This is a genomic window from Agrobacterium sp. RAC06 (assembly GCF_001713475.1).
Taxonomy (GTDB): domain Bacteria; phylum Pseudomonadota; class Alphaproteobacteria; order Rhizobiales; family Rhizobiaceae; genus Allorhizobium.
In genome coordinates, this window is the sequence record NZ_CP016499.1 from 683,995 (window position 1) to 798,427 (window position 114,433).

Consider the following 114,433-nt stretch of genomic DNA (forward strand, 5'->3'; position numbering starts at 1 on the left):
CTGCGTCAGCGGCGCACGTTTCAGGAAGCCAGGCATCCGACGTGCGAAGAAGGGCTCGACATGGTCCTTGACGAGGCCCGCCAGGCCGTAGGGGAAGGCCATGACGACAGCGATGAACAGACCGCCCATGGCGAACAGCCACAGCTCGGGGAAGCTCTCGGAAAAGGTCGTCTTGGCGGCATTGACGAGAAGCGCGCCATAGATCGCCCCGAACAGCGACAGGCGTCCGCCAACGGCCGCAAAGATCACCATCTCGATGGATGGCACGATGCCGACGAAGGACGGCGACATGAAGCCGACCTGCAGCGTGAACATCGCACCACCGATGGCTGACATCGCGGCGGCCAGGCAAAAGATGAAGATCTTGAAATTGGCAACGTCATAGCCGGAGAAACGAACCCGGTCCTCGCGGTCACGCATGGCAATCAGCAGCCGGCCGAATTTCGAGATGCGGACCGCCTGGGCGAGCAGCAGCACGCCGATCAACAGCACGGCGTTAACGAAGTAGAGGATCAGCTTTGCCTCGTCGGTACGAATATCCCAGCCGAGCAAAGTTCTGAGATCGGTGATCCCGTTGACACCGCCGGTATAGCCCTGCTGGCCGATGATCAGGATGGTGAGGATCGCGGCAACGGCCTGGGTGATGATGGCGAAATAGACCCCACCGACCCGTCGCTTGAACATGGCCGCCCCGATGATGAAGGCGAAAACCGATGGCACCAGGATGATGGCCACAAGCGTGAAGGAGAAAGAATAGAAGGGCGCCCACCACGATGGCAACGCAGTGATCTGGTTCCAATCCATGAAGTCGGGAATACCCGGCGTCGATTGGATCTTCGTCGCTTCAGGCGTGGAGGCCTCAAGCTTCAGGAACATGGCCATGCAGTAGCCGCCGAGGCCGAAGAAGATCCCCTGACCGAGGCTGAGGATGCCGCCATTGCCCCACAGAAGCACGAGGCCGACGGCAACGAAGGCATAGGTCAGATACTTGCCGATCAGATTGAGCCGGAAGATGTCGAAGCCAAGGGGCAGAACCACGAGGAGCAGCGCGGCAAGGATAGCAAAGTAGAGCCATTCCTTGCGGGTAAAGAGAAAGCCGACAGCAGGCATGGGAGGTCTCCTTAGCGGCGGATGTTGAGGGAGAAGAGGCCTTGCGGGCGCAGCATCAGGATGCCCACGACGGTCAGCAGCGTCAGGACCTTGGCCATGGAGCCGCTGAGGAAGAATTCCATCGTTGACTGGGCCTGGGAGATGGTGAAGGCCGAGGCGATGGTGCCGATCAAGCTACCTGCACCGCCAAAGACGACAACGAGGAAGGTATCGACGATGTACAGCTGTCCGGCGGTCGGACCGGTCGAGCCGATCATGGTAAAGGCAGAACCGGCAATGCCGGCGATGCCGCAACCGAGACCGAAGGTCATGCGATCGACTTTCTTTGTATTGATACCGACGGCACCGGCCATGACGCGGTTCTGCACCACGGCGCGCACCCGCTTGCCCCAGGAGGAGCGATACATAAGGAAATAGACGGCGCCCGCGATGATCAGGGTAAGGGCCATGACGAAGAGACCGTTGAGCGGCACCTCGATCGTGTCACTGACGGCAACGGAGCCCATCATCCAGTCGGGCAGGGTCACGCCGACCTCTCGGGCACCAAAGACCGAGCGATAGAGTTGCTGCAGGACGAGCGATAGGCCCCAGGTGGCGAGCAGCGTGTCCAGAGGGCGGCGGTAGAGATGGCGGATCAGCGCCCATTCCACGAACACGCCAAGCGAAAAAGAGGCGGCGAAAGCGAGCGCCATGGCAACGAAGAAGTAGAAGGGGAAAAGCGCGGGCAGATAGGCAGTCACCAAAGTGGAGACGAGATAGGTGACATAGGCGCCAAGGATCATGAACTCCCCATGCGCCATGTTTATTACCCCCATCTGTCCGAAGATGATGGCAAGACCGAGCGCCATCAGCACGAAGACGGAAAACAGGATCAACCCTGTAAAACCCTGCATGGCCAGGATCGAGAAGAATTCACTATAGGTATACTCGCCGATCATTGCGTCACCTCGCATGCCCTCGAAAACGTTCGGGAAAAAGGGGGCCGGCCTGTGCCGGCCCTCCAGGCGGGGAACAATGCTTATTGATAGCCTTCCGGGAACGGGTCCGGCTCCATCAGGTCCGTCGTCTCGTAGACGACGTCGTACTGGCCGTCGGCACGGGCGTGCCCGATGCGGGTCTTGGACCAAAGGTGGTGGTTCTCGTGGACCTTCACATAGCCTTCCGGTGCCGTCGTCAGTTCGATGCCAGGCGAAGCGGCGCGCACCTTGTCGATGTCGAAGGAACCAGCCTTCTCCACCGCCGCCTTCCACAGCCAAGGGCCGAGATAGGCGGCCTGGGTGACGTCGCCGATGACGATGTCGTCGCCCCACATCTTCTTGAACTCGGCGACAAAGGACGTGTTGTTGTCGTTCGGCAGGCTCTGGAAGTATTTCATGGCGGCATAGGCGCCCACCATGTTCTCGCCGCCAATGCCGAGGATCTCGTCCTCGGTGACCGAGATCGTGAGAAGCAGCGGCTTCTCCTTGGTCATATCAATGCCGGCAGCCTTCAGCTGCTTGTAGAACGCAACGTTCGAGCCACCGACGACGATGGCATAGATGACATCGGGCTTCTTCAGCTTGATCTTGTTGATCACCGAATTGAACTGGGTATGCCCGAGCGGGTAGTATTCCTCGCCGACAACTTCGAGGCCGAGTTTCTCGATGTGCTTGCGGGCGATCTTGTTGGACGTGCGCGGCCAGATATAGTCAGAGCCGAGCAGATAGAAGCTCTTTGCGCCCTTCTCCTTTACCACCCAGTCAATGCCAGCGAGAATCTGCTGGGTTGCTTCCTGACCGGTGTAAATGACGTTGGGCGACTGCTCGAGCCCTTCGTAGAATGTCGGATAGTAAAGCATGCCGTTATACTGCTCGAAGACGGGCAGAACAGCCTTGCGCGAAGCCGAGGTCCAGCAACCGAAGACGGCCGCGACCTTGTCCTCAACGAGCAACTTCTTCGCCTTTTCGGCGAAGGTCGGCCAGTCGGAGGCACCGTCTTCCTGGATCACCTCGATCTTGCGACCAAGAATGCCGCCACTGGCATTGATCTGTTCGATGGCGAGCTTTTCAGCTTGAACCGAGCCGGTCTCGGAAATCGCCATGGTGCCGGTAACAGAATGCAGGATGCCCACTTTCACGGTGTCGTCGGTCACAGCCAGGCCAGTGGCATTGACGACTGCAGTGGATGTGTCCTGCGCGAAGATCGGCGTGCTCAGCGCCGTCAACAGCGGGATCGATGCCACGCCTGCAAGCAGGGCTCGGCGACTGATGCTCAGCGGTGGGATTTTGGGGTCGTCAGACATGGCGTGCCTCTTCGTCGTTGTGGAGGGTTGCAGCAGGGCCAGCAGCGAGGGAACCGGCCAACTGGAGGTAACCTCGTCGCAATTGGTGCAACGCAACAATGGAGCGTTTGACGTATACCCACCCGGGTCTTTGTCCCTTAAGGTCGTATCCAGTTGAGGCAATCCGACCGAGAAACAAAGAGAAACCAAGGACCTGCGCTACCCGTCCATTTGACCCGCATCCGTCTTTTGTAGGGTTATGAAAACGCTCGTTCTTTGACTGGTACGAGAATTGCTTCGCGAGAGGGCGTACAGCGCGCGACCGGCCGTCGCCGGTCGCAGGGGGATGAATTGAACCAGGCCGAGCGGATTCCCAGAATTCGGCGGACCTACAACAAGTGGGTCGCCAACCAGACCTTGGAGGATTATGCCCTCCGCTTCACCGCACACGAGGTGCGTCGCTTCTCGCCGGGGCGGATCGCCAATACGGCACTGGGCGCCATTTCATTCCTGGCGCTGGAGGCGATCGGCGGAGCTATAACCCTGAGCTACGGCTTCACCAATGCAACGCTTGCGATTCTGGTCGCATGCTCGGTCATGCTGGTGATCGGCATCCCGATCGCCTACAGCGCCGCCCGTTACGGGGTGGATATCGATCTGCTCACCCGCGGTGCCGGTTTCGGCTATCTCGGCTCCACGGTCACCTCGCTGATCTATGCCTGCTTCACCTTCCTCTTCTTCGCCATTGAGGCCGCCATCATCGCCAAAGCGCTGGAGTTGATTACAGGGCTGCCGCTCTCGATCGGCTATATCGTCAGTGCAGTCGCGATCATTCCGCTGGTCACCCACGGCGTGACGTTCATCAGCCGGTTTCAAGCCTGGTCGCAGCCCTTCTGGGTGGTGCTACAGCTTGCTCCCTTTGTCTTCATAGCATCTCAGGGGCTGCAGCCGGTGCGGGACTGGACCGGTTACACCGGGCTCCTCGGCCCGATGGACCACAGCTTCGATGTTGCGCTTTTTGGTCTCTGCTCGGCCGTGGTCTTCTCGCTGGCCGCACAGATCGGCGAGCAGGTGGACTATCTCCGCTTCCTGCCACGTAAAACCGAAAAGAACCGAATCCAGTGGTGGGTCGCTCTGCTCAGTGCAGGTCCCGGCTGGATCGTGATCGGCGGGCTGAAGATTCTGGCCGGCTCCTTCCTCGCCTTTTACGCCTTCCGCAATGGGGTTGCATTCGAGGATGCATCCGACCCGACGCAGATGTATCTGACCGTGTTCAGCCAAATGCTGGGCTCACCCGAATTTGCGCTCGGCGTCACCGGCATCTTTGTTGTGATCTGCCAGGTCAAGATCAATGTCACGAACACCTATGCAGGCTCCATCGCCTGGTCGAACTTCTTCTCGCGCCTGACCCACAGCCATCCGGGCCGTGTGGTCTGGCTCGTGTTCAACGTGATGATCGGCCTGTTGCTGATGGAATTCGGCATCTACAAGGCGCTGGAGACCGTGCTCGGCCTCTATTCTATTGTTGCGATCGCCTGGACCGCCTCGATCGCCGCCGACCTGATGATCGCAAAGCCTCTCGGCCTGTCGCCACCGATCATCGAATTCAAGCGGGCCCATCTCTACGATATCAATCCGGTTGGCTTCGGCTCGATGACGATCGCCGTGCTCGCGGCCTTCGCCGCCTATGGCGGGCTGATGGGTGAGCTCGCCACCAAGATTTATGTCTACGTCGCACTCGCTTTGCCTTTCCTGCTCGTACCCTTGATTGCGAAGGCGACGGGCGGGCGCTACTACATCGCCAGAACGAGCTGCGTTGAGGCCGACGCCCAGGGGCATACCGGATGTTCGATCTGCGAACTGAAGTTCGACCGGGAGGACATGGCGCATTGCCCAGCCTATTCGGGACCGATCTGCTCACTTTGCTGCTCACTGGACGCACGATGCCACGACATTTGCAAGTCCGATGCGCGGTTCAGCCAGCAGGCGAAGTCACTTGCCCAGTCCTGGCTGCCGGCCGGAGTGGCCGAGGCGGTGAACGGCAGCGTGATGCGCTATCTGGCGCTTTTCTCAGTCGTGAACGCCTTTATGGGCAGCGTCTTCTGGCTCATCCACTTCCAGAGCACGATCGAATCTCCGGATGCTGCGGAACTGATCGGTTTCGAGCTCTGGAAGCTCTACATCATCCTCTTCATCCTGGCCGGCATCGTCACCTGGCTTTTCGTTCTGGCACAGGAGAGCCGTGACTTCGCAGAGGAAGAGGCCAGTCGCCACACCCGCCTGCTCATGGACGAAATCCGGGCGCATGAAGAAACCGACCGGCTGCTGCAGAAGGCGAAGGAGGCGGCGGAATCGGCCAATCTTGCCAAGAGCAAATATGTTGTTGGCCTCAGCCACGAACTACGCACGCCGCTGACCGCGATCCTGGGTTATGCCCAGGTGCTTGAGCGCCAGCAGGGAATGCCGAACATCGTCCACAATGCCGCCCGGACCATCAAGCGCAGCGGCGAGCATCTCGCCGACATGATCGAGGGGTTGCTTGATATCTCCAAGATCGAGGCCGGCAAATTTGAGATCTACCGCCACAAAATCGCGCTCGGTCCGTTCCTCGACCAGATTGTCGATATGTTCAGCCTGCAAGCCCAGGCCAAGGGTATTGGCTTCGAGTTCCGCGCCACCTCCCCCATCCCGGATTATGTGTTCGCCGACGAGAAGCGCCTGCGACAGGTGCTGATCAACATGCTCTCAAACGCCATCAAGTTCACCCATCGCGGGCAGGTCTGCTTCACGCTATCCTATCGCGGCCAAGTGGCCACCTTTGAAATCGAGGATACCGGCGTCGGCATCAAGCAGCAGGATCTGGAGCGGATCTTCCTGCCGTTCGAACGCGCGGAGCAACCACACGGCCAGGCCCAGCCCCCAGGAACGGGGCTTGGGCTCACGATCACGAGACTGTTGGTCGAGATCATGGGCGGAGACCTGAAGCTCGCAAGCCGCCCGGGTAAGGGCACACAGTTCACCATCCGGCTGATGCTCTCCGAGGCGCAAAGGCCTGAGGACATGGTGGCGCCGGCTCTGGCCGTCGCCGGCTATGAGGGACGCCGCCGGATGATCCTGATAGCCGATGACGATACGACCCAGCGGGCGCTGATGGAGGAGGTTCTGACCCCGCTCGGTTTCTCGGTGGTAACGGTGAATGATGGTCCGGCCTGCCTCTCCACGCTCGCTCTCCATCGCCCGGATATTGTCATTCTCGATCTTGCGATGCCCAGCATGTCCGGGTGGGACGTGGCAAAGCGCATCCGCCAACGTTACGGCCGGGATCTTCCCATCCTGATCTTGTCGGCCGATGCCGGAAACGAACGCACAAAGCCCGAATATGCCCCGCTCTTCGATTCCTACCTGATCAAGCCCTTCAATTTCGAAGGACTGTTCGAACGTCTGGCGACCCTCATTCCGCTGACATGGATTCTCGATGACGGCGTTCACGTCGAGGCTTCCCAACGACCTTCTTTCACGCTGGAGGAACTGCCCGAGCCGCGCAAGCTACAGCAGCTCAAAACTCTGGGCGAGACAGGCTTCGTCCGTTCGATAGAAGCGATGCTCAACGATCTGGAAATCTCCACCCCTGGAACAGAGCGCTTCTGCAGGCATATGCGCCAACTGGCCACGAACTATCGCCTCCGCGAGTTCCTGGCGATTATTGAGGATACCAAGAGCCATGCCTGACGCATTCGATGGCAACCGTGTTCTGATTGTAGACGATTCCAGCGAGGCGCTCGCCATGCTCTCGGACGCCCTCAGCCTTGAGGGCCTTGAGGTGCACACCTCAAGCAGCGGAAGATCAGCCATTTCCATGGCCAATTTCAAAGTGCCTGACATCGTCTTGATGGACGCGATGATGCCTGGACTGGACGGTTTCGAGACCTGCAGGATTCTGAAGGCGGCCCGCGGCTTCGAAGATCTGCCGGTAATCTTCATGACCGGGTATAACGAGAATGAGCATGTCGTGAAGGCGCTTGCATCAGGCGGCGTCGACTTTGTCGTCAAGCCGATCCGGCTCGATCAGCTCTTTGCCCGCATGCGTGTCCATCTGAGCAATTCTAAGCGCGCGCGGTCGGCCCGTCATGCTCTCGATTCTACGGGGCGCTGGATTGTCGCTTGCGACACGAACGGGCTGATCGCCTGGTCGACACCCCAGGCATCGGATCTCTTGGCCAAGGTTGGTATACGGGCAGACACCAACAGCTATCTGCCGCTCGAAATCCTCTCCTGGCTGGCGGACGGCGCTTGCAATGATGTTGGCGGCAATCCGAACGTCTTTCATTACGCGCGGCTTGGCCACGACATTGAGTTTCGGCGCCTTTCGGACAGCGGGGACGACGAGATTTTGCTGCGGCTTGTCGACCGTCGTCGCGGCGCCGACGAGGAACAGCTTGCAAGGGCCTTCGGCGTGACACTGCGTGAGGCGGAGGTTCTCCTATGGGTGGCCCACGGAAAGTCAAACAAGGAAATTGCAGATATCCTGGACATGTCACCGCGCACCGTAAACAAGCACATGGAGCAGATCTTCAACAAACTGGCCGTTGAGAAGCGGACCTCCGCCGCCACTCTGGCCGTGCGAGTGCTGTGGCGGGAATGATGAAAGAGCAACCATGAGTGCCATCAAACTGGCCCGCTGCCGGTTTCAAGGACATCGGGCTAAAGCGTTCCTGCTGAACCCGGAGAGCAGGAATTCAAAGATGAATACTCACCCCGTGAGTCCAAGCTTGAAGCCGTGACGTTGCCGCGAGAACCTGGGGTCAGTGTTGCGCAGACCTCATGAACCTGATGTTCAAAAGGTGACCCGCGTTTCAGTCAACCACTGCCATCTGGCTCGACAAGTTGTCCGGCGTGTGGATAGTGTGAGGCCAGGCGGCTGGGAGGCGAGCCGAACGCAGATCAGTGAAAGCCGCAGTATCGATCGCTCGTGCCATCGCATGAGCGATGCATAGGAATGTCCGAAGGTTGCAAAGACAGCTATGACGGAACTCACCACATCGTTCAGCTATAGCCCGGTCCTCGTCGCCCTTTCAGTGGTGGTGGCAATTCAGGCGGGATACGTCGGCATCAGTCTCGCGCTTCTCATACCAGCCGCCTTTGCCAACCGACGCCGCCTCCTGATCGCAGGCTCGGCGATGACGCTCTCAGTCGGCATCTGGAGCATGCATTTCATCGGCATGCTGGCGATCACCACCGCCGTCGCGATCGACTATGCCGTCGTACCCACGCTTCTCTCATTCCTCATTTGCTGTCTTGTCACGGGCGTCGCGATCTACCTTGCGAGCCTGCGATCGCAGCGCCTTCTAGTGATCGCCGCACTGCTCATGGGCATTGGCATCACCACAATGCACTATGTCGGCATGACGGCCGTGCATTCGGTATTTCATCTCACACACGATCCCGCCTACGCTCTGGCCAGTATAGCGATTGCCATCGCTGCGTCCGGCCTTGCGCTCTGGCTCGCCTTTTCCGCCGACAGGCGACCGCCACTGTTTCTCTGTGCCGTGGTGCTCGGCTGCGCAGTATCGGGTATGCACTATATGGCGATGGCAGGAACGACACTGCATCTGGCCGCTGCAGAGGTGGCAAACACGACATCCTTGATGTCCGGCGACATACTGGCAGCCATTGTGAGCGTGGTCGCCTGTAGCATCTCGGCCGTGTTCATGCTGGCGCTGGTCCCAACAGAGCCGAAAGATACGCGCGGCGAGAACGCCTGGAACGCGGCACATGCTGTGCCAGACGCGCGCCCACCGGAAGGCCCCCAATCGGACATTACCCCAACGATCTCGCTAAATCCGGCCGAGCAGCACCTCATGCAGACCGCGACCGAACCCGGCCCGGTGGTGGCCGCAGTCGCTGCGTCGCCTGCCCCAATTCTGTCCGCAGACGATCTCCTGCTGCCGATCGAAAGGAACGGCAAGCGTTTTCACATTGCAGCAGATGACATCGTTTCGGTTCATTCCAACGCGCATTACACCTATATCTTCAACGGTCGTGACGACCTTTTCTGCCCACTGTCGATCTCCGACATCGCAGCGCGCCTGCCCGAGACGATTTTTTCCCGGGTCCATCGCAGCTATATCGTGAACCTCTTATTCGTTGTCCGCATCAAGAAGACCGGTGACTCGGGCGTGGTCGAACTGGATACGCCGATCAGGCGTACGGTGCCTGTCAGTCGGTCGAGGCTGACAGGCTTTCGGTCTGAGCTCGCCGCCTTCAAAGCATCGAGAAGCGGCACCACCCCCGACTGTCGTTAGGTCAATTCTCCTGCCGCATTTCGTGCGCAACTCGCTGCATTTCGTGCAAATGGAGGCGTTTTGGTGTGCTTGCCATTGTTTGGCGGCAACATTCATCGCCTGCTGTGCTGACTCGTCAGAGGCCAAGGAGGTTCGGCCTTTAATGATGCGAGACGAAGCTTTGGGAGGAGCGACGGATGATACCTGGCACGTTCGATTACCATCGGCCAACGACAGTCGAAAGCGCTGTCGCATTGTTGATGCAACTCGGCGAGGATGCCCGGCCGCTGGCCGGCGGTCACAGCCTGATACCGCTGATGAAGACACGGCTGGCAGCGCCTGAGCATCTCGTTGATCTCACCGCTATCGAGGGGTTGCGTCGCCTGGAAGTGGTCGGCACTGATGTGATCATCGGGGCGATGACAACACAGCATTCGGTCATCACCAGCACCTTGCTCGCAGACCTCGTTCCAATCCTTCGCGAGACAGCCCTCGTCATTGCCGACCCACAGATCCGCTACAAGGGCACGATCGGCGGCAATTGCGCCAACGGTGATCCCGGCAATGACATGCCGGCTCTGATGCAGTGTCTTGGAGCCAGCTACCAGCTGACCGGCACCGGTGGCAGCCGCCAGGTTCCGGCGCGGGATTTCTATCTCGGTGCCTATGAGACCGCTCTGGAACCTGGCGAAATCCTGACCGAGATCCGCATTCCGGTGCCGCCTGCCGGTCATGGCTACGGCTATGAAAAGCTCAAGCGCAAGGTTGGAGACTATGCGGCGGCGGCGGCGGCAGTGGTGATCACCATGGCGGGAGGCACCTGCACCAGTGCCTCCATCGGCCTGACGAATGTGTCCGAAACGCCGCTCTGGGCGTCCGAGGCAGCTGGCATTCTGGTTGGCAGCACGCTCGATGCGGCAACAGTCAATGCGGCAGTCGCTGCGGCCGAGGCCATCACCAATCCGGCCTCCGATATGCGTGGGCCTGCCGAATACCGCACCAAGATGGCCGGTATCATGCTGCGCCGGGCACTCGAGCGGGCACAGACCCGCGCCAAGGGTTGAGGGGGAAACAATGACAAAATCGCATATCAAAGTCACGATCAATGGCAAGGCTGTCGAGGCTCTCGTCGAGCCGCGCACGCTGCTGATCCACTTCCTGCGCGAGCAGCAGAACCTGACGGGCGCCCATATCGGCTGCGACACCGGCCATTGTGGGGCCTGCACGGTCGATATGGACGACATGTCGGTGAAGAGCTGCATGACCTTCGCCGTCCAGGCCGATGGCGCCAGCATCACCACGATTGAAGGCGTCGCCAATCCGGACGGAACGCTCAGCGCTCTGCAGGAGGGCTTCCGCATGATGCACGGCCTGCAATGCGGATACTGCACGCCGGGCATGATCTTGCGCGCCCATCGTCTTCTTCAGGAAAACGCCAATCCGACCGAGGAGGAAATTCGCTACGGCATCGCCGGCAATCTCTGTCGTTGCACCGGCTATGTGAACATCGTCAAGGCCATCCAGTATGCGGCGGCCAAGATCAATGGAACACCGTTTCAGGAGGCCGCGGAATGAACGAGCAAGTCAAGATTGACACCGATCGTGCCGAGCGGACCGAAAAGCTGCAGGGCATGGGCTGCAAGCGCAAGCGCGTCGAGGACATCCGCTTTACGCAAGGCAAGGGCTCCTATGTCGACGACCTGAAACTGCCGGGCATGTTGTTCGGCGATTTCGTCCGGTCGCCCCACGCGCATGCGCGCATCGTCAGCATCGACACGTCGCGCGCCAAGGCGCTGCCGGGGGTGATTGCGGTGCTGACAGCTGCCGATCTGAAGCCGCTTGGCCTGCACTACATGCCGACGCTTGCCGGCGACGTCCAGGCGGTTCTGGCTGAAGAGAAAGTGCTGTTCCAGAACCAGGAAGTCGCCTTCGTCATCGCCGAGGATCGCTACATCGCCTCTGATGCGACCGAACTTGTTGATGTCGTCTATGAGGCGCTGCCCTGCATCGTCGACCCGTTCAAGGCCATGCTCCCGGATGCGCCGATCCTGCGCGAAGACATCAAGGACAAGATGGTTGGCGCCCACGGACCGCGCAAACATCCCAACCACATCTTCGAATGGCAGATCGGCGACAGACAAGCGACAGACGATGTTTTTGCCAAGGCGGATGTGACGATCAAGGAAATGCTGGTCGACCACCGCACCCATCCGTCGCCGCTCGAAACCTGCCAGTCGGTCGCCTCGTTCGACAAGGTCAAGGGCGAACTGACGCTCTGGGGTACCTTCCAGGCACCGCATGTCATCCGCACGGTCGTCTCGCTGATCTCCGGCCTGCCGGAACACAAGATCCACGTGATCGCGCCGGATATCGGCGGTGGCTTCGGCAACAAGGTCGGCGCCTATGCCGGCTATGTCTGCTCTGTCGTCGGCTCGATTGTACTGGGTGTGCCGGTCAAATGGGTGGAAGACCGGATGGAGAACCTCTCCACCACATCCTTTGCCCGCGACTATCACATGACCACGGAACTGGCCGCCACCAAGGACGGCAAGATCCTCGGCATGCGGGTGCATGTGCTGGCCGATCACGGTGCCTTCGATGCCTGCGCCGACCCGTCCAAATGGCCGGCCGGCTTCATGAACATCTGCACCGGCTCTTATGACATCCCGGTGGCACATCTGGCCGTCGATGGTGTCTATACCAACAAGGCGTCCGGCGGTGTCGCCTATCGCTGTTCGTTCCGGGTAACGGAGGCGGTGTTTGCCATCGAGCGCGCCATCGAAGTGCTGGCCCAGAAACTCGGCATGGATGCCGCGGAGCTGCGGATCAAGAATTTCATCAAGGCCGAGCAGTTTCCCTATCACTCGGCGCTCGGCTGGGAATATGACAGCGGCGACTATCACACCGCCATGAAGAAGGCGATGGACGCCATCGACTATAAGGCCCTGCGTGCCGAGCAGGCGGAAAAACGCGAGGCATTCAAACGCGGCGAAACGCGCGAGTTGATGGGCATCGGCATTTCGTTCTTCACCGAAATTGTCGGCGCGGGACCGGCCAAGAACTGCGACATTCTCGGCATCGCGATGTTCGATTCCGCTGAGATCCGCATCCATCCGACCGGCTCCGTGATTGCCCGGATGGGCACCAAGAGCCAGGGGCAAGGGCATGAGACGACCTATGCCCAGATCATCGCCACCGAACTTGGCATTCCCGCCGACGACATCATGATCGAGGAAGGCAATACCGATACCGCACCTTATGGTCTCGGCACCTACGGCTCCCGCTCAACCCCGGTTGCCGGCGCTGCAACCGCAGTGGCTGCCCGCAAGATCAAGGCCAAGGCCCAGATGATCGCCGCCCATATGCTCGAAGTGCATGAGGGCGATCTGGAGTGGGATATCGACCGCTTCCGCGTCAAGGGCCTGCCAGAGAAGTTCAAGACGATGAAGGAGATCGCCTGGTCGGCCTATAATGCCCCGCCGCCGAACCTCGAGCCCGGTCTGGAGGCGGTCAACTATTACGAGCCGCCCAACATGACCTATCCCTTCGGCGCCTATTTCTGCGTCATGGATATCGACGTCGATACGGGTGTGGCCAAGACGCGGCGCTTCTACGCGCTGGACGATTGCGGCACGCGCATCAATCCCATGATCATCGAGGGACAGGTGCATGGCGGGCTGACGGAAGCCTTTGCCTGTGCCATGGGCCAGGAGATCCGCTACGACGAGATGGGCAATGTCATGGGGGCGTCCTTCATGGACTTCTTCCTGCCGACCGCCGTCGAGACGCCGCATTGGGAGACGGACTTTACCGTCACGCCCTCGCCGCATCATCCGATCGGTGCCAAGGGCGTCGGTGAAAGCCCGCATGTCGGCGGCGTGCCGTGCTTCTCCAATGCGGTCAACGACGCCTATGCCTTCCTCGATGCCGGCCATATCCAGATGCCGCATGATGCCTGGCGGCTGTGGAAGGTCGGCGAACGTCTCGGGTTGCACGGGTAAGTACGGATCAGTCAATGGCAGTGACACTTCCTCAGGAGAAGATTGCCGCGCAGATGGCCGCGGTCGGGTATGTGCCCGATCGCGACCTGTCGACCGCGCTATGGCTGATGGACAGCCTGTCACGGCCGCTGCTTCTGGAAGGCGAGGCAGGTGTCGGCAAGACGGAGGTCGCACGCGCCCTGGCGCTGGCGCATGAAACAAAACTGATCCGGTTGCAATGCTATGAAGGGCTGGACCAGAGTTCGGCCCTCTATGAATGGAATTACCAGCGGCAGTTGCTGGCGATCAAGGCGCGCGAAGGCATCAATGCCGACGAGGTCGAAGAGGCGATCTTCTCCGAAAAATACCTGCTTGAGCGGCCTCTGCTGGCCGCCATCCGGCAGGCAAAGGCACCGGTTCTGCTGATCGACGAGGTTGATCGGGCAGACGAGGAGTTCGAGGCCTTTCTTCTGGAGCTTCTATCGGATTTCCAGGTGTCGATACCGGAACTCGGGACGATTACGGCGACGACCATTCCGCGGGTTATCCTGACCAGCAACGGAACCCGCGAGTTGTCCGACGCGCTCAGGCGCCGGTGCCTCTACCACTACGTCGATTTTCCTGATGTCGACCGCGAGGCGCGGATCATCCTGTCGCGACTGCCGGGCATTGATGCGGCGCTGGCCTTGCAGATCGCTTCGATGGTCGGCCTCATCCGCAAGGAGGACCTGCGCAAGACACCGGGTGTCGCCGAAACGCTCGATTGGGCCGCAACGCTTGCCGGCCTCGATATCCGGCATCTGCATGACGAGCCCGAGGCGGTGCATGAGACCTTGATGTGTCTGATCAAGACAGCGGAGGACAAGGCCCGCATGTCGCGCCAGGTTACCGAGCGACTGCTCGGAAGGGTGGCGTGAGATGAGCGCGCTGCGGATGGCCGAGCCAGATCTGGGCGACTTGATGCGGACGAAGCTCTCCGGCTTCGTTGCGACGCTGCGCGACAATGGTTTCATTGTCGGTCTTGCGGAATATCGCGACGCGCTCACTGTGATGAGCGGCGACAGCGCCAGCCGTCCGTCGCGGCTGCGTCCGGCACTCCGATCGCTCTTCTGCAGCCGACATTCCGACTGGACGATGTTCGATGAGATTTTTGATGCCTTCTGGCTAAAACGGGGCATGAAATCTGCCACGCGGATGTCGGGCGCACCGCAAAAGGCCCCTGACGGGGTGCAGGCGGCCGCGTCCGGAGCGCGCGGTCAGGGGGCCCAAGAACACGCGGATCATGTCCAGCGTGGTCAGGGTGAAGAGGCTTTCGAGACCGGCGAAACCCGGCGTGAGGGCGCGTCCCGCGCCGAGTTCATCGGCAAGACCGACTTCCGGCACCTGACGCATCCGGACGATCTCGCCGAGGCGCATCGCCTGGCGGAACGCCTCGCCGTTTCGATGCGTGCGCGCATCACGCGGCGCATGCGGGCACGGCGCCAAGGCCAGCGGCTTGATCTCAGGCGCACGATCCACAAGAGCATCGCGAATGGCGGCACGCCGATACAGTTGGTGTTTCGGAAGCGGCTGGAAAAACCGCTGCGGCTGGTCGTGCTTCTCGACGGTTCCGGCTCGATGAGCCTCTACTCGGCGGTGTTCCTGCGCTTCATGCATGGCGTGCTCGACGCATTTCGCGAGGCCGAGGCATTCCTCTTTCACACGCGCCTCGTTCATATCGCGCCGGCGCTGCGGGAGCGCGATCCGCAGCGTGCCGTCGAGCGGATGGCGCTGATGGGCCAGGGAAGCGGCGGCGGAACCCGCATCGGCGACAGTCTTGCAACCTTCAACAGATGGCATGCGAAACGCTGTATCCATTCGCGCACCTGCGTGATGATCGTGTCTGATGGTTACGACACGGGGCCGGCTGAGCGGCTGGGCGACGAGATGCGGGCGCTCCGGCGGCGGTGCCGGCGGATCGCATGGCTGAACCCGATGATCGGCTGGCAGGACTATGCCCCGGAGGCGGCCGGTATGAAGGCGGCGCTTCCTTACGTCGATCTCTTTGCGCCGGCTCACAACCTGGAGAGCCTCAAGGCGCTCGAACCCTATCTGGCGAGGATCTGAGCATGCAGGACACCTCCGATATTCTCGATCTGGTCAGTCAGACCAAGGCGCGTGGAGAGCCCTTTGCCATTGCAACGGTCGTCCGCACCGTCTCGGTTACGGCTGCCAAGGCGGGTGCCAAGGCTGTGGTCTTGGCAGACGGTAGCATCTCTGCCGGCTGGATCGGCGGCGGTTGCGCCCGTGGTGCCGTGCTGAAGGCTGCGGGTGAGGCCATCCGCGACGGTCAGCCTCGCCTGATCAGCATCCAGCCGAAAGACCTGCTTGAGGTGCAACAGGTCAAACCCGGCGACATGAAGGACGGCGTGTTCTACGCCCGCAACATGTGCCCGAGCCAGGGCACGATGGATGTGTTCGTCGAACCCGTCCTGCCGCGCCCGCACCTTGCTATTCTTGGCGCCTCTCCGGTGGCTGTGGCCCTTGCCGATATCGCCCGGCGCATGGGGTTCTTCGTCACGATCTGCGCGCCGCAGGCCGATCATGCCGCGTTTGGCATCACGGACCGGATGGTCGATGGTTTCGACCTCCCAACCGACGGCTCACAGCAAGGATATATTGTCATTGCGACCCAGGGACGCGGTGATAGCGCAGCGCTGAAGGCGGTTCTTGGCATCCAAAGCCGCTATACCGGCTTCGTCGGTTCGCGCAAGAAATTTGCGGCGCTGAGACGCGACCTGGAAGGCGACGGGATCGATGCCAGAGCGTTGGACGACATTCACTCGCCGGCAGGCCTCGACCTCGGCTCCATTACACCAGACGAAATTGCCTTCTCGATCGTCGCGGAAATGATCGAGATCAGGCGACGCGGCCAAAGAAACGCATAATGGGAGAACAATCATGGACATGAACGGATCACAACGCATAGAAGCGTCGCGCGAAGCCGTCTATGCGGCTCTGAACGACGTGGACATCTTGCGCCAGTGCATACCCGGCTGCGAATCCATCGAGAAGACGTCCGAAACCGAGATGGTCGCCAAGGTGACGCTGCGCATCGGCCCGGTCAAGGCGAGCTTTGCCGGCACTGTCACCCTGTCCGATCTGGATCCGCCGAATGGCTATACGATCTCTGGAGAGGGGTCAGGCGGCATGGCCGGTTTTGCCAAGGGGGGCGCCAATGTCACGCTCGAACCGGATGGCGATGCAACAATTCTGCACTATGTCGTGAAAGCCGAAATTGGCGGCAAGCTGGCACAGATGGGCAGCCGGCTCATCGACAGCACGGCGAAGAAACTGGCGGGCGACTTCTTTGAGAAATTCGGCGCGGTTGTCGGCGAACCGGCTGTCGTAGAGCCGCTTGCTGTCGAAGAACCTTCTGAAGAGAAGGCCAGCAAGGGGTGGATGAGCCGCATCCTCGGTACCAGCACCACAGCCTTCCTCATTCTCGCCCTCACGCCGGGCCTATGCTGCATCGCCGGCGATCATTCGGCTATGGGGGAAGACATGATGATGTCCTCGATCTGTTCAGAGCAGCCAGGGTTGCTCTGAACACCTGCCGGCCTTTCGTTGCGTGTAAGCGGTGCGCAGGAAAACTTGAGGCATTTCTCCCAAGAATCTGGTTTTCGTCCATATTGCTTTTGAGGCGTTCACATCCACCAAGCTGTTCCGATTCACGATGCCTTGCGGCTCTGGTCCCAGATCACAAGCGTTTCAGGAATACAGTGCAGGTGTGCGTGAACGGCACGCAAATGAGATTTCCAGTCCCGACTTTGCCTGCGGGAACCAGATTAGAGACCTGTGATCGTTCCATCCGATACTGGCTTGTCGTCCGGTTTCAACCGCCTGGCCTTGGCGTCGCCCAACATCAAAAAATCACTTCATTTCGCATCGCATGCATCCGGCCCAGCCCGCCATTTGGCCCGCTACAACCACTGAAATTCGGCGCGAAGACATGCGACGAAATGGAGTGTGGAAGATGGCAAAAGCTACCTTTTGTGTTGTACGTTCAATACGATACGAGCCAAAAGTAGATCGATCGATACTCAACGGTAGGCAGACACCCGGTCCGCCACGAAACACAAATGTCCATACCGAATACTTGCGTGATCGCTCGCGCCGGAGCACGGTGCCCTCCCCCCGAACCTGAAGTACGCCCTACGGCGGTTGCCCTCCGGAGCTGCCCGCAAGGATTTCGCGTGCCGCGCCCGGGTGGAGCTCTGTTTTTTCCGCAAGATCGATCAGATTGTAATCATTGATTTAGCCGATCACCAACGCCCGTGTCCTATTCTGGATCAAGGCAGGTTGGCAGGATTGGTTTCATGCGTGTGACGGTGGCCCTGATGATCGCGGCGGTGTTCAGCATCCTGGCGATCAAATATTCCGAGCAATCCCTCGGTGGCGGACGGTTGACTGCATCTGCGACCGATGTTTCCGCAGGTTGATCTTCTCAGACGACCCGGGTTGTGGCTTTTCGACCACAGCCTGCTGTCTTTCGATGTATTTCCAGCTTGAAAGCGGCCTCAGAGGAACCGGTTGCCGCAATCTCGTTGAGGATCGCCAGGCAGGAGCAAAGACCATGAGATACATTTTCATCCTGCTGATCGCCTCGGTGCTCAGCATACTCGCCTTAAAATACGCGAACAATTCGCTCGGCGGCGGCGAACTGATGGCATCGCCGATGGATGTGTCGCAGGAAACCTGATTGCACAACCGTTCATCCGGCGCCTCAGAATGCGCCGCCCCGTCAGCCTAGAAGGCCATCCAGCCATTCACGCGACAGGCGTGTTTCCAACTCCGTCGCCAGATCGTCCAAGGCCGCGTCGACACTCGCCCGATAGTTCGTTCCGCCGCCATGAACCCCGAAACTCTCGAGAAGCTTGCGTCTATAGGCGTCGCTCGAGAACAGCCCGTGCAGGTAGGTTCCGATAACGCGCCGATCGGCGGAGCCCGCACCGTCAGCCCGGCCGTCGATGCGGATCGGGGCTCGCAGCGTATCCGGTCCTTGGGTCACCCCGAGATGGATCTCGTAACCCGCGAGAGCGACGTCGTGTTCGAGAGAGTGGGCCTCGCTGTTGCGGACCGTTTTTTCCGGCGCCATCACGGTTTCGACGTCGAGCAGGCCAAGTCCGTCAACTGTGCGTGGCGCGCCTTCCAGACCAAGGGGGTCGGAAATCTGGCGACCCAGGATCTGATAGCCGCCACAAATGCCGATTACGCGTCCGCCGCGCCTGACATGCATTGCAAGATCCCGGTCCCAGCCGTGGCTCCGTAGTTCCTCCAGATCCGCAATCGTGGCCTTGGAGCCAGGCAGGACCACCAGGCCAGCATCGACAGGCAAGGGTTCGCCTGCGCGGACATAAACGAGATCGACCTCCGGTTCGGCTGCGAGCGGATCGAGATCGTCGAAATTGGCAATGCGCGACAGGACGGGCACGGCGACCTTCAAGGCGCCGCCGGTGCCCTTGACCAGGCGTTCCAGGACGACGGAATCCTCTGCCGGCAGGCGCGCGGCGGCCTTCAGCCAGGGGATGACGCCGAAGCAGGGCCAGCCGGTAAAGGTGCCTATCGCCGAAAGACCGTCGTCGAACAGCGTGACGTCACCACGGAACTTGTTGATGATGTAGCCGATGATCTGGGCGCGATCCTCGTCCGGCAGTATCGTATGCGTGCCCACGAGGGAGGCGATCACCCCTCCCCGATCGATGTCTCCGACAAGCACTACAGGCACGCCGGCGCGGGTGGCAAAGCCCATATTGGCAATATCGCCCGCCCTTAGGTTGATTTCGGCGGGCGAGCCGGCGCCTTCGACGATGACGAGGTCCTTACCCGCACAGACAGTTTCAAAACTTTCAAGGACGGCGCCCAAAAGCTGCGGTTTCAGCCGTTGGTAGTCACGACCCTTGGCCTGGCCGAAGACCTTGCCCTGGACGATGATCTGGCTGCCAGTTTCGCTCTGGGGCTTGAGCAGAACAGGATTCATGTGAACGGATGACGGCGTGCGGGCGGCGAGCGCCTGGAGCCATTGCGCACGGCCGATCTCCCCGCCGTCATCGGAGACGGCTGCGTTGTTGGACATGTTTTGCGGCTTGAAGGGCGCCACCTTGAGCCCCCTGTTCGCAGCCAGACGGCACAGTCCGGCCACAAGTATCGTCTTTCCGACATCCGATCCTGTCCCCTGCAACATGATCGCTCGTGTCATCGTGTCCTGTCCCGTTTCCGCCGCGGCATTGTCTGCCTATTTTTCATGATCTTGCAGCGATCTCGCCCGCAAAGTTGATGCAAATGCGACACTGCGGCAGCCTGTCGCGGCCGATAGCTCAGCAGTTGATCATTTGCGACATTCAATGACGGTTTGCGCGCTGGTGCGGAGACTTCGCAGTGATTATCTGCTGCTCGAAACCAGCGCCCTCAAGAGCGCGGCAATCTAGGAAACACCCATGCTCTACATCCTGCAGAACCGCAATAGCCTGGCTATCGCCTGGAACGGCCGCGCGCCGCAGCACAAGACCATCGCACGCTGGGAAGTGCGCAATCCGATCTCGTTTCGCAAGGGTTGATTCTCAGCTGGCGGCCGATCGGTGACTGCGCCTCTTGCGAAGTCACTCTGACTACCGGTCGAGCCTGAAAAACAAAACGCCCCGGGACGCAATACTCGATCCGGGGCGCAACCGACAGTAACGCGTCGGCCCTCTCATCTACCGCTGTAGATGTTACCGGATCGTTAGCCCGCCGCCGCGGGCGACATTTTTTCAATTTTTTTTGTACCTGCACGCGCGCGCCTTCGCGCCTGTCATATTGACGCAGTTGGGACAGGTTAGGTCTCACGTTGGATTGCAGCCAAACCACGCTTCTGTTCCGCCCGATACAACTGCTCGTCCGTTGGGCGCATTGACCTCGCGCCGATGCCGAAATGCGGCAAAATCAGTCGCAACAATAGCTTGGCGCCGCTGCCGCCGTTGATGACAGGGGTCGCGAGAGGTTGATTTTCGGAACCAAAGACGTAGGCTTAGTGTCGTGACACGAGGTCGACGGGCAACAACGCCCCTTAAGACAAGGCCTGGTCCACTGGATGACGCACCGGCCAGACGCGTCCGGGCGCTCATGCGCATGAAGACAAAATTGGCAGCGCGGTCCGCAGTAGCCGCCCCTGCCCTTCCCGATGAACGCTGCAAGATAAGACTGGGAGGTCTTAACTCCATGAAGAAGCTGATTGCTTCCACCATTCTCGCCGCGGGTCTCTACGCAGTTGCCGGCTCTGCCCAGGCTGCCGAATGCGGTGATGTTTCGATTGCCGAAATGAACTGGGCGTCGGCCGGTGTCGCCGCCTATGTCGACAAGATCATCCTGGAAAGCGGCTATGGCTGCTCGGTGACGGTCGTCACCGGCGACACGATGCCGACGTTCGCCTCCATGAATGAAAAAGGCCAGCCGGACATGGCTCCGGAATTCTGGGTCAATGCCGTGCGTACCGCGCTTGACGAAGCCATTGCCGAAGGTCGTCTGATCCAGGCCGCCCCGTTGCTGTCGGATGGCGGCGTGGAAGGCTGGTGGATTCCGAAGTTCATCGCCGACGCCAATCCGGACATCAAGACTGTCGAAGATGCGCTTGCCCGTCCGGAGCTTTTCCCGGCGCCGGAAGATGCAACCAAGGCTGCAGTGACCAACTGCCCCTCGGGCTGGAACTGCCAGGTCTCGACCGCCAATCTCTATCGTGCACTCGGCGCCAAGGAGAAGGGTTTCGAGCTGGTTGATACCGGCTCGGCTGCCGGCCTTGACGGCTCGATCGCCAACGCTTTCGAAAACAAGAAGGGCTGGCTCGGTTATTACTGGGCTCCGACCGCAATTCTCGGCAAGTACGAGATGGTGAAGCTCTCCTTCGGCGTTGAACATGATAAGGCCTCCTGGGATGCGTGCACCGCCGTTCCAGACTGCGCTGATCCGAAGGTAAATGCCTATCCGGTTTCCGACGTCTACACCGTCGTCACCAAGGGCTTTGCCGAAAAGGCAGGCGTTGCCATGGATTACGTGAAGACCCGCAAATGGGACAACGCGACCGTCGGCAAGGTTCTCGCCTGGATGGAAGAAAACCAGGGCACCAACGAAGACGGCGCCAAGCACTTCCTCGAAACCTATCCGGACATGTGGACGACCTGGGTCGCCCCTGAGGTCGCCGAAAAGGTCAAGGCGTCTCTCTAAGCAAGATCGACGACTAACTGCGGCGGGCCCTGGTGCCCGCCGCGCTTTCTGCGAAGCGGCATGCCGCATCACGCCATTCAACGACTCCCGACGTCGCAGACGGCATGAATTCCCTTCCGGAACTCAATTAGCCTCTCACTCGGGAATATGGCATCGCCGTCAGGGGCCCATCGCAGCGTTTCACACGTCATAAAGTGCGAGGGTCGACAAGGGGAACGAGATGGCTTCGACTTTATGTAACTACCTGCCCGAAGTGCTGTGCAGGTTTCCAGAAATCGACGATACCGTCATGCGCGTCGCGCGAAAAAGTATCGACGACAGTTTCAAGGGCTTCGTGCGTGCCTATGGCAATGTCATCGACGCGGTGACCCATCCACTACAGCTCTTCCTGAACTGGCTTGAAGCGCTGTTCGTCAGCACGCCCTGGTTCATCTTTCTGGCGGTCATGGTCCTGATTGTGTATTACGCCAGCCGCAACATGCGGATCGTAGGTTTGACGATCATCGGCATGCTGTTCATCGGCTTCGTCGGTCTCTGGGAAGATACGATGATCACATTGGCCATCGTCACCGTGTCCACTCTGCTCGCCATTATCATCGGCATCCCGCTGGGGATCCTTATGGCGCGGTCAGACAGAGCCCAATCCATCATCAATCCGATCCTTGACGTCATGCAGACGATGCCGAGTTTCGTCTACCTCATTCCGGTCGTCATGGTCTTCGGCATCGGCAAGGTTCCGGGCGTCATCGCCGTTGTCATCTATGCCGTTCCGCCGATGATCCGCCTGACCAATCTCGGCATCCGACTGGTCGATCGCGAAGTGCTGGAAGCGGCAGATGCTTTCGGGTCCTCACCGCGGCAGAAACTGATGAACGTGCAGATCCCGCTCGCGCTGCCGACCGTCATGGCCGGCATCAACCAGACCATCATGATGTCGCTCGCCATGGTCGTCGTCGCCTCGATGATCGGTGTCGGCGGGCTCGGCAAGAACGTGCTGCAGGCGATCTCCAACCAGTTCCTGACGATCGGGTTCCTCAACGGTTTTGCGCTCGTTGCCATCGCCATCATCTTCGACCGCGCCAGCCAGGCTTACGGCAAGCGCCTTCAGCGCCACACGGAGGTGGTCCATGGCTAGTCACGACATCGAAATCCGCAATCTCTACAAGATCTTCGGCCCCAATGGCGGTGCCTTCATCGACCAGGTGAAGGCCGGCATGTCGAAGTCGGAGCTTAATGAGACCCACGGACATGTGCTTGGCCTCAAGGATATCAACATCGAGATGCCCGGCGGCGGCATCACCGTCGTCATGGGCCTGTCGGGCTCCGGCAAGTCGACGCTGATCCGCCACATCAACCGGCTGATCGAGCCGACGTCGGGCGAAGTTCTCTATGACGGCGTCGACGTCTGTCAGATGAACCCGCTGGAGCTTAGAGAGTTTCGCCGCCACAAGACGGCGATGGTGTTCCAGAAATTCGCACTGCTGCCACACCGCACCGTGCTCGAAAACACCGTCTATGGTCTCGACATCCAGGGCATTCCACGCTCAAAGAGCGAGGAGATCGGTCGCCGCTGGATCGACCGCGTCGGGCTCTCGGGCTTCGAGGGGCATTATCCGAACCAACTCTCGGGTGGCATGCAGCAGCGTGTGGGGCTTGCCCGGGCGCTCTCCAACGATGCTGACATTCTGCTGATGGACGAAGCCTATTCGGCTCTCGATCCGCTCATCCGCGTCGATATGCAGACGGTTCTGCTCGATCTGCAGCAGGAATTGAAAAAGACTGTCGTCTTCATCACCCACGATCTCGACGAGGCGCTGCGTCTCGGTGACAAGATCGCGATCCTGAGGGATGGCGAGGTCATTCAGCAGGGTTCCGGCCAGGACATCGTGTTGCAGCCGGCCGACGACTACATCTCGGCCTTCGTCAAGGAAGTGAACCGCGGCCGTGTCATCCGTCTCGACACGATCATGGGGCCTCTGACCGGGACTGCCGAAGGTCTCGCGATGCCGGGCGCAACGGTCTTGGAGGCTGCAGCCCGCACCATGACGGATGCGCGGCAATCGAGCGCAGTGGTCACCAACGACGGCGGCACGCCAATCGGACGCGTCGATCTCCAGCAGATCATTGCCGCCATGGTCACGCCGAAGAGTCACGAAGACAACCAGATCGCCGCCGAATAGCGACGATACCAATCGATGTCTTCTACAATACGGCCCCGTCTCTCGCGGGGCCGCTCTCTTTTTCGAGATTGAAACCATATAAAGACTTCTTTATATGATTGGCATGTCAATCAAAGGATCCGCCATGGCAACCCCTTCCAATCCGCTCTCCGAACTTCTGGCCGAAAAGGGCGTGTTGCTCGCCGACGGCGCGACCGGCACCAACCTCTTCGCTCAGGGCCTCGAGGCCGGTGAGGCGCCGGAACTCTGGAACGAGGCGCAGCCGGAAAAGATCGTCAAGCTGCATCAGGATTTCGTCGATGCCGGCGCCGACATCATCCTGACCAATTCCTTCGGCGGCACGCGCCATCGCCTGAAGCTGCACCATGCCCAGGACCGCGTTCATGAACTGAACAAGAAGGCCGCAGAGATCGCTCGTTCGGTTGCCGACAAGGCACCGCGCAAGGTGATCGTCGCCGGCTCTGTCGGCCCGACCGGCGAGTTGCTGATCCCACTCGGTGCGATGTCTTACGAGGAAGCTGTTGCTGCCTTTGTCGAGCAGATGGAAGGCCTGAAAGCGGGCGGTGCCGACGTTGCCTGGATCGAGACCATGTCCTCGGCGGACGAAATCCGCGCGGCTGCCGAGGCCGCCGTCAAGGTCGGCATGCCCTATACCTTTACCGGATCGTTCGACACGGCCGGCAAGACGATGATGGGTCTTCACCCGAAGGACATTCATGGTGTTGCGCCCGACATCGGGACCGGTCCGCTGGCTGTCGGCGCCAATTGTGGCGTCGGCGCCTCCGACATCCTGCAGAGCCTGCTCGACATGACCGGGGCCAATCCGGAGGCGACTGTCATCGTCAAGGGCAATTGCGGCATTCCGGAATTCAGGGGAACCGAGATCTTCTATTCGGGCACGCCGCCGCTGATGGCGGATTATGCACGCCTCGCCCGCGATGCCGGCGCGAAGATTATCGGTGGCTGCTGCGGGACGTCCTGCGATCATCTCGTCGCCATGCGCAAGGCGCTTGACGACTATACGCCCGGCCCGCGCCCGACGCTCGACGTCATCGTCGATCGCATCGGGCCGCTGCGCAACAAGACCGCAGACGAGAGCGGCGCGCAGGAAAGCAGCCGTCGCCCCCGCCGTCGCGGCAACTGAGACAGCCAAACGAACGCAAATGGAAAAGGGCGCCACAGGGCGCCCTTTCTGTTTCCACGGTAAGCCGAGGGGATCGGCCGACGAAGCCGCAGATGACGAAGAGTTGGGGCTGATGGCGCCGAGGCAGCCAAACAGACATTCGAGATCGCCATCCCGCGCGTCACCTAAACGTGAGATGTAACTTCGAGCGCCCTTCGACACAGTCCGGCTATTGGACGGGTCCTCAAGGCTTCGGCTTTGCATCAAGGAGACATCACTGTGCGAAAATCAGGCCTTTTGACTTGGCTCGCAGTCAGCATGACTGCAGGCTTCGTTTCCGCCCAAGATATGAGCAGACTGCCTGATGGTGAGATAACCCGCTTTGGCAGCTATTCCGCATGGCTGGTTGGTCCGACAGATATCTATCGCCATGCGGCTCTGGGGGACGCCATTGAGGCGGAAGGCTTCGTCATCGAGCGAGACGGATCGCCTCTCTCCTATCGGCTACCGGCGGATCAGGTCTATGAAGATCGGCGTGTTCGGCTGACCGATGTGGATGGCGATGGCAGTCCGGAAGCCTTGATCATTCGGGCCGATCTGACACAGGGCGCGTCCCTTGCCCTATACACAATCAAGGGAGACGAGATCGAGTTGATGGCGGAAAGTGAGCCTATCGGCCAGAGGAACCGCTGGCTCAATCCCGTCGGCATTGCCGACTTCAGCGGCTCAGGCGAGCCGCTCATCGCCGCAGTTGTCACGCCCCATCTGAGCGGATCGCTGCGCTTCTATCGCATCGAGGGCAAAGGGCTGGTCAATCTGGGCGGCATTGACGGTGTGACAAACCACATCAATGGTAGTCGGGATCTGGACCTCTCGCATGTTGCAGACCTGGACGGCGACGGCAGCATGGAGATCGTTCTGCCCTCGCTGGACAGGACGCGGTTGGTCGCAGTTTCCTTTCGCCAAGGACGCGCCAAAATCGAGACGGAATGGCAGGTGCCCTCGCCCATCCAACGAATGATCACGGCCGGCGACGGCACAGTCAAACTTGAATTGGCGAACGGCCAAAGATCGACTGTTAACCTGCAAAAATGAAAACGCCCGGCGCAATGGCCGGGCATCCTGTCGGAACTGCGTTTTCAATCAGCCAACGAAGGCGCGTTCGATGACGAATTCCGCCGGCTTGTTGTTGGCACCTTCGGTGAGACCCGCCTTTTCCAGGAGTTCCTTGGTGTCCTTCAGCATGGCAGTCGAACCGCAGATCATGCCGCGATCGATGGCCGGATCGAGTGCCGGGACGCCGAGATCGGTAAACATCTTGCCGTTCTCGATCAGGTCGGTGATGCGGCCCTTGAAGGGGTAATCTTCGCGGGTGACCGTTGCGTAGTGCTTCAGCTTGTCGCCGACCACCTCTGCCAGGAATTCGTGGTTCTTGATTTCCTCGATGAGGTCGAAGCCGTATTTCAGTTCGGCGACGTCGCGGCAGGTATGGGTGAGGATCACTTCCTCGAACTTCTCGTAGGTCTCAGGATCGCGGATCAGGCTTGCGAAGGGTGCAATGCCGGTGCCGGTCGAAAACATGTAGAGGCGCTTGCCGGGTGTCAGAGCATCGAGCACCAGCGTTCCGGTCGGCTTCTTGCGCATCAGCACCTTGTCACCCGGCTGGATGCGCTGCAGGTGCTGGGTCAACGGGCCGTTCGGCACCTTGATCGAGAAGAACTCGAGTTCCTCGTCCCAGGACGGGCTTGCGATCGAATAGGCGCGGTAAATCGGCTTGCCCTCGACCATCAGGCCGATCATTGCGAACTCGCCGGAGCGGAAGCGGAATCCGGCCGGACGGGTCATGCGGAAGCGGAAAAGATGGTCGGTGTAATGGGTAACGCTCAGAACCGTTTCGGCATAGACGCCCTCGGGCACGATCAGTTCGGCATTGTCGGTCTTCACAGGAGCATTCATAGGCTGTCGGTCCTATCGTTCAGTCGATTGGGATCAAGCCTATAATCCAGACCGTCCCATTCCACAATTCAGCCGGCATGCAGATTTCGCAGCCGAGATATCCAGGAAAGCGAAGGCGGCATCCTTGACCGAGGTCAATTCGCCGCCCTCACATTGCGATTTATTGATGTCTCAGGCGCCGGTGGAGCCGAGGCGACGCCAGCTGAAGCCGCCAACTTCCTCGGAATCCCGAGCCGTCGGCTGGTAACGCTGGGCAACGCCCGTGAGACAGTTTTCGGCTAGACGGCGCTGGGCGACCGGATTGGTGACTGCGAAACTGTCGAAGCCGGTGCGCAGCATCAGCGGCACCTGGTCGATCAGCACATCACCGACGGCGCGCAACTCGCCGGTATAACCCAGACGTTCGCGGAGCAGCGTTGCATGGCTGAAGCCTCGACCGTCGTTGAAGGCCGGGAAGGCGACGGCGATCAGCGCGATGCGGTCTAGATACGGCTCGAGCTTCGTCACGTCGTCCGCCGGTGCGATCAGCACGCCGAGGCCGACGTCGTTGGTTTCGCCAGCGGCTTCGACGAAGGCTTCCAGCGATAGAATGGCCTTCTCCCCCTCGCCTGCCTTGCGCTCTTCCGTTTCGGTCACCCAGCTATCGCCAACAACGAAACCGGTTTCTTTCCAGATCTTGGTCATGTCTCGTTCCGTCTCACGCGGCTTCAACTGGGGCTGCGCCATAGAGCGCGTCCTTGAACGGCTTCGGACCAACACGACGATAGGCTTCGAGGAAGGTTTCCTTCGGATCGAGGCGCAGGCCGAGATAGGTATCGACGATCGTCTCGACGGCGTCGGTTACCTTCTCCGGCTCGAAGCCGCGGCCGATGATTTCGCCGATCGAGGAGTTCTCGTCGCCGGAGCCGCCAAGCGTGATCTGGTACAGTTCGGCTCCCTTTTTCTCGACACCCAGAAGGCCAATATGGCCGACATGGTGGTGGCCGCAGGCATTGATGCAGCCTGAGATCTTGATCTTCAGTTCACCGATTTCCTGCTGTCGCTCCAGCGAGCCGAAGCGGGTCGAGATTTCCTGCGCGACCGGAATGGAACGTGCATTGGCCAGCGCGCAATAGTCCAAGCCGGGACAGGCGATCATGTCAGTGATCAGGTTGGAGTTGGCCGTGGCGAGGCCTGCCTTTTCGAGTGCCTGGTAGAGCGGATAGAGATCACCTCTGGCAACATGCGGCAGGATCAGGTTCTGCTCGTGGCTGACGCGGATCTCATCGAAGGCGTAACGCTCGGCGAGGTCGGCGACCAGATCCATCTGGGAGTCGGAGGCATCACCCGGCGTGCCGCCGATCGGCTTCAACGAGATCGTGACCATGCCGTAATCGGGATGGCGATGCGCCTGAACGTTCTGCTTGACCCAGGCGGCAAAGGCCGGATCCGCCTTCTGGGCGCGGGCGAGTGCTTCCCAGCCATCCGGACGGTCTGTCAGCGCCGGCGGGGCGAAATAGGTTTCGATGGCGCGGATATCGCCTTCCGGCAGCTTCAATTCGCCGTCACGGATCTGGTCGAATTCGGCTTCGACCTGACGCGTCAGTTCTTCAACACCTGTTTCGTGAACGAGGATCTTGATGCGCGCCTTGTATTTGTTATCGCGACGGCCGTGCAGGTTGTACACGCGCACGATCGCGGTGATGTAGGTCAGAAGATCGGCCTCCGGCAGGAAGTCGCGGATCTTCTTGGCGATCAGCGGCGTGCGGCCCTGGCCACCGCCGACATAGACGGCAAAGCCGAGTTCGCCCGCTTCGTTCTTCTTCAGATGCAGGCCGATGTCATGCACCTGGATCGCGGCACGGTCCTTTTCGGCACCCGTCACGGCGATCTTGAACTTGCGTGGCAGGAAGGAGAATTCCGGATGCAGCGAGGACCACTGGCGCAGGATCTCGGCATAGGGGCGCGGGTCGGCGACTTCGTCGGCGGCAGCACCAGCGAAATGGTCGGCGGTCACATTGCGAATGCAATTGCCGGACGTCTGGATGGCGTGCATCTCGACGCTTGCGAGATCCTCCAGAATGGCCGGCGTGTCCGAGAGCTTCGGCCAGTTGTACTGGATGTTCTGGCGGGTGGTGAAGTGACCATAGCCGCGGTCGTACTTGCGGGCGATATGCGCCAGCATGCGCATCTGCCTGGAATTCAGCGTGCCATAGGGAATGGCGACGCGCAGCATATATGCATGCAGCTGGAGATAGACGCCGTTCATCAGGCGCAGCGGCTTGAATGCGTCTTCGGCAAGCTCACCCGACAGGCGGCGAGCCACCTGGTCGCGGAACTGTTCTACGCGGGCCGACACAAAAGCGTGGTCGAATTCGTCATAACGATACATGTCTTACCTCAGGCCTCAAGCCGCGATGAATGCCGGGTCGGCATAACCGTGACCCTCGGCATAAGCAATGGTCGGGCCTTCCGCCCGGATACGTTCCCGCAGGCGCAAGGGGCGCAGCTTGCCGTCTTTCTCCTCGATCTCGATGACGTTCACATCGACAACGAGATTGCTGGCAAAGGCCTGCTTGCCGGCGGTTTCCAGCGCTTCGACAGCCTCGGCATGGCGGGCAATGAAGGCCTCCTGCAGACGCTCGGTCCACTGGCCATTTGCGTCGAGCCAGACGGCGATGCCGTCGGTCAGGCGGTTTGCGGTCAGAACCTTGTCTACCATGTCAATTCCTCTGCGTTTCCAGTTCAGCCGTCACGCGCGCGCCCAAAGGTTCGGAGCGGCTGAAATCGGCGCCGGCGACGGCGTCGCCGATGATGACCATGACCGGACCCGTGAGCTCGGTGCGAGCCTCCAGGCCTGGCAATTCCTTCAATGTGCCATGCAGCAGGCGGCTGTCGCGGCGTCCAGCATTTTCGACGACGGCGACCGTCGTGTCCTCAGCGAGCCCGCCTGCCATCAGCCGTTCGGCGACCGAGGCCGCCACTGTGCGACCCATGTAGACGGCGACGGTGGCACCTGAGAGCGCGAGACGCGCCCAATCCGGCAGCACATTGCCCTGAAGATCATGGCCGGTCGTGAAAACCAGCGACGAGGACACGCCGCGGAGCGTCAGCGGCAGTTCGAAATCAGCGGCGGCAGCGAGTGCCGAGGTAACGCCCGGCACGATCTCATAGGCAATGCCCGCGTCACGAAGGGCAGCCATCTCCTCACCGGCACGACCGAAGACCAATGGATCGCCGGACTTCAGGCGGACGACGCGCTTTCCGGCATGGCCGAGTTCGATGAGGAGTGCGTTGATTTCGCTTTGCGACTTCGAATGGCAGCCCTTGCGCTTGCCGACCGGGATGCGCTCGGCATCGCGGCGACCCATGTCGACCACTTCGCGCGGCACCAGCGCATCGTAGACGATTACGTCGCATTCCATCATCAGGCGATGGGCGCGGAGCGTCAGCAGATCTTCGGCACCCGGGCCTGCACCGACGAGAAACACGCGGCCCTCGACGCGGTCGGCAGCGACACCCTTCAGAATACGTGTCGCCTCACGGCGGGCGAGGCTGATCTCGTCGGATTCGACGTGGTCGGCGACCTTGCCCTTGAAGAAATCGCGCCAGAACAGCCGGCGCGGCGCACCGCGCGGCACGAGGCGATCGACGGCGCGCCGATAGGAATTGGCGAGGCGACCGAGCTTGCCAAGCGAACGCGGCAGGAGACGGTCGATGTCGGCACGGATCATTTGCGCGAGAACCGGGCCTACGCCTTCGGTGCCGATAGCGACCGCAATTGGTGCGCGGTTGACGAGGGCGGGCGTATAGAAATCGCAGTAGTCGGGCTGGTCGACGGCATTGGCGGGAATGCGGGCAGCGCGGGCGGCGGCCACGATCTCGCGGTCGAGAGCGCCCTCACCCGTTGCAGCAAAAACCAGGCGCGCACCGTCAACCTGCGAGGGCTCGAAGGGCAAAGCCACCTGTTCGATGCCGTGCTGGGCGAGGAAGGCAGCGTAGTCATCTTCCGGGGCATCGGCATAGGCAATGATGCGGGCTTCGGTGTTTTTCAGCAGGCGCGCCTTCGCATAGGCCTCGTCGCCGTTTCCGAAAACGGCGGTAACCTCATTCTCGACCTTGAAGAAGGCCGGAAAGACCGAAAGCTGTTTGTCCTGCTGCACCATGAATCATCCGTTCAACGTCGAGCGCATCATCGCGTTTTGGCCTTAAGAATTGAAGAAACAGGAATCCCTTCGCCCCCACTCTGCGGTATTTCTGTCCTAGTCCCCCAGCCCTTGCGAGCAAAATGCACCGGCTTGCACACACTCCATCGCGATCCCGTCGACCTCTAGCAAATGGCGGGAAAAACCGAACTCAGCGCATCATTTCCCTTTCGGCTGGCGCTCGGCAAGCGCTAGGATCGCATTGCACAACATTGCGGAGCGTATCACCTTGACCACACCGGAGCTCACCCGTCGCCTTCTCGACGTGATCGAACATGACATCCTGCCGCTGACGGCCAAAGGTGTCGCAGCCGGCAACAAGGTTTTCGGCGCCGCGATCCTCAGGAAGTCGGACCTGTCTCTCGTTCTCGCCGAGACCAACAATGAACTCGAGAACCCGCTCTGGCACGGCGAGGTGCATACGCTCAAACGCTTTTACGAACGGGGCGAGCGGCCTGATACCAAGGACCTGATCTTTCTCTCGACCCATGAACCCTGCACGATGTGCATGTCGGCGATCACCTGGGCCGGCTTCGACAATTTCTACTACTTCTTCAGCCATGAAGACAGCCGCGACGCCTTTGCCATCCCGCATGATCTGAAGATCCTGAAGGAGGTTTTCGGCCTCGAACCCGGTGGCTATCGGCGGCAGAACGCCTTCTGGCTAAGCCATGCGATGATCGAAATGGTGGCCTCCGCCAACGATGCCGATCGCCCTGCCCTTTTTGAACAGGTGAGCCGCATCAAGGCGGAATATGACCTGTTGTCGGAAACCTACCAGTCGTCCAAGGGCGACAATGACATTCCGCTCAACTGAGCGAGCCATACGGGATTACAATGGAAGCCTCCACCGACATCAACCGCCTGCTCGAGATCATGGCGGCGCTGCGCCAGCCCGAGACGGGCTGCCCCTGGGACATCGTCCAGACCTTCGAGACGATCAAGCCCTATACGATCGAGGAGGCCTATGAGGTGGCGGATGCCATCGAGCGCAAGGATCCGGATGATCTCTGCGAGGAGCTGGGCGATCTCTTGCTGCAGGTAGTCTTTCATGCGCGGATCGCGGAGGAACAGGGTCTGTTCTCCTTCGGCGACGTGGTCGAGGCGATCAGCCGAAAGATGATCCGTCGTCATCCGCATGTCTTCGCCCGCTCGGATGCCGATACGCCGGAAGCCGTGAAGGCGCAGTGGGACACGATCAAGCAACAGGAGAAGGCGGAACGGCTCGCACGCCGCGCTGCCCGTGGATCGGCTGCCGATCCCGACACCGGCTATCTCGGCTCGGTGCAGCGCTCCTTTCCTGCGCTGACAGAGGCATTGAAACTGCAGGAGCGGGCAGCCAAGGTCGGCTTCGACTGGTCGGAGGCTGCCCCCATCCTCGACAAGATCGAGGAGGAGATCGGCGAATTGCGCGAGGCGCTGGCCGGGAACGAGCCGGACAAGGTCAAGGACGAACTCGGCGACCTGATCTTCGCATTGGTCAATATCGGCCGGCATGTGGGGGCGGAGCCGGAACAGGCCCTGCGTGGGACGAATACGAAGTTTCGCAATCGTTTCAGCTATATAGAAACATCTCTTCATGCATCAGGCGAGACGCTGGAAGCAGCTCCGCTCGAACGGATGGAAGAGCTCTGGCAGGCGGCAAAAGGCATCCAGCGGCAAATTGGTTGAACCAGCATGAAGCTCACGGGACTTGATGTTGCCATTGCAGGTGCTGGCGTCGGGGGATTGGCGCTCGGCACCATGCTCGCCCGGTTCGGCGCCTCCGTGACACTTTACGACCAGATGGATGCGCCCCGTCCAGTTGGCTCCGGTTTCGTGCTGCAGCCGACGGGGGCTCAGATTCTTGCGGCCATGGGGCTTCTCGATATAGTCGCCGCACGCGGGCGACGCATCGACCGGATGGTCGGACGCTTGAAAGACGGCGGCAAGCCGGTGCTCGACGTGCGCTACCGGTCGGGCGAGTTCGGGATCGCTGTCCAGCGGGTGGCGCTGTTCGACACCTTGTTTGAGGCGGCGCGCGCGGCCGGCGTGACTTTCGAGGCATCGGCGCGGGTCCGCGGCGTTGAACCGGGGCAACGTGCCCGCCTTGTCTTTCAGGACGGTGTGCGTTCATTGCCGGCAGATCTTGTGATCGATGCCATGGGTGCCAATTCCCCGATCGGCAGTCGCCCGGATAGCGAACTCAGTTATGGCGCACTCTGGGCCACGGTGCCCTTCCCCGATGGCGGGCCATTCCAAGAGAACCTGCTCGAACAGCGCTACGACCGTGCCTCGCTGATGGCAGGTGTACTGCCGGTCGGGACCGCCCGCGAAGGGGCGCCCGCCATGGCGACCTTCTTCTGGAGCCTGCGAACGGCTGACCATCCCGAATGGGTCAAGGCTGGACGCGACGCTTGGCTGGAGGCGGTGGCCAAGCTCTGGCCCGCTGCGCTTCCGCTCGCTGCCGTCGCGGAGCCGGTTCATGCCCGCTATCGCCACCAGACGCGCCCGCCGGTGATCGGGCGGCATGTCGTGAGGATCGGTGATGCCTGGCATGCGACAAGCCCACAGCTCGGCCAGGGCGCGAACATGGCGCTGCTTGACGCTGCATCGCTCACCTCCGCACTGGTTGATGCAGAGGACGTCGAAGCGGCGATCGCACGGCATCTGCGGCAAAGGCAGATGCATGTGCGCAGCTACCAGTTCCTCAGTCGGGTGCTGACGCCCTTCTACCAATCGGACAGCCGCCTGCTGCCTGCCTTGCGGGATCATCTGATCGCGCCAGTGACGACTTTGCCGGGCGTGCGATCCATCATCTCGACGCTTGTGACGGGCGATCTTCTCGACCCCGTCGGTCGGCTGCGGCTCTCCGAGACATTCGGGCGCGACGCAGAGGCCCGGTCGCACTCGTAATCGTCCATTCGCAACAGTCATTGCCCTTGGCTTGGCAGCGAGGATGCAGGACCGAGACTTGGGTTGCGGTCAAGGTGGCGAAGAGGCGTTCGAAGACGGCGCCATGCCAGGGGCAACCGGGCGTCGCGAGCGGGTTTTCCTGGATTGCTAGCTGCACGACCGGTTGGCGCCAGCCACGGACCTCACCTGAGAACCGGCCGCTCCCGGCAAAGGTCCAGGCATGGGCCGAGATAGCACGGACAAGCACGCGAGCCGAGACGGCGGCCGGCAAGTGCGGCAACAGGCGGCGGGCCGGTTTCGGGATGCGATGGGCCAGCAGATAGTGGCCGGTACGGTGTCCCGCTTCCGCCAGGACGCGGGTGGCGTCCTGATCCGACAAGGTGTCGCAGAGTACGGCGAAGAGGCGCTGCGGCTCTCGTTCATCCAGCATCGTGCCGGGTGGATCGACGTAACGATGGCCGATGCCCGCGCGATCATAGATCTGGCGGGCCGTTTCTTCGCCAAACAGCTCCGATAGCGCCTGTCCCGTCTGGATCAGGCTGTTCGGCCCGATCCGGGCTGGCGTCCTGGCTTCTGGGACATCATCTGCGACATCGTCGTCGTACAGTCGCGCCAAGCTGCTGTCAGACGTGGGCATCGTGGCTCTCCGGCCCTCCGCCGCAGGCCAAGACCGGGGTGCGCGCCTCTTCCGCCGCCGCCGCCCCAGCCTTGCGTGCGCGCAGCTGGCTTGCTCTGTCGGAGGCCGCCTGCCAATCGTCGATCTGGGCCGGTGCAATCTTGCGGGTCATGTCGAAGCCGAAATCGACCTTACCTTTGGATTGCGGCCCCCAGTAATTGTGCTTGCCGAGATCGTAGAATTTTCGTTCGAAGCCGGCTTTCATGAAGGCCTTGAGACAGCCGAGAAGATAGCGCCGCCGAAAGCCCTTGCCGCGCCAGGGGTAATGAAAGAGCGCCTTGATCATGTAGAAGCGTCGGTAGTTGTTCATGACGCGGTCGAGCAGTTCTGCGCGGTCCATGGCATCCGGCTTCATGATCGGTGTTACGAAATTGTATTTCGAGAAGTCGAAGATCTCGACCTTGTCGCCCAACTCCTGAAACAGCGGCGAGAAGGGCCAGGGCGTATACATCGCCCAGTTGGCGAGATCCGGGTTCCAGTCGCGGGCCATGCGATAGGTTTCCTCCAGCGTCTCCGCCGTCTCGTTTTCGAGCCCGACGATGAACTGCGCCTCGGTGAAGATATCGGCTTCACGGAGCAGACGGATCGCCTTCTTGTTCTCGGCGACCTTGGTCTCCTTGTTGAAGCGGTCGAGCTTCAGCTGGGCGGCGGCTTCCGTGCCGAGCGAGACATGCACGAGGCCGGCCTTGCGATAGAGGGCCAAATATTCCTCGTCGCGGATGATATCGGTAACGCGGGTGTTGATGCCCCATTTCACCTTGTCCGGCAGGCCGCGGGAAATTAGCTCTTCGCAGAAGGCGATGAACTTCTTGCGATTGATGGTGGGCTCCTCGTCGGCGAGGATGAAGAAGCCGACCTGATGGTCGTTGACCAGCTTTTCGATCTCGTCGACCACCTTCTTCGGATCGCGGATGCGGTAGTCGCGCCAGAACTTCCACTGCGAGCAAAACGAGCAGGTGAAGGGGCAACCGCGCGCCATATTGGGGATCGCGACGCGCACGCCGAGCGGCACATAGATGTATTTCTCCCATTCGAGCAGCGTCCAGTCCGGCTCGACGGCATCGAAGTTCTTGACGGTGGGAGCCGCTGGCGTCGCGATGATCTTGCCGTCGTCGGTGACATAGGCGAGACCCTTGATGCCCGCCCTCGCCTCCTTCCAGTTGCCGGCGGCAAAGGCGCGGGCAAGTTCGACGATGATCTCCTCGCCCTCGCCACGGACGATGACGTCGATATAGGGCGCCTCGGTCAAGACCTGCTGGTACATGAAGGTGGCATGGATGCCGCCGAGAACCCGGAGCGCCTTGGGGCAGACCTCTTTTGCGATCTCGAGGCAGCGCTCAGCCATGTAGATCGACGGGGTGATCGCGGTGCAGCCGATCAAATCCGGCTGAAGACGGCGCAATTCGTCACGCAGCCGGTCTTCGGTCATGTCGTTGGTCATGGCATCGAGGAAGTGGATGTCGGTGAAGCCCGCGGACTTCAGCGCCCCGCCGAGATAGGCGACCCAGGCGGGTGGCCAGTTGCCGGCAATCTCGGCGCCGCCGGAATGATAGTTCGGATGAATGAAGACGACGCGCATGACCACCTCCCAAATGCGTAAACAAAAGTTGACACATTTTGTCGGACGATCAGTTGACCTGGATCAATGGGTTGAGAGGGGGCTCAGCGCTCCCAATCTTCTTTTTCGGTTGGCTTCTGAGCCCCGAGCTTGCGTTCGAGTTCCTGGGCCTGGCGGTCGGTCAGGCGTACGTCGAGGCTGACGGAGCCGTCTTCATGGTCCTCCCGGTCGCTGACGACGGCGTTTTCATAAAGCCAGGAGATCACCGCGTGCTTGTCGGCGGGAATGGTGATCGTCGCCTCGGTCAGGACGCCGGAGAGGCGCTGCGAGATCACGTCGAGAAGCGTGTCGACGCCCTCCCCGCTGACGGCGGAGACGGGCAGTACGTTTTCGCGGCCGGCCGCCTTCTGAAGGATTCCGTCGTGGTTCTCGGGATCGAGGCGGTCGATCTTGTTCCAGACTTCAAGGATGCGCTCGGCGCGTTCCTTCTCGTCGATGCCGAGGTCGTCGAGAATGCGCAGGACATCGGCAGACTGGGCGCCGTTGTCCGGGTCCGACATGTCGCGGACATGCAGGACCAGATCGGCTTCCAGCACTTCTTCCAGCGTCGCGCGGAAGGCGGCGACGAGGTGGGTCGGCAGGTCGGAGATGAAGCCGACGGTGTCGGACATGATCACGGTTCGGCCATGCGGCAGCTTCATCCGGCGCAGCGTCGGGTCAAGCGTCGCGAACAGCATGTCTTCGGCGAGCACGCCCGCACCGGTGATGCGGTTGAACAGCGTCGACTTGCCGGCATTGGTGTAACCGACAAGTGCCACGATCGGATGCGGCACCTTGCGGCGCTTGGCGCGGTGCAGCTGGCGGGTCCGGACCACCTGTTCGAGCTCGCGCTCAAGCTTGATGATCTTGTCCTGCAGCTGGCGGCGGTCGGCTTCGATCTGGGTTTCACCCGGACCACCCATGAAGCCAGCACCACCGCGCTGGCGTTCAAGGTGGGTCCAGGAACGGACCAGACGGCCCTTCTGGTAATTCAGATGGGCGAGCTCGACCTGCAGCGTGCCTTCCTTGGTGGAGGCGCGGCGGCCGAAGATCTCAAGGATCAGGCCCGTACGGTCGATGACCTTGGCGCCCCATTCCTTTTCGAGATTGCGTTGCTGAACCGGGGTGAGCGGATGATCGACGATGACGAGACCCGCGTCGAACTCGTCGAGCAGTGCCTTCACTTCGGCGATCTTGCCAGATCCCATCAGCGTTGCCGGGCGCGGCTGGTTGACCTGAACAATCAGACCCTGAACGATGGTGAGGTCGATGGCACGGGCAAGGCCGATCGCCTCTTCGAGACGTGCTTCGTTGGACCGGCTCGGGGCCGGCGGGGCCCCTTCAGGCAGTGCTTGCGCCTTCGCCTGCTTCAGGACGGGCACGAGCACGAGCGCCCGCATGTCATCCCGGCGCTTTTCGTCCTCCGGGATGATCGATTCGTTCTTTGTATCTCGGCTTGTGATGATCTCAGTCCTGTCCGGAAGAGGCTTCGTCGTTCTCGAACATCGTCATCGGCTGGCCGGGCATGATGGTCGAGATGGCGTGCTTGTAGACCAGCTGGGAATGGCCGTCGCGTCGCAGGAGAACACAGAAATTGTCAAAGGATGTCACAACACCGGTCAGCTTCACGCCGTTGATCAAGAAGATCGTCAGCGAAATCTTCTGCTTTCGTACGGTGTTGAGGAAGAGATCCTGCAGGTTCTGAGAACGTTCCGCCATGGCGCCGCTTCTTTCTTTCTTGCCGGTCCTTTGTCGACCGGTGTGATTATTGTTTGTTAACTGATCAGCGTCGGGAAAATGCCCCTCGTCCCTTCGCCGAAAAAACGTGGTATCAAATCACCGTCTTCTCCGCAACGTCGAAAAAGGTCGAACGGATGCGCTCGGCCATGGCGCCGGGATGGCCGTTTCCGATCGGCTGGCCGTCGATTTCGACGATCGGAAAACAGATGCTGGTGGCGGCGGTGATGAAGACCTCGCGCGCATTGAGCATTTCCTCGCGGGAAAACTCTCGCTCCTGCACGTTGATCCCCAACCTGTCCGTTACGTCCATCAGGCCTGTGCGCGTGATGCCGCGCAGGATGCCGTGTTCGGCGGGACGGGTGACGAGCACCCCATCCTTATCGACGATCCAGACATTGGTCGCCGCCCCTTCCGTCACCATGCCGCGCGAATCGACATAGATCGCTTCCTGCGCACCCTTCTCCTTGGCCGCCTGACGGGCCATGGCATTGGGCAAAAGGCCGACTGTCTTGATGTCGACGCGGTCCCAACGGTTGTCCGGCAGAGTGATCGCCTTCAGACCCGTCTCATTCTTCTTCGCGATCACAGAGGGATCGGTGATCTTGGCTGTGATCACCAGGCTCGGCGGCGTGTCGGCTGAGGGATAGACGTGGTCGCGCCGGGCCACACCGCGCGTCACCTGGAGATAGAAGAGACCATTCTTCACACGATTGCGGCGTGCCACTTCACGGATGACCTGGGTCAGGGCCGCGCGGCTCATCGGGGACTTCATCTGGAGTTCGGACAACGAACGATCAAGGCGATCAAGATGTCGGGTGAGATCGACGATCACACCATGGCGGATTTCGCAGACCTCGTAGACCCCATCGGCGAATTGGTAGCCGCGATCCTCGATATGCACCGCCGCGTCGGCATGAGGCAGGTAACGGCCATTGACATAGGCGATGCGTGGCATGGGGTTGGGACCTTCAGAAATACTGGATCGAAACGCGGAAGAGTTGCTCGACGTGGCGTACGGCGTCGGCAGCGGCGAACATGACGACGCGATCCTTGGCCTTGATCTTGGTTTCACCATTCGGGCGGATCACCGTCTTGTCGCGCAGGATTGCGCCCACGCGCAGACCGGGCGGAAGCTCGAGTTCACGGAAGGGCTTGCCGACGAGCGGCGAGGTCTCAAGCGCCTCGGCCTCAATGACTTCGGCCTTGCCCTTCTGCACCGCATAGACGGCGCGGATACGGCCCTTGCGCACATGCTGGAGTACGCGAGAAATCGTCACGGCACGCGGGTTGATATGAGCATCAATGCCAATCGACGTCGCCAGATCGTGGAAGGACGGGCTGTTGATCAGCGCCATACCCGACTTGCAGCCCAGGCGCTTGGCCATGGCAGCACTCAGGATGTTGGTCTGATCATTGTTGGTGAGCGTCACCATCAGGTCGGCGTCCTGGATGTCGGCCTGCTGGAGGATGTTCTGATCGAGCGCCGAGCCATGCAGCACGATGCCGTCCTGCAGCTGATCGGATACGGACAGCGCGCGCTCGCGGTCGTTCTCGATGATCTTCAGACGCGTTTTGGGCTGCATCTGCTCAATAGACTTGGCGACGTAGTAGCCGATGTTACCGCCGCCGGCGATGACGATACGGGCGGCCTCCTGTTCTTCATGACCGAAAAGGCCAAGGGTTCGACGGGCGTGGTCCCGCTGGCAGATGACATAGGCCAGGTCGCCGACCTGCAGGTGGTCCTGCGAGCGAACGACGTGCAGGCGACCGTTGCGCCAGATGGCGCAGACGGTGGCCATCAGATCGGGGAAGAGTTCGCTCAACTGATTGAGCGGCGTATCCACCACCGGGCAATCTTCCATGCACTCGATGGCAAGCATCGCAATATGGTCGTCGGCGAAACGGACGATATCGGTGGCGCCGGGGAAGGAAATCCGGCGCAACACCATCTTGCCGACTTCGATCTCGGGCGAGATCGTGACGTCGATCGGCAGATTATCGCGACTGAACAGATCCGAATATTCGGGACGCAGATAGTTTTGCGAGCGGATACGGGCAATCTTGGTCGGCACGTTGAACAGGGAATGCGCAACCTGGCAGGCTGTCATGTTGATCTCGTCATAAAGCGTGACGGCGATCAGCATTTCCGCCTGGTCTGCGCCGGCGCGCGCCAGCACGTCCGGATGGGCGCCGTGACCGACATAGCCGCTGACATCGAGGGTCTCGGTGATGTGCGAGACGAGCGACGCCGAGGTGTCGATCACCGAGACATCGTTGCCCTCCTGGGAGAGGCGTTCGGCGATACCGTAACCGACCTGGCCCGCGCCGCAGATGATGACTTTCATGGCAAGCTTCCTGCCCCAGGTTCGCGTCTACCGGATTCGTTTCGCCCGCTTATACGCCAAGCGATTTCAGTTTGCGATGGAGGGCCGAGCGTTCCATGCCGACGAATTCCGCGGTCCGCGAAATATTGCCACCGAAGCGGTTGATCTGGGCAATCAGATAGTCGCGTTCGAACATCTCGCGCGCTTCGCGCAGCGGCAGCGTCATGATGTGCGTGTCGTTGCGAGCGGACACCTTCGGCAGCATGTCCGAGAGATCCTGCGGCAGCATTTCGGCGCTGATCGGCGAATCAGGGCTGTCGCCCTGAGCCAGGATCATCAATCGTTCGATGTTGTTGCGCAGTTGACGGATGTTGCCCGGCCAGTCGTTCGCCTGCAGAACCGCCATCGCGTCGTCGCCGATCTTGCGCTGGCGGATGCCGGCCTGTTCGGAAACCTGACGCATGAACATGTCGACCAGGAACGGGATATCCTCGCGGCGCTCGGCAAGTGCCGGTACCTTGACCGGGACCACGGCCAGGCGATGAAACAGGTCTTCGCGGAAACGGCCTTCGGCGATCAGGCTTTCCAGATTGTAGGCGCTCGACGAGATGATGCGCACATCGACCTTGACGCGCTTGGACCCGCCGATACGCTCGAACTGCTGTTCGACGAGCACGCGTAGGATCTTGTTCTGCGTCTCGCGCGGCATTTCGCCGATTTCATCAAGATAGAGAATACCGCGATGGGCCTCTTCGAGCGCACCGATCCGGCGCGGTTGGCCAGGTGTGCCCTCGGTGCCGAACAATGCCATTTCCATGCGATCAGGCGTGATCGCTGCCGCGTTCAGCGAGACGAACGGTCCGCCTGAGCGGGCCGATCGTTTGTGGATCATGCGTGCGACGAGTTCCTTGCCCGAACCGGAGGGGCCGAAGATCATGATGCGGCTGTTGGTCGGCGCAATCTTTTCTATCGTCTGGCGCAATTGCGAGACGGCGACCGAGGTGCCGATGAGTTCAATCGCGTCACCCGTGCGGCGCTTCAATTCGGAGACCTCGCGTTTCAGCTTGGAATTCTCCAGCGCGCGCTCGGCAATCAGGATCAGCCGATCCGCCTTGAAGGGCTTCTCGATGAAGTCGAAGGCGCCCCGCTTGATCGCCGAGACTGCTGTCTCGACATTGCCGTGCCCCGAGATCATCACCACAGGCAAGTCGGGATGGCGCAGCTTGATCTCGTCGAGCAGCGACAGGCCGTCGAGCCGGCTACCCTGCATCCAGATGTCGAGGAAGACCAGCCGCGGCACACGATCCGAAATAGCGGCCAGAGCGCTGTCGGCGTCGTGCGCCGTCCGGGTCTCATGCCCTTCGTCGCTCAGGATGCCGGAGACGATCTCGCGAATGTCTTCTTCGTCGTCGACTACGAGAATATCAGAGGCCATGGACCTTTTCCTTGTCGCTTTCAGTCTCGATGGCGGTAGCGTCTGCTCGCGGCAGGATGATGCGGATCATCGCGCCCCTGCCCCGGTCGAAATCGGCCGGCGCGTCGTGCAGTTCAAGCTGCCCACCATGCTCTTCAATGATCTTCTTCACTATCGCGAGTCCAAGGCCGGTGCCCTTCTCGCGCATCGTCATGTAGGGCTCGAGAATCCGATGGCGGTTCTCGCTCGGCAGCCCGCGGCCATTGTCGATGACATCGACAATGAACCGGTCCTGGTCACCGTCGAAGGCCGACCGAACCAGAATCTTGCCGCCCTCGCCAAGTTCGTCCTTCGGCACGGCTTCGATCGCTTCGACGGCGTTCTTGACAATGTTTCCGACCGCCTGCGCCAGCATGCGTGCATCGAAGTTTCCTTCGAGCGGCTCGGTGCCAAAGTCCCGCTGGAACTCGATTTCAGCACTGCCGATTTCGCGGAGAAAGACGGCGTCCGTCAGGATCTCGCGGAGGTCGGAGCGTTGCTTGGTCGGTTTCGGCATGCGGGCAAAGGCCGAGAACTCGTCGACCATCCGGCCGATGTCCTCGACCTGACGGACGATGGTATCGGTGCACTGGTTGAAGACGGCCTTGTCGTCCTCGGCAATCTGCTTGCCAAACCGACGCTTGAGGCGTTCGGCCGACAGCTGGATCGGCGTCAGCGGGTTCTTGATTTCGTGTGCGATGCGCCGTGCAACGTCGGCCCAGGCCGTTGAACGTTGGGCCACGACCAGATCGGTTATCTCGTCGAGGGTGATGACATAGGAATCGACCGAGCCTCGTGTCTCCTCGCGGGTGACCTGCACGTTGAGCGTCCGCTCCTTGCCACCTCGGATCATGTTGATCTGCTCGCGATAGCCACCGCGATGACGGACGGCGGCCTCTGCGAGCACACGATCCACTTCCGGAGCCACCAGAGCAAGTTTCTGCCCGATCAGCTGCTCGGAGGGCAGCGCCAGGAAATACTCGGCCGATGGATTGACGATTGTGATGATGCCGTCGTCTTCGACGCCGATGACGGCAGCCGTGACACCGGACAATACGGCCTCGATGAAGCGGCGACGGTCATCGACCTCATCCTTGGCCTCGAGGATCTCGTCACGCTGCGATCGGATTTGCGAGACCATCTTGTTGAAGGTCCGCGAGAGGCTGCCGACATCGCCATCGGCGGCGCGAACCGGCACGATGACGCTGAGGTTGCCCGAGGCGATGCTGTCAGCCGCGCCGATCAACAGCCGGATCGGTCTGACGATCCGGTCGGCAACCGCAATCGCCGTCCAGATGGCCGCGAGCAGAACGATCAACGCGAAGCCGAGATAGAGAATGGCGAAGGCGATCTGCAGCGTCGTTCGGCCATCTTCCATCGACTGGTATTCGGCGGTGTTCTCCTCCATCAGGCGCATGGCTTGCATGACCTTCGGATCGACGGCGCGTATGGTGTAGAGGAATGTGCCGGAAATGCTCTCCAGCTTGATGATGGCGCCGACGAGGTTGGTCACGCCGGGTGGGATCAGCGTCGGCTGGCCGGAAGCGGCGCTGCCAAGGGCATCGCGCGGAATCGCTGGAAGCGGCTTGTCCGTATCGATATCGGCCTGTGTGATCGCCGATCCGTCCTCGCGCACCAGAAAGGCGCCCAGCATGCCGCGGCCCCGGGCCTGACGCGTCATCAAGTCAACAAAGCCCTGGCGGTCGAGATAGAAGAGGGCGCGATTGCGTTCCAGGTCGTTGGCCATCGAGATCGTCTGGCCCTGCAGATAGCTTGCGCTTTCCAGCATGTAGGCCTGGGCGACGTTCATCGACGAGGAGACGATCGACTGCGTTCTGATCGAGAACCAACGGTCGAGGCCGACATTGAGCGTGATCGACGCGAAAATCGCCACCAGGATCGCCGGCGTGATCGCGATGATGGAAAACAAGGCGACGATTCGCACATGCAGTCGCGCGGCGGCACGCCCTCGGTTGCGCGCCTTGAAGAGACGCATAACCTCGCGGCCGATCAGGAACATCAATCCGACGATGAACAACGAATTGATGACCGCAGACGCAATGAGGACCTCCGAGGTCGGCTCGATTGCCGTAAGGCCCAGCAAGATCGGCAGCGTCAGTGATGCACACAGGAGCGCGCCGCCAGCCAAGAGAAGGCCCGGCAATGCGAAGGATGCGCGCCGATCCTGCGCCAATGCGCTGTCGACGTCTGCTGCGGAGGCAGTCCTCACGCGTGCCATCATTTTCCCCCGGATCCGCGAAACCGGATCTCGTTGATGCGGCGACCTCTCGATCGCGGCAAATCTCTATGCTTCAAAGCTCCGACGAACCTGCCTCGCGCCAAGAGCGCGTCAGGCCTCGAAGCAACGTGGCTTTTGAGCAACGCATTGTGGCGAAATTGCAACGGCGGCTTGAGCCTTGTCAAGCCGAGCGGGAACTGCGGTAAACCGACACGCCGAGCTCGCGGATCTTCTTGCGCAGCGTGTTGCGGTTCAGGCCGAGCAGATCGGCCGCCTTGATCTGGTTGCCTCGGGTGGCAGTCAGGGCGGCAAGGATCAGCGGATACTCCATCTCGGTCAGGACCCGGTCGTAGAGACCCGACGGCGGAAGCGCTTCACCGAAGGACGCGAAATAGGTCCGCATGTTTTCTTCGACGGCCTGGGAGATCGTCATCGTGCCCGAGGGCATGCCGACCTTGGAGATCGGGCTGTCGGCGACATCGGCGCGCAGTTCCTGCTCGACGATTTCACGGGCAATCACGTCCTGTGGGTAGAGCGCCATCAGGCGGCGTACCACGTTCTCCAGCTCGCGCACGTTGCCGGGCCAGGCATAGGCCTTCATCACCTCGAGCGCCTCGTGGTCGAAACGCTTGGCATCGAGGCCTTCTTTTTCGCCCTGCTGAATGAAGTGTCGGACCAGATCGGGGATATCTTCGGCGCGGTCGCGAAGCGGCGGCAGGCGCAGCGGCACGACATTCAATCGGTAATAGAGGTCTTCGCGGAAGAGGCCCTGATTGATCGACTGTTTCAGATCCTTGTTGGTCGCCGCAACGATACGGACATCAGTGCGTATCGGGGTGCGCCCGCCAACGGTCGTGTATTCGCCCTGCTGCAGCACGCGAAGCAGACGGGTCTGGGCGTCCATCGGCATATCGCCGATTTCATCGAGGAAGAGCGTGCCGCCTTCGGCCTGTTCGAACCGGCCGGTGGAACGGTTTTGCGCGCCGGTGAAGGCACCTTTCTCGTGGCCGAAGAGTTCCGATTCGATCAGGTCCCGCGGGATGGCCGCCATGTTGATGGCAACGAAAGGACCATTCCGACGCTTGCCGTAGTCGTGCAGCGCCTTGGCGACCAGTTCCTTGCCGGTACCGGATTCGCCGGTGATCATCAGCGTCAGGTCCGTCTGCATCAGGCGCGCCAGCACGCGGTAGATTTCCTGCATGGCGGCAGAGCGGCCGACGAGCGGCATGCCATCCTGCATGTCGTCGTCGAGACGGGCTGGACGCTTTTTCGGCTCCGACAGCGCGCGGCCGATGATGGCGATCAGTTCGGTGAGGTCGAAGGGTTTCGGCAGGTAGTCATAGGCGCCCTTCTCGGACGCCTTGATGGCGGTCATGAAGGTGTTCTGGGCGCTCATGACCAGCACCGGCAGATCCGGCCGCGCCTTCTTGATGCGCGGCAACAGATCGAAGGCGTTTTCGTCGGGCATGATGACATCGGTGACGACGAGGTCGCCCTCGCCCGCCGAAATCCAGCGCCAGAGGGTCGCCGCGTTGGAGGTGATCCTGACGTCGTAACCCGCGCGGCTCAGCGCCTGGTTCAGGACCGTGCGGATCGCAGCATCGTCATCTGCAACAAGGATCGTCGCTGTCATCAGTTCGTTCCCGTGGATTTTGGCAGAGGCGCATCTTCGAGCGCCGTCTCTTTCGACATGGGCATCAAGACCCGGAAGGTGGTGCGGCTCGCCTGGCTGTCACACTCGACGATGCCGCCATGGGCGCCGATGATCTTGGCGACGAGCGCCAGACCGAGCCCCGAGCCGTTCGTCTTCGTCGTGATGAAGGGATCGAAGAGATGGGGCAGAAGGTCTGATGGTACGCCGGGCCCGTTGTCATGGACGCAGAATTCGAGCGGCAGGGAGATCTTTTCGCGCGAGCCGGCGACCGAGAGGCGAATGCCGGGTCGATAGGCCGTGGTGAGCTGGATTTCGCCGTCGGAGCGCTCGCCGATGGCCTCGGATGCGTTCTTCACCAGGTTCAGAAAGACCTGCACCAGCTGGTCCCGGTTGGCATAGACCGGCGGCAACGAAGGGTCGTAATTCTCGGTGATCCTGATGTTGCGGGCAAAGCCTGCTTTCGCCACAGCCTTTACCTGATCGAGGACAGAGTGGATGTTGATCGACTGACGATCGACCGGCCGCTCGTCGGAAAAGACCTCCATGCGATCGACAAGCGAGACGATACGATCCGTCTCGTCGCAGATCAGGCGGGTCAGCGCCCGATCTTCGTCTGTGACTGCTGTCTCGAGCAGCTGCGCAGCACCACGGATGCCGGAGAGCGGGTTCTTGATCTCATGCGCCAGCATGGAGGCAAGGCCGGTGACGGATCGGGCCGCTGCGCGATGGGTCAGCTGCCGGTCGATCTTGTCGGCCATCGACCGTTCCTGGAAAACGACCACGACATTGCCGGGCTGGCTGAGGACCGGTGCCACATAGAGGTCGACGAGCTTTTCCTGGCCGAGACGCGGCGAACTCAAATCGACGCGGTATTCGTTGACCGGCGCGCGGCGTTCGCGCACCTGTTCGATCAGCGACAGCAGCGGACTGCCGAAAGGGATGAATGTCGAAATACGGTAGCGGGCGAGATGCGTGGCGCTTGCGCCAAAAAAGGCCTCGGCCTCCCAGTTGGCGAAAGCGATGTGCCCATTGGCATCCACCATCACCACCGGGTTCTGGATGGCGTTGAGCACGGCCATGGCAAGGCCACCGCTCTTATCATTCGCCGTCATGCGGCCTCCTGTCTGGCGCGCGCGCCATCGTTCTCCGAGAGTGCCCGCTGCAAGGCCCCGACAACGAAGCCCTGATCTTTCGATGTCATGATGGATGCCTTCGCCTCCGGTGCGAGATCCGGCGCGTGGCGATCGAGATACCAGCCGAGGTGCTTGCGGGCGTGGCGCACGCCGACTTCGGCACCATAGTGATCCAGCATCGCCCGATAGTGGTCCACGACGACATCGGATATCTCAGATGCAGCGGGGGCGGCATGACCTGCGAGAACGCCGGCATGCCATGGGCGGCCCTGGCAGCCGCGACCGATCATGACGGCGTCGGCGCCGGAGCGGCGCAGAATCTCGTTGGCATCCTCGACAGTATCGACGTCGCCATTGGCGATCAGCGGAATCCGGATGGCGTCGCGAACGGCGGCGATCGCGTCCCAATTCGCCTTACCCTCGTAAAACTGCATTCGAGTGCGGCCATGCACGGTAATCAGCTGCACACCGGCGGCTTCGGCGCGGGCAGCAATGTCGGGCGCATTGATCGAGGTGTCGTCCCAACCGAGGCGCATCTTGACTGTCACCGGGATCTTTACCGACTTGACTGTTGCCTCGATCAGAGACAAGGCGTGATCCGGTTCGCGCATCAGGGCGGAACCGGCATAACCACCGATCACCTTTTTGGCCGGGCAGCCCATGTTGATATCAATGATATCGGCGCCATTGGCCTCAGCAATCACCGCCGCTTCGGCCAGCCATTTTGCTTCGCGCCCGGCCAGCTGCACCATATGCGGGGTGAGACCTGCCCCCTTCAGCCGTGACCAGCTTTCGGCTGCGTTGAAGACCAGTTCGCGGCTCGCCACCATTTCAGTGACCACGAGGCCTGCGCCAAAGCGGAAGGCGAGCTGGCGGAACGGCAGATCCGTGACGCCAGACATCGGCGCAAGCACAACACGGTTCCGAACAGGAACCGGGCCAATGCTGAAGGGCGTGTCCAACGCGACGGAAATCAAATGATTATCTTTCAGGCAAAGGGCGAATTTGCACTATTTTTAGCCAGCGTTGTCCGGCTTGCCAAGAGGCAAAGCTCACCGTTCGACAAAAATTCGTGCAAATGCTGGAAAAGCCGATAGCGAGCCGATAGAGCACGGTTGCGAAGGAAATGTGTCATGGACCAGGCGGGACGATGGAGCAAGAGCTGAGCGATACAATCGGTGTTGTCGTGGTTGCCGCCGGCCGTGGCGAACGCGCCGGAGCCTCCGTCGAAGGGCCGAAGCAATACAGGCGCATTGGCGGCAAGCCCGTCATCTGGCATACGCTGAAACGCTTTCTCGACTGGCCCAAATGTGGCCCCATCGTCCTCGTCATTCACCCGGAAGATCATGGACTGCTGGAAGCTGCCATTGTCGACCTGTCTCCCCGGGATACTTTGATGGTGGTCGAGGGCGGCGCCACCCGCCAGGCTTCAGTGCTCAACGGGTTGCAGGCGTTGCACGAGCGGGGCATTAGACACGTGATGATCCAGGACGGTGTGCGTCCCTTTGTCAACGAGGCTCTTCTCGACCGGATCGCCGCCGAACTCGATGCGGGAAAACCGGCCGTGTTGCCCGCCATCCCGGTGTCGGACACAATCAAGCGCGGCGACGCCGCAGGCCTCATCACCGGCACGGTGCCGCGCAAGGATCTTTACGCGGCGCAGACACCGCAGAGCTTTCACTACGCAACCATTCTCGCCGCCCACGAGCGCGCCGCGACCGAGCAAGCCGCAGACTTCACGGACGACGCCTCGATCGCGGAATGGGCTGGCATCCCCGTCCAGTTGGTTGAGGGATCAATCGACAATGTCAAACTGACCGTAAAGAGAGATATCGCCATGGCCGACGAAAAACTGAAGGCTAGCGCCCTCCCCGACGTTCGCACTGGAAACGGCTATGACGTGCACCAGCTCGAGCCCGGCGATGGCGTCACGCTCTGCGGCATCTTCATTCCGCATGATCAGAAGCTGAAAGGCCATTCCGATGCCGATGTCGCGCTGCATGCCCTGACAGACGCATTGCTCGCCACCTGCGGCGCCGGCGATATCGGCGATCATTTTCCGCCGTCGGACATGCAGTGGAAGGGCGCGCCGTCGCGTATCTTTCTCGAACACGCAGCGCGGGTCGTGCGCGGTGCCGGCGGCACGATCATGAATGCGGATATTTCGCTAATTGCCGAAGAACCTAAGATTGGGCCGCATCGTCAAGCCATGCGCGAGAAGCTCGCCGAGATCCTCGACATCTCGCTCGATCGCTGCTCGGTGAAAGCGACGACCAACGAGAAGATCGGCTTCATCGGTCGTGGTGAAGGCATCGCCGCCATCGCCACGGCAACCGTCGTCTTTCGGGGAACGGACTGATGGGGCTCTATCCGGGAGATATCGAGCAGCAGGCCGCAGCGATCATCGCGGCCTATCGGGATCTCGGCTGGATGATTGCGACGGCCGAATCCTGCACCGGTGGCCTGATCGCCGGTGCGCTGACAGAGATTGCCGGTTCGTCGGCGGTCGTTGATCGCGGTTTCGTCACCTATACGAACCAAGCGAAGATGGAATTGATCGGCGTTTCGAGCGCAACGCTTGAAGCTTTCGGAGCCGTCTCGAAGGAGACCGCATTGCAGATGGCGCATGGAGCGCTCATGCGTTCTGATGCCAAGGTGGCGGTCGCTGTGACAGGCATTGCCGGGCCAGGTGGCGGATCGGCTGGCAAGCCGGTCGGGCTGGTGCATCTCGCGCTGAGAAGCCGCAGCGGGGAAGTCGAGCACAGGGAAATGCGCTATAGTGATATCGGCCGCGATCAAGTGCGGCTCGCCACTGTCAGAACAGCACTCGACATGCTGGCGCGCGCGGCTCAGCTGCCAGCGTAAATCTTGTCGGCACGCTCCTCGAAGGCTTCCGAAAACATGCGGAAGGCACGGTCGAACATTGAGCCCATCAGAGCCCCGAGGATGCGGTTCTTGAATTCGTAGTCGATGTAGAAATGAACCGAGCAGGTGCCCTCGCCTGCGTCTTCGAAGCGCCAGCGATTGTCGAGATACCGAAATGGACCTTCGATGTATTTGACATCGATGGCGCGCTCGGCGGCCGTCAGCAAAACCTGCGTCGTGAAGGTCTCGCGGATCGCCTTGTAGCCCACGGTCATGTCGGCGAGCAGCAATTCCTTCCCGTCGCGTTCGCGGCGCGAGCGAATGGTTAGCGCTTCGCAGAGCGGCAAAAATTCCGGATAGCGCTCGACGTCGGCGACGAGGGCATACATACGTTCGGGCGAGTGCTTGACGAGGCGGCGGGTTTCAAACTGTGGCATGCCAGCGACTTAATGAGGAAGCCCCGCAAGATCAAGCAGGTGCGCCATTTCGCCATGGGATTTCAGGGTCACGACCGGCACGTTCGGTCCGTGACGCTCGATTTCCTGGATGATCCGCGGGGCATAGCGACGCTCAAAATTCCAGATGTAAGAGAGGAAATCGCGATCGGGCAAGGGCTCGGGGCAGCCTTCCGCCATATCCGGCCGTACCGTACCCCTGAAACGACAAACCCTCTTTGCAACGCCCAGCAGACATCTCCATCGGGGAATTCGCAACCAAAGGATGAGATCTGTGCGCGGCAGCCTGATATCGAATGATGACGAACCACTGCCGTCGATGACCCAGCCGTCGCCGTTGACAAAGGCGCCCAGTCGCTCACGCTGCTCCTCCCTGCTACGCTCCTGCCAACCGGGCAGCCAGCGCACATCCCTGTCCAGGGATACATAGCTCAGGCCCAGAGCGCTCGCGAGCTTCTGCGACAGAGTGCTTTTTCCGCTGCCAGACGATCCAATCACGCAGATGCGGCGGGCTTGGCGCAGGGCTTGTGCAGCAGCACTAAACGGCTCCAGTTCACGCATTTGGAGCAGTCCGTCAAGCTGCCGCAACAGGCCTGATCTGGTCGATCCCGGTCGCTGTTTTGCTGGCCAGGGCGAGGTCGTAGGTGCGCTGAAGATTGAGCCAGAACTCCGGTGTGGTCGAAAAATAGCGGGCCAGCCGCAGAGCAATTTCGGCCGTTATCGCACCATGGCCATTTTGCAGGCCCTCGAGCGCAGCCCTTTCGATACCGGTGTCAGCGGCAACCTGGTAAAATGTCAGGCCGAAGTCAGCGATGAAGTCGTCAAACAACACGCAACCGGGATGGATTGGTTCTTCAGTCACATGCAGCATTGCGCACCTCAGTGATAGTCGCACACTTCGACATCAAACGCGTCCCCGTTGGCCCATCGGAAGCAGATCCGCCACTGATCATTGATGCGGATCGAATGCTGTTCCTCGCGATTTCCCTTGAGCGCTTCAAGCCGATTGCTCGGTGCACGCGCAAATCCGAAACGACATGAGCTGCGTGGATCGCCATCAGCTTTCGCCGGGCACGCTCGGTTACGTCTGGCGGAAATCCTCGGACGTTCGATGTTCTGAAAAGCTGCTCCGTCAGTTTGTCTTTGAAATCTCGTATCATGATTTCACCCAAACCGACAGAGGCAGCCTAGGCCCGAACCAATTGCAGCTTCTCCCGCGCCGCCTTCAGCCGGGCAAAGTCATCGCCGGCATGGTGCGACGAGCGGGTCAGCGGGCTCGAGGACACCATCAGGAAGCCCTTGGTGTAGGCGATGTCCTCGTAGGACTTGAACTCTTCTGGCGTGACGAAGCGCTCGACCTTGTGGTGCTTGCGGGTCGGCTGGAGGTACTGGCCGATGGTCAGGAAGTCGACGTCGGCAGAACGCAGGTCGTCCATCAACTGCAGCACTTCGTTGCGCTCTTCGCCGAGGCCGACCATGATTCCGGACTTGGTGAACATGGTCGGGTCGAGTTCCTTCACCCGCTGAAGCAGGCGAACGGAATGGAAATAGCGGGCGCCGGGACGGACCGTCAGGTAGTTGCCCGGCACGGTTTCCATGTTGTGGTTGAAGACGTCGGGCTTGGCCGCGACGACTCGCTCAAGGGCACCGGGCTTCTTGAGGAAGTCAGGGGTAAGGATCTCGATCGTCGTCTCGGGCGATGCTTCGCGGATCGCCCAGATCACCTTCTCGAAATGTTCGGCGCCGCCATCAGCCAAGTCGTCACGGTCGACGGAGGTGATGACAACGTGCTGCAGACCCATCTGGCGGACGGCTTTGGCCACATTGGCGGGCTCGTCAAGATCGAGCGGGTTGGGCTTGCCGGTCGCGACATTGCAGAAGGCGCAGGCGCGGGTACAGATCTCGCCCATGATCATGAAGGTCGCGTGCTTTTTGTCCCAGCACTCGCCGATATTCGGGCAGCCGGCCTCTTCGCAGACCGTCACCAACTTGTGGGAGCGCACGAGCTCGCGGGTCTCGTGATAGCCCTTGGATGTCGGCGCCTTGACGCGGATCCATTCTGGCTTGCGCAATACCTCGGTGTCGGGCTTGTGGGCCTTTTCCGGATGGCGCACACGCTTTTCGTCTGCTGGCGCCAGGGGTGCCGCGTTCGAAAGATTGGTCCTGTCGAGAATGGTGACCATGGTCAAAACCCTATCCCGCCGCTGATGCGGCTAATCGAGATTACCGCCGGACAAGCCGGGCAATGAAGAGAAGGAGGCTGGCGCCAACGAAACTGGTGATAAGGTATCCGAGCCAGTCACCCTCGACAAAGATGCCGAGGCGACGGAAGATCGCCGCTGCGATTGCCGCGCCGACAATGCCGATCACGATGTTCATGAAGACGCCGAAGCGCATGTCCATCAGCTTGCCGGCAAGCCAGCCAGCGAGGCCGCCGAAGAAGATCGTCGCGATAATGCCGACTTCAAACCCTGCCACGTCGAACTCCCTTTGGATCGTCAATTTGGAACCTGCCGCCCATATAGGCGGCGAGGTCCCGTTTCACAACCTTGCTTCAGGCGTTCAGCACCCGGCCGTAGGCATCGAGCACGCTTTCCTTCATCATTTCCGACAGCGTCGGATGCGGGAAGATCGTGTGCATCAGCTCTTCCTCTGTCGTCTCGAGGTTCATCGCGACAACGAAGCCCTGGATAAGTTCGGTCACTTCCGTGCCGACCATGTGCGCACCGATGAGTTCGCCGGTCTTCTTGTCGAAGATCGTCTTGATCATGCCCTGGTCTTCGCCGAGCGCGATCGCCTTGCCGTTGGCGGCGAAGGAATAGCGACCAACGCGGATTTCACGGCCCTGTTCCTTGGCTTTGGCTTCGGTCAGACCAACCGAGGCGACCTGCGGGTTGCAATAGGTGCAGCCCGGGATCTTGGCCTTGTCCATCGGGTGAACATTCGGCAGGCCCGCGATCTTCTCGATGCAGATGACGCCTTCATGCTCGGCCTTGTGGGCGAGCATCGGCGGGCCGGCAACGTCGCCGATCGCATAGAGGCCCGGCACGTTGGTCTTGCCATAGCCGTCGATGACGATGCAGCCGCGATCGGTCTTTACGCCGAGCGTTTCGAGGCCGAGGTTCTCGATATTGCCCTGAACGCCGACGGCGGAGATCAGGCGGTCAGCGGTGATAGTCTGCACCTTGCCGTCCTTGGTCTCGACATGGGCGGTGATGGAATTTGCACCCTTCTCGACCTTGGAGACCTTGGCTTCGGTAATGATCTTCAGGCCGCGCTTTTCAAGCTGCTTGCGGGCGAAGGTAGAAATCTCCACATCCTCGACCGGCATGATGTTGGCCATCAGCTCGACGACGGTGACGTCGACGCCCATGGAGCGGTAGAAGGAGGCAAATTCGATGCCGATCGCGCCCGATCCCATGACAACAAGCGACTTCGGCATGAAGTCCGGCTTCATCGCCTCGAAATAGGTCCAGATCAGCTTGCCATCCGGCTCGATGCCAGGGAGTGCACGCGGACGGGCACCGGTCGCAACGATGATGTGCTTGGCGGTGTAGGTGCCTTCACCCAGCACGCCCTTCGGAACCGGGTGTTGCGGCTCAACGACAGGCTTCGACATCTTGCCGACGACGATTTCGCCGGGCTTGGTCAACTTGGCTTCGCCCCAGATCACGTCGATCTTGTTCTTCTTCATCAGGAAGCCGATGCCACCATTGAGGCGGGCAGAGACACCGCGGGAGCGGGCGACGACTTCCTTCACGTCGGCTGTCATGGTGCCGTTCAGCGTCAGGCCGTAGGATTTCGCATGGTTGGCGTGATCGAGGATCTCGGCTGAGCGCAGCAGCGCTTTTGTCGGGATGCAGCCCCAGTTCAGGCAGATGCCGCCCAGATGCTCGCGCTCAACGATCGCGGTTTTCAGTCCGAGCTGGGCGGCACGGATGGCGGTGACGTAGCCGCCGGGGCCGGAGCCAATGATGATGACGTCGTAAGCGTTCGACATAGGTGCTTCCACTCCTCGGTTTCCTGCGAGCCTCCATTCTCACGGAGGCCCGTTTCGGGACTGGAAGCGAAACCCTCAGGCTGCGGGTGTCTCGGCTTCCGGTTCGTGACGAACCAGCATCCCGTAGATTTCATCCTTGAGCTGCATCCGCTTCTTGCGCATTTCCACGATGTGGAAGTCGTCTGCAGGCTCGATATCGGTTTCGGCGCGGTGGATGGCCCGGTTCACCTCATGATAGGTTTCGAACAATCTTGCAAAATGCCCATCCGTTTCTTTCAGATGACGCATCAGCGCGACGTGTTCCGGGAATTCCACTGCCAGTTCGTGCGGTGTGTTCGACATGATCCCATCTCCTCTTGTCGGGGTTGATGGGTACAGGTTAGACGCAGCGCACAAGACCTCCTTGATTTTGATCAACGCGCCCTGCCAGAGGATGCAGGATGCGGTCTTTCTTCAAAGCCCAAGCATCATGCGGACGACAGGCTCAAGACCGCGACCGATCGCACGGGTGTTTTCAGCATCGAGATGGATGCCGTCGAGCGGCGTGGTCTCTGCGACCGATCCTGCGTCGAAGAAGGCGCATCCCGATTCGTCTGCCGCATCGCGGTACATGCTGGCGAGCATGGCGCCTTCGTCCACCGAGTGGTTGAACATGGCGCCAAACACCGAATTGGCCGTCTCGCGGATCGCCGGCGGCGCGACGACCAGGATTTCGGGCTCGTCGAACTCGAAACCCCAGTCGTGCTTCTGAACGAGCTTGACCAGCCGCTTGACGCCACTGGTCGCGCCGATGGCCGTGCCCTGAATGCCCCGCTTGAGGTCATTCGTCCCCAGCATGATGATCACAAGATCGATCGGCTTGTGCGTTGCGAGAAGCGTCGGAAGCAGCTTGGTTCCGTTGCGCTCGCAATCGCCCAGATGGTCGTCATAGGCGGTGGTACGACCGTTCAAGCCCTCGGCGATCACCCTGACCCCGTGGCCGAGCGCCTTTTGCAAGACACTCGTCCAGCGGACCTCATAGGCATGGCGACCCAGATTCACCGGGTCATATCCCCATGTCAGGCTGTCGCCGTAAGCGAGAACGGTCTTCATCTTAACCGCCCCCGGTTCAGACCAGCATGCCCATCGGATTTTCGATGTAGCGCTTGAAGGCACCGAGCAGTTCGGCCCCGAGCGCGCCATCGACGCAGCGATGGTCGGTCGAGAGCGTCACGGTCATGACATTGGCGATCTTCATCTCGCCGTTCTTGACCACGACCCGCTCTTCGCCGGCACCGATCGCAAGGATCGTTGCATGCGGCGGGTTGACCACGGCCGAGAAGCTCTTCACGCCCATCATGCCCATGTTGGACACGGCAGTCGTGCCGCCCTGGTATTCCTCGGGCTTCAGCTTGCGGTCCTTGGCGCGCTTGCCGAGGTCCTTCATCTCGTTGGAGATGGTGGACAGGCTCTTTTCCTCCGCCTTGCGGATGATCGGAGTGATCAGGCCGCCGGGGATCGAGACCGCCACGCCAACATCGGCATGCTTGTGCTTGACCATGTTGGTATCGGTCCAGGAAACGTTGGCATCCGGCACGTCGCGCAGCGCGAGAGCCAGTGCCTTGATCACCATGTCGTTGACCGAGAGCTTGTAGGCCGGCTTGCCGTCTTTTTCGGGGGCTGCTGCATTGAGCTGGGCACGAAGTGCCAGCAGCGCATCCAGTTCGCAATCCACGGAGACGTAGAAATGCGGAATTGTCTGTTTGGATTCCTGCAGGCGCTTGGCGATCGTCTTGCGCATGCCGTCATGCGGCACGAGCTCGTAGGAGCCTTCGGCGAAGTTCTTGAGAACAGCTTCTTCCGAGGCGCCCTTGGCCATAACCGGGGTAGCTGCAGCAGTTGACGCTGCTGCTGGCGCCGGGGCAGCCTTTGCACCACCGGTGCTCACGGCCTTTTCGACGTCGCTCTTGACGACGCGGCCCTTCGGTCCGGAGCCAGAGACTGCCTTCAAGTCGAGACCGGCTTCCTTGGCGAGGCGACGGGCGAGCGGCGAGGCAAAGACCCGTTCCCCGCTCGACGCTGCCGGAGCAGCCGACGCGGCAGCAGGAGCCGGCGCTACAGCTGCAGCTGTGGCGGGCGCAGGTGCTGCTTCCGCCTTCGGAGCAGGAGCCGCCTCAGCCTTCGGCGCGGAAGATCCGCCACCAGCAGCGGCGGCTGCGACGTCCTCGCCTTCCTCGGCGAGGATCGCGATCAGCGCGTTGACCTTCACGGCCTCTGTGCCGGCGGGAACAACGATCTTTGCGACGATGCCTTCATCGACGGCTTCCACTTCCATGGTCGCCTTGTCGGTCTCGATCTCGGCGATCACGTCGCCGGACTTGACCTTGTCGCCTTCCTTGACCAGCCACTTGGCCAGATTGCCCTCTTCCATCGTCGGAGACAGGGCCGGCATGGTGATATTGATCGGCATGACCTTGCCCCCTTACTTGTAGCAGACGGTTTTGACGGCCTGAACGACTTCGGCAACGCTCGGCAGTGCCAGCTTTTCAAGATTGGCCGCATACGGCATCGGAACATCCTTGCCGGCGATCGTCAGGATCGGCGCATCCAGATAGTCGAAGGCCTGCTGCATGACGCGGGTCGCAATTTCGGTGCCGACGGAGGACTGCGGATAGCCTTCCTCGACGGTGACCAGGCGACCGGTCTTCTTGACGGATTCGATGACGGTCGGCAGGTCCATCGGACGGATGGTCCGAAGGTCGATCAGTTCGACGTCGATGCCTTCCTTCGCCAGCTCCTCGACGGCCTTGACCGAATAGGTCATGCCGATACCGAAGGAAACGATGGTCGCGTCCTTGCCGGTCTTGTGGATGCGTGCTTTGCCGATCGGCAGGACGAAGTCATCCATCTTCGGCACTTCGAAGGAGTGACCGTAGAGGATTTCGTTTTCCAGGAAGATGACCGGGTTCGGATCGCGGATGGCCGCCTTCAGCAGCCCCTTGGCGTCAGCCGCCGTGTAGGGCATCACGACCTTCAGGCCCGGGATCTGGCTGTACCAGGCAGCGTAGTCCTGGCTGTGCTGGGCGCCAACGCGGGCAGCTGCGCCGTTCGGACCACGGAAGACGATCGGGGCACCCATCTGGCCGCCGGACATGTAGAGCGTCTTGGCAGCCGAGTTGATGATGTGGTCGATCGCCTGCATGGCGAAGTTGAAGGTCATGAATTCGACGATCGGCTTCAGGCCGGCCATTGCCGCACCAACGCCGAGACCGGCAAAGCCATGCTCGGTGATCGGGGTGTCGACCACGCGCTGGGCGCCGAATTCCTGCAGAAGCCCCTGCGTGATCTTGTAGGCGCCCTGATATTCAGCGACTTCTTCACCCATGATGAAGACGTCAGGATTGGCGCGCATTTCCTCGGCCATGGCTTCGCGCAGCGCTTCACGCACCGTCATCGTCACCATTTCGGTGCCGGCCGGGACGTCCGGATCGGCAGCGACTTCAACCTTCGGAGCAGCCGGAACGGCAGCAGCAGCAGGCGCTTCAGCTGCCGGTGCGGATACAGGCTCGGCGGCAGCAGGCGCTGCCTTCGGAGCAGGTGCCGCATCGGCACTTTCACCATCCTGAAGCAGAACGGCGATCGGCGTATTGACCTTGACGTTCTCGGTGCCGGCCGCAATCAGCAACTTGCCGAGCACGCCTTCATCAACGGCTTCCACTTCCATGGTCGCCTTGTCGGTCTCGATCTCGGCGATCACGTCGCCAGACTTTACGGTGTCGCCTTCCTGCTTGATCCACTTGGAAAGCGTGCCTTCTTCCATTGTCGGAGAAAGGGCGGGCATCAAAATTTCGATCGGCATGGGTTCCCTCCCCGATTACAGAAGAATGTCGGTGTAGAGCTCGGAAACATCCGGCTCCGGATCGGCCTGGGCGAAATCGGCGCTGTCCGCAACAATGTCGCGCACATCCTTGTCGATCGCCTTGAGCTGGTCTTCTGAGGCCCAGCCATTCTCGAGGAGACGAGCCTTGACCTGTTCGATCGGATCCTGCTCCGACCGCATCTTCTGCACTTCTTCCTTGGAGCGATACTTCGCCGGGTCTGACATCGAGTGACCGCGATAGCGATAGGTCAGCATTTCAAGAATGATCGGACCCTTGCCGGAGCGGCAATGTTCAAGCGCCTCATCGGCGGCCGCCTTCACCGCGCGCACATCCATACCGTCAACCTGGACGCCGGGGATGCCGAAGCCGGAGCCGCGCAGCGAATAGTTCGACTGTGCCGTGGCGCGCGCCGTCGAGGTGCCCATGGCGTAACGGTTGTTCTCAACGATGTAGATGATCGGCAGCTGCCAAAGGGCAGCCATGTTGAAGCTCTCGTAGACCTGGCCCTGGTTTGCAGCGCCGTCGCCGAAATAGGCAACAGCAACATTGTCATTGCCGCGATACTTGTTGGCAAATGCAAGACCGGTTCCGAGCGAAACCTGCGCGCCGACGATGCCATGGCCACCATAGAAATGCTTCTCTTTCGAGAACATGTGCATGGAGCCGCCCTTGCCCTTCGACAGGCCGCTGCGACGGCCCGTGAGCTCGGCCATGACGCCGCGGGCGCTCAAGCCCGCTGCCAGCATATGTCCGTGGTCGCGATAGGCGGTGATGACCTGATCACCTTCCTTCTGCGCCATCTGCATGCCGACAACGACAGCTTCCTGGCCGATATAGAGGTGACAGAAGCCCCCGATGAAGCCCATGCCGTAAAGCTGGCCGGCCTTCTCTTCGAAACGGCGGATCAGAAGCATTTCACGATAGGCGTGAAGCTCTTCATCCGCGCCGAATTCGGGTGCGTTTTTTCCGGTGAATTCCTTGCCGGCCGACTTGGCCGAAGACTTCCGACCGTTCGCAGCTGCTGGCTTGCGAGGCGCCATGCATCCCTCCCATGGGTTTATTATGGTCCAGAGTTGGGGACAGAATAGGGAAGAAAGAGGACGGCGGCAATGCCATAAATGCATGGCTCACATTCGCCGCAAGCAACTGTAATGACTAAAAAATTTACGATTAACTCAATTCAGGTTAATCAGAAATAGGTGTTGAAGATGACGATTTCGTCCGGACGCGACATGTTGAGCTGATAACGCGCCTTTTCGTCGATGATATCCTCATCGAGAGAGCCGTCACTCAAGAGACTGACATCCTTTTCAAGAACGGTTCGCTGGGCCACGAGCGCCTCAAGCTCCGATGCACGCTCCTGCCGGATGCGCTCGAATTCTTGCCCCGCCCTGAGGCCGTAATCACCATGGATGGAATGGTAGCCGAAATAGGACAGGAAAGCGACGGTGATAGCGGGAAGAATAAGACGGCCGTATTTCTTCTTCTTGTGATGCCTGGTCCACATGCCGACAAATGCCCTGAAACGCGAAACTTGTCGCAAGAGTAACCGTCAGATCTTAACCGACCGTTGACCCTAATCGCAGCGCAAAAGAAAAAGCCCGCGCCGGGGAACCGGCACGGGCTTCGAAGGAATTCGACCGAGATCAGCCGCGCAGGATCGACGAGCCTGCGTAGACGGCCTGCGGTCCGAGTTCTTCCTCTATGCGGATCAGCTGGTTGTACTTGGCGGTACGGTCAGAGCGGGCAAGCGAACCCGTCTTGATCTGGCCGCAGTTGGTGGCAACCGCGAGATCGGCAATCGTCGAGTCCTCGGTTTCACCCGAGCGGTGCGACATCACGGCCGTGTAGGCGGCGCGGTGCGCGGTCGAAACGGCGTCGAGGGTTTCCGACAGCGAACCGATCTGGTTGACCTTGACCAGGATGGAGTTGGCCACGCCCATCTTGATGCCGTCGCGCAGGCGGGCCGAATTGGTGACGAAGAGATCGTCGCCGACGAGCTGGATCTTCTTGCCGACCTTGTCGGTGAGTGCCTTCCAGCCGTCCCAGTCGTCTTCGGCCATGCCGTCTTCGATCGAGAAGATCGGGTATTTGGCAGCAAGCTCGGCGAGGTACTCGGCCATGGCTTCCGGCTCCAGCGTGCGGCCTTCACCTTCCAGCACATACTTGCCGTCCTTGAAGAATTCGGTCGAGGCGCAATCGAGCGCGATATGCATATCTTCACCCGGACGGTAGCCGGCCTTTTCGATCGACTTCATGATGAAGTCGAGGGCGGCAGGCGCTGATGCCAGACCGGGCGCAAAACCACCTTCATCACCGACATTCGTGTTGTGGCCGTCGGCAGCGAGCTGCTTCTTCAGCGTGTGAAAGACTTCCGAACCCATGCGAACGGCGTCGCGGATGCTGTCGGCACCGACAGGAACGATCATGAATTCCTGGAAGTCGATCGGGTTGTCAGCATGCGCGCCGCCATTGATGATGTTCATCATCGGAACCGGCAGGACATGGGCGTTCGGGCCGCCGACGTAACGGTAGAGCGGCAGGCCAGAGGACTGGGCTGCAGCCTTGGCGACGGCGAGCGAGACGCCGAGGATGGCATTGGCGCCGAGGCGCGCCTTGTTCGGCGTGCCATCGAGCTGGATCATCAGGTTGTCGATCTGGATCTGGTTCTCGGCATCGTGACCGCCGATCGCATCATAGATCTCGCCGTTCACGGCTTCGACCGCCTTTTCGACGCCCTTGCCGAGATAGCGCGAACCACCGTCACGCAGCTCGACGGCTTCATGCGCGCCGGTCGATGCGCCCGAGGGAACCGCAGCGCGGCCCATGCTGCCATCTTCGAGATAGACGTCGACCTCGACGGTCGGGTTGCCACGGCTGTCGAGGATCTCGCGGCCGATGATGTCGGTGATGGCGGTCATGTTCGCTCCCTGTAGACGGAAATTGGACAAGGCTCGGTAGGCCGATCGCAAGCCAGAAGCCAGCGGACCCGCCCGTTGAGTCATCCTCTCTTATCCGATGATCGGGAAAATACAATGACGGATCAGAGCCGAAACGAACGAAATCTAATCGATTTAAACGGCGATGACCTCCGGCGCTTCCGGTTCAACCGATTGAAGCGCCGCGATAGGACGATCAGGATGCCTTGGCGATGTCGTCGAAGGCGATGAGTTTTTCGAGCAGACGACGCATGTCCGTGATCTTGACCATGTTCGGGCCATCTGACGGTGCGTTGTCCGGATCCTGATGAGTCTCGATGAAGAGACCACCGACACCGACGGCAACAGCTGCACGAGCCAGCGTTTCGACGAATTCCCGCTGGCCACCAGAGGACCCACCCTGCCCGCCCGGCTGCTGGACCGAATGGGTGGCGTCGAACACGACAGGTGCGCCCATGGCCGCCATGATCGGCAGCGAGCGCATGTCGGAGACCAGCGTGTTGTAGCCGAAGGAGGCACCACGCTCGCAGAGCAGGACGTTCGGATTGCCGGAACCGGTGATCTTGTTCAGGACATTTTTCATGTCCCAGGGCGCCAGGAACTGGCCCTTCTTGACGTTGATCGCGCGACCGGTCTTCGCCGCAGCCACCAGCAGGTCTGTCTGGCGGCAGAGGAAGGCCGGGATCTGCAGGATATCAACGGTCGGGGCAACGGCGGTGCATTGCTCTTCCGTGTGGATGTCGGTGAGAACCGGAACGCCGAATTCCTTCTTGATGTCGGCGAAGACTTCCATTGCCGTTTCCAGGCCAATGCCGCGCTCAGCAGACAGCGAGGTGCGGTTCGCCTTGTCGAAGGATGACTTGTAGACAAGGCCGAGTCCGAGTTCGCGGCAGAGCTCGACGAGCTGGCCGGCGATCATGAAGGCATGGTCGCGGCTTTCCATCTGGCAGGGACCAGCGATCAAGGCAAAACGGCCCTTCTGGGAGAAGACGGCCTTGGCCGCGCCTTCGCCAACGACGACTTCCGAATTGGGGGACACGCTCATTTCAACTCCTCGAAGGCAAAGGTAACACCCTGCCCCTCTTCCGGCGCGACGACGAGGCGTGCGCCCGTTTTTTGATAGGTGACGCCCTTAGCAGCGAGGCAGGCTTCTGTCACGCCGAGATCATCAACCGCGAAAACCACGGCTGCCCCGACGAGCCCCCGTTCCGAGACCGCCACGTCCTGTCCGAAGTGAAGCCGGAAACCCTCCGGTGTCAGGACATCGACGGACGTATGGGCGGCCTGGATGGAGATGCCGAAGGAATGGGCCGTGACATCGCGCTGATCGAGGACCATTTCCAGCAGATATTGGAAGTCGCTCGGGTTTTCTTCGACCAGCACCACGCTTCGAATCCCTGCTGCGCCATTGGCATGTACGAGCAGGGGCCCCCGATCGGTCGGGAGCGGGTTGATGCGCTGACAGGCGAAGGCGAAAAAATCAGGCGCGCGCAGGTCTGCGGCAAAGGCGAGGCGGAACGAACCCTCCGCGGTCCGCCCATCCGGAAAACGAAACTGGCGTGCGAAATCAAGCACAGGGCCGGGGCTCATGCCGTCTTGGCGATACTGCGAATCGTCAGCCAACGCGTCGTGCGTCTTCACGACAATGGCGGAGAGGCCCTCGCCTCGTCGAAAGCGAAAGGCCTGATCGCGAGCGACAAAGACATTGCCCATGCGCGCTGCTTCCAGACAGTCCTCTCGGCTGCCGACCGCCAGCGGTTCCAGATAGGTGTCGTCAGCGAAGAACACACAGGCATTCTCCGTGCCGAACGGGTGGCGGGCATCCGCCGCAACGGTAAAGCCGAGACGCCCGAGCCTGTCGCGGGCGGTTTCGAGCTCGAAGACCGGCAGGACGAGATGATCGATGGCGCGGGCTGAGGAAATGGGATTGGACATGTTTGCTCTCGATTAATTCTTCAGTCTTGAGAATTGTGCGCCTTGCTTGAAAGGGTCTCGATCGCCTGGCGCAGCGCATTAATCTCCTGGCGCGCCTCGCGCAGCTCTTTCACCACCTCCTCGTCGATCTTGTGGTGCAAGGCCAATACCTCGATCTCTGCCTTGAGATTGATCTCGTAGTCTTTCGCCGCCATGAAGCGATCCCGCTCGGTCTGGCGGTTCTGGCTCATCATGATGATGGGTGCCTGGATGGCGGCGAGCATCGACAAGAGCAGGTTCAGGAAGATGAACGGATAGGGATCGAGCGCACCTGTTGCCAGAATCACCGTGTTGAGGATGACCCAGGCGACCAAAAACAGCATGAAGCCGATGATGAAACCCCAGGAACCACCGACCCGTGCGATGCCATCAGCGACCCGCTGGCCGAACGTGGCATGAGCCAGAAAGTCCTCGCCGGCATTGGTCGACACCGTGCGTCGCTCGCGCGCCCGCTTCAGCACCTTCTGCTCTGCTGACGAAAGATCGGATGACGACTTTCCTAGAACGAGCTTCTCGATATCCTTCAGCATTTACAGCATCCTTGAGGGCGGTTTGCCTGATGTGTGGGGGCGGATCTGCACTCTCCCCTGCAACACGCCAAAATCCGACAGTTTCAAGACCTTTGTCCGCGGCTATCGCATTTTATCACTGGCTCTTCACAAAAATTTATCCCCTTGCGGAACACAACTGGAACATATAGTGTCTGTTCTGTATTTGTTTCACCTCGGGGGCACCGCATATGCTGACGCGCAAGCAACAGGAACTGCTTCTCTTCATCCATGAACGGATGAAGGAATCGGGTGTCCCGCCGTCCTTCGACGAGATGAAGGATGCGCTGGACCTCGCATCGAAATCCGGGATCCATCGCCTGATCACGGCGCTCGAGGAACGCGGCTTCATCCGACGCTTGCCGAACCGGGCTCGTGCACTGGAGGTCATCAAGCTTCCGGAAGCCTATTCGCCAAGCATCCAGCCGCGCCGCGGCTTTGCGCCGAGCGTGATCGAGGGCAGCCTCGGCAAGACGCCGCCGGCGCCAGCACTGACAAAGCCGCCCGTCGAAGACAACGGCTCGTCCGTCTCGGTTCCGGTCATGGGCCGAATCGCAGCCGGTGTGCCAATTTCAGCCATTCAGAACAACACTCACGACATCACGGTACCGGCGGAGATGATCGGCGCGGGCGATCACTACGCGCTTGAGGTCAAGGGCGATTCGATGATTGAGGCCGGTATTCTTGACGGCGATACGGTCATCATCCGCAATGCCTCGAACGCCAATCCCGGTGACATCATCGTGGCGCTCGTCGACGACGAGGAGGCGACACTCAAACGCTTCCGCCGCCGCGGCGCATCGATTGCGCTGGAGGCCGCCAATCCGGCCTACGAAACCCGCATCTTCCCGCCGGATCGCGTCAAGATCCAGGGCAAGCTGGTGGGCCTCATTCGCCGCTATCACTGATCGGGCTCCGGCCTCGGTCGGACGTTCCTAGTCGGACCCGCAAATTCATGCGTGTTATCGGAAAGGCCGCTGCGCCAGTCGTAGAGACGGTGCGCCGTCCAGGGTCTTGAGGGTCCGTCGAGCGCTGACCTGACCGTCATGGCTTGTGAGGTGGTGGCTAGGCCCGCGACCTCGAGGGAGCCGGTTGCGCGCTGGCTCGCCTCGGAAATCAGGAGCGCGCCAGAGCGGCAGGTTTTGACGCGCGTGCGCGCCGACAGAACCACGATATCAGCGCGGTCGCAGGCTGCGCCGATGAGGTCCGGGCGTTCCAGCGTCAGCAGCGTGTTGCCGTTCTCCAGTCTGATGGCACAGGCCTGCTTTACGCAGGTGAACTGTTCTCTCCCGGCGGCCTTAAGTAGGCTATCAAATACAGCGTCTGCGAGTTTGCGCTGCTCCTCCGACAGGGTTTGGCCAGTACGCCATTCTGGCGCTGGCGGCAGGGGGGCGGTCTCGAGCATCAGCGGGCGCCTTGGTTCATCGATGCCGAGCACGGGTCGCCATTGATCGAAGATGAAGGCGGGCGGGCGGGCTCGGTTGATTGCAATGATGGACGTGTCGTCATTTGCGACCCGAATCGCGACCAACCGAGCGTCCTCGCTGATCATCAGGTCGCCACCCGGGGGTCGTGGAGCAAGGAAGGCAGCAGCGAGCGTTGCGACGATGAGAGCCGTGCCGACATGCCTGATCGGGGTTCTGAGTAGCATCAGCAAGAGCATGCCGGCGATTGCGCCGGGCATGAACCATGCCGGCAGACGCGGGAAGACGTAACCGCTGCCCCAGCCGGAGACGGTGTGAGCGACAATGAGCACCATTTCCAGGCCCTGGCCCATGATCCAGAAGAACGGCGCGTCGAGGCCAAATGGCATGAGCAGCATGGCAATGAAGCCGGACGGCATCACGACCAGCGAGATCAGCGGCATGGCGGCGAGGTTTGCCTCCAGTCCATGGGTCGACAGCCGCTGGAAATGGCTGATGGCAAAGACTGCGGTCGAGACCCCGCCGATGAAGGAGGTCGCCAGTGTACCACCGACGAAAATGGCAAACCCGGCCACAATCCGCATGGCAAGCGATCGGGCCCTAGGCAGGATCGCGCGCGGTCGCGCCCGCCACCCGGCGTAACCGGCAATCAGGGCTGCAGTCGCCGCGAAAGACATCTGGAAACTCGGCCCCATGACGGTCGAGGGCTGGACCGCGAGGATCGCGGTGGCCGCAAGCGCGAGATTGTGGAGGCTGACAGCCGGGCGGTCGAAGAGGACGGCGCCGAGCATGACCGCCGTCATCAGATAGGCCCGCAGCGCCGAGACCTGGTAGCCGGAAATGAGCACATAGCCGGTCGTCGCCAGAAGCGCGCCGGCGGCCGCGATCTTCTTTACCGGATAACGGTGGGCAAAGGTCGGCATTAGGCTCAGAAGCCCTCGCAATCCGACAAAGAAGATGCCGGCGGCAAGCGCCATGTTGAGGCCCGAGATCGCGGTGATATGGGCGAGGCCCGAGACGCGCAGCGCCTCCGTCGCCTCTTCCGACATCGATCGGCGTTCGCCGGTAATGATCGCAGCGGCGAAGGCGCCGGGATCTCCGGGCAGTATGCTGCGAATGCGGTTTGAGATGCGATCCCGGAGCGAGAACAGGGACGCGTCGAAGCGCGCCCACAGACCCTTTTCCTCCCATGAAGCGGAGGTTTTGGCCTGGGGCGGACCGAGGAAGAAGCCGACAGCGCCGATGCCGGCGAAGTAGCTTTGGAAGCTAAAGTCGTTCAATCCCGGCAAAGCCGGACCTGACGGTGGTGACAGACGGGCGCGGCCGCTCAATTGCTCGCCGATGGCAGCTGGCACATGCTGGCTTCGGGCAAGGAGGGACACGCGTCCCGGCGACCGGCGGATGCTCGGCTCTGCGGTCTGAATCACGCGTAACACGTAACGCCATTCACCGCCCGCCCCCTGCTCCCGTCGCTCGACGACCCCGGTGACCGTGGTGACGAGCGGCTGATCGAGGATCACGGTGGACGCTCGCCGTGTTTCCCATTCGGCCATCAGCATGCCGAGAAGGATCAGGCACAAACTCCACAGGACCACATGCGCCACGGTGTCGCGCATCGCCCGCAAAAGTGCAAAAGCCAGGCAAGCAAGGAGCAGTCCGAGGACGATGGCCGGCGGTGGTTGCCCGACGGAAAACCAGATTGCAGCACCCGCGCCGAGCCAGACAGGCACGAAGAGGAAAAAATGCCCGTGCCGACTTTCGTCTGAGACGTACTGTCGAACCTGCCTGAGAATGCGATGCAAAACAGCGCGAGCGGCGACAGCACGGCCGATCGTCGTCAAACCTGGCATTGCGCGTTTTTCGAGTGGTCGAGGCAAGTCTCGCCGGCCCGGTATACCACCGGACCGGAGGTGCCCTTCCCCCTGTATTTCCGCTACTTCCCCCATCAGCCACACCCGGCCGGATCTACCCCATCTGCAGACAGAATAAGCGAAAACCGTCAGCAATCAATGCGTGTAACGAATCGGGTTTTCGCAGCCTATCCGGGCTTCAAACGATTAGAACCGTTCGGTTCGATTGTTGCTGTTTTCGCGACGCACAATTTGCCCTTTGGATAGCTTGGCATTAACTTCGGTATCATATAGCTACATCACACGCTTAACCGATGGCGGCTTTTTCAAGACGCCTTCCCGCCAATTCCGGAGGATCAGCATGACGGACAAAAGCGCTTCTTTGAAACTCGGTGACAAGACGGTCGACCTGAGCGTCAAGGCCGGCACGATCGGCCCAGATGTCATCGACATCGGCGCCCTTTACAAGCACACGGGTACGTTCACCTACGATCCGGGCTTTACGTCCACGGCATCCTGCGAATCCAAGATCACCTATATCGACGGCGACGAAGGCACGCTGCTGCATCGCGGCTACCCGATCGAACAGCTTGCTGAAAAGGGCGACTTCCTCGAGGTCTGCTACCTGCTGCTCTACGGCGAACTGCCGACGGCTGCGCAGAAGAAGGACTTCGACTATCGCGTGACGCACCACACCATGGTGCACGAGCAGATGAGCAAGTTCTTCTCCGGCTATCGCCGTGACGCCCATCCGATGGCGGTCATGGTCGGTACGGTCGGCGCGCTCTCCGCCTTCTATCACGACTCGACCGACATCACCGATCCGCATCAGCGCATGGTCGCCTCGCTGCGCATGATCGCCAAGATGCCGACGATCGCGGCCATGGCCTACAAGTATCACGTCGGCCAGCCCTTCGTTTACCCGAAGAACGATCTCGATTACGCGTCGAACTTCCTTCGCATGTGCTTTGCCGTGCCCTGTGAAGAGTATCAGGTGAACCCGGTTCTGGCGCGCGCCATGGACCGCATCTTCATCCTGCATGCCGATCACGAGCAGAACGCCTCGACATCGACCGTGCGTCTCGCCGGCTCTTCAGGCGCCAATCCGTTCGCCTGCATCGCAGCCGGTATCGCGTGCCTTTGGGGCCCTGCCCATGGCGGCGCCAACGAGGCTGCCCTCAACATGCTGCAGGAAATCGGCTCGGTCGACCGCATTCCGGAATACATCGCCAAGGCCAAGGACAAGAACGATCCGTTCCGTCTGATGGGCTTCGGCCACCGGGTCTACAAGAACTACGACCCGCGCGCCAAGATCATGCAGAAGACCATGTACGAGGTCCTCGAAGCGACCGGCCATGCCGACGATCCGCTGATGAAGGTGGCACTCGAGCTCGAGAAGATCGCTCTCAACGACCCCTACTTCATCGACAAGAAGCTCTACCCGAACGTCGACTTCTATTCGGGCATCACGCTGCGTGCGCTCGGCTTCCCGACGACCATGTTCACCGTTCTCTTCGCGCTTGCCCGCACCGTCGGCTGGATCGCGCAGTGGAACGAGATGATCGAGGATCCGCAGCAGCGCATCGGCCGTCCGCGTCAGCTGTATACCGGTGAGCCGAAGCGCGATTACAAGGCGCTCTCGGAGCGCTGAGACATTCGTCTATCTTGAAGTATCGAGAAGGCCGGCTTTGTCCGGCCTTCTTTCGTTTTGACGAGGGCCGATTGCGTCCCGGATCGCAGGCAACAATCAAACTCCCCGTGATGGTCGCGCATTTCGCCGTCGGATGCCTTCAATTCCCCGGAGCTTTGTTCTAAGGAAGTCAACCTGCTTCGTCCCGGACGAAGATTTACAATGAGGTTTATGCGTCCCGATGCTCGTCTTCTTGAGAAAAGCTTCCCAAACCCTGTTTGCCAAGATCTTGCTTCTCCTGCTCGTCCTCTCCTTCGGCGTCTGGGGTGTGTCAGCCTCGCTGTTCAGCAATACGTCCGACACCGTCGTCGCCGTTGGTGACCAGTCAGTGTCGTCTGCCGACTTCGCCTTCGCCTATCAGCGGCAGGTGACGGACATGAGCAACCGGTTCGGGATGCAGCTGACGACCGAACAGGCGCGCGCCTTCGGTATCGAATCCCAGGTGTTCTCGCAGCTTGCCGCAGGTGCTGCGCTGGACCAGTTGGCCGCAGACATGAACCTCGGCCTGTCTCAGGACCGCCTGGCGCAGCTGATTGCCGATGATCCGGCCTTCAAGAACTCTGGCGGAAATTTCGATCGTGCGCTCTTCTCCTCGCGGCTGCGCAATGCAGGTCTTCGCGAAGACGACTATATCGAGGAGCGCTCTAAGGTCGCCATCCGCAGCCAGATCGTCGACGCGACCGCTGACGGCTTCGTGGCGCCGAAGGTGTTGATCGACGCGATCAAGGCCTATCGCTACGAAAACCGCGACATCAATTACATCCTGCTGACCAACGCCAACATCGAGCTCATCAAGGCACCCGATGATGCGACCCTGGCAGCCTGGTTCGAGACGACGAAGTCCGGTTACCGCGCACCGGAATATCGCAGCTTCAACTATGTTAAGCTGGAACCCTCCGACATTGCCGACACGGCCTCCATCACCGACGAACAGATCCGCGAAGACTACGAGCGCCGCAAAGCTTCCTACGAGATCGCCGGGACACGCACGATCGAGCAGTTGAGTTTCGAAAACCGCGAAATGGCGGAAGCAGCGCTTGAAGAACTGCAGAAGGGCACGAGCTTCGACCAGCTTGTCACGGATCAGGGCAAGACTGCCGGCGACGTGCTGCTCGGCGACTTCACCCGCGATCGCCTGCCTGATCCGACCCTTGCCGAGGCAGCCTTTGCCGTGACGGCCGAGGGCGGCACGACTGGTGTCGTCGACGGTGCGTTCGGCCCGGTCATCCTGCGCGTCACCAACATCAAGGAAGGCCGCACACAGAGCCTCGAGGAGGTTAAGGAAGAGATCCGCGAAGCGCTGGCCGAACAGGCCGCGATCGCCGACCTCACGGCTGTCCACGACCAGTTCGAAGATCTGCGGGCCGGCGGCTCGACGCTCAAGGAAGCAGCCGACCAATTGCAGCTTCAGACAGTGACTGTCACCGATATCGACCGCCGCGGGCTCGACAGTCGCGAGACGGAAGTTGCCGGTATCCCTGAACGGGACAAACTGCTCGCAGACGTTTTCAGTACCGAAATCGGTGTCGAAGCCTTGCCTGTCACCATGGGCAGCAACGGCTTCATCTGGTTCGATGTCACCGACATCAAGGCGGAGCGCGAGCGCGAACTGGCCGAAGTGCGCGAGAAGGCCATCGCCGACTGGACCGCAGAACAGCAGCGCATCGCGCTCGGTGCGAAGGCGGAGAGCCTGCGCCAGCGGATCGCAGACGGCGGCAATCTGGAAGAGGTCGCGGCCGAACTGGCGCTTGCAGTTGAAAGCAAGGCCGGCATCACCCGCCGCACCGAAGACGCAGTTCTTGGCGCAACGGCGATCACTGCCGCCTTCTCTGGCCCGCAGGGCACGGTCGCGACTGCCTCTGGTGCCGATCCCTCCACACAGATCCTGCTGACGGTCACGGCCGTTCGCGACCAGCCTACGGGCGGCGTGCCGCTCAATGAGGACGAGCAGATCGCTCAGGTCGCGAACTCCGCAGGCGACGACATCCTCGACCAGATGGTGGGTCAGCTGCAGTCGGAATATGGCGTGACGATCAATCAGGCGCTGGCCCAGCAGGCCATCGTCCGATAACCGTCGGCCAAAGGGGGAGTTGCAAATGTCCGGATTGAAGCCCTTCATCGCCAAGATCGCAACGCGCCAGCCGCTTTCGCGGCAGGAGGCGAGCGACGCCTTCGAAATTCTGATGTCGGGCGAAGCCAGCATGGCGCAGGTCGGCGGCTTCCTGATGGGGCTTCGGGTCCGCGGCGAAACCGTCGACGAAATTGCCGGTGCCGTATCGATCATGCGCCAGAAGATGGTGCCGGTCGATGCTCCCGAAGATGCCATTGACATCGTCGGCACGGGCGGTGACGGGACCAACACCTACAACATCTCGACGCTGGCCGCCCTGATCGTTGCAGGCGCGGGTGTCCCGGTTGCGAAGCATGGCAATCGGGCGCTGAGCTCGAAGTCAGGCACGGCCGATGCGCTGTCGCAGCTTGGCGTCAAGCTCGATATCGAACCGGACATGATCTCGCGCTGCATCCGCGAGGCAGGGATCGGCTTCATGTTTGCGCAGCTGCATCATCCGGCCATGCGGCATGTGGGCCCCGCCCGCGTGGAACTCGGGGCACGGACCATCTTCAACATCGTAGGGCCGCTTTCGAGCCCTGCCCGCGTCAAGAAGCAACTCTTCGGCGTCTACTCGCCGGAATGGCTCGTTCCCGGGGCGGAAGCCTTGCGCGATCTCGGCCTCACCAGTGCCTGGGTCGTGCATGGCAGTGGGCTCGACGAAATCACCACCACCGGCCCGAGCCAGGTGGCCGAGCTGAAGGACGGCGAAATCCGGACCTTCGAGCTGACACCGGACGATTTTGGCGTGGAAACCGTTTCTCTCGATGCGATCAGGGGTGGCGATGGAACTGTCAACGCAGCTGCACTGCGCGACGTGCTGGGTGGCGCCAAGACTGCCTATCGCGACGTGGCACTCTGCAATGCCGCAGCCTCGCTGATCGTTGCTGGCAAGGCCAAGGACGTGACCGAGGGCATGCATCTCGCCAGCCAGTCGCTGGACACCAGCAGTGCAGCACGGGCACTCGATACGCTGATCGCCATTTCCAATTCTGCCGCTCAAGAGTAAACTTCAGACCATGACCGATATCCTGAAGCGCATCGAAACCTACAAGCGGGAAGAAATCGCGGCCGCCAAGGCTGCCGTCTCGCTGTCGGAACTCATGGACCGGATCGCGAGCCAAGACGCGCCGCGCGGCTTTTACCGTTCGCTTCTCAGCGCTCGGGACGAAGGCCGGTTCGGCCTCATCGCCGAGATCAAGAAGGCGAGCCCCTCCAAGGGTCTCATCCGCCCCGATTTCGATCCGCCTGCATTGGCGGCAGCCTACGAAGCTGGTGGAGCCGCATGCCTGTCCGTGCTCACGGATATGCCGAGCTTTCAAGGGGCGCCCGAATACCTGACGGCCGCTCGCAAGGCCTGCTCGCTGCCGGCGCTGCGCAAGGATTTCATGTTCGACGCCTATCAGGTCTACGAGGCCCGTGCCTGGGGCGGCGACTGCATCCTGCTGATCATGGCCTCGCTGTCTGATACAGAGGCCGCGGAACTGGAAAGCGTCGCCTTCGACCTCGGCATGGATGTACTGATCGAAGTCCACGATGCCGAGGAAATGGAACGTGCGCTGAAACTCAAGTCGCCTCTCGTCGGCATCAACAACCGCAATCTGCGGACCTTCGACGTCAGCCTCACGGTCAGCGAAGACCTTGCTGCCATGGTGCCGCCCGATCGGCTCCTGGTCGGCGAGAGCGGCATCTTCACCTATGAAGACTGCCAGCGGCTGCAGAAGTCGGGTATCACGACTTTCCTCGTCGGGGAGAGCCTGATGCGCAAGGACGATGTTGCCGAGGCAACACACATGCTTTTGACCGGCAAGACCGGCGCGCTGGCTGCGGAATGACGGCCGCCGCCGGTGGTCTCACCCATATCGGCGCCTCCGGCGAGGCGCATATGGTGGACGTCTCGGCCAAGGATGACACGGTTCGAATCGCGGTCGCCGAAGGCTTCGTGAAGATGAAGCCGGAGACGCTTTCAACGATACGCGAGGGCAATGCCAAGAAGGGCGATGTGATCGGCACCGCCCGCATTGCTGGCATCATGGCGGCCAAACAGACGAGCAATCTCATTCCGCTTTGTCATCCGCTGATGCTATCCAAGGTGACTGTCGATATCGAGGAGGACTCGAATCTGCCGGGCCTGCGCGTCGCGGCGACCGTCAAGCTGACCGGCAAGACCGGAGTCGAGATGGAGGCGTTAACCGCCGTTTCCGTGACATGCCTGACGATCTACGACATGGCCAAGGCCGTGGACAAGACGATGGAAATCGGTGGGATCCGCGTGATGGAAAAGAGCGGCGGCAAATCGGGCGATTTTCGCCACCCGGAGCGGAGCTGATGTCGCTGCTGCCGGTCGAGGAAGCGCTCTCGCGGCTTCTGGCCGCAGCGCGACCTATAACCGATACACAGCAGGTTTCGCTGCATGAGGCCAATGGTCGGGTGCTTGCGGCCGATCTGACGGCCCGCCTCACCCAGCCCCCCTTCGATGCCTCGGCCATGGACGGCTATGCGCTGCGCGCTGCAGACGCCACCCAAGTCGGGTCCATCCTCACGGTCATCGGCGAATCGGCAGCCGGGCATGGATACTCTGGAACCGTCGCTTCAGGCGAAGCCGTGCGCATCTTTACCGGGGCCCCCGTCCCTGCTGCTGCCGACAGTATTCTTCTTCAGGAGGATGCCGAAAAGCTTGAGGGCGGTCGCATCCGAAGCAATTTCGCCGTGACCAAAGGGCGACATATCAGACCACGTGGACAGGATTTTGCCGAGGGTGACGTCGCGCTGTCTGCGGGCCTAAGCCTCGATTTCAGCCATCTGACGCTCGCGGCTGCGATGAACCATGCGACGCTTCCCGTCTTTCGTCGCCCGCGCGTCGCAATCCTTGCCACGGGTGACGAACTGGTGTCTCCGGGGACGTCCCCCGCCCAAAGCCAGATCATCGGCTCCAACACGTTTGGCATTGCTGCACTTGCCCGCGACAATGGCGCCGAGGTCATCGATCTCGGCATCGTCGCCGACAACCGGGGCCTGTTGCTTGAGGCGATCGAGCGAGCGCGCGCCAGCGGTGTCGATGTCCTCGTCACCCTGGGAGGGGCCTCAGTCGGCGATCATGACCTTGTGCAATCGACGCTCGTCTCCGCTGGCATGGAACTCAACTTCTGGCGGATCGCCATGCGGCCAGGCAAGCCGCTGATGGTCGGCCGGCTGGGCGCGATGCAGGTCCTGGGACTTCCCGGCAATCCGGTCTCCAGCCTCGTCTGTGGGCTTTTGTTTCTGGAGCCTCTGCTGTGCCATCTCGGACATCGGCAGTCCCCCCGGCGGATGGCCTCGGCGACGCTGCGCAATGCCCTGCCGGCCAATGACAAGCGGCAGGACTATGTGCGGGCGAAGCTAACAGACCGAGACGGTGAACTGCCTTTGGTCGAGAGCTTCGGCAAGCAGGACAGCTCGATGATGCGGATCTTCTCGCAGTCGGACTGTCTGATCGTAAGGCCACCGCATGCGGCGGCTGCTGAAGCGGGTGAGACTGTCCCGGTTATGCTGCTCCGACCCTGAGCGCAGCACACACCCCTCTAGAACGCGATTGAAAGCAGAAGACCCGGCACGAGGCCGGGTCTTTGCATTTGTTTATCGTCGGCCGCCTCAGACCAGTCGGCTCTGCTCCAGCGCCGCACCGATGAAGCTCGCAAACAGCGGATGCGGGTCAAGCGGGCGCGACTTCAGCTCCGGATGGTACTGAACGCCGATGAACCAGGGATGGTCAGGATATTCGACGGTTTCCGGCAGCAGGCCGTCCGGCGACATGCCGGAGAAGACCAGACCGCAGGCTTCCAGCCGGTCCTTGTAGTCGACATTGACTTCGTAGCGGTGGCGATGACGCTCGGAGATATCCTGGGAGCCATAGATCTCGGAGATCTTGGTGCCCTTCTTCAGCGAGGCCTTGTAGGCGCCGAGACGCATGGTCCCACCGAGATCACCGACAGCCGAACGTTTTTCGAGCTCGTTGCCCTTCATCCATTCGGTCATCAGGCCGACGACCGGCTCTTCGGTCTTGCCGAATTCGGTCGAGGACGCGTTCTCGATTCCGGCAAGATGACGGGCCGCTTCAACGACGGCCATCTGCATGCCGAAGCAGATACCGAAATAAGGCACCTTGCGCTCGCGGGCGAATTGGGCCGCGAGGATTTTGCCTTCCGAACCGCGCTCGCCGAAGCCGCCGGGCACGAGGATACCGTTGACCTTTTCAAGCCACGGCGACGGATCTTCCTTTTCGAAGATTTCCGACTCGATCCATTCGAGCTTCACCTTCACCCGGTTGGCGATGCCACCGTGATAAAGCGCTTCAATCAGCGACTTATACGCGTCCTTGAGGCCGGTATATTTTCCGACGATCGCGATCGTGACCTCGCCTTCCGGCGTGCGGATGCGGTTGCAGACCTCTTCCCAGGCATCCAGACGCGGCTTCGGCGCCGGTTCGATACCAAAGGCGGCCAAAACCTCGTTGTCGAGGCCTTCCTTGTGGTAGGCCATCGGGACATCATAGATGTTGGCGACGTCAAGCGCCTGGATCACGGCGCTTTCACGCACGTTGCAGAACAGCGACAGCTTGCGGCGCTCGGCCTGCGGGATCTCACGGTCGGCACGGACCAGCAGAATGTCCGGATGGATACCGAGCGCCTGCAGTTCCTTGACGGAATGCTGGGTCGGCTTGGTCTTCAGTTCGCCGGCCGCCGGAATGTAGGGCATCAGGGTCAGGTGGACATAGACGGCCGTGCCACGCGGCAGGTCGTTGCCGAGCTGGCGGATCGCTTCCATGAATGGCATGGCTTCTATGTCGCCGACGGTGCCACCGATCTCGCAGATGACGAAATCGTATTCGTCATTGCCTTCAATGACGAAATCCTTGATCTCGTTGGTGACGTGCGGAATGACCTGAACGGTTGCGCCGAGATAATCGCCGCGGCGTTCCTTGTCGATGATGTTCTTGTAAATGCGACCGGTGGTGATGTTGTCGGTCTTGGTGGCCGACCGCCCCGTGAAGCGCTCGTAGTGACCGAGATCGAGGTCGGTCTCGGCGCCGTCGTCGGTGACGAAGACTTCGCCGTGTTGAGTCGGGCTCATGGTGCCCGGGTCAACGTTCAAGTAGGGGTCCAGCTTGCGCAAACGTACGCGGTAACCGCGTGCCTGCAACAATGCTCCGAGTGCCGCGGCCGCAATTCCTTTGCCAAGAGAGGAAACCACGCCGCCAGTGATGAATACATATCGCGCCATGGGCTTCACCGGATACCGTTTCAGATTCGATTCCGCCAGCCCTAATCGGGTTTGTCCCACATTTTTCGTGGAAATGGCGGAATATGGACAAAAGAAAACCGGCGGACCCTGGAGCCCGCCGGAGTGATGGAAGTCGTTCCGATCAGTTGTTCGGAACGGCGTTGGGGTCTGCTGCAGGAGCTGCAGGTGCAGCAGGCGTCGGCTGAGCCGGTGCCGTGCCCGGAAGCTGGTCGAGCACACTGCCGCCGCCCTGGGTCGTACCGTTGCCCGCCGGGATGCGGTCGAGGATATCGGTCGGACGCGACTCATGGCGGGCCAGAATACCGAGCGCCAGCGAGATCACGAAGAACAGGGTCGCGAGGATCGCCGTGGTACGCGTCAGCGCATTGGCCGTGCCGCGTGCCGACATGAAGCCCGAGCCGCCGCCGATGCCGAGGCCACCGCCTTCGGAGCGCTGGATAAGGACGACGCCGATCAGGGCGACGACGACCATGAGATAGATAACGAGCAATACGGTCTGCATGGAATGTCCATCCTGCCCGATAAGGGCAAAATCAATGAGGTTGGCGGCTCTTTACATGAGAGGAACGGCCATTGAAAGCCCCTCTTCCGCATTTCGGGGCTTTGCCCCTCAGGCGGTGAGTTCCTCATAGATCTGGTATATGGCGAGGAAATCGGCTGCCTTCAAGCTCGCACCACCGATCAGGGCACCATCGACATTGTCGACCGCCATCAGTTCCTTGGCATTCGAAGGCTTGACCGAGCCGCCATAGAGAAGGCGCATCTTCTTGCCCACGTCGCCGAAGCGCTTGACCAGTTCGGCACGCAGGAAAGCATGCGCTTGCGCCACGTCCGCAACGGTCGGCGTCAGGCCGGTCCCGATCGCCCATACGGGCTCATAGGCGATAACGGTGCGTTCTGCCGTAGCGCCATCCGGGACGGAGCCGGCAAGCTGACGCTTTAGGATGTCGAGTGTCTGACCGGACTTGCGCTCGTCTGCCGTCTCGCCAATGCAGATCACGGCTGTCAGGTCCGCCGCATAGGCGGCTTCCGCCTTGGCGCGCACGAGATGATCGGTTTCGGCGTGGTCGGTGCGACGCTCGGAGTGGCCGACGATGACATGCGTGCCGAAGGAGTCAGCGATCATCTCGGCCGAGAGATCGCCCGTATGGGCCCCCGACGCATTCTGATGGCAATCCTGGGCGCCGATCTGCAGAGGACTGTCGGTGCACAGCGCGGTCGCGACATAAAGCAGCGTTGCCGGCGGGCAGATCAGGCATTCTACCTTCTCGGACAGCGGCCCCTGGACACCTTCAGCAATTGCCTTGATCTGATCGAGCGAGGCTCGTGTGCCATTCATTTTCCAATTGCCCGCAACAAGCGGGCGAACATCCGGTGTCATATCGTCTCAACCCCTATTTCGCTTGTGCGAAGTAGCAAATCTGAGCCCGAAAGGAAAGATTGCGCTATCCGATTGGCCCGTTTATCGGGCGACATGGTGAAAATGTGAACCTCGGCCGCCCGGATAACCGGCAGACCAACCCGTTACCGGATGAGCCAATTGAGGAGGGCACGCCAATCCGACATACGCACCGGCGTCCCGTGCGATCCGGTCTCGAACAGAGTGAAGCGTACCGGCTGACCCGCTGCGCGGAGCTTCCTGAAGATAGAAACCTGGCCTTCGGCCGCGTAGACACTGTCGCGGCTTCCATGGGTGAACCAGATCGGCAGCCTGGCCTTGGCTGCGGCACTCTTCGGGAGTGCCGGATCCGGCGCGCCGCCGAGGATCGCCATGCCTGAGAGCTTCGCTACGGTTGCCGGGTCCCGCGACAGGCCCGAGCAGATGAAGCTGCCCATGGATGCACAAGCCAGAACCACCGGCTTGCCACCGGATTGAGCCGAGGCGTAGGCAACAAGGGACGCGATCTCGCTGACGCCCTTGTCGTCGAAGCTTCTCACCGAAGGCGCGTAATAGGTGCCGCCGTTTTCGGCGGCGAGGTTCTTCAGGCGATTGAAATTGCCACCGAAGCTGATGTCGTTCAGCCCAAGGCGTCTGTCCCCGCCCCTGCCGTGAATGAAGATCACGGTGAAGGCCTGGCCCTGATCACGGCCGACCCGTCCGACCTCCATCGGCCCGGTCGGGAGCTGCAGTGTCTGGTTCTCCTGGACCCGTCGAACCTTCAGCGACACATAGCGATCCTTCACGCGACGCTCAGGGATACTGTCGCGGCCGTTGATGTCGCGCATCTCATCATAATCGATGCGGGTGAAATCGCCGCTGTCTCCAGTTTCCAGCACCGTCTGGCTCGAAAACAGCTCATCCTTGAATGGTGCGATGGTCTCGGCTCTGGCACTCGACAGGAACAGAAACGGAAAGAGAACGCAGGAAATCGCCGCAGTGCGGAAATGAGCTGTGGACATCTGCATGGAAGATGGGTTTCCTCTCGGCTCACGCTTGCCTTCGCGAAATGCGCCACGCAAAGCTGGCCCGAATTCAACATGCGCCGGCTCTCTGGCCCTTCGCGCCTGCCCTGCCTATCTGGCACAATCCGACCGATTCGCAGATGCGACTGGCCTGATGCGGCGGCTTTATGAAGGTGCCGCGAAGCCGGCATCGAACAGCAACAGAGTATCGAACGACGCCATGGACGACAACGATCTCTTTTCCGGCATGCCGCTCGCCCAGAAGGTCGAGGCGGAAACCGTGACGACGCCGACACCGACCCCTGCGCCTGCCGCGCGACCGGCGGCCCCTGCTTCGACGGCGGGACCTGAGGAATATGGCGCGTCTTCCATTCGCGTTCTCGAAGGCCTCGAGCCGGTGCGCATGCGTCCGGGGATGTATATCGGCGGCACGGACGAAAAGGCGCTGCATCACCTTTTTGCCGAAGTCATCGACAACTCGATGGACGAAGCAGTTGCAGGACACGCCAACTTCATCGACGTGCATCTGGATACCCAGGGCTTTCTGACGGTCACGGATAACGGTCGCGGTATCCCGGTCGAACTGCATCCGCAGGTTCCGGGCAAGTCGACGCTCGAAGTGATCATGACCAAGCTGCATGCCGGCGGCAAATTCGACGGCAAGGCTTATGAGACTTCAGGTGGTCTGCACGGCGTCGGTGTGTCCGTTGTCAACGCGTTGTCCGACCTGCTCGAGGTTGAAGTCGCCCGCAATCGCAAGCTCTATCGCCAGACCTTTTCGCGCGGCGTGCCGCAGGGCGGGCTTGAAGAACTGGGCGAAGTGCACAACCGACGCGGCACGCGGGTACGCTTTCACCCCGATCCGCAGATCTTCGGCGATCATGCAAAGTTCGATCCGGGCCGGATCTTCCGCATGGCGCGGTCGAAGGCCTATCTGTTCGGCGGCGTCGAGATCCGCTGGTCCTGCGATCCGGGCATGGTGCCCGAGGGTGGCGACATCCCGGAGAAGGCCGTCTTCCACTTCCCCGGTGGCCTGAAGGACTATCTTGCCGCGACGCTCGGCAAGGACTTCACCGTCACCCGCGAGATCTTCGCCGGCAAGACCGAGAAGACCGGCGGCCATGGCGCGATGGAATGGGCTGTTACTTGGTATGGCGGTGACCCGGCTCTGCATTCCTATTGCAACACCATCCCGACGCCTGAAGGCGGCACCCATGAAGCCGGTCTGCGCATTGCGCTGACCAAGGGCTTAAAGAACTATGCTGAACTGACGCAAAACAAGCGCGCAAAAGAAATCACCACCGACGACGTGATGATTTCTGCTGTCGGCATGCTGTCGGTTTTCATCCGTGAGCCTGAGTTCGTCGGCCAGACCAAGGACAAGCTCGCGACCGTCGAGGCCCAGCGTCTTGTCGAAAACGTGCTGCGCGACCCCTTCGACCATTATCTCGCCGACAATCCCAACGAAGCGGCCAAACTGCTCGACTGGGTGATCGAGCGCGCGGAAGAGCGATTGCGCCGCCGCAAGGAAAAGGAAGTCAATCGCAAGACGGCCGTGCGCAAACTGCGTCTGCCGGGCAAGCTTGCCGACTGCTCACAAAACACGGCCGAAGGCGCCGAACTCTTCATTGTCGAGGGTGACTCGGCTGGTGGCTCGGCCAAGCAGGCGCGCAACCGCTCCAATCAGGCGATCCTGCCGCTGCGCGGCAAGATCCTGAACGTCGGGTCGGCGAGCCGCGAAAAGCTGATGGCCAACCAACAGATCGCCGACCTGATCCAGGCGCTCGGCTGCGGCACACGGACGAAGTATCGTGACGAAGACCTGCGTTACGAACGCATCATCGTGATGACCGATGCTGACGTCGACGGCGCACATATCGCATCGCTGCTGATCACCTTCTTCTATCAGGAAATGCCCGAACTCATCCGCGGCAACCATCTCTATCTCGCGGTGCCCCCGCTTTACGTCATTCGCCAGGGCGCCAAGACGGTCTATGCCCGCGACGACGCCCACCGGGCCGAGTTGATGGAGACCGTATTCAAGGGCAAGAAGGTCGAGATCGGACGCTTCAAAGGTCTCGGTGAAATGATGCCGGCGCAGCTCAAGGAAACGACCATGGATCCGAGCAAGCGGACGCTGCTCAGGGTCGGCATCGATGACGTAGATTTCGAGGGCACGCGGGACGCGGTAGACGCCTTGATGGGAACGAAGCCTGAGGCCCGCTTCCGCTTCATCCAGGAGCGTGCCGCCTTCGCCGAGAACCTCGACATCTGAGGCATAGTGACGATCACTTCCGGGGCCGCCGCTTGTTTCCAGCGCGAGAATGCGCCATATGCAGGGCAGCATTAACGGGATAGTCCAGAACGTGAGTCAGGCTGAAATTCAGACCCCGTCGAAAGGGCCGCGTTGGCTCGGTCAGGCAACGGCAAATCGCATCGCCCTGATTACACCGATCTCCGTCGCACGCTGGCTGCTGGTACTGATCGGCATTGCCGCGATCTACTTTTTCCACGGTTTCGTCGTGCCTGTGATGGCCGCGCTCGTCATCGCCTTTGCAAGCTGGCCGCTTTACCGCCGGCTGCTTGAACGCATCGGCGGCAACACGACGATCGGCGCAACGATCGCGCTCATCGCCATCTTGGCCTTCCTCATCATCCCGATCGGCATCGCGATTTCTTATGCGGTTGACGAGATACGCCAGTGGATCAGCTGGGCGGTGCAGGCAAACGAGACCGGAGCCCCGCCTCCGGCCTGGATTGCGGCCCTGCCACGCATCGGTGACTGGCTCGTTGCGCAATGGAACGAGCATATCGGGCAGCCAGGTGCGATTGGCGAACTCATCCAACTGGTGAGTGGTGCCAATATCGGCAACATCTATCGGGCTGTGATCGCCGCAGGAGATGGTCTTTTCCATCTGGTGTTGACGCTTCTGTTCATGCTGATCGCCCTCTTCTTCGTCTATCGCGATGGCGCCAACTTCTCGCGCCAGCTCGACCTGCTCGGCGAGCGCATTCTGCCCAACCGCTGGGAACGGATTTCACGCGTGGTTCCCGCGACGATCAGTTCCACTGTCACAGGCATGACGCTGATCGCAATCGCCGAAGGCATCATTCTCGGCATCGCGTATTGGCTCGCTGGCGTGCCCTCCCCGGTCACCCTGGGCGTGATCACCGGCGTCATGGCACTCATTCCGGGTGGCGCACCGCTCTCGTTCACACTGGTTTCGATCTATCTCGTCGCCAGCGGCTCCATGTTCGAAGGCGTTGCCCTTTTCGTCTGGGGCTCGGTCGAGCTCTTCATCGTCGACAAGACCGTCCGTCCGCGCCTCGTCGGAGGTCCAATCAAGCTGCCGTTCCTGCCGACCTTCTTCGGCCTGGTGGGCGGCGTGAAAACCATGGGCTTCCTCGGCCTGTTCATCGGCCCGGTGCTGATGGCGCTCCTTGTCTCCATCTGGCGCGAGTGGATCCGCGAGGTCGAACGCTCCGACGACGTCCTTCCCGTGGACGAGCAAGGGGAACTCGATCTCTTCACCGATTCGGGCCGTGAAGCCACGCGGGTTTCGATCGCCTAGCGGGATCTGCTGGTGCACGAGTTTTCGGCGCGTACTCGCCTTAAGCCCTTCGTCGACGAAGCAACGGTATCCTGCCTTGCTTCGGCTCCAATCATTCTGTTTCGTCTGACCGCCGACGACCCTGACGGGAGCCCCCTGCGATGAAGACTGCACTGATCATGATGACGATCCTTGGCTGCGACGACAGCGTCAGCCATTGCGAGTTCGTCGAGACGCCGGTCGAGCGATTCGTCTCCATCGAGCTGTGCAACGCTGCATCGGAACAGGTCCTGGGGCGCTATACCAATATCGGCTATCCGACGGCCGTTGCCGTCTGCCAGACGCCTCCACCAGAGATCATGGAGGCACTGGCTGCGCAGTCACCGCAGACGGACAGCAGTGCTGCGATTGTGGTGCCGACAGCAGAACAGGAGCGTACACTAAAGGATCGTGCGATCGACGCGGTGCGCGAAGTCCTGCCCGGCAAGGCTGCGATCAAGATGATCTTCGAGAAGCCGATCCACGTTGTCTCGGAAAGCTATTCATGGGTCGCCAAGAAAATCGTGCCGTGACGGGTCAGGCGGCGGCGAGCGCGAAGCCGGAGGCATAATCCCGCGCCAGACGCCGCTCCTCGGCGATGGCGAGCCGCTCGATCATGTCGACGAGCGCACTTGCAGGTTCAGTAAGATTGCTGTCCCCGCGATAACGCTGCACAAGGCGATGGGCGATGTGATCGAGGTCGAAGCCGCTCGCCGACTGGATAAGCCCACGCCACAGCATGACGGCATCAACGAAAAGCGGGCTGACATCGCGGCCGAGACCTGCGGATTCCAAGAGTGCGCGCACGGCGTGGAAGCGTCCGGTTGCGAGGATAGAGCGCACGCGGCGCTCGTCGAGCCCGGAAATCGCAACGATGGCGCAAGAGAAGAAGTCGGTCCGGCCAGCGCATAGCGCATGCATCAGGAAGGCGGGAGTCAGCCGGCCTGCGACCCTGAGCTGCTCCGTCAGGCGCGCGAGTTCGTCGCCATGAACGTCGGCAAGCAGGGCGATGGTGGCGCTGTCGCCAGCTTCGCGTGCGATTCGCTCGATGCGACGACTGCCGATGGCGCCGATCACCAAACCTGAGCCGGCGAGCGCTTCAGTGACGAACTGGACGAGGAGTTGCCGCACACCACTCGTCAGATCGTCACGATCCAGAAGAAGGGCGCGGATTCGTTCACTGTGGCCGTGACGCTCGGCAATGCGGCGCAGGGTAAAGGCCGTGATGCAGGCGCCGGGATTTTCCAGGAGGACCTCAAGCTCGGCCGCATCGCCGATCTCAGCAAGTGCTGCGGCCACGCCAACGCTGACCTTCTTGCGAGCAGCAATCAGGGCACGGGTTTCGACGGTGCCACGGCCGGCAATGTCGACCAGATCGGCATCTGACAGAACCGGCGAGCACAGAATGACGACCGAAGCGATTTCCGGCTGATCCTCGGCCAGCGATACCATCAAGGCCCGTGGAGCCCGCTCTTCCGGGGCAAGAATATCGGCGAGCGCGAGCCGCACCTGTGGTGCCGGGTCGTCGAGCAGATAGGTCATCGCCATCTGAGCTGCCTGGCGCTCGTCCGGGGCCATGTCGGACTTCAAATAGGCGCGAGCAAGCGCGTTTGCTGCACGCGCCCGATCCTGCGTCTTTGCCGTTTCGACCCATCTGAGAAAAGCTGCAACGATCAAAGTCGAACCCACTCGCCACCTGTACAAACCCGAAGCATTCGGTGTTTTGACAGTAGGATCAAAGTGTTTAAGAAACGTTCACCACGTTCATTAACCACAACACTCGACCCGGTTCAGCACCGTGCGGACCGGGTCGAGATGCCATGTCAGGTCCTCTGGCTCGGCCGTTTGAGTTCGAAGACAGGCCCCATGCCGGCATAGTCCATATAACCCAGGCGCATGATCGGGTCGGCAACAGCCAGATCGAATCGTCCGTTCCGGATCACCGCGTCGGCAATATGGATGCCGACGACCTGGCCGAAGACGGCATGGCTGTCGGTGTCATTCCCGTCCATGTCGGGCAAGGTCAGAACCTTGGTCACCCGGCATTCGAGCGCCGCTACGGCTTCCCCGACAAAGGGAGCGTCGACGATTCTCCCGGGTGCGGGGGTCAGACCCGCCAGCTCGAATTCATCCGTCTCATAGGCAACGGCGGCCGACGATTCGTTCATCCGGTCCATCAACGTCCGGCTCACGAAGCTTGCCGTGAAGACGCCGGTTTCCTCGACGTTCCTTAAGCTGTCCTTGCGGCCGCCGGACGAGAACATGACCATTTTCGGTCTGTCGCCGACGGCGTTGAAGAAGGAATAGGGGGAAAGATTGCGGGTACCATCCCTGCCCTTCGTGCCGATCCAGCCGATGGGCCTCGGCGCCACGATCGCCTTGAAGGGATCATGTGCCATGCCATGGGCATTCGTCTCGGTGTCATAGAACATCAGTCTTCGCCACCCTGCCAGGAAACAAGATCTTCCACCGCCGGACGCGGACGCTCGACGATCGGAAACTCGGTCGAGCCGATGTGAATGAATCCGGCTACCTTCTCACCGGCCTTTACGCCGAGAAGCGGATGGGCGCGCTCGTCGAAGGCGAACCATTCACTGAGCCAGTTCGATACATAGCCATGGGCATTGGCCGCCATCAGCAGATTGAGGCAAAGGGCACCGGCGGACATGACCTGCTCCCATTCCGGGATCTTCGCATGCGGGGCTGCCGTCGAGATCACAGCAACGACCACCGGCGCCCGGGTGAAACGCGCGCGTTCGACCTGGATCATCTCCTCGGAAAGACCAGGGTTCTTTTCCACTGCCATCTTAAGCAGTTCTTCGCCGATGCGGACGCGTTCTTCGCCACGGTAGACGATGAAGCGCCAGGGAGCGATCTTGCCGTGATCGGGAACGCGGACCGCCAGCGTCAGAATCGACTCGATTTCCGCCTTGTCCGGACCCGGTTCGCACATCTGAAAGGCGGGCACGGAGCGGCGAACTGCGAGATAATCGAGCAGCTTGATGTCTTTTTTCATTTTCTTGATACCTTCATAGGCCTTTACGGTAGCGGCAGGTCTTGAAATTGCCATGCGGTTCGGTTTGAAGTTGCCGGCATTGGGAAGGAAGTCAACACACAGTGCATCGCATGTCACGCCAATCTGGTCTTGTCCGACTGCTGCTCTGGCTACTCGTTGCCTCGGCGGCAGCGTCGCCGTCTTTTGCTCAGGAAGCCTTTGAGACCTTCAAACAGCTGAACGGCTCGACCAAGATGCCTAAGCTGAAGGCGTTTTCGGCTCCGGGTGCAGCCGCGATCGCCAATGTGACGCAAGGGCGCAGCGTCAAGCTCGATGCCAAGCTGACCGACCAGGGCGAACCGATGCAGCATGGGCTGTCCTGGCGCGTGTTCAGCCCCATTCCCGGGGCCGACGGCAAGCTGCCCTTGCTTGCCAGTGCCGAAGGTGGTTCGGCCGCGTTTCAGCTGGCGCCCGGTGACTATTTCGTCAACGTATCCTTCGGGCGTGCAGGTGCTACCAAGAAGCTCAACGTGCCGGTCGAAGGTGAGGTTGCCAATCAGGTTCTCGTGCTTGATGCTGGCGGCATGTCGCTGAGTGCCATCTCTGGCGCCGACACCCATATTCCCGACAAGCAGTTGAGTTTCGACATCTATGCCTCCGAGGTCCGCGAGGACGGAGAGCGCGGCTTAGTGCTTGCAGATGTAAAGCCTAACACCATCGTGCGTCTGAACGCCGGAACCTATCATGTCGTGTCGGAATACGGCTCGATCAACGCCGTGGTGCGCGCCGACATCACGGTCGAAGCCGGCGAACTGACGGAAGCGACCATCCAGCACCGCGCTTCCCAGGTGGGCTTCAAGCTGGTCTCGGAAGAAGGCGGTGAAGCGATTGCCGATACCGCCTGGTCCGTCCTGACGTCAGGCGGTGACATCGTGGCGGAAAGCGTCAGCGCCTTCCCGGTGATGGTGCTGGCTGAGGGCCAGTACACGGCGGTTGCCCGCAACAAGGACAAGCTCTTCCAGCGGGATTTCGAGGTGAAGGCCGGGGTCAACCTGGATGTCGAGCTGATGCTCGACCAGCCCTGACGCCTCAAGCGACGCGGCGAAACTTGCTTCGTTCGACGGGCGCCATGCTGAAAACCGCGCCGAAAAGCCTTGCCAAGAGATCCTTGCGGTCCGCATGCGTGCTCAGCTCTTCCCACGGAATCATCACCCCGACACGTGCTCGGATCGTCGAACCGGACAGACGGCGGAACTCGCGGATCAGCAGCGACACGCGCAACGTCAGTGAGATCTTGCTGGCGAGATGAAAGAGACGCCCGTTCTGGCCTTCGAAGAAAACCGGCACGACGTTGGCTTTCGCAGCCTGGATGAGCTTGGCCGGAAACATCTTCCAGGGAAGGTCCTCGGCGCGCCCGAAACCTTTCTTGGCGGTCGCGACGCCGCCTGCCGGGAAAATCACGACCGTCACGCCTTCCCTTAACAGACGCAGCGCTTCGTGCCGGGTCTGCATGTTGATGGCAAGTGCTTCCTTGGTTTCCTCGAACGAGACGGGCAACGAGTAAGGCGCCATTTCCGGCACCTTCAGAAGTTCGTTATTGATCAGCACACGGAACGGACGGCCGAGCTGTTCAGCCAGCGCGAGGACAGCGATGCCATCTCCGATGCCGAAGGGATGGTTGGCAACGATGACAATAGGCCCTTCGGGAATGTTCGCCGGCGGCCAGTTGCCTTCGATCTTCAGGTCGACATTGATCAGGTCGAGCATCTTGCCGAAGACGCGATCGGTCTTGCCGACGATATCGTTGCGCCAGATTTCATAGAGCCGGGTAAAGCGGTCGCGACCGGAAAGCCCTTCGATCGAGCGGATGAACCAGCGCTTGAGCTTAGGGTCGCGCTCGTTGGCATAAGAGAGTTCTTTGAACTTCACGGGAAGGCTCCGGTGATACGGAAGGTCATCGGACCGTCATATGCCGTTTCGATGACAGCCGTCTGACAGTGCGGCAACACACTGTCAGACGGTCGATCCTAGTCAGACCTTGCGGTTCGCCAGCTTGCGCTTGACGTCCGGCGGGGTCGCTTCGCCTGCCAGCACAGCTACAGCCTCAGTCAGCGGCATAGACACCTGGTCCTGCGAACCGAGGCGGCGAATGTTGACGGTCTTTTCTTCCGCCTCGCGCTTGCCGCATACGATGATCACCGGCACCTTGGTGACGGAGTGCTCGCGGACCTTGTAGTTGATCTTCTCGTTGCGGAAGTCGGTCTCGACCTGCAGGCCCGCGTCGCGGAGCTGCTCGGCCACTTCACGACCGTAGTCGTCGGCATCCGAGGTGATTGTCGCAACGACGACCTGCAACGGCGCGAACCACAGCGGCATGTGGCCGGCAAAGTTCTCGATCAGGATGCCGAGGAAACGCTCCATCGAGCCGCAGATGGCGCGGTGGATCATGACCGGCTGAACCTTTTCCGAGTTCTGGTCGATGTAGAAGGCACCGAAGCGTTCCGGCAGGTTGAAGTCCACCTGAGTCGTGCCGCACTGCCATTCACGACCGATGGCATCGCGCAAAGTGTATTCGAACTTCGGACCGTAGAAGGCGCCCTCGCCCGGCAGGATGCCGGTCTTGATGCGGCCGCCGGACTGTTCTTCGATCTGCTTCAGGACGTCCATCATCACGCTTTCGGCGCGATCCCAGAGGTCGTCCGAACCGACGCGCTTTTCCGGACGGGTCGAGAGCTTCACGACGATCTCGTTGAACCCGAAGTCCTCGTAGACCGACAGGATGAGATCGTTGATGCGCAGGCATTCGGCCGCCATCTGCTCTTCCGTGCAGAAGACGTGGGCGTCGTCCTGGGTAAAGCCGCGGACGCGCATAAGGCCATGCAGCGCGCCGGAGGCTTCGTAGCGATGAACCGTGCCGAACTCGGCGAGGCGGACGGGAAGCTCGCGATAGGATTTGAGGCCATGCTTGAAGATCTGCACGTGACCCGGGCAGTTCATCGGCTTCAGGGCGAAGACCTTCTGGTCGGCTTCCTCGTCATCCGGATGCATGAAAGCATGCGCCGACTTCACGGCAAACATGTTCTCCTGGTACCAGCCCCAGTGACCCGAGGTCTCCCAGAGCGACTTGTCGAGGATCTGCGGCGCGTTGACTTCCTGGTAGGTCCCATCGAGTCGACGGCGCATGTAGGAGGTCAGCGTCTGGAACATGCGCCAGCCCTTGCCGTGCCAGAAGACCACGCCGGGGCCTTCTTCCTGGAAATGGAAGAGATCCATTTCACGGCCAAGCTTGCGGTGGTCGCGCTTTTCGGCTTCGGCCAGGATATGCAGATAGTTGTCCAACTGCTCCTGTTCGGCAAAGGCCGTTCCGTAGATGCGGCTCAGCATGGCGTTGTTGCTGTCACCGCGCCAATAGGCTCCGGCGACCTTCATCAGCTTGAAGGCCATACCGATCTGCCCGGTGGACGCCATATGCGGCCCACGGCAGAGATCGAACCAGTCGCCCTGATAGTAGATCTTCAGATCCTGGTCTTCCGGGATCGCATCGACCAGCTCGACCTTGTAGTTTTCGCCCTTGGAGGCAAAGACTTCCTTGGCCTTGTTGCGCGGCCAGATTTCCTTGGTGAATGGCTTGTTGCGCTGGATGATCTCCTTCATCCGCTTTTCGATCTTCGGCAGATCCTCGGGCGTAAAGGGCTCAGCCTTGGCGAAGTCGTAGTAGAAGCCGTTCTCGATCACCGGCCCGATGGTCACCTGCGTACCGGGCCAGAGCTCCTGCACGGCCTCGGCCATCACATGGGCAGCGTCATGGCGAATGAGTTCCAGTGCCCGCGGATCGGTGCGGGTGACGATCTCGATCTTGCCATCAACGATCGGGTCCGAGAGGTCGCGCAGGGTGCCGTCGAGCGCAATGGCGACGGCCTTCTTTGCCAGCGACTTGGAAATGGACTCAGCGACCTCAGCGCCGGTCGTGCCGGCTGCGTATTCGCGGATAGAGCCATCGGGGAAAGTGAGAGATACGGAAGCGGACATAAACGTCTCCTGATCCAGTCCCGCCAACGAATGCGGGTGGTGAAAATTGCGGGGTTAAAACCTCGCCACGAACCGGCGCTTGATAGGCTGAAAGTGCTGATGAGTAAAGGATCTTGCTAGACCGATCCCATCGACCAGAAGCCGCGGGCTTCGTCGGACAAGGTCTTCATGACCCGGTCGAAGGCAGCAGGATCGACATGTCGCCTGATCGTTGAAGTTACTTCTTCGATCGCGGTTTCGGTCGACAGATTGTGTTCGTGGCGGAAGGCGCGGACTTCCTTCATCAACGCATCCCTTTGAGCAAAGGGCACCCTTGGAGATTCGACATCCCAATCGCTGACGAAGATGGCGCGCAAGACGGGCGGCAGCACATTTGCGAAGGATATGGCCTCGGCAAAGGTCAGCCGCCGCCGGAAGACCTGCAGCACAGCCTGCAACATCGTATAGGCCTGATGCGACGATGTGAGCATCGAGGTCGTGACCAGATCCTTCATGAAGGCATCGAAGTCGGCGGAGGCCTGGCGATATTCGAGTGGCATGGGCATGCGTCATCTCCCGAGCGATTCGGTGTATCAATCTCAGGGCGTCGTCCGGCCGCCTTGAATACGAATCAGGTCGCGTGCTTGCGACCGAAGGTCCAAAGCCGCCAGGGCGCGTACCAGGTGAAACGCTGAGTCAAAACCTCGGGCACGGGATCCGGCCCCCAGGTGCCGCCGGGACCGCAGCGAACGACGCGAAACAAGGTCAGCCATCCGCCGTGCCAGAGACCATGGCGCGCGACAGCCTCGTAGCCATATTCGGAACAGGTTGGCATGTGGCGACAGGAGCTTCCGACAATGCTGGACAAGGTCAGCTGGTATACGCGGATCAAGCCCATGCCGAGCAGCCGGCCCGGGGTCTTGCGGAACGGCCCCTGCCAATTGCGGCTCTTCAGTCCACCGCCCGCCGGCTGGTGACCGCAATCGGGGCTGTTGCACATGTTAGCTGGCCTCGGCGGCCGCAGCCGGGGATTCGAGACGGTCCAGACAGTCGACGACTGCGTCAAAAGTGAGCATCGTGGAGGCGTGGCGTGCCTTGTAGTCCTTTACGGGCTTCAGGAAGCGCATGTCCTCGAAGCGACCCGAGGGTCCCTCTCCGTCTTCCTTCAACATGGCCAGCATGTCCAGTCGTGCCTGCCGCAGTTCGGCCGATGTCGCCCCGACCACATGGCGGGCCATGATTCCCGACGAGGCCTGACCCAATGCGCAGGCCTTCACCTCATGGGTGAAATCGGTCACCACGCCGTCGCGAACCATAAGATAGACGCGAACCTTGGAGCCACAGAGCTTGGAATGCTTTTCCGAAACGGCATCCGCTTCGGCGAGCACGCCAATGCGGCCGATGTTTCCGGCAAATTCGAGGATCTTGGTGTTGTAGATGTCGTCCATGGTCAATCCGGTTCAGCGCCTCTCCCGTATATAGGAAGGAGTTCTGGCAATGCAGCCTTCATCATGTCGCAGCGGCCGTCTTTTCGTCGTTCTCGCAGGACACTATATCGGACTGACAGAGGCAGGACAAACGCAGGCTGGCCACGGACGAAACGATCTTCTCGGCTGAAACACCGATAACGGACTTGCATTATGAGCCGCATTACGCCTTTACAATCCGGCAAAGCCAAACCAGCGGCTCGCCTCACGCGGGACCGGGAGACCAAGGCCATGGATGCCATCGTCAAGAAACTGTCCGTCGAAGCCCCGCGGCCGACGCGCGAAGAGGCCGAACAGGCCGTGCGCACGCTTTTGCTCTGGGCAGGTGACGACCCGGAACGCGAGGGCCTGCTCGATACGCCGGCACGCGTGGCAAAGGCCTATGAAGAGCTGTTTTCCGGCTACAGCGCTGACATCGAGGACGTGCTCGGTCGGACCTTCGAGGAAGTCGGTGGCTATGACGACATGGTGCTCGTCCGGGATATCTCGTTCTTTTCGCATTGCGAACACCACATGCTGCCAGTGATGGGCAAGGCGCATGTCGCCTATCTCCCCAACGGCCGCGTACTCGGCCTGTCGAAGATTGCGCGCGTCGTCGATGTGTTTGCCAAGCGCCTGCAGACGCAGGAAAACATGACCGCACAGATTGCCCAGGCGATTGACGAGAACCTGCTGCCACGCGGGGTTGCGGTATTCCTCGAGGCCGAGCATATGTGCATGGCCATGCGCGGGATCCAGAAGACGGGTTCCACGACGCTCACCACAACCTTCACCGGCGCCTTCAAGGACAATGCGGCCGAACAGGCCCGCTTCATGTCCATGGTTCGGAGCCGCTAAGACTGCGAGTGCCCATGTCCGCTTTTGTGTTCGACGCCCCCTCGGCAGACAAGAAGATCCTCGAGGAAGGTCTCGCCTTCACCCCCAAGTTCGATGACCATGGGCTTGTGACCGCCGTCGTCACCGATGCGCGTGACGGCGAGCTGTTGATGGTGGCGCATATGAACGCCGAAGCCATCGCGCTGACGCTCGAAACCGGGATCGGTCACTATTACAGCCGCTCCAGGGCCAAGATCTGGAAAAAGGGCGAGAGCTCCGGCAACCTTCAGACGGTCAAGGAAATCAAGGTCGACTGCGACCAGGACGCGATCTGGCTGAAGGTCGAGGTCGCCGGTCATGATGCGACCTGCCATACCGGACGCCGCTCCTGCTTTTATCGGACCGCCCAGCTCGTTGACGGCGAGCCGTCTCTCAAGATTGCCGACGACCACCGGCACTTCGATCCGGATAACGTCTACGGCCATTGACCTCTGGCGTCTGCATAACGAAATCGTAAGCAGACGATGTCCTAATGGAGCCCTGAGTGTTCAGCTTATGGGGTAGCGGAGATGCTGAACTGGAGCATGATTTCGAACGGCGGTGCGAATGTCTCGCAACCGTCCAAGGACGTCGGCACGCCGCCGGCTGGTCCGATCGTTCCCGAGGTACGCGCAAAGGCTAAAGTGGCGCTTGCCCTTGGCGGCGGTGCGGCTCGCGGCTGGGCGCATATCGGCGTCTTGAGAGCGCTCGACGAGGAAGGCATCGAAGTCGGCATGATCGCGGGCACCTCGATCGGCGCCCTGGTCGGCGGCTGTTACCTCGCTGGCAAACTCGACGAACTGGAAGCCTTCGCCCGGTCGCTGACCATGCGCCGGATTGCCTCGCTGCTCGACCTGACCATCGGAGGCGGCGGGCTTCTCGGCGGCATGCGCCTGACCAAGCGAATGCAGGAGCATCTCGAGGGCCTGAATGTCGAGGATTTGCCGAAGCCCTTCGTTGCGGTCGCATCGGAGCTCAACAGCGGCCACGAAGTCTGGATCGACGGCGGCAGCCTGATCACGGCGCTTCGGGCATCTTACGCCCTGCCCGGCATTTTCGAACCCATTCATTGCAACAATCGAACGCTGATCGACGGCGCGCTTGTCAATCCGGTGCCGGTGTCCGTCTGCAGGGCTTATGAGCAGCCGCTGGTGATGGCGGTCAATCTGCATTACGACGTGTTCGGACGGTCCGCTGTCGTCAAGCACAAGGCTTCAACGCCGGACAAGGCGAGCGCAGAAACAGCCAGGGCACCAAACAAGGTCGGCCTGACCGGCGTGATGGTGCAGGCCTTCAACATCATTCAGGACCGCATTTCCCGGGCGCGCCTCGCCGGAGACCCGCCGGACCTCGCCCTGCATCCGCGTCTGAACGACATCGGCCTTTCCGAGTTTCATCGGGCCGGCGAGGCGATCGATCGCGGCTATGAGGAAGCGAAGGCCCGCGTGACGGAAATCCGCCGCATGCAGGAAGCAGTTCTCCGCTAGGCGCAGTGTCTGCCGCACCTTCTGACGGGCCTTCGCACAATCTGAGAATCAGCCGGCGATATAGGCCTTGATGTGTTCGGCTTCCTGCTCGATCTCGCGGATGCGCGACTTCACCACGTCACCGATCGAAATGATACCTGAAAGCTTGCCGTTATCCTCGACGGGCACGTGGCGGAAACGCCGGCTGGACATCATCTCCATCAATTCGTTGACGCCGGTCTCTTCACGGCAACGATAGACATTTGCGGTCATGAAGGCCGAGACCGGCTGGTCGAAGGCATCTTTACCGCCTGTCCCGATCGCACGAACCACGTCACGTTCGGTGAAGATGCCGACGATGCGGCTTTCCATGCCGACGACGACGACGGCACCGATCTTGTGTTCTTCCAGCACCCGGGCCGCCTCGCCCAAGCTGATGCTCGGGCTGATGGTGATGACATCGCGGCCCTTCTGTTCGAGTATGCTTCTGGCTGATGCAGGCATGAGTTCCTCCTCGCATAGAACACTCGCGCGGCGGCCCAATCCTCCTTGGACCGCCAGGACGAAGGGTGCCCTTTATTCAAGGAGAATGCAATAAGTCCGGCATCACGCCCTTGTGTGACGGCCCGTGTAGGGATCGAAGGCTGCAAATCCGAAGAAGCCGAGCAGGAAGCCGCCGATATGTGCATCCCAAGCAATCGACGCGGAACCACCCCCGAGCATCGGAACGCCAAAGGCGATGGCAATATTGCCAAGAAACCAGACGATGATGAAGACGCGGACGGTACGGTCAGCCAGGGCCTGCCCCACCGACAGCAAGGGAGGCTGCCATCCGGACAATCGAGCCAGGCTGCGCTGCCGTTCGCCGAAAGCGAATCGGCAGGCGGCACCCATCAGAGCAGAAATCACCCCGGACGCGCCGACCATCAAGGATGGCTCTCCCCAGTTGACGAATGCATGCAATGCGGCGGCAGCCACTGATGACACCACCCAGAACAGGAGAAATCTGACCTCACCGATGCGGCGACAAACGGGTGTCCCGAATGCGGCAAGCCAAAGACTGTTGAAGGCGAGATGCTCGAAGCTGCCGTGCAGCAACGAATAACTCACCGGCGTCCAAAGCCACGCCAGCGACTGTTCATCGAGCGGATAGAGATAGCGGATTGGCGAAAAACCGAATTCGACGGCGACCCACTGATTGAGTGCCGGCGACAGCAGGAATTGCTGGATCGCATAGATGCCGCAGATCAGGGCAAGCGCCACAAGGATGCCGGTCGGCAGGTTGAAGATGGGCGGGTTCTCTTCGGATCGCGCGCCGATCTCGGGCACAAGGCCGTCGTTATCCCGGCGCTCCTCGCCTCGAGATCCTGTCTCATCCTGCATCTGCAATTCCTTCTGTTGCGAAACCATCAGGTAATGCAGGCCGCGGATAAAAAAAAGGCCGCCCGGAAACCGAGTGGCCTTGCTGGCGCTAGGCGGATCGTCGCGCCGACTGGAGTTGGTGCCGAAGGAAGCCCTTCGCGTTTGGTAGAACCCTCATGCCATGAGCAAGCGAGGGCCACAACCGAAAGCCTTCCTTAACCTTAATCCTGCGGCGATATCGTTCCGTCTGGAAAAAGCGCACCCAAAAGCAAACACTATATTAACGGCTCGCCCCCTAATGTCGAGCCATAGAGAAACAGACAGAATCTCCGAGATGTACTCAACGCAGGCAAGCCATACGAACACGATCGCTTCGCCGGGACAGCAACGCGCCTTTCAGCGCGTCGCCGTCAGCCTGCAGGGTCGTCTCATGCTTGCCAGCTATGAGGAGTATGTCTGCAAGGTTATCGACATGTCGCCAGGCGACGTGCGCTTCGCGTGTGCCGGCATGCCGCGTCCGGGCGAACGTGTGATCGCATATATCGATCATCTCGGGCGCATCGAAGGCACCGTGATCAAGTTGACCGATGACGGTTTCGTCATCTCCATCAACGCCACCGTTCGAAAGCGTGAAAAGCTTGCGGCCCAGCTGACCTGGATCGCCAATAAACATGAGCTTGGACTGCCGGAAGACCGTCGTCACGATCGTTTGACGCCGCGCCAGACGAGAACAGAACTCACGCTCGAAGACGGCAAGACCTATCCGTGCCGCCTCATGGACCTGTCCCTTTCGGGTGCGGCCGTCGATATCGACATTCGTCCGCCGATCGGCTCGGCCGTTCGCCTCGGCAACATGCGCGGACGGGTGGTTCGCCATTTCATGGAAGGCGTCGCCGTCGAGTTCCTGACACTGCAGTCCAAGGAAGCACTCACGGAATTCCTCTGAGGGGCTAAGAATTCCTCCCCCGACAAGGCGCCTGCGGACCCCGCAAGGCGCCTTTTTCTATCGCGAGACGAAAATCGTCTCAGACCGGCACAGTTTTTTTTCAAAAAATTCAGGCTCGAAAATGGCCTTGAGACGGCGCTCAAGGTGGATGATCGAACCAAGTTTCGACATCCGGAACCGTCAGCAACGCCACACTCGTCGGCCCAGAATCCAGGATCGCAACCTCCGACCTGAAATGACACCCCCCAATTAGCTCACTGTATTTTCTAGCTTTTTTACCTTCGCAACGGCCCAAGCCACATCAAAAGGTAGAATACCGATCAAATTTTCATCAAACTTGTCATGAATTCTATTCAAATATAATTCGAATAACTCTCAATATAGATTCTCTTTTTCATAGATTTAAGCTTATATCTTACCACTAATATTCGCGGGCCATCAAAATATCTCTGTCATTGCTATCTCCATTACCGGGAGACAACCAATGACAACAAAGAAAAATCTGGGTATTGGAACTCTGGCCGCCGCCATCGCTGGCGCACTGGCCTTTCAAGTGTCGGCCATGCCGGCCAACATGCAGGTCGTTGGCAAAGCCAATCCGCCGATCGGGCATTACGAATTCTGTCAGACCTATCAGGGCGAATGCTCGGGCAGCCAGACGGATAGCGGACCGATGATGCTGACAGAGCAGCTCTGGAAAACCATCCTTGACGTCAATTACACCGTCAACAGCTCGGTCACGCCGCTAACCGATCTCGAGATCTATGGTGTCGAAGAACGCTGGACCTACCCCCGCAGCGTCGGCGACTGCGAAGACTTTGCACTCCTCAAGCGCAAGATGCTGGTTGATCGCGGCCTCGACCCCGCCGACCTTCTGATGACCGTGGTCCTGCAGCCGAATGGCGAAGGTCATGCCGTACTGACCGTCCGGACCGACCACGGCGACTTCATTCTCGACAACATGCGCAACAAGGTGCTGCTGTGGTCTGAGACCGAATACACCTATCTGAAGCGCCAGTCTTCGAGCCATCCAGCCCGCTGGGTCAAGCTCCAGGATGGTCGCGCGAGCTTCGTCGGCAGCGTTTCGCAATAATCACGTTGCCGCCGCCTTCTGGCCCGGTCTGTCCCCGCCTACCCGTCCCCCGACCGGAGCCAATGAGCCGGTCCCGTCCAACCGGGACCGGCTCTCTTTTTGCCCCATCGCCGACACCCGACCTTAACCAGAATTTAACCACGTTCACCGAAGTCTGATCTCGCGGGCGCATTCCAAGAAGGCCGCACCGAGAGGATCAGGGCGAGATGCGAGGCGACGATAACGGTCTGCAGGCGGATGAAGAGCGTTCACCGCTCATTTCGACGCGCTTTCTGGTCATCGCGACAATCACCATCTTGGCCTTGGCGGCAGCCTCGATTGCCATCAGCTGGTTTGGCAGTGCTTACGGTGCGCGGCTCTCGCTCGCAGGCCACAGCGAAAGCACCGAGATCGTCGACATCACGATTGGCCGAGATCGGCTCGCCTTTCCCGCAAACGCCATCCGCTTCGAGCATCAGCGCCGCAGCGGCCTGGCCGAACGGATAGACCTGTATCTGCTCTGGCCCGAGATGACCGGCTATTCAGCCAAAGAACGACGCCGTTTCGACGACCTTGCGCTATCACAGCCTCTTGTCTTCCTGCAGATCTCGCAAAGCACGATGTCGAGAGACATGTCCGGACGCGTCGAGCCGATCTACAGGAGCCTCCTCGAGCCACAGACCAGCGAGGGGCCCGCCGGACTGCAGAGCCACGTCTTCAGGGCGGGAACGGGTTACGAGGGAGAAAGCTTGCTGACAGCCACGGCTCCCGACGGAACCGCCTATGCGATCCGCTGCCTCCTTCCTTCAGTCGCCGAGAAAGCCACCAGCAGCGATTGCCAGCGCGACATCCATGTTGGAGAGGATCTTACGGTTCTCTATCGATTCTCAAGCCGAATGCTCGACGATTGGCAATCAATAGACGCGGCGGTTCGGGCCTATGTTGCGGGGCGTTCGGGCCCCGCAACCGCAACCACGACGCTTAAAAATCAATCCAAAGCGTCAACCGACCGTTCATCATAAACCTCTTGGTAAGGCTAATTCCGTAGGGTCCACGGGAGATGGTCGCGATTGGGGGAAGAGCGTCCGGTCGTCAATGGTGAGATTCAAAGAGTATCGTGGTGCATAAAGTTTTCGGAAGCTCCAACTTCGCAGCCGCAGTGCGTCGGCTTTTCCTCGCGGCGTTTGCGGTCTTCGTGGCGACGGTCGCTGCCGTCAGCACTGCACAGGCAAATCCTAAATATGCCGGCATCGTCATCGACGCCAAGACGGGCAAGGTTCTCTATAGCGAGAATGCCGACAGCCTGCGCTATCCGGCTTCGCTGACCAAGATGATGACTCTCTATATGGTCTTTGAGGCGCTGGAGGCTGGCCGTGTTTCGCTGAACAGCAAAGTTCCGTTCTCTGCCAATGCCGCCAAGGAGCCGCCGTCAAAGCTCGGCGTTGGCACCGGCCGCAGCGTCACCGTCGAGCAGGCGATTCTCTCGCTCGTTACGCGTTCAGCCAATGACGTTGCGACCGCCCTTGCGGAGTATCTCGGTGGTTCCGAGCAGCGTTTCGCCCAGATGATGACCGCCAAGGCCCGGAGCCTCGGCATGACGAAGACAACCTACCGCAACGCCCATGGCCTGCCGAACACGGCTCAGATGACCACTGCTCGCGATCAGGCCCGGCTCAGCGTCGCGCTGCGCCAGCACTTTCCGCAGTATTACGGCTACTTCTCCACCCGCAGCTTCAAGTTCGGCAAGCAGACGATCGGAAACCACAACCGACTGCTGGGCCAGGTCCGCGGCGTCGACGGCATCAAAACCGGTTTCACCCGGGCTGCCGGCTACAATCTCGCGACTTCGGCTGAACTCGGTGGTCGCTCCATCGTCGCAGTTGTGCTGGGTGCAACATCCGGTGCACGGCGCAATGCGCAGATGACCAGCCTGGTTCAGCGTTATCTGCCGGCCGCCACAAGCACCCGTGGCGGCAGCAACCTGATCGCCAAGAACAACACCTCGGTTGCGCCTTCAGGGTCCGCTGCTCGGGCGGCCGGTGGCCTGCCGCAACTGCCGCAGACCGGCCCCATGCCTGACGTACGCTACACCGGTGTTGCCCAGGCCTATGCTGCGGCGCCGGCCGGCAATGCGGCAAGTGCTGCTCTGAACACCATGCCTGCCGCACCGTCGGCGTCGGCGCCCCCCGTCCCTGTACCGCAGCCTGCCCCGGCCTATCTGCCCAATGAGGGTGCGGCAGCTGCACCGGCAACCGCGGCGCAGTCGGTCGCAACGGCTGCCACCACGCCCCCCGACGTCGACGCCATGACGACCGCATCGACTGCTCCGTCCGGCGGTTGGGTCGTGCAGATCGGCACGTCGCCGGATCAGGAACTGGCCATGGATCTCCTGCGTGACGCGCAGGCGAAAGGCGGAAAGGTATTGCGTTCCGCCACCCCCTTCACAGTCGCTTACGGCGACGGCTCGAAGCAGATCTTCCGGGCACGCTTTGGTGGCTTTGACGAACAGAAGGATGCAGTCAACGCCTGCAAGGCGCTCAAGAAGAAGGGAATCGGTTGCTGGGCCGCCGCCCAGTAAGACGATCGCCCAAAACCCTCGATTTGTATTGTTTACGAGGATCATGAAATGGCATCGAAAGACTTCCACTACGGCTTGGTCGAGGATCAGGACAATGGCGGCCTCGCGTCCGCGAGCAGCGTCCTGCATCCTCTCCACGAGGCTGCTTATCGTCTGGCCGATCTCGGCTTGCGCGAAAAGCGCTCAAAGACCAAGGATCTGATCGGTTTGCTGCTCAGCCACGGCGCGCGCGCCTGGCGCTATTCGCAGCCGGAGGCCAACATCCATCTGCATGTCTCGGCACAGTCCGGCCGGTTCCCCGTCATTCTAAGGCTGCGTTGACGGAAAGGCGCCTGAGATGCCGCTCTATCGCCTCGGGGACAAGGCTCCCGTCCTTCCCGCAGCTGACCGGTTCTGGCTGGCACCCGATGCCCAGGTGATCGGTGACGTGCGTCTGGGAGAGGATGTCGGCATCTGGTTCGGGGCGGTTCTTCGTGGCGACAATGATCCTATCGTGATCGGTGCAGGCACCAATATCCAGGATGGTGTCATGGTGCATACCGACCCCGGCAAGGGTGTCACGATTGGCGAAGGCTGCACCATTGGCCACCACGCCATCATTCACGGCTGCACCATCGGCAACAATTCGCTTGTCGGCATGGGAGCAACTGTCCTCAATGGAGCGCGCATCGGCGATAACTGCCTCGTTGGCGCGAACGCCCTGATTACCGAGTGCAAGAGCTTCCCGGACAATTCACTGATTGTCGGCTCCCCAGCACGGGCGATCAGAGAGCTTGACGCCGCTGCTATTGCGGGACTTCGGCTGTCAGCCGAAAACTACGTGCGCAACTGGCGCCGCTTTGCACGGGATCTGCATCCGCTCTGACAAAGCCTAAGCCGCGATCTCCGTGCACTCAGCACAAAACCCTCTGATTTCAATCGTCGTCTTTTCAGGCTTGAAGCTGCGCCCACGGGTGATCGTTTCCAGGCGGTGATCGATCTCGTGGTCGTGGAATTCCGTCACATGACCGCACTTGTTGCAGATCATGAAGGCGACGGTGCCATGGCCCGTGCAGCCCTCATGCGGATGGGCGCAGGCGACAAAGGCGTTCAGGCTTTCGAGGCGATGGACCATGCCGAACTCGACCAGCTTGTCGAGCGCGCGATAGACCTGCAGGGGCGCGCGAAAGCCGTGTTCGCGCAACTTGTCGAGCAAGGTATAGGCCGAAAGCGGCCCGTCGGACTGCATGAGCGCATCGAAGACGAGCGACTGATTGCGGGTGAGATCGGTCTTGGTCATGTCATGCCCTCGTGCTGAGGTCGCGAGCCTTGCTGCCAGGACGCGGCAGAAGGCTGACGAGGAAGAGAAGAAGTGCTGCAACGACGATCGACGGTCCCGACGGCGTGTCGTAGGTCAGTGAGCCGAAGAGCCCCATGACAACAGCAATGGCACCGATCAGCGAAGCGAGGACCGCCATGATTTCCGGTGTCGAGGCGAAGCGCCGTGCGGCGGCGGCCGGAATGATCAGCAGGGATGTAATCAGCAGAATGCCGACGATCTTCATGGCAATCGCAATGACGAGCGCCATCAGCAACATGAAGATCAGGCGGGCACGTTCGGGCTGCATGCCCTCGGCCTCGGCCAATTCTGCATTAACGGTGCCGGCAAGCAGCGGCCGCCAAAGCCAGGCAATGACGCAGACGACAAACAGGCCGCCGATCCAGACGATGGCGACATCGGTCGGCGTGACCGCGAGAATGTCACCGAACAGGAAGGCGATGAGGTCGAAGCGCACCCAGGTCATGAAGGCCACCATCACGAGGCCGATGGCAAGCGTTGCATGACTTAGGATGCCGAGCAGGGCATCGGCCGACAGTCCCTGACGCTTCTGCAGGACGATCAGGATCAGCGACACCATCGAGGCAACGACGAAGACGCTGACCATCAAATTGAGCGAGAAGAACAGCGAGAGAGCCACGCCGAGCAGAGCGGAGTGGGCCATGGTGTCGCCGAAATAGGCCATGCGCCGCCAGATCACGAAGCAGCCGAGTGGACCCGTCGTCAGGGCGAGGCCGATGCCAGCGAGGATGGCGCGCACGAAGAAATCATCAAGCATTGCCGTGCTCCCGGTCCTTCACCGCCGCCAAGGCAGGCGGCCCATCGTGATGATCATGGCAGTCATGATGGTGATCATGACCGTGATGATCGTGATCGTGGCCATGGTGGTCGTGATGGCCATCATCCGGGTGGCAATGATCAGTGACGCTGCCATCGGCATGCAGCACGCGCCCGTCCGGCAGATGGGTATGGTCATGGTCGTGGCTGTAGACGGCGAGCGTCCGGGCAGCCTTGGCACCGAAGAGCTGCATATATTCCGGGCTCTGGCTGACGGCCGCCGGCGTCCCGCGACAGCAGACATGGCCGTTGAGACAGATCACCGTATCGGTTTCAGCCATGACGACATGCAGGTCATGCGAGATCAGCAGGATACCACAGCCCGTCGAATTGCGGATCGAAGTAATCAGGTCATAAAGAGCGATCTCGCCGGAGAAATCGACACCTTGGACGGGCTCGTCGAGAACAAGGATATCGGGCTTGCGGGCCATGGCACGCGCCAGCAGAGCACGCTGGAATTCGCCGCCAGAGAGGTGTTGCACCTCGGCACCCGCGAGGTGGGCGATGCCCACAGCCTCGAGAGCCGCCTCCACCTCCGTATTCGACAAAGGGGAGGTCAGCGTCATCAAACGGCGAACCGTGAGCGGCATGGTCCAGTCAACGTTCAGGCGCTGCGGCACGTATCCGACGCGGAGACCCGCTTTGCACTCCACCCTGCCCTCGTCTGCCTTGATCACGCCGATCGCCATCTTGGCGCTCGTCGACTTACCCGATCCATTCGGGCCGATCAGGGTCACGATCTCGCCGGGACGGACGGAAAAGTCGACCCCGCGGACCAGCCAGCGTCCGTTTCGGTAGACACCGGCGCCGGTGAGGGACACCAGCGGTGCGGCCTCCCGTGATTTCATCGCATTCATGGAGATCTCAAGATTTTGATGTTGCCTCTCCCTATGCCACACGTTATAGCATAACGCAACTTGGGTAATATTATTACATAACCATCCTCAGGAGCTGTGCATGACCCGCTATCGCCTCGGACTGGCTGCCTCGACGGCGTTTCTCTTTCTGTCTCCGACGCTCGCCTCGGCAGCGCCGGATGTCGTCGTCTCGATCAAGCCTGTGCATTCGCTTGTTGCCTCGATCATGAAGGGTGTCGGTGAACCGTCTCTGATCGTGGAGGGTGCGGCTTCGCCGCATACCTACTCGCTTAAACCTTCCAATGCGCGGGCACTTGAGAACGCTGACTTGGTCTTCTGGGTTGGCCCCGGACTTGAGGCCTTCCTTGAAAAGCCGCTTGAGGCGCTGCCAAAGAATGCCAAGGTCGTCGAACTGGAAGATGCGCCCGGCCTCACCAAGCTTCCGTTCCGTGAAGGCGGGGCATTCGAGGGCCATGACCATGACGCGAATGAGGAAGAAGGCCATGCCCACGGGCATGATGACCATGGCCATGAGGAAACCGCCGCCGAGGCCGGCCATGATCATGACCACGGTCACGGGCATGATCACGGACACGAACAGGAAGCCGCCGAGGCTGGTCACGAACACGAGCACGACGACCACGCGCATGGCGGCATGGACATGCATCTCTGGCTCGATCCGACAAACGCCAAAGCCATGGCCACCGAGATCACCAAGAGCCTTATTGAAGTCGACCCATCGAACAAGTCGAACTACGAGGCCAATCTGACGGCCGTCAATTCCGAGATCAACGCTCTCGATACAGAGATCGCCGCGCAGCTGAAGCCGGTACTCGAGAAGCCGTTCATCGTATTCCACGACGCCTATCAGTATTTTGAGAAGCACTACGGTGTGCGCGTTGCCGGTTCGGTGACTGTGAGCCCGGAGACCATGCCGGGTGCAGAACGCCTGTCCACCATCCACGCCAAGATCGAGGAGCTCGGAGCGGCCTGCGTCTTCGCCGAGCCGCAGTTTGAACCCAAGCTGATCGGCGTCGTGACGGAGGGAACCGAAGCCAAGTCCGGCGTTCTCGATCCCGAAGGTGGTGCGCTGGAAGCGGGGCCTGCCCTGTATGGCCAGCTGATGCGCAATCTGGCGACGTCGATCAGCACCTGCTTGTCTCAGTAATCCCATCCCTCCCCCGGGCGACAAAGGCGGGACTTCGGTTCCGCCTTTTTCAGATCACCATTTGTTATGTTATTACATTAACTAGGAGCCTCATGAAAAAGCTACCTGTAACCGTTCTCTCCGGGTTTCTCGGCGCCGGAAAAACGACGCTGCTCAATCACGTACTCGCAAACCGCGATGGCTTGCGCGTAGCCGTCATCGTCAACGACATGAGCGAGGTCAACATCGACTCGGCACTCGTGCGCGGCGGTGATGCATCCCTGTCACGCACGCAGGAACAACTGGTCGAAATGAGCAATGGCTGCATCTGTTGCACGCTGCGTGATGACCTGTTGAACGAAGTTCGCGGCCTCGCCGAGCAGGGTCGCTTCGACTATCTGCTGATCGAGGCGACGGGCATTGCAGAGCCCTTGCCGATCGCCACCACCTTCGATTTCCGCGATGAGGAAGGCCGCAGTCTCTCGGATATCGCGCAGCTCGACACAATGGTGACCGTCGTCGATGCCGCCAATCTGATCGGAGACTATTCCTCCAGCGACTTCCTTGCCGATCGTGGCGAGACGGCTGGTGAAAACGACAACCGGACGCTGGTCGATCTGCTTGTCGAGCAGATCGAATTCGCCGATGTCATCATCCTCAACAAGGTCGGCACAGCGACCCCGGATCAGCTCGACGCGGCACGCAAGATCATTGCAGGTCTCAATGCCGATGCGCGGGTGATCGAAACCGATTTCGCCGAGGTGGCGGCAAAGGACATCCTCGGAACCGGGCTGTTTGATCTCGCCAAGGCGGAGACGCATCCGCTGTGGTTCCAGGAACTGCATGGCTTTCGCGATCATGTTCCGGAAACCGATGAGTACGGCATCCGCTCTTTTGTCTACCGGGCACGAGCGCCATTCGATCCGACACGCTTCCGGGCCTTTCTCGATCGTCCCTGGCCGGGCGTCATTCGTGCCAAGGGCTTCTTCTGGCTTGCCACCCGACCGCATCATGTCGGCGAGATGAGCCAGGCAGGACCACTCGTCCGCACGACGAAAATGGGGCTCTGGTGGGCATCTGTGCCGAAATCACGCTGGCCGGACGATCCTGGCTTCCTCGACGCGATGGCGCCCTATCTGGATAAGGAATGGGGCGACCGACGACAGGAACTCGTCTTCATCGGCGCCGATCCAATGGATCAGCGCAGGATCGAAGCCGAGCTCGATGCGTGCCTGGTGGCGGAAAAGAGCTTCACGCCTTCTGCCTGGGAAAGCCTTGCCGATCCCTTTGTGCGATGGGCTTGAGTCAGAGCCTGCCGCGCTTTTGAAGCACAGACAGAACCACGGCCGCGCCGGCTTGACCGGCCGGCCTTTCCGTCTGCAGCCTTTGCCAGACGTCGTCATAGCCCGCGAGCATCGAGGCGCGCTGCGGCGTGTGCGTCGCCAGCCGCTCGGCCCAGCGGACGAGGCTTGCAGGGCGCAAGACATCGTTGAAGTATTCCGGAATGACCGCGTAGTCGGCGATCAGGTTCGGCAACGCACCGGTCCAGATCTTGATGCGGTGACTAAGCATTCTGATGATCCAGTCGCCCTTGTAGGTCGAGACCACGGGCACATGCGCAAGTGCCAGTTCCAGGATCACGGTCCCTGAGGCGGCGATCGCGGCATCCGCTTCTTCGAAGGCGCGCCACTTCGCTTCGTCTCCGAGCAAGATCTCGGGTCTCAATGTCCAACTCTGAGTGATCTCCCGGACACGTGCTTCCTGACGTGGCACAGTGGGGAGCACGAAGCGTGTATCGCCATTGCGAGCGACGAATTCCTGCATGGCTTCACCAAATACCGGCAGAAGCTGCGTGATTTCGCCACCGCGCGAACCGGGCAGGAGAAGGATGGTCCGCTTGTCGCCCGCAGCTCTCACTTCCCTCACCTTGCGTGCTTCCCGTATCCTCAGAATGTCGGCATTGCTTGCGAGCCGATGACCGACAAAATGGGTCTCCGGACCGCCGAGACGCTGCATCACCGCTGGCTCGAAGGGCAGAACGGCGAGAACAGCATCGACATAGGCGAGCATCGCCTTGGCGCGATATTCCTTCCACGCCCAGACGCTGGGGCAGACATAGTTCACGACCGGCAGATCCGGCAGCTTCTGCCGAACCTTCCTGGCCACGCGATGGGTGAAATCGGGACTGTCGACGATCAGGAGCAAGTCCGGCTTGGCCGCAACAATCGCATCGGCTGTCCAGGAGATCAGCTTGATCAGCCGGGGCAGCTTCGACAGCACCTGGGTAATGCCCATGATCGAGAGTTCGGAGAAGTCGAAGAGCGACTTCAATCCTTGAGCCTCAAGCGCCTCACCACCGACGCCGACGAGTTCGACCGGCCCTGAATGCAACGTCTTCAGATACGCAACCAGATCTGCACCCAGGAGATCGCCGGAGACCTCACCGGCGATGACGGCAATCTTCAAAGGTTTGTCCGACATATTGCCTACTCCTTGCGCGAACGATCCAGACCGACGACGAACAGACCGGCAGCATCTGCCGCCGCAATCATAGCCTCACGCTCGACAACCAGCGCGCGGCCGGCTTCAACCGCTATGCCGGCAAGCCCTGCGGCCTTGGCATTCTCGACGGTCGAGACGCCGATGGTCGGCAGATCGGCCCGCAGATCCTGCTGCGGCTTGCAGAGTTTGACCAGAACGCCCTTGCGGCGCCTGGAAATTCGCCCCTCTGCGCGCAGACCCTGGACACGTGAAAGCATTGCGTCGGTGCCCTCGACACCCTCCAGCGCCACGATGCGGCCGCCGACGGCAACAGCACCCTGCCCTACATCCAGCCGGCCCAGGGCTTCGGCGGCCTCTGCCGCCTTTTCAATGTCACGCTCGTCATCAGCATCGGGAGATACGGCACCAAGCGGTCCGACCGTCGCCAGCAATCCCGGCAGGATCTCGTGGGCGCCCAGCACTTCGCAGCCCTGTGCTTCGATCAGCGAGATGACCATGCGCAGCACAGCATCGTCGCCGCCGGCCAACAGCGTTTTCAACGCCCTCGGCAGCTTCAGCAATGATTTCAGATTGACCCGGATTTCGCCGAAAGCCGGTCGGCGCTTGACCGCACCCGACATGACGACCCGGCGAATGTCGTGCTGGCGAAAAAGAGCCGACAGGCCGGCCATGTCGCCGACGCCGATGACGGCGTTTTCAAAGCCCTGCCAGATATCATCGGCCTCGTTCTTCAGCCTGAGAACGAAAGGATCTTCGCCGGCTGCCCGTGCTGCTTCGGCAAGAAAAAGCGGTAGCTTTCCACTGCCGGCAATAATGGCCAGGCGACCGGTCCGTGGCAGGCCGTCCGGTTGAGCGGCCGCCGTCATCACTCAGTTCTTGCCGCGATTGGGCGAGGACAGTGCCCGATCGCTTTCGGCGGCGATGAAGTCGAGGATTTCGATCACCGGAGCGCAATCCAGATACTCGTCGCGAATGGCGGCCGCATTGGTACGGGCCGATCCTTCGCTTTCGAAGATCTGTTTGAAGGCGCGACGAACCTGGTGGATCACCGAGCGCTCGATACCGGCGCGGGTCATGCCGACCACATTCAGGCCGCCGAGAATGCCGGGATTGCCGTTCAGCATGCCATAGGGAATGACATCGTAGGCAACGGCGGACAAACCACCGATGAATGCCTGACGGCCGATACGAGTGAACTGGTGCACGGCGCAGCCACCGCTGAGAATGGCTTTGTCACCGACGTGAACATGGCCGGCCAGCATGACGTTGTTCGACAGGATGATGTCATTGCCGAGAATGCAGTCATGGGCGACATGCGAATTGGCCAAGAACAGGCAGTTGTCGCCGACGCGGGTGATACCGCCACCGCCGACCGTGCCGCAGTTCATTGTCACACCTTCACGCATGGTGCAGTTTTCACCGACGACCAGCGTGGAATCTTCGCCCGCCTCGTGCAGACTTTGCGAGACACCGCCGATCACGGCCATCGGGTGGATCTTGGTGCCGGCGCCGATTTCGGTCAGACCGGTGACAACAGCGTTCGAAACGAGCTCGACGCCGTCTTTCAGCGTCACGCGCGACCCCACCCGGCAAAACGGACCGATCCGGACATTCTCGCCGATCACCGCGCCGTCTTCGACCACGGCCATCGGATGGATGACGGCGCTTGCGGCAATCTGGCTCATTTCTGATCCTTGCGCATGATCATGGCACCAATGTCGGCCTCGGCGACCAGAGCTCCGTCAACCTTGGCGTCGCAATGGAATTTCCAGATATTGCCGCGCTGCTTCTGCTTGACGACATGGAATTCAACGCGATCGCCAGGAACGACCGGCTTGCGGAAACGCGCGTTATCGATCGTCATGAAATAGACGAGATTTCCGCCCTCGCCCTGAAGCCGAGCACAGATGGCGCCGGCGGTCTGGGCCATGCCTTCGATCAGAAGGACGCCCGGCATGATCGGGCTTTCCGGGAAATGTCCGGTGAAATGCGGTTCGTTCGCCGTGACATTCTTGATGCCAATGGCGGAATTGTCGCCGTCAATCTCGATGATCTTGTCCACCAGCAGGAAGGGATAGCGGTGGGGCAGAAGCTTCATGATCTCGAGGATATCAGCGGAACCCAATTCGCTCTTCGCGAGTTCAGTCATTGCTGGTTCCTTTTTCCTTGGCGCGGCTGTCGTAGCGGCTGAGCGTATCGGCCACCTCGCGCAGATAATCCTTCAACGGGCGGGCTGGAACGCCGCCGTATTTCTCACCGGGCGGCACCTCGGCCAGAACGCCGCTCATGGCGGCAATCTGAGCACCATCGCCGATCTTGATATGGCCGTTGATGCCGGCAGCACCGCCAATCATCACGCCATCACCGATCACCGTACTTCCGGCAATGCCGACCTGGCTGACGATGCCGCAGTGGCGGCCGATACGAACGTTATGGCCGATCTGAACGAGGTTATCGATCTTCGTTCCCTCACCGATCACGGTGTCGTCCATCGTGCCGCGATCGATCGTGGTGTTGGCGCCGATCTCGACATGGTCCTGGATGATCACGCGACCGATCTGGACGATCTTCAGCATGCCGCGAGGACCCGGTGCGTAACCGAAACCGTCCTGTCCGATGCGGGCACCGTTATGAATGATGACATTGTTGCCGACGAGAGCGACCTGGATTGTCGCACCACCTGCAATCACGCAGTCGCGACCGATCCGAACACCCGGACCGATCACCGCACCCGGGCCGATCCGCGTACCACTGCCGATTTCGACATCAGCGCCGATCACGGCCATGGCCTCGACTTCGACACCATCTTCGAGCTTCGCTGTCGGATCGACATAGGCTGCCGGTGAGATCCGAGCCGGCTCCGTCGTCATCCTGATGGGCTTTAAGGCCGTCGGATGCAGGATTGCGCCTGCAAGAGCGAAAGCGGTCTGAGCGCTCTTGGCGAGAAGAACGGGAATATGGGGTGGAATAAGGGAGAGAAGCGGCTTTTCGCAGAAGATTGCAGCCGCCTGGCAGGTCACCAGTTCTTCCTTGTTGCGGCGGGAAAGGATGTAGCAGACATCCCCTTCCTTCGCTCTTGAGACCGGCGATACGGACCTTACGATCCGTCCGCCCTGGCTCTCGTCCTGCAATTCCGCCCCCGTCTGGGCTGCAAGCGCAGCCAGGGTCACCCCGGCATGGGGCGGAAAGAAATGATTATGGTCCATCAGCAAACGCTCCAGAACGTCAACCTGTCAGCAGTTCTGGACAGCCAGTCTTAGAACTGGTTCGCCATGCTGAAACGGAATTCCTGGGTATCGTCGAAGTCTTCCTTGGCGACCGGAACCGCATAGTCGACACGAAGCGCACCGAACGGCGAGTTCCAGATCACGCCTGCACCAACCGACGCACGGAGCGACATGTCGGTACCGACGACGCCCGGCTGGTTGCGCAGATCGCTGCCGTAGAGCGTACCGGCATCTGCGAAGACCGCACCACGGAAACCGAGGTCCTGGGGCACGAGCGGAAGCGGGAACGTCGCTTCAGCCGAGGCGGTGAAGTAGGTCGTGCCGCCGATCGAGTCGCCATTGATGCGCGGGCCGATACCGCTGTTGTCGAAGCCCCGGATTTCCTTGCCGCCGATCTTGAACTGATCGAAGACGTTCAGGTTGTCACCGAGGGCAACGACATGGCCGGCCGAACCAGCGAGCGATCCGACGATGTCGAACTCGTCGGACAGCGTGTAGAAGGCGCGAGCGCGGACAAAAGCCTTGTAGTATTCGGAGTCACCACCGAGACCGGCATATTCATGCGTAAAGCTCGCATAGATGCCTTCGTGCGGGTTCTGACGGTCGTCAACGGTGTTGTAGACGATCGAGTGACCGAGGATCGACTGCTTCCACGTGCTGCCCGTGATCGCATCGATGTAGGGGGCTGCCACACGATTATCAGTGCCGGTAGCAAGGCCGTCCGGCCCAAATGCACCGTCATTGATATAGTCGAGTTCCTTGTAGGTGTAGCGCAGCGTCGTCGCCAGATCTTCGGTGATCGGCGCAGTGACGCGAACGGTACCGCCCTGCTCTTCGTAATCATAGTAGGAGTTCGCGCTGGTCGAGCTCTTGAACACGTCAAAGCCGGCAGCCAGACGATAACCGAGGAAGTAAGGCTCGGTGAAGGAGAAGTTGTAGGTCTGCGTCTCGTCGAAGCCACCACCGGCGGCAACGCGGATGAACTGACCACGGCCGAGGAAGTTCTTTTCTTCAACCGAGGCTTCGAGAACCAGGCCACCGTCACCGACGGAGTAGCCTGCACCGATACCGAACGAACCGGTCGGCTGATCCTGCACGTCAACAATCACGACAACGCGGTCCTGCGAGCTGCCAGCCTGGGTCGTGATGTTGACCGAAGAGAAGAAGCCAAGGGCTTCCAGGCGACGCTTGGCGCGCGAGATGGTCTCCTGGTTGAAGGCGTCGCCTTCGGAGATATCGAATTCGCGGCGGATGACGTAGTCACGAGTACGAGTGTTGCCACGCACTTCGATGCGCTCGACGTAAGCGCGCTCACCCTGGTCGACCAGATAGGTCACGCCGATGGTGTTTGTTTCAAAGTTGCGGTCACCGCGCGGAACGACGCGAGCGAAGGGGTAGCCGGCCGACGACACGCGGCGGGAGATGGCTTCCATCGACTTCTGGATCTCACGGGCGCTGTAGGTCTGACCCTCGCGGGTCTCGAGAAGACCCTCAAGCTCCGCACCGTCGATGCCATCAACGGTCGATTCGACCGATACGGCGCCGAAGCGGTAGCGCTGACCTTCGTCAACAGTGATATTGATCGTGTATTCGTTACCGGTCTCGTTGAGGACGGCTTCAGACGAGATCACGCGGAAGTCGGCGTAACCGTGGTTGTAGTAGAACTGGCGCAGCGCTTCTTCGTCCGCGCGCAGCTTGTCCTCGTTGTAGACGTCCTTGCGGGTCAGGAAGGACAGGATGCCCGATTCCTTGGTCTGCAGGACGGCGGCCAGACGGCCGTCGGAATAGGCGTTGTTGCCAACGAAGTTGATCGAGCTGATCTTGGTGCGCTCACCTTCGTTGATGACGAAGGCGAGGTTTACGCGACCTTCGGCAACCGGAACGACCTGCGTCGTCACCTCGACATCGGAACGACCGATGGCGGAATAGGCTTCGCGGATGCGCTGGATGTCGGCGCTGATCAGGCTGTCGCTGTAAGGACCCTGGCCCTGCGTCTGAACGATGCCCTGGAGCTTGTCGTCCTTGATCTTGCGGTTGCCGTTGAAGACCACCTGATTGATCAGCTGGTTTTCAGCAACCGTCACCACCAGCGTCCCGCCGGAAACGGAGATCTGGACATCGGAGAAGAAACCGGTCGCGTAGAGGCGCTTGACCGATTCATCGATGTCGGCATTGGAGAAAGTCCGACCCGGCTGGATCGAAAGGTTGGAGCGCACAGCCTCAGGCCCAACACGCTGAGCTCCGCGTACGTCGATACGCTGAACCACTGCGGCTTCGGCAGCAATTGCCGATGCAAGAACGGCAATACCTGCGCCCGAAGACACGACACCAGCAGACAGCGCGACCGCCGATACTGCGTTCAAAAACTTTGAACCAGCCTTCATGTGTATACTTTACCTTCTTCCATTGCCCCGTAGTCGGCACCCGACTCCGGCCCGTGTGTGGTTTTAACGGGTTTTACCCTACAAGCAAGTGCGTGCGTTAATTTCTGTTTACTTCATTTCAACGCGTGGCCCAATCGCCACTATCAATTTGAAACAGCGTAAACAAATCCTTTCGCGACCTGCGTGCTCCCGCCTAGCCAATCAACCGGCTGATATCATTCCAAGTGGCGAAGACCATCAAAGACAAGATCATCGCCATACCGATCCGGAACGCGATTTCCTGTGCACCCTGCCCCATCGGCTTCCCCCGCACTGCCTCAATCGCGTAGAGAACGAGATGGCCGCCGTCAAGGACCGGAACTGGGAACAAGTTCAAAAGCCCCAGCGAAACGGAAAGAACCGCGGCCAGATTTAACAGAGCGATAACGCCGAGCGTCGCCATCTGACCAGAGGCCTGAACGACGCGAACCGGGCCGCCGAGCTGATCGGCATTCATGCGTCCGGCAATCATGTTGCCGATATAGTCGAAGGTCCCGGTGACGATGTGCCCGGTCTGGCGCACGCCTTCCCGGACGGCCTCAAGCGGGGACAGCTCCACGATCCGGAAATTGCCGGCCTGCTGGTCGGTGATGATACCGATCTGGCCGACTTCCATTTCATTGCCGAATCGATCGCTGGTGACGGCACGCTTGGGGGTCAGGGCGAAATCGATCTCCTGGCCCTCGCGCCTCACCGTCACTTCCACCGGGATCTCCGGGCGCATGGTGATATAGCGGACGACATCGTCGAAAGTCTCGATCATGCGGCCGTCAAGCGCGAGCAGGACGTCGCCGCGCTGGATGCCAGCCTCTTCCGCAGCACTGCCGGCCTTGATGTCGGCGACGACAGGATCCGATACGGGCTTGCCCATGGTGGCGAACATGCCGGCGAAAATGACAATGGCCAGCAGGAAGTTTGCAAGAGGGCCCGCGGCGACGGTGACGGCGCGCTTCCAGAGCTTGGCGCCGTTTAGGGTCTGGGCACGCTCTTCCTCGGTCAACTCTTCTGCAAGAGAGCCGTCCGGACGGCTCGCAGCATCCGCATCCCCGTAGAACCGCACGTAACCGCCCAAGGGAACCGCGGAAAGTTTCCAGCGTGTCCCGTGCTTGTCGGTATAGCCTACGAGCTCAGGACCGAACCCGACGGAAAACGCCAGAATGCGTATTCCCGACCAGCGCCCGGCCAGATAGTGACCCATCTCATGAATGAAGACGAGCAGTGACAGAATGAGAATGTAAGGCAGGATGTATCCGCCGAGAAAGCCGAAGACTGCGCTGATGTGATCCATCTGTCCGTTTCCTGCACTCGCTTCAGCGAGAATTTATACCCGTCACCTGAGGCCCACCATCCGCCTCAGAGACCGAAGAGGAAGGCGCCCATCGAGACGACGGTGCCGACACCGCCGGCAGAACTGCCGATCGCCAAGAAGAACGCGGCAAAACAGGCAAATACAAGGCCATCGACTCGGTCCATGACCCCACCATGCCCCGGTATGAGGCGGCTCGAATCCTTCACGCCGAACCGGCGCTTGATGAATGATTCGAAGAGATCACCAATCTGGCTCGCGACCGACAAGGCGAAGGCGACGACCGCAACCCAAAGCCCGACATCCTGGAAATGTGCCATCGCGATCAGAACGCCGCCGATGACGCCGGCCACCGTGCCCCCGATTGCCCCAGACCACGTCTTGCCGGGGGAGATCTTCGGCGCAAGCTTCGGTCCGCCGATCGCCCGTCCGACAAAATAGGCAAGGATGTCGGTCGACCATACGACGATGAAGACGAAAAGCATCGCAACGAAACCGAGCGAATCTTCGCCGCGGATAGCCGACAGCGAGATGGTGCTCAGCCCCGCGTAAAACAGTCCGCCCGGCTGCCACCAGTTCACACGGCGCAGAAAGGCCGGGATTGCCGCCGTGACCACCAGGCCTGCAAAGAGCGGCACGGTAAATTCCGCCTGCCCGAACAACATGTTGAGGCTGATCACCGCCATCGAGAACCAACCGAAGGCATTCGCCCGGATATTGCTTTCCGCGAGCCGCGTGATCGTCGACCATTCGTAATAGATCAACAGGCCAATGCCGGCAGCCACCAGCTTGAAGGACAGTCCGCCAAACCAGGTTGCCGCGAGAACCACCGCGATCATGACGATGGCGGAAACGATTCTGAGCTGAAGTTCTCGCGACATCGTAAGCGTCATGAGCCGACGGCCACGGCTTTGGCCGAGAGGCCGCCGAAGCGACGGTCGCGGGCAGCATATCGCTCGAGCACGGAATCAAACAGTGCCGGCGTGAAGTCCGGCCAGAAGTCCGGCACGAACATCAATTCGGCATAGGCCGCCTGCCACAGGAGGAAATTCGACAGACGTTCCTCTCCGCTGGTGCGGATCACCAGATCGGGATCGGGGATGCCCGCAGTATCCAGGCAGTCGTTGAGTTTGCCTGCGTCGATCTGCGACGGTTCAAGCCGGCCCGCCTGCACGTCGGCAGCCAGACGCGCGGCGGCGCGCGCAATTTCGTCACGTGACCCATAATTGAAGGCGATCACGAGCGTCATGCGGGTGTTATTGGTCGTGGTCTCTTCGGCTTCCACGAGCAGCGAACGGATATCGTCACGCAGGTTGACGCGATCGCCAATGATCCGGATACGGATGCCGGCCCGATGCAGATCGGCGAGATCGCGGCGAATGAATGCCTTGAGCAGACCGAACAGTTCGTTGATCTCAGCCTCTGGACGACGCCAGTTCTCCGAGGAGAATGCAAAAAGCGTCAGAAAACCAACACCTGCCTCTCCGGCAGCCTTCACGGTCTCGCGGACAGTCTCAACACCCTTGCGATGGCCAAACGTCCGGGGCAGCCCCCGGGCGTTTGCCCAGCGACCATTGCCATCCATGATGATCGCAACATGCTGCGGAACGATGCGATGTTGAACTGTCGACATTGGCGAGGATCCAGGCGGCGTTAAGAGTGCTCGAGCGAAACGACTCTGCCTTAAACCTGCATGATTTCCTTTTCCTTCTCCGCGAGCAAGCGGTCGACATCGACAATCGTCTCGTCGGTCATCTTCTGCACCCGCTCCGACTGGCTGCGGCTGTCATCCTGACCAATCGTGCCGTCCTTTTCGGCCTTCTTCAGGCCGTCCATACCGTCACGGCGGACGTGGCGGATAGCGACCTTGGCCTTTTCGGCGTAGTCGTGTGCCACCTTGACCAGCGACTTGCGGCGCTCTTCGTTGAGTTCAGGCAGCGGAATACGCAAGTTCTGGCCATCCACGATCGGATTGAGGCCGAGATTGGCTTCGCGGATCGCACGGTCCACAGCGCCGACCATGGACTTGTCCCAGATCG

At 60.8% G+C, this 114,433-nt stretch carries 108 protein-coding genes and 1 pseudogene (2 of these 109 running past the window's edge); 44 read left to right on the top strand and 65 right to left on the bottom strand.

Annotated features, from left to right (window positions below):
- The 3 genes from urtC to urtA form a co-directional block, all read right to left on the bottom strand.
- Positions 1-1,110, bottom strand: the 5' portion of a protein-coding gene (gene urtC, locus BSY240_RS03165) for an urea ABC transporter permease subunit UrtC (RefSeq protein ID WP_054148107.1). It extends 18 nt beyond the left edge of the window; the window shows 1,110 of its 1,128 coding nt (coding positions 1-1,110); the start codon lies at positions 1,108-1,110; its stop codon lies beyond the left edge, outside the window.
- 11 nt (positions 1,111-1,121) lie between these two features.
- Positions 1,122-2,048 carry an urea ABC transporter permease subunit UrtB gene (gene urtB / locus BSY240_RS03170; protein WP_069041393.1) on the bottom strand — a complete coding sequence of 309 codons (927 nt, stop codon included), beginning with the start codon at positions 2,046-2,048 and terminating at the stop codon, positions 1,122-1,124.
- A gap of 80 nt (positions 2,049-2,128) precedes the next feature.
- Entirely contained in the window at positions 2,129-3,391 is a 1,263-nt protein-coding gene (gene urtA, locus BSY240_RS03175; RefSeq protein ID WP_069041394.1) for an urea ABC transporter substrate-binding protein, read from the bottom strand.
- Between the two features lie 330 nt (positions 3,392-3,721).
- On the opposite strand from urtA, the gene BSY240_RS03180 reads away from it, so the two are divergent.
- From BSY240_RS03180 to BSY240_RS24495, 12 genes are all read left to right on the top strand, one after another.
- Positions 3,722-7,099: a hybrid sensor histidine kinase/response regulator gene (locus BSY240_RS03180; RefSeq protein WP_069041395.1), complete on the top strand. Its 3,378-nt coding sequence runs from the start codon at positions 3,722-3,724 to the stop codon at positions 7,097-7,099.
- The gene (locus BSY240_RS03185; RefSeq protein WP_054148104.1) at positions 7,092-8,012 is read left to right on the top strand and encodes a response regulator transcription factor; all 921 of its coding nucleotides are present in this window, start codon (positions 7,092-7,094) and stop codon (positions 8,010-8,012) included. The genes BSY240_RS03180 and BSY240_RS03185 overlap by 8 nt, the downstream gene beginning before the upstream one ends.
- Before the next feature lie 379 nt (positions 8,013-8,391).
- Positions 8,392-9,672 (top strand): MHYT domain-containing protein, encoded by a 1,281-nt coding sequence (locus tag BSY240_RS03190; protein ID WP_069041396.1) that lies wholly within the window; start codon positions 8,392-8,394, stop codon positions 9,670-9,672.
- A gap of 176 nt (positions 9,673-9,848) precedes the next feature.
- On the top strand, positions 9,849-10,715 hold the full coding sequence (locus BSY240_RS03195) for an FAD binding domain-containing protein (RefSeq protein ID WP_069041397.1): 867 nt from the start codon (positions 9,849-9,851) through the stop codon (positions 10,713-10,715).
- Between the two features lie 10 nt (positions 10,716-10,725).
- Entirely contained in the window at positions 10,726-11,226 is a 501-nt protein-coding gene (locus BSY240_RS03200) for a (2Fe-2S)-binding protein (protein ID WP_069041398.1), read from the top strand.
- The gene (locus BSY240_RS03205) at positions 11,223-13,652 is read left to right on the top strand and encodes an aerobic carbon-monoxide dehydrogenase large subunit (protein WP_054148100.1); all 2,430 of its coding nucleotides are present in this window, start codon (positions 11,223-11,225) and stop codon (positions 13,650-13,652) included. The genes BSY240_RS03200 and BSY240_RS03205 overlap by 4 nt, the downstream gene beginning before the upstream one ends.
- A 14-nt stretch (positions 13,653-13,666) precedes the next feature.
- Positions 13,667-14,548 (top strand): AAA family ATPase, encoded by an 882-nt coding sequence (locus BSY240_RS03210; protein WP_069041399.1) that lies wholly within the window; start codon positions 13,667-13,669, stop codon positions 14,546-14,548.
- Position 14,549: 1 nt separating this feature from the next.
- Positions 14,550-15,737: a vWA domain-containing protein gene (locus BSY240_RS03215; RefSeq protein ID WP_069041400.1), complete on the top strand. Its 1,188-nt coding sequence runs from the start codon at positions 14,550-14,552 to the stop codon at positions 15,735-15,737.
- 2 nt (positions 15,738-15,739) lie between these two features.
- Entirely contained in the window at positions 15,740-16,558 is an 819-nt protein-coding gene (locus BSY240_RS03220; protein WP_069041401.1) for an XdhC family protein, read from the top strand.
- A 13-nt stretch (positions 16,559-16,571) separates the two neighbouring features.
- Entirely contained in the window at positions 16,572-17,219 is a 648-nt protein-coding gene (locus BSY240_RS03225) for an SRPBCC family protein (RefSeq protein ID WP_054148096.1), read from the top strand.
- A gap of 770 nt (positions 17,220-17,989) precedes the next feature.
- Positions 17,990-18,112: a hypothetical protein gene (locus BSY240_RS24490; protein ID WP_256367282.1), complete on the top strand. Its 123-nt coding sequence runs from the start codon at positions 17,990-17,992 to the stop codon at positions 18,110-18,112.
- Positions 18,113-18,246: 134 nt separating this feature from the next.
- Positions 18,247-18,372 carry a hypothetical protein gene (locus BSY240_RS24495; RefSeq protein ID WP_256367281.1) on the top strand — a complete coding sequence of 42 codons (126 nt, stop codon included), beginning with the start codon at positions 18,247-18,249 and terminating at the stop codon, positions 18,370-18,372.
- Positions 18,373-18,414: 42 nt separating this feature from the next.
- On the opposite strand, the gene BSY240_RS03235 is transcribed toward BSY240_RS24495, so the two are convergent.
- A complete protein-coding gene (locus BSY240_RS03235) occupies positions 18,415-19,869 on the bottom strand; it encodes a cobyric acid synthase (RefSeq protein WP_069041403.1) in 1,455 nt (484 codons plus the stop codon).
- Between the two features lie 998 nt (positions 19,870-20,867).
- Between BSY240_RS03235 and BSY240_RS03240 the strand changes: the two genes are divergently transcribed.
- The 5 genes from BSY240_RS03240 to BSY240_RS03260 all read left to right on the top strand — a co-directional run bounded on the left by BSY240_RS03240 (position 20,868) and on the right by BSY240_RS03260 (position 26,264).
- Positions 20,868-21,866: an ABC transporter substrate-binding protein gene (locus tag BSY240_RS03240; protein WP_069041404.1), complete on the top strand. Its 999-nt coding sequence runs from the start codon at positions 20,868-20,870 to the stop codon at positions 21,864-21,866.
- Between the two features lie 220 nt (positions 21,867-22,086).
- The gene (locus BSY240_RS03245; RefSeq protein ID WP_054148093.1) at positions 22,087-23,001 is read left to right on the top strand and encodes an ABC transporter permease; all 915 of its coding nucleotides are present in this window, start codon (positions 22,087-22,089) and stop codon (positions 22,999-23,001) included.
- Positions 22,994-24,046 carry a quaternary amine ABC transporter ATP-binding protein gene (locus BSY240_RS03250; protein WP_054148092.1) on the top strand — a complete coding sequence of 351 codons (1,053 nt, stop codon included), beginning with the start codon at positions 22,994-22,996 and terminating at the stop codon, positions 24,044-24,046. Before BSY240_RS03245 ends, BSY240_RS03250 begins: the two co-directional genes overlap by 8 nt.
- Positions 24,047-24,170: 124 nt before the next feature.
- A complete protein-coding gene (gene bmt / locus BSY240_RS03255) occupies positions 24,171-25,190 on the top strand; it encodes a betaine--homocysteine S-methyltransferase (protein ID WP_069041405.1) in 1,020 nt (339 codons plus the stop codon).
- A gap of 297 nt (positions 25,191-25,487) precedes the next feature.
- Complete coding sequence (locus BSY240_RS03260) at positions 25,488-26,264, top strand: VCBS repeat-containing protein (protein ID WP_150127389.1); 777 nt, start codon at positions 25,488-25,490, stop codon at positions 26,262-26,264.
- Positions 26,265-26,312: 48 nt separating this feature from the next.
- Here the strand turns inward: BSY240_RS03260 and BSY240_RS03265 are convergent, their stop codons facing one another.
- The 5 genes from BSY240_RS03265 to cysG form a co-directional block, all read right to left on the bottom strand.
- Positions 26,313-27,125 (bottom strand): ferredoxin--NADP reductase, encoded by an 813-nt coding sequence (locus BSY240_RS03265; protein ID WP_069041407.1) that lies wholly within the window; start codon positions 27,123-27,125, stop codon positions 26,313-26,315.
- 171 nt (positions 27,126-27,296) lie between these two features.
- Complete coding sequence (locus BSY240_RS03270) at positions 27,297-27,809, bottom strand: DUF934 domain-containing protein (protein ID WP_054148139.1); 513 nt, start codon at positions 27,807-27,809, stop codon at positions 27,297-27,299.
- A gap of 13 nt (positions 27,810-27,822) precedes the next feature.
- A complete protein-coding gene (locus BSY240_RS03275) occupies positions 27,823-29,496 on the bottom strand; it encodes a nitrite/sulfite reductase (RefSeq protein WP_069041408.1) in 1,674 nt (557 codons plus the stop codon).
- A 15-nt stretch (positions 29,497-29,511) separates the two neighbouring features.
- Positions 29,512-29,826 carry a DUF2849 domain-containing protein gene (locus BSY240_RS03280; protein WP_054148088.1) on the bottom strand — a complete coding sequence of 105 codons (315 nt, stop codon included), beginning with the start codon at positions 29,824-29,826 and terminating at the stop codon, positions 29,512-29,514.
- 1 nt (position 29,827) lies between these two features.
- Positions 29,828-31,270, bottom strand: a complete 1,443-nt coding sequence (cysG, locus tag BSY240_RS03285; protein WP_069041409.1) for a siroheme synthase CysG — start codon at positions 31,268-31,270, stop codon at positions 29,828-29,830.
- 268 nt (positions 31,271-31,538) lie between these two features.
- On the opposite strand from cysG, the gene BSY240_RS03290 reads away from it, so the two are divergent.
- The 3 genes from BSY240_RS03290 to BSY240_RS03300 are packed head-to-tail and all read left to right on the top strand — an operon-like array spanning position 31,539 to position 34,204.
- The gene (locus BSY240_RS03290) at positions 31,539-32,126 is read left to right on the top strand and encodes a deaminase (RefSeq protein WP_069043811.1); all 588 of its coding nucleotides are present in this window, start codon (positions 31,539-31,541) and stop codon (positions 32,124-32,126) included.
- Between the two features lie 20 nt (positions 32,127-32,146).
- Positions 32,147-32,980, top strand: coding sequence for a nucleoside triphosphate pyrophosphohydrolase (gene mazG, locus BSY240_RS03295; RefSeq protein ID WP_054148086.1), 834 nt, complete (start codon positions 32,147-32,149; stop codon positions 32,978-32,980).
- Positions 32,981-32,986: 6 nt separating this feature from the next.
- Positions 32,987-34,204, top strand: a complete 1,218-nt coding sequence (locus BSY240_RS03300) for an FAD-dependent oxidoreductase (protein WP_069041410.1) — start codon at positions 32,987-32,989, stop codon at positions 34,202-34,204.
- On the opposite strand, the gene bchJ is transcribed toward BSY240_RS03300, so the two are convergent.
- The 11 genes from bchJ to dusB all read right to left on the bottom strand — a co-directional run bounded on the left by bchJ (position 34,104) and on the right by dusB (position 47,997).
- On the bottom strand, positions 34,104-34,841 hold the full coding sequence (gene bchJ, locus BSY240_RS23595; protein WP_083229548.1) for a bacteriochlorophyll 4-vinyl reductase: 738 nt from the start codon (positions 34,839-34,841) through the stop codon (positions 34,104-34,106). The genes BSY240_RS03300 and bchJ overlap by 101 nt on opposite strands.
- On the bottom strand, positions 34,828-36,459 hold the full coding sequence (bchE, locus tag BSY240_RS03310; protein WP_069041412.1) for a magnesium-protoporphyrin IX monomethyl ester anaerobic oxidative cyclase: 1,632 nt from the start codon (positions 36,457-36,459) through the stop codon (positions 34,828-34,830). Before bchE ends, bchJ begins: the two co-directional genes overlap by 14 nt.
- 83 nt (positions 36,460-36,542) lie before the next feature.
- Positions 36,543-37,877, bottom strand: a complete 1,335-nt coding sequence (hflX, locus tag BSY240_RS03315) for a GTPase HflX (protein ID WP_069041413.1) — start codon at positions 37,875-37,877, stop codon at positions 36,543-36,545.
- Between the two features lie 67 nt (positions 37,878-37,944).
- Positions 37,945-38,196, bottom strand: coding sequence for an RNA chaperone Hfq (hfq, locus tag BSY240_RS03320; protein WP_006728386.1), 252 nt, complete (start codon positions 38,194-38,196; stop codon positions 37,945-37,947).
- Positions 38,197-38,308: 112 nt separating this feature from the next.
- A complete protein-coding gene (locus BSY240_RS03325; RefSeq protein ID WP_054148081.1) occupies positions 38,309-39,172 on the bottom strand; it encodes a D-amino-acid transaminase in 864 nt (287 codons plus the stop codon).
- Between the two features lie 13 nt (positions 39,173-39,185).
- On the bottom strand, positions 39,186-40,562 hold the full coding sequence (gene trkA / locus BSY240_RS03330; protein ID WP_054148080.1) for a Trk system potassium transporter TrkA: 1,377 nt from the start codon (positions 40,560-40,562) through the stop codon (positions 39,186-39,188).
- A gap of 49 nt (positions 40,563-40,611) precedes the next feature.
- A complete protein-coding gene (gene ntrX, locus BSY240_RS03335; protein WP_054148079.1) occupies positions 40,612-41,976 on the bottom strand; it encodes a nitrogen assimilation response regulator NtrX in 1,365 nt (454 codons plus the stop codon).
- The gene (locus tag BSY240_RS03340) at positions 41,966-44,233 is read right to left on the bottom strand and encodes a sensor histidine kinase NtrY-like (protein ID WP_150127390.1); all 2,268 of its coding nucleotides are present in this window, start codon (positions 44,231-44,233) and stop codon (positions 41,966-41,968) included. Before BSY240_RS03340 ends, ntrX begins: the two co-directional genes overlap by 11 nt.
- 181 nt (positions 44,234-44,414) lie before the next feature.
- Positions 44,415-45,866, bottom strand: coding sequence for a nitrogen regulation protein NR(I) (ntrC, locus tag BSY240_RS03345; RefSeq protein WP_054148077.1), 1,452 nt, complete (start codon positions 45,864-45,866; stop codon positions 44,415-44,417).
- Complete coding sequence (locus BSY240_RS03350; RefSeq protein WP_006728392.1) at positions 45,866-46,999, bottom strand: two-component system sensor histidine kinase NtrB; 1,134 nt, start codon at positions 46,997-46,999, stop codon at positions 45,866-45,868. Before BSY240_RS03350 ends, ntrC begins: the two co-directional genes overlap by 1 nt.
- Positions 46,996-47,997 carry a tRNA dihydrouridine synthase DusB gene (dusB, locus tag BSY240_RS03355; RefSeq protein WP_069041415.1) on the bottom strand — a complete coding sequence of 334 codons (1,002 nt, stop codon included), beginning with the start codon at positions 47,995-47,997 and terminating at the stop codon, positions 46,996-46,998. Before dusB ends, BSY240_RS03350 begins: the two co-directional genes overlap by 4 nt.
- Positions 47,998-48,170: 173 nt before the next feature.
- Between dusB and BSY240_RS03360 the strand changes: the two genes are divergently transcribed.
- Positions 48,171-49,379 carry a bifunctional 2-C-methyl-D-erythritol 4-phosphate cytidylyltransferase/2-C-methyl-D-erythritol 2,4-cyclodiphosphate synthase gene (locus BSY240_RS03360; RefSeq protein ID WP_150127391.1) on the top strand — a complete coding sequence of 403 codons (1,209 nt, stop codon included), beginning with the start codon at positions 48,171-48,173 and terminating at the stop codon, positions 49,377-49,379.
- The gene (locus BSY240_RS03365; protein ID WP_069041417.1) at positions 49,379-49,885 is read left to right on the top strand and encodes a CinA family protein; all 507 of its coding nucleotides are present in this window, start codon (positions 49,379-49,381) and stop codon (positions 49,883-49,885) included. Before BSY240_RS03360 ends, BSY240_RS03365 begins: the two co-directional genes overlap by 1 nt.
- On the opposite strand, the gene BSY240_RS03370 is transcribed toward BSY240_RS03365, so the two are convergent.
- The 17 genes and pseudogenes from BSY240_RS03370 to BSY240_RS03445 form a co-directional block, all read right to left on the bottom strand.
- Entirely contained in the window at positions 49,870-50,322 is a 453-nt protein-coding gene (locus BSY240_RS03370) for a type II toxin-antitoxin system RatA family toxin (RefSeq protein ID WP_054148073.1), read from the bottom strand. The two genes, BSY240_RS03365 and BSY240_RS03370, sit on opposite strands and share 16 nt — an antisense overlap.
- Positions 50,323-50,331: 9 nt before the next feature.
- Positions 50,332-50,901, bottom strand: coding sequence for an AAA family ATPase (locus tag BSY240_RS03375; protein ID WP_069043812.1), 570 nt, complete (start codon positions 50,899-50,901; stop codon positions 50,332-50,334).
- Between the two features lie 13 nt (positions 50,902-50,914).
- Positions 50,915-51,211: a HigA family addiction module antitoxin gene (locus BSY240_RS03380; protein ID WP_069041418.1), complete on the bottom strand. Its 297-nt coding sequence runs from the start codon at positions 51,209-51,211 to the stop codon at positions 50,915-50,917.
- An 8-nt stretch (positions 51,212-51,219) separates the two neighbouring features.
- Positions 51,220-51,500, bottom strand: a pseudogene (locus tag BSY240_RS23600) (type II toxin-antitoxin system RelE/ParE family toxin).
- Positions 51,501-51,527: 27 nt separating this feature from the next.
- Positions 51,528-52,523, bottom strand: coding sequence for a lipoyl synthase (lipA, locus tag BSY240_RS03385; RefSeq protein ID WP_054148071.1), 996 nt, complete (start codon positions 52,521-52,523; stop codon positions 51,528-51,530).
- Between the two features lie 40 nt (positions 52,524-52,563).
- The gene (locus BSY240_RS03390; RefSeq protein WP_054148070.1) at positions 52,564-52,818 is read right to left on the bottom strand and encodes a GlsB/YeaQ/YmgE family stress response membrane protein; all 255 of its coding nucleotides are present in this window, start codon (positions 52,816-52,818) and stop codon (positions 52,564-52,566) included.
- Positions 52,819-52,894: 76 nt separating this feature from the next.
- Positions 52,895-54,340 (bottom strand): dihydrolipoyl dehydrogenase, encoded by a 1,446-nt coding sequence (gene lpdA / locus BSY240_RS03395; RefSeq protein WP_069041419.1) that lies wholly within the window; start codon positions 54,338-54,340, stop codon positions 52,895-52,897.
- 75 nt (positions 54,341-54,415) lie between these two features.
- Entirely contained in the window at positions 54,416-54,682 is a 267-nt protein-coding gene (locus tag BSY240_RS03400) for a YdcH family protein (RefSeq protein ID WP_069041420.1), read from the bottom strand.
- Between the two features lie 111 nt (positions 54,683-54,793).
- Positions 54,794-55,432 carry an SGNH/GDSL hydrolase family protein gene (locus tag BSY240_RS03405; protein WP_069041421.1) on the bottom strand — a complete coding sequence of 213 codons (639 nt, stop codon included), beginning with the start codon at positions 55,430-55,432 and terminating at the stop codon, positions 54,794-54,796.
- A 16-nt stretch (positions 55,433-55,448) separates the two neighbouring features.
- Positions 55,449-56,789: a pyruvate dehydrogenase complex dihydrolipoamide acetyltransferase gene (locus BSY240_RS03410; protein ID WP_069041422.1), complete on the bottom strand. Its 1,341-nt coding sequence runs from the start codon at positions 56,787-56,789 to the stop codon at positions 55,449-55,451.
- Between the two features lie 12 nt (positions 56,790-56,801).
- On the bottom strand, positions 56,802-58,178 hold the full coding sequence (locus BSY240_RS03415) for a pyruvate dehydrogenase complex E1 component subunit beta (protein WP_054148065.1): 1,377 nt from the start codon (positions 58,176-58,178) through the stop codon (positions 56,802-56,804).
- 15 nt (positions 58,179-58,193) lie between these two features.
- Complete coding sequence (gene pdhA / locus BSY240_RS03420; RefSeq protein ID WP_054148064.1) at positions 58,194-59,240, bottom strand: pyruvate dehydrogenase (acetyl-transferring) E1 component subunit alpha; 1,047 nt, start codon at positions 59,238-59,240, stop codon at positions 58,194-58,196.
- 149 nt (positions 59,241-59,389) lie between these two features.
- The gene (locus BSY240_RS03425; RefSeq protein ID WP_054148063.1) at positions 59,390-59,707 is read right to left on the bottom strand and encodes an FtsB family cell division protein; all 318 of its coding nucleotides are present in this window, start codon (positions 59,705-59,707) and stop codon (positions 59,390-59,392) included.
- 139 nt (positions 59,708-59,846) lie between these two features.
- Positions 59,847-61,121, bottom strand: a complete 1,275-nt coding sequence (eno, locus tag BSY240_RS03430) for a phosphopyruvate hydratase (RefSeq protein ID WP_054148062.1) — start codon at positions 61,119-61,121, stop codon at positions 59,847-59,849.
- Between the two features lie 214 nt (positions 61,122-61,335).
- A complete protein-coding gene (kdsA, locus tag BSY240_RS03435; RefSeq protein WP_069041423.1) occupies positions 61,336-62,184 on the bottom strand; it encodes a 3-deoxy-8-phosphooctulonate synthase in 849 nt (282 codons plus the stop codon).
- Complete coding sequence (locus BSY240_RS03440; RefSeq protein WP_069041424.1) at positions 62,181-63,074, bottom strand: VOC family protein; 894 nt, start codon at positions 63,072-63,074, stop codon at positions 62,181-62,183. The genes kdsA and BSY240_RS03440 overlap by 4 nt, the downstream gene beginning before the upstream one ends.
- 20 nt (positions 63,075-63,094) lie before the next feature.
- Entirely contained in the window at positions 63,095-63,643 is a 549-nt protein-coding gene (locus BSY240_RS03445) for a DUF1003 domain-containing protein (RefSeq protein ID WP_069041425.1), read from the bottom strand.
- Positions 63,644-63,852: 209 nt separating this feature from the next.
- Here BSY240_RS03445 and lexA point away from each other — a divergent pair, with 209 nt between their 5' ends.
- Positions 63,853-64,569 carry a transcriptional repressor LexA gene (gene lexA / locus BSY240_RS03450; protein WP_054148058.1) on the top strand — a complete coding sequence of 239 codons (717 nt, stop codon included), beginning with the start codon at positions 63,853-63,855 and terminating at the stop codon, positions 64,567-64,569.
- Here the strand turns inward: lexA and BSY240_RS03455 are convergent.
- Positions 64,563-66,935, bottom strand: a complete 2,373-nt coding sequence (locus BSY240_RS03455) for a ComEC/Rec2 family competence protein (RefSeq protein WP_069041426.1) — start codon at positions 66,933-66,935, stop codon at positions 64,563-64,565. The genes lexA and BSY240_RS03455 overlap by 7 nt on opposite strands.
- 361 nt (positions 66,936-67,296) lie before the next feature.
- On the opposite strand from BSY240_RS03455, the gene gltA reads away from it, so the two are divergent.
- From gltA to BSY240_RS03485, 6 genes are all read left to right on the top strand, one after another.
- Positions 67,297-68,586, top strand: coding sequence for a citrate synthase (gene gltA, locus BSY240_RS03460; protein ID WP_054148057.1), 1,290 nt, complete (start codon positions 67,297-67,299; stop codon positions 68,584-68,586).
- Between the two features lie 220 nt (positions 68,587-68,806).
- Positions 68,807-70,696, top strand: a complete 1,890-nt coding sequence (locus BSY240_RS03465; protein ID WP_069041427.1) for a peptidylprolyl isomerase — start codon at positions 68,807-68,809, stop codon at positions 70,694-70,696.
- Positions 70,697-70,721: 25 nt separating this feature from the next.
- A complete protein-coding gene (gene trpD / locus BSY240_RS03470; RefSeq protein ID WP_069041428.1) occupies positions 70,722-71,744 on the top strand; it encodes an anthranilate phosphoribosyltransferase in 1,023 nt (340 codons plus the stop codon).
- A gap of 10 nt (positions 71,745-71,754) precedes the next feature.
- Positions 71,755-72,570, top strand: a complete 816-nt coding sequence (gene trpC, locus BSY240_RS03475; protein WP_054148054.1) for an indole-3-glycerol phosphate synthase TrpC — start codon at positions 71,755-71,757, stop codon at positions 72,568-72,570.
- A complete protein-coding gene (gene moaC, locus BSY240_RS03480) occupies positions 72,567-73,064 on the top strand; it encodes a cyclic pyranopterin monophosphate synthase MoaC (RefSeq protein ID WP_069041429.1) in 498 nt (165 codons plus the stop codon). The genes trpC and moaC overlap by 4 nt, the downstream gene beginning before the upstream one ends.
- A complete protein-coding gene (locus tag BSY240_RS03485; RefSeq protein WP_069041430.1) occupies positions 73,064-74,278 on the top strand; it encodes a molybdopterin molybdotransferase MoeA in 1,215 nt (404 codons plus the stop codon). The genes moaC and BSY240_RS03485 overlap by 1 nt, the downstream gene beginning before the upstream one ends.
- An 87-nt stretch (positions 74,279-74,365) precedes the next feature.
- On the opposite strand, the gene BSY240_RS03490 is transcribed toward BSY240_RS03485, so the two are convergent.
- The 4 genes from BSY240_RS03490 to BSY240_RS03505 form a co-directional block, all read right to left on the bottom strand.
- A complete protein-coding gene (locus tag BSY240_RS03490) occupies positions 74,366-76,003 on the bottom strand; it encodes a CTP synthase (RefSeq protein ID WP_082347556.1) in 1,638 nt (545 codons plus the stop codon).
- Between the two features lie 133 nt (positions 76,004-76,136).
- Positions 76,137-76,517 carry a preprotein translocase subunit SecG gene (secG, locus tag BSY240_RS03495; RefSeq protein WP_054148050.1) on the bottom strand — a complete coding sequence of 127 codons (381 nt, stop codon included), beginning with the start codon at positions 76,515-76,517 and terminating at the stop codon, positions 76,137-76,139.
- A 108-nt stretch (positions 76,518-76,625) separates the two neighbouring features.
- Positions 76,626-77,396: a triose-phosphate isomerase gene (gene tpiA, locus BSY240_RS03500; protein ID WP_069041431.1), complete on the bottom strand. Its 771-nt coding sequence runs from the start codon at positions 77,394-77,396 to the stop codon at positions 76,626-76,628.
- Positions 77,397-77,539: 143 nt separating this feature from the next.
- Positions 77,540-78,421: an alpha/beta fold hydrolase gene (locus BSY240_RS03505; protein ID WP_150127392.1), complete on the bottom strand. Its 882-nt coding sequence runs from the start codon at positions 78,419-78,421 to the stop codon at positions 77,540-77,542.
- A 217-nt stretch (positions 78,422-78,638) separates the two neighbouring features.
- Here BSY240_RS03505 and parE point away from each other — a divergent pair, with 217 nt between their 5' ends.
- From parE to BSY240_RS03520, 3 genes are all read left to right on the top strand, one after another.
- Positions 78,639-80,693 carry a DNA topoisomerase IV subunit B gene (gene parE, locus BSY240_RS03510; protein ID WP_069043814.1) on the top strand — a complete coding sequence of 685 codons (2,055 nt, stop codon included), beginning with the start codon at positions 78,639-78,641 and terminating at the stop codon, positions 80,691-80,693.
- 58 nt (positions 80,694-80,751) lie between these two features.
- On the top strand, positions 80,752-81,990 hold the full coding sequence (locus BSY240_RS03515) for an AI-2E family transporter (RefSeq protein ID WP_150127393.1): 1,239 nt from the start codon (positions 80,752-80,754) through the stop codon (positions 81,988-81,990).
- A 140-nt stretch (positions 81,991-82,130) separates the two neighbouring features.
- Positions 82,131-82,541 carry a hypothetical protein gene (locus tag BSY240_RS03520; RefSeq protein WP_054148047.1) on the top strand — a complete coding sequence of 137 codons (411 nt, stop codon included), beginning with the start codon at positions 82,131-82,133 and terminating at the stop codon, positions 82,539-82,541.
- A 4-nt stretch (positions 82,542-82,545) separates the two neighbouring features.
- On the opposite strand, the gene BSY240_RS03525 is transcribed toward BSY240_RS03520, so the two are convergent.
- From BSY240_RS03525 to BSY240_RS03535, 3 genes are all read right to left on the bottom strand, one after another.
- The gene (locus BSY240_RS03525; protein ID WP_069041432.1) at positions 82,546-83,685 is read right to left on the bottom strand and encodes a DUF2336 domain-containing protein; all 1,140 of its coding nucleotides are present in this window, start codon (positions 83,683-83,685) and stop codon (positions 82,546-82,548) included.
- Between the two features lie 146 nt (positions 83,686-83,831).
- The gene (locus tag BSY240_RS03530; protein WP_069041433.1) at positions 83,832-84,440 is read right to left on the bottom strand and encodes a flavin reductase family protein; all 609 of its coding nucleotides are present in this window, start codon (positions 84,438-84,440) and stop codon (positions 83,832-83,834) included.
- Positions 84,440-85,024: a nitroreductase family protein gene (locus BSY240_RS03535; RefSeq protein WP_069043816.1), complete on the bottom strand. Its 585-nt coding sequence runs from the start codon at positions 85,022-85,024 to the stop codon at positions 84,440-84,442. The genes BSY240_RS03530 and BSY240_RS03535 overlap by 1 nt, the downstream gene beginning before the upstream one ends.
- 110 nt (positions 85,025-85,134) lie before the next feature.
- Here BSY240_RS03535 and BSY240_RS03540 point away from each other — a divergent pair, with 110 nt between their 5' ends.
- The gene (locus BSY240_RS03540) at positions 85,135-86,088 is read left to right on the top strand and encodes a hypothetical protein (RefSeq protein WP_054148045.1); all 954 of its coding nucleotides are present in this window, start codon (positions 85,135-85,137) and stop codon (positions 86,086-86,088) included.
- Positions 86,089-86,092: 4 nt separating this feature from the next.
- Here the strand turns inward: BSY240_RS03540 and BSY240_RS03545 are convergent, their stop codons facing one another.
- The 5 genes from BSY240_RS03545 to BSY240_RS03565 form a co-directional block, all read right to left on the bottom strand.
- Positions 86,093-86,932, bottom strand: a complete 840-nt coding sequence (locus BSY240_RS03545; protein ID WP_069041434.1) for a lysophospholipid acyltransferase family protein — start codon at positions 86,930-86,932, stop codon at positions 86,093-86,095.
- Positions 86,933-87,034: 102 nt separating this feature from the next.
- The gene (gene thrS / locus BSY240_RS03550; protein ID WP_069041435.1) at positions 87,035-89,032 is read right to left on the bottom strand and encodes a threonine--tRNA ligase; all 1,998 of its coding nucleotides are present in this window, start codon (positions 89,030-89,032) and stop codon (positions 87,035-87,037) included.
- Between the two features lie 116 nt (positions 89,033-89,148).
- Positions 89,149-89,577 (bottom strand): DUF2267 domain-containing protein, encoded by a 429-nt coding sequence (locus tag BSY240_RS03555; RefSeq protein ID WP_069041436.1) that lies wholly within the window; start codon positions 89,575-89,577, stop codon positions 89,149-89,151.
- A 65-nt stretch (positions 89,578-89,642) separates the two neighbouring features.
- Positions 89,643-90,011, bottom strand: coding sequence for a membrane protein insertion efficiency factor YidD (gene yidD / locus BSY240_RS03560; protein WP_069041437.1), 369 nt, complete (start codon positions 90,009-90,011; stop codon positions 89,643-89,645).
- A gap of 1 nt (position 90,012) precedes the next feature.
- A complete protein-coding gene (locus BSY240_RS03565) occupies positions 90,013-90,459 on the bottom strand; it encodes an iron-sulfur cluster assembly scaffold protein (RefSeq protein ID WP_054148040.1) in 447 nt (148 codons plus the stop codon).
- A 270-nt stretch (positions 90,460-90,729) separates the two neighbouring features.
- On the opposite strand from BSY240_RS03565, the gene folE reads away from it, so the two are divergent.
- From folE to BSY240_RS03580, 3 genes are all read left to right on the top strand, one after another.
- Positions 90,730-91,335 carry a GTP cyclohydrolase I FolE gene (gene folE / locus BSY240_RS03570; protein ID WP_069041438.1) on the top strand — a complete coding sequence of 202 codons (606 nt, stop codon included), beginning with the start codon at positions 90,730-90,732 and terminating at the stop codon, positions 91,333-91,335.
- Between the two features lie 14 nt (positions 91,336-91,349).
- Entirely contained in the window at positions 91,350-91,802 is a 453-nt protein-coding gene (gene hisI, locus BSY240_RS03575) for a phosphoribosyl-AMP cyclohydrolase (RefSeq protein ID WP_054148038.1), read from the top strand.
- An 81-nt stretch (positions 91,803-91,883) separates the two neighbouring features.
- The gene (locus BSY240_RS03580) at positions 91,884-92,840 is read left to right on the top strand and encodes a patatin-like phospholipase family protein (protein ID WP_069041439.1); all 957 of its coding nucleotides are present in this window, start codon (positions 91,884-91,886) and stop codon (positions 92,838-92,840) included.
- Positions 92,841-92,888: 48 nt separating this feature from the next.
- Here BSY240_RS03580 and BSY240_RS03585 read toward each other — a convergent pair whose 3' ends face one another.
- Entirely contained in the window at positions 92,889-93,323 is a 435-nt protein-coding gene (locus BSY240_RS03585; RefSeq protein ID WP_054148036.1) for a CBS domain-containing protein, read from the bottom strand.
- 102 nt (positions 93,324-93,425) lie between these two features.
- Positions 93,426-94,202, bottom strand: coding sequence for a rhomboid family intramembrane serine protease (locus BSY240_RS03590; protein ID WP_082347555.1), 777 nt, complete (start codon positions 94,200-94,202; stop codon positions 93,426-93,428).
- A 313-nt stretch (positions 94,203-94,515) separates the two neighbouring features.
- Here BSY240_RS03590 and BSY240_RS03595 point away from each other — a divergent pair, with 313 nt between their 5' ends.
- From BSY240_RS03595 to BSY240_RS03620, 6 genes are all read left to right on the top strand, one after another.
- Positions 94,516-95,127: a PilZ domain-containing protein gene (locus tag BSY240_RS03595; RefSeq protein ID WP_054148035.1), complete on the top strand. Its 612-nt coding sequence runs from the start codon at positions 94,516-94,518 to the stop codon at positions 95,125-95,127.
- A gap of 484 nt (positions 95,128-95,611) precedes the next feature.
- On the top strand, positions 95,612-96,220 hold the full coding sequence (locus BSY240_RS03600) for a transglutaminase-like cysteine peptidase (RefSeq protein WP_054148034.1): 609 nt from the start codon (positions 95,612-95,614) through the stop codon (positions 96,218-96,220).
- A gap of 206 nt (positions 96,221-96,426) precedes the next feature.
- Positions 96,427-97,221: a hypothetical protein gene (locus BSY240_RS03605; protein WP_069041440.1), complete on the top strand. Its 795-nt coding sequence runs from the start codon at positions 96,427-96,429 to the stop codon at positions 97,219-97,221.
- 98 nt (positions 97,222-97,319) lie between these two features.
- Positions 97,320-98,777: a D-alanyl-D-alanine carboxypeptidase gene (locus BSY240_RS03610; RefSeq protein ID WP_054148132.1), complete on the top strand. Its 1,458-nt coding sequence runs from the start codon at positions 97,320-97,322 to the stop codon at positions 98,775-98,777.
- A 48-nt stretch (positions 98,778-98,825) separates the two neighbouring features.
- Positions 98,826-99,098, top strand: coding sequence for a hypothetical protein (locus BSY240_RS03615; protein ID WP_054148032.1), 273 nt, complete (start codon positions 98,826-98,828; stop codon positions 99,096-99,098).
- A gap of 16 nt (positions 99,099-99,114) precedes the next feature.
- Positions 99,115-99,642, top strand: coding sequence for a gamma carbonic anhydrase family protein (locus BSY240_RS03620; protein WP_069041441.1), 528 nt, complete (start codon positions 99,115-99,117; stop codon positions 99,640-99,642).
- Between the two features lie 6 nt (positions 99,643-99,648).
- On the opposite strand, the gene BSY240_RS03625 is transcribed toward BSY240_RS03620, so the two are convergent.
- Genes BSY240_RS03625 through znuC form a run of 3 tightly spaced genes read right to left on the bottom strand, consistent with a single transcriptional unit; the run spans position 99,649 to position 101,789 of the window.
- A complete protein-coding gene (locus BSY240_RS03625; RefSeq protein ID WP_054148030.1) occupies positions 99,649-100,056 on the bottom strand; it encodes a Fur family transcriptional regulator in 408 nt (135 codons plus the stop codon).
- Position 100,057: 1 nt separating this feature from the next.
- A complete protein-coding gene (znuB, locus tag BSY240_RS03630; RefSeq protein WP_054148029.1) occupies positions 100,058-100,873 on the bottom strand; it encodes a zinc ABC transporter permease subunit ZnuB in 816 nt (271 codons plus the stop codon).
- Positions 100,866-101,789, bottom strand: coding sequence for a zinc ABC transporter ATP-binding protein ZnuC (znuC, locus tag BSY240_RS03635; protein WP_069041442.1), 924 nt, complete (start codon positions 101,787-101,789; stop codon positions 100,866-100,868). The genes znuB and znuC overlap by 8 nt, the downstream gene beginning before the upstream one ends.
- Positions 101,790-101,910: 121 nt before the next feature.
- Here znuC and BSY240_RS03640 point away from each other — a divergent pair, with 121 nt between their 5' ends.
- Together BSY240_RS03640 and BSY240_RS03645 are read left to right on the top strand one after the other, a co-directional pair.
- The gene (locus BSY240_RS03640; RefSeq protein ID WP_069043817.1) at positions 101,911-102,957 is read left to right on the top strand and encodes a metal ABC transporter solute-binding protein, Zn/Mn family; all 1,047 of its coding nucleotides are present in this window, start codon (positions 101,911-101,913) and stop codon (positions 102,955-102,957) included.
- Between the two features lie 92 nt (positions 102,958-103,049).
- Positions 103,050-104,240 carry a GTP-binding protein gene (locus tag BSY240_RS03645; protein WP_069041443.1) on the top strand — a complete coding sequence of 397 codons (1,191 nt, stop codon included), beginning with the start codon at positions 103,050-103,052 and terminating at the stop codon, positions 104,238-104,240.
- 1 nt (position 104,241) lies between these two features.
- Here BSY240_RS03645 and lpxB read toward each other — a convergent pair whose 3' ends face one another.
- The 10 genes from lpxB to frr form a co-directional block, all read right to left on the bottom strand.
- On the bottom strand, positions 104,242-105,417 hold the full coding sequence (gene lpxB, locus BSY240_RS03650; protein WP_069041444.1) for a lipid-A-disaccharide synthase: 1,176 nt from the start codon (positions 105,415-105,417) through the stop codon (positions 104,242-104,244).
- A 5-nt stretch (positions 105,418-105,422) separates the two neighbouring features.
- A complete protein-coding gene (locus BSY240_RS03655; protein WP_054148025.1) occupies positions 105,423-106,304 on the bottom strand; it encodes an LpxI family protein in 882 nt (293 codons plus the stop codon).
- A 3-nt stretch (positions 106,305-106,307) separates the two neighbouring features.
- A complete protein-coding gene (gene lpxA / locus BSY240_RS03660) occupies positions 106,308-107,123 on the bottom strand; it encodes an acyl-ACP--UDP-N-acetylglucosamine O-acyltransferase (protein ID WP_069041445.1) in 816 nt (271 codons plus the stop codon).
- Positions 107,120-107,587 (bottom strand): 3-hydroxyacyl-ACP dehydratase FabZ, encoded by a 468-nt coding sequence (fabZ, locus tag BSY240_RS03665; RefSeq protein ID WP_006728455.1) that lies wholly within the window; start codon positions 107,585-107,587, stop codon positions 107,120-107,122. The genes lpxA and fabZ overlap by 4 nt, the downstream gene beginning before the upstream one ends.
- The gene (gene lpxD, locus BSY240_RS03670) at positions 107,580-108,644 is read right to left on the bottom strand and encodes a UDP-3-O-(3-hydroxymyristoyl)glucosamine N-acyltransferase (protein WP_069041446.1); all 1,065 of its coding nucleotides are present in this window, start codon (positions 108,642-108,644) and stop codon (positions 107,580-107,582) included. Before lpxD ends, fabZ begins: the two co-directional genes overlap by 8 nt.
- Before the next feature lie 50 nt (positions 108,645-108,694).
- On the bottom strand, positions 108,695-111,049 hold the full coding sequence (bamA, locus tag BSY240_RS03675) for an outer membrane protein assembly factor BamA (protein ID WP_069041447.1): 2,355 nt from the start codon (positions 111,047-111,049) through the stop codon (positions 108,695-108,697).
- A gap of 193 nt (positions 111,050-111,242) precedes the next feature.
- A complete protein-coding gene (gene rseP / locus BSY240_RS03680; RefSeq protein WP_069041448.1) occupies positions 111,243-112,376 on the bottom strand; it encodes an RIP metalloprotease RseP in 1,134 nt (377 codons plus the stop codon).
- 65 nt (positions 112,377-112,441) lie between these two features.
- Positions 112,442-113,275: a phosphatidate cytidylyltransferase gene (locus tag BSY240_RS03685; RefSeq protein ID WP_069041449.1), complete on the bottom strand. Its 834-nt coding sequence runs from the start codon at positions 113,273-113,275 to the stop codon at positions 112,442-112,444.
- A gap of 8 nt (positions 113,276-113,283) precedes the next feature.
- Positions 113,284-114,027, bottom strand: a complete 744-nt coding sequence (locus BSY240_RS03690; protein ID WP_054148020.1) for an isoprenyl transferase — start codon at positions 114,025-114,027, stop codon at positions 113,284-113,286.
- A gap of 50 nt (positions 114,028-114,077) precedes the next feature.
- A protein-coding gene (frr, locus tag BSY240_RS03695) for a ribosome recycling factor (protein WP_069043818.1) crosses the window boundary here: on the bottom strand, positions 114,078-114,433 show its 3' portion. Its footprint extends 205 nt past the window's final position; only the last 356 of its 561 coding nucleotides appear in the window; the start codon falls outside the window, past its right edge; it ends in the stop codon at positions 114,078-114,080.

Bases quoted from the DNA above. Each gene is read 5' to 3' on its own strand.
- lpdA (WP_069041419.1), bottom strand. From the start codon at position 54,340: ATGTCGAACGCTTACGACGTCATCATCATTGGCTCCGGCCCCGGCGGC.
- eno (WP_054148062.1), bottom strand. From the start codon at position 61,121: ATGACCGCCATCACCGACATCATCGGCCGCGAGATCCTCGACAGCCGT.
- BSY240_RS03520 (WP_054148047.1), top strand. From the start codon at position 82,131: ATGAAGACTGCACTGATCATGATGACGATCCTTGGCTGCGACGACAGC.
- BSY240_RS03410 (WP_069041422.1), bottom strand. From the start codon at position 56,789: ATGCCGATCAATATCACCATGCCGGCCCTGTCTCCGACGATGGAAGAG.
- BSY240_RS03375 (WP_069043812.1), bottom strand. From the start codon at position 50,901: ATGCGTGAACTGGAGCCGTTTAGTGCTGCTGCACAAGCCCTGCGCCAA.
- BSY240_RS24490 (WP_256367282.1), top strand. From the start codon at position 17,990: ATGCGTGTGACGGTGGCCCTGATGATCGCGGCGGTGTTCAGCATCCTG.
- urtA (WP_069041394.1), bottom strand. From the start codon at position 3,391: ATGTCTGACGACCCCAAAATCCCACCGCTGAGCATCAGTCGCCGAGCC.
- BSY240_RS03625 (WP_054148030.1), bottom strand. From the start codon at position 100,056: ATGACCAAGACCGATCTCACCCGCAATCAGTCGCTCGTCTTCGATGCG.
- lpxB (WP_069041444.1), bottom strand. From the start codon at position 105,417: ATGTCGGACAAACCTTTGAAGATTGCCGTCATCGCCGGTGAGGTCTCC.
- BSY240_RS03200 (WP_069041398.1), top strand. From the start codon at position 10,726: ATGACAAAATCGCATATCAAAGTCACGATCAATGGCAAGGCTGTCGAG.
- BSY240_RS03405 (WP_069041421.1), bottom strand. From the start codon at position 55,432: ATGAAGACCGTTCTCGCTTACGGCGACAGCCTGACATGGGGATATGAC.
- trpD (WP_069041428.1), top strand. From the start codon at position 70,722: ATGTCCGGATTGAAGCCCTTCATCGCCAAGATCGCAACGCGCCAGCCG.
- lpxA (WP_069041445.1), bottom strand. From the start codon at position 107,123: ATGAGCCAGATTGCCGCAAGCGCCGTCATCCATCCGATGGCCGTGGTC.
- cysG (WP_069041409.1), bottom strand. From the start codon at position 31,270: ATGGTGCAGCAGGACAAACAGCTTTCGGTCTTTCCGGCCTTCTTCAAG.
- BSY240_RS03350 (WP_006728392.1), bottom strand. From the start codon at position 46,999: ATGACGGCGAATGATAAGAGCGGTGGCCTTGCCATGGCCGTGCTCAAC.
- znuC (WP_069041442.1), bottom strand. From the start codon at position 101,789: ATGAATGCGATGAAATCACGGGAGGCCGCACCGCTGGTGTCCCTCACC.
- BSY240_RS03260 (WP_150127389.1), top strand. From the start codon at position 25,488: ATGACTGCAGGCTTCGTTTCCGCCCAAGATATGAGCAGACTGCCTGAT.
- BSY240_RS03620 (WP_069041441.1), top strand. From the start codon at position 99,115: ATGCCGCTCTATCGCCTCGGGGACAAGGCTCCCGTCCTTCCCGCAGCT.
- BSY240_RS03645 (WP_069041443.1), top strand. From the start codon at position 103,050: ATGAAAAAGCTACCTGTAACCGTTCTCTCCGGGTTTCTCGGCGCCGGA.
- lpxD (WP_069041446.1), bottom strand. From the start codon at position 108,644: ATGGACCATAATCATTTCTTTCCGCCCCATGCCGGGGTGACCCTGGCT.
- BSY240_RS03370 (WP_054148073.1), bottom strand. From the start codon at position 50,322: ATGCCACAGTTTGAAACCCGCCGCCTCGTCAAGCACTCGCCCGAACGT.
- BSY240_RS03565 (WP_054148040.1), bottom strand. From the start codon at position 90,459: ATGGACGACATCTACAACACCAAGATCCTCGAATTTGCCGGAAACATC.
- bchJ (WP_083229548.1), bottom strand. From the start codon at position 34,841: ATGCCCACGTCTGACAGCAGCTTGGCGCGACTGTACGACGACGATGTC.
- ntrX (WP_054148079.1), bottom strand. From the start codon at position 41,976: ATGGCCTCTGATATTCTCGTAGTCGACGACGAAGAAGACATTCGCGAG.
- BSY240_RS03365 (WP_069041417.1), top strand. From the start codon at position 49,379: ATGGGGCTCTATCCGGGAGATATCGAGCAGCAGGCCGCAGCGATCATC.
- BSY240_RS03225 (WP_054148096.1), top strand. From the start codon at position 16,572: ATGGACATGAACGGATCACAACGCATAGAAGCGTCGCGCGAAGCCGTC.
- BSY240_RS03455 (WP_069041426.1), bottom strand. From the start codon at position 66,935: ATGCCAGGTTTGACGACGATCGGCCGTGCTGTCGCCGCTCGCGCTGTT.
- BSY240_RS03275 (WP_069041408.1), bottom strand. From the start codon at position 29,496: ATGTATCGTTATGACGAATTCGACCACGCTTTTGTGTCGGCCCGCGTA.
- urtB (WP_069041393.1), bottom strand. From the start codon at position 2,048: ATGATCGGCGAGTATACCTATAGTGAATTCTTCTCGATCCTGGCCATG.
- BSY240_RS03190 (WP_069041396.1), top strand. From the start codon at position 8,392: ATGACGGAACTCACCACATCGTTCAGCTATAGCCCGGTCCTCGTCGCC.
- BSY240_RS03685 (WP_069041449.1), bottom strand. From the start codon at position 113,275: ATGTCGCGAGAACTTCAGCTCAGAATCGTTTCCGCCATCGTCATGATC.
- BSY240_RS03530 (WP_069041433.1), bottom strand. From the start codon at position 84,440: ATGTTCTATGACACCGAGACGAATGCCCATGGCATGGCACATGATCCC.
- BSY240_RS03400 (WP_069041420.1), bottom strand. From the start codon at position 54,682: ATGTCGAACACACCGCACGAACTGGCAGTGGAATTCCCGGAACACGTC.
- BSY240_RS03300 (WP_069041410.1), top strand. From the start codon at position 32,987: ATGAAGCTCACGGGACTTGATGTTGCCATTGCAGGTGCTGGCGTCGGG.
- BSY240_RS03540 (WP_054148045.1), top strand. From the start codon at position 85,135: ATGTCACGCCAATCTGGTCTTGTCCGACTGCTGCTCTGGCTACTCGTT.
- yidD (WP_069041437.1), bottom strand. From the start codon at position 90,011: ATGTGCAACAGCCCCGATTGCGGTCACCAGCCGGCGGGCGGTGGACTG.
- BSY240_RS03465 (WP_069041427.1), top strand. From the start codon at position 68,807: ATGCTCGTCTTCTTGAGAAAAGCTTCCCAAACCCTGTTTGCCAAGATC.
- bchE (WP_069041412.1), bottom strand. From the start codon at position 36,459: ATGCGCGTCGTCTTCATTCATCCGAACTATCATTCCGGCGGCGCCGAG.
- BSY240_RS03605 (WP_069041440.1), top strand. From the start codon at position 96,427: ATGCGAGGCGACGATAACGGTCTGCAGGCGGATGAAGAGCGTTCACCG.
- BSY240_RS03235 (WP_069041403.1), bottom strand. From the start codon at position 19,869: ATGACACGAGCGATCATGTTGCAGGGGACAGGATCGGATGTCGGAAAG.
- BSY240_RS03245 (WP_054148093.1), top strand. From the start codon at position 22,087: ATGGCTTCGACTTTATGTAACTACCTGCCCGAAGTGCTGTGCAGGTTT.
- secG (WP_054148050.1), bottom strand. From the start codon at position 76,517: ATGCAGACCGTATTGCTCGTTATCTATCTCATGGTCGTCGTCGCCCTG.
- BSY240_RS03210 (WP_069041399.1), top strand. From the start codon at position 13,667: ATGGCAGTGACACTTCCTCAGGAGAAGATTGCCGCGCAGATGGCCGCG.
- BSY240_RS03185 (WP_054148104.1), top strand. From the start codon at position 7,092: ATGCCTGACGCATTCGATGGCAACCGTGTTCTGATTGTAGACGATTCC.
- BSY240_RS03325 (WP_054148081.1), bottom strand. From the start codon at position 39,172: ATGCCACGCATCGCCTATGTCAATGGCCGTTACCTGCCTCATGCCGAC.
- BSY240_RS03205 (WP_054148100.1), top strand. From the start codon at position 11,223: ATGAACGAGCAAGTCAAGATTGACACCGATCGTGCCGAGCGGACCGAA.
- BSY240_RS03425 (WP_054148063.1), bottom strand. From the start codon at position 59,707: ATGTGGACCAGGCATCACAAGAAGAAGAAATACGGCCGTCTTATTCTT.
- BSY240_RS03590 (WP_082347555.1), bottom strand. From the start codon at position 94,202: ATGCAGGATGAGACAGGATCTCGAGGCGAGGAGCGCCGGGATAACGAC.
- BSY240_RS03360 (WP_150127391.1), top strand. From the start codon at position 48,171: ATGGAGCAAGAGCTGAGCGATACAATCGGTGTTGTCGTGGTTGCCGCC.
- BSY240_RS03585 (WP_054148036.1), bottom strand. From the start codon at position 93,323: ATGCCTGCATCAGCCAGAAGCATACTCGAACAGAAGGGCCGCGATGTC.
- gltA (WP_054148057.1), top strand. From the start codon at position 67,297: ATGACGGACAAAAGCGCTTCTTTGAAACTCGGTGACAAGACGGTCGAC.
- parE (WP_069043814.1), top strand. From the start codon at position 78,639: ATGGACGACAACGATCTCTTTTCCGGCATGCCGCTCGCCCAGAAGGTC.
- BSY240_RS03595 (WP_054148035.1), top strand. From the start codon at position 94,516: ATGTACTCAACGCAGGCAAGCCATACGAACACGATCGCTTCGCCGGGA.
- BSY240_RS03445 (WP_069041425.1), bottom strand. From the start codon at position 63,643: ATGCTGAAGGATATCGAGAAGCTCGTTCTAGGAAAGTCGTCATCCGAT.
- pdhA (WP_054148064.1), bottom strand. From the start codon at position 59,240: ATGGCGCCTCGCAAGCCAGCAGCTGCGAACGGTCGGAAGTCTTCGGCC.
- BSY240_RS03215 (WP_069041400.1), top strand. From the start codon at position 14,550: ATGAGCGCGCTGCGGATGGCCGAGCCAGATCTGGGCGACTTGATGCGG.
- mazG (WP_054148086.1), top strand. From the start codon at position 32,147: ATGGAAGCCTCCACCGACATCAACCGCCTGCTCGAGATCATGGCGGCG.
- trkA (WP_054148080.1), bottom strand. From the start codon at position 40,562: ATGAAAGTCATCATCTGCGGCGCGGGCCAGGTCGGTTACGGTATCGCC.
- BSY240_RS03555 (WP_069041436.1), bottom strand. From the start codon at position 89,577: ATGCCCATGCCACTCGAATATCGCCAGGCCTCCGCCGACTTCGATGCC.
- BSY240_RS03690 (WP_054148020.1), bottom strand. From the start codon at position 114,027: ATGTCGACAGTTCAACATCGCATCGTTCCGCAGCATGTTGCGATCATC.
- rseP (WP_069041448.1), bottom strand. From the start codon at position 112,376: ATGGATCACATCAGCGCAGTCTTCGGCTTTCTCGGCGGATACATCCTG.
- bmt (WP_069041405.1), top strand. From the start codon at position 24,171: ATGGCAACCCCTTCCAATCCGCTCTCCGAACTTCTGGCCGAAAAGGGC.
- BSY240_RS03505 (WP_150127392.1), bottom strand. From the start codon at position 78,421: ATGCAGATGTCCACAGCTCATTTCCGCACTGCGGCGATTTCCTGCGTT.
- BSY240_RS03580 (WP_069041439.1), top strand. From the start codon at position 91,884: ATGCTGAACTGGAGCATGATTTCGAACGGCGGTGCGAATGTCTCGCAA.
- lexA (WP_054148058.1), top strand. From the start codon at position 63,853: ATGCTGACGCGCAAGCAACAGGAACTGCTTCTCTTCATCCATGAACGG.
- folE (WP_069041438.1), top strand. From the start codon at position 90,730: ATGGATGCCATCGTCAAGAAACTGTCCGTCGAAGCCCCGCGGCCGACG.
- fabZ (WP_006728455.1), bottom strand. From the start codon at position 107,587: ATGACTGAACTCGCGAAGAGCGAATTGGGTTCCGCTGATATCCTCGAG.
- moaC (WP_069041429.1), top strand. From the start codon at position 72,567: ATGACGGCCGCCGCCGGTGGTCTCACCCATATCGGCGCCTCCGGCGAG.
- BSY240_RS03280 (WP_054148088.1), bottom strand. From the start codon at position 29,826: ATGGTAGACAAGGTTCTGACCGCAAACCGCCTGACCGACGGCATCGCC.
- BSY240_RS03270 (WP_054148139.1), bottom strand. From the start codon at position 27,809: ATGACCAAGATCTGGAAAGAAACCGGTTTCGTTGTTGGCGATAGCTGG.
- trpC (WP_054148054.1), top strand. From the start codon at position 71,755: ATGACCGATATCCTGAAGCGCATCGAAACCTACAAGCGGGAAGAAATC.
- BSY240_RS03240 (WP_069041404.1), top strand. From the start codon at position 20,868: ATGAAGAAGCTGATTGCTTCCACCATTCTCGCCGCGGGTCTCTACGCA.
- BSY240_RS03515 (WP_150127393.1), top strand. From the start codon at position 80,752: ATGCAGGGCAGCATTAACGGGATAGTCCAGAACGTGAGTCAGGCTGAA.
- hfq (WP_006728386.1), bottom strand. From the start codon at position 38,196: ATGGCGGAACGTTCTCAGAACCTGCAGGATCTCTTCCTCAACACCGTA.
- BSY240_RS03535 (WP_069043816.1), bottom strand. From the start codon at position 85,024: ATGAAAAAAGACATCAAGCTGCTCGATTATCTCGCAGTTCGCCGCTCC.
- BSY240_RS03340 (WP_150127390.1), bottom strand. From the start codon at position 44,233: ATGGCACGCGTGAGGACTGCCTCCGCAGCAGACGTCGACAGCGCATTG.
- BSY240_RS03655 (WP_054148025.1), bottom strand. From the start codon at position 106,304: ATGACGGCGGCCGCTCAACCGGACGGCCTGCCACGGACCGGTCGCCTG.
- tpiA (WP_069041431.1), bottom strand. From the start codon at position 77,396: ATGACACCGGATGTTCGCCCGCTTGTTGCGGGCAATTGGAAAATGAAT.
- BSY240_RS03265 (WP_069041407.1), bottom strand. From the start codon at position 27,125: ATGAATGCTCCTGTGAAGACCGACAATGCCGAACTGATCGTGCCCGAG.
- BSY240_RS03615 (WP_054148032.1), top strand. From the start codon at position 98,826: ATGGCATCGAAAGACTTCCACTACGGCTTGGTCGAGGATCAGGACAAT.
- lipA (WP_054148071.1), bottom strand. From the start codon at position 52,523: ATGGTCACCATTCTCGACAGGACCAATCTTTCGAACGCGGCACCCCTG.
- BSY240_RS03485 (WP_069041430.1), top strand. From the start codon at position 73,064: ATGTCGCTGCTGCCGGTCGAGGAAGCGCTCTCGCGGCTTCTGGCCGCA.
- kdsA (WP_069041423.1), bottom strand. From the start codon at position 62,184: ATGAGCGTGTCCCCCAATTCGGAAGTCGTCGTTGGCGAAGGCGCGGCC.
- bamA (WP_069041447.1), bottom strand. From the start codon at position 111,049: ATGAAGGCTGGTTCAAAGTTTTTGAACGCAGTATCGGCGGTCGCGCTG.
- ntrC (WP_054148077.1), bottom strand. From the start codon at position 45,866: ATGACAGCGACGATCCTTGTTGCAGATGACGATGCTGCGATCCGCACG.
- znuB (WP_054148029.1), bottom strand. From the start codon at position 100,873: ATGCTTGATGATTTCTTCGTGCGCGCCATCCTCGCTGGCATCGGCCTC.
- BSY240_RS03195 (WP_069041397.1), top strand. From the start codon at position 9,849: ATGATACCTGGCACGTTCGATTACCATCGGCCAACGACAGTCGAAAGC.
- hflX (WP_069041413.1), bottom strand. From the start codon at position 37,877: ATGCGGGCGCTCGTGCTCGTGCCCGTCCTGAAGCAGGCGAAGGCGCAA.
- BSY240_RS03415 (WP_054148065.1), bottom strand. From the start codon at position 58,178: ATGCCGATCGAAATTTTGATGCCCGCCCTTTCTCCGACAATGGAAGAA.
- BSY240_RS03250 (WP_054148092.1), top strand. From the start codon at position 22,994: ATGGCTAGTCACGACATCGAAATCCGCAATCTCTACAAGATCTTCGGC.
- BSY240_RS03220 (WP_069041401.1), top strand. From the start codon at position 15,740: ATGCAGGACACCTCCGATATTCTCGATCTGGTCAGTCAGACCAAGGCG.
- BSY240_RS03600 (WP_054148034.1), top strand. From the start codon at position 95,612: ATGACAACAAAGAAAAATCTGGGTATTGGAACTCTGGCCGCCGCCATC.
- hisI (WP_054148038.1), top strand. From the start codon at position 91,350: ATGTCCGCTTTTGTGTTCGACGCCCCCTCGGCAGACAAGAAGATCCTC.
- BSY240_RS03380 (WP_069041418.1), bottom strand. From the start codon at position 51,211: ATGCTGCATGTGACTGAAGAACCAATCCATCCCGGTTGCGTGTTGTTT.
- BSY240_RS24495 (WP_256367281.1), top strand. From the start codon at position 18,247: ATGAGATACATTTTCATCCTGCTGATCGCCTCGGTGCTCAGCATACTC.
- thrS (WP_069041435.1), bottom strand. From the start codon at position 89,032: ATGTCCGCTTCCGTATCTCTCACTTTCCCCGATGGCTCTATCCGCGAA.
- BSY240_RS03440 (WP_069041424.1), bottom strand. From the start codon at position 63,074: ATGTCCAATCCCATTTCCTCAGCCCGCGCCATCGATCATCTCGTCCTG.